Consider the following 115343-nt stretch of genomic DNA (forward strand, 5'->3'; position numbering starts at 1 on the left):
CTGTTTTTGGAGGGGTAGCGAAGTGGCTAAACGCGGCGGACTGTAAATCCGCTCCCTCAGGGTTCGGCGGTTCGAATCCGTCCCCCTCCACCATTTATATTAGGGGCATAGTTTAACGGTAGAACAGAGGTCTCCAAAACCTCCGGTGTGGGTTCGATTCCTACTGCCCCTGCCAATTAGTATATTAGAATGTATGGCGGTTGTGGCGAAGTGGTTAACGCACCAGATTGTGGCTCTGGCACTCGTGGGTTCGATTCCCATCAATCGCCCTTTTATGAGATTATATTGGGCTATAGCCAAGCGGTAAGGCAACGGACTTTGACTCCGTCATGCGTTGGTTCGAATCCAGCTAGCCCAGTTTTCAGTTGCGGAAGTAGTTCAGTGGTAGAACACCACCTTGCCAAGGTGGGGGTCGCGGGTTCGAATCCCGTCTTCCGCTCCAATTTCTTTAGAATGGCGGCATAGCCAAGTGGTAAGGCAGAGGTCTGCAAAACCTTTATCCCCGGTTCGAATCCGGGTGTCGCCTTTTAGCCCTTGCCGGGGTGGTGGAATTGGCAGACACACAGGACTTAAAATCCTGCGGTAGGTGACTACCGTGCCGGTTCAAGTCCGGCCCTCGGCACCATAGCTCACACTTGCCGGTGTGGCGGAATTGGCAGACGCGCACGACTCAAAATCGTGTTCCTTCTGGAGTGTCGGTTCGACCCCGACCACCGGTATCGATAAAAGCTTGAAAAAGTCTTTAAGATCAAGGGTTCTCACAGTTGTGAGGGCTTTTTTTATTGCCATTTCGCACGATTTAAGTAGAAAAAATCGTGTGCTATGAGGTGAAGTAAAATGACCAGAAGAAAAAATGAGAAAAGTGAGAGGGAAAGTGTGAGATGGGAAGTTGAGAGTAACAGGTTATTATTATCGCTGAACAGAATTGTCTAATTGAAAAATAAATCACCTAAACAAAATAAACCTTTCCGATTCTGGGACTTTTTCATGCTCATCCTTTGTCTTTACTCTGTTTTCTCGTGTTTCTATTACGCAACATTCTTCGAAATTTTTATTTTAACTCAAACGTTGGAATGAGGGGTGGGTGCTTTGGGGGATGTTTGTACATAGTAGATATGGATCTATGTCAAGATATTGGACACTTAAAATATTAAATTTTCAAGGCTACCGCGCTTCGCTTGCTGTCCTCTTAATAGAAGGAACGGCATTCTCCCATTCCTTCTATTAAGAGGTAACTAAACTTCTACTCTATCAGTTGCATTCACTTTTGCGCATACTTTTTCTCATAAGCTATCGGTGATAAATAACCAATAGATGAATGAATACGTTTGTAGTTGTAAAAAGTCATGATATAGGCAAATATGCTTCTTTTTGCTTCTGCTCGTGTTTGATACTTCTGATGGAATATGAGCTCCTTCTTGATCACACTGTGAAAAGATTCAATACATACATTATCGTAACCGTTACCTTTTCTGCTCATACTTGTCGTAATCTTATAGTCTCGTAGAACTGCTTGATAGTCATACGCTGCGTATTGACTACCTCGATCGGAATGGTGAATAAGCCCTTTCTGTGGTGGCTGCTGGTTTATCGCCCGTTTCAAAGCTGTAATGGTCAATTCCTTCGTCATACGTCTACTCATTTCCCAACCGATGATTCTCCTTGAAAATAAGTCTATGATCGTAGCTAAATACAACCAACCTTCTCTTGTCCATACATAGGTTATATCACCAACCCAAACAGCTCCAGGCTTGTCTACGTGGAAGTTTTGCTTCAATACATTCGGATAAATAGGATAAGAATGCTTAGAATTTGTCGTCGCCTTGTACTTTTTCACCGTTTTAGACCGCAAGTCATTCTCGCTCATGATACGAGTAACAGTCTTTTGAGATACATCCCAACCCTCTTGTTTTAATTGTTCAGTGATTTTAGGGCTACCATACCTTCTCTTAGACTCCATATAAACACGCTTCACTTCGGCTGTTAGCTTTTCTCTACGCTTTTTCTGCTCGCTCTTATCTCGATTCCTCCAGTCATAATAACCACTTTTCCAAACACCTAATACTTCGCACATCTTCGCTACACGGAACTCGTGTCGGTGTTTTTCGATGAAGTCATAAATTACTTCTGGTTTTTTGCGAAGATGCCCATAGCCTTTTTTAAAATGGAAACTTCCTCTTCCAAGTCACGAATACGTTTATCTTTTTCATAATTAGCTTGATCCTTGGGATTAAGATTCCCACTTCCTACAAAGGCATCCTCCTGCTCTTCCTTATACTTATCCGCCCACTTATGCAAAGTTTGATAAACTAAATCTAGCTCTCGTGCAACTTCAGCTACCTTTCTTCCATCTTCCACAACCATCTTAACAGCATAAATTTTAAAGTCTTTATCGTATCTTTTTCCGTTCATTTTGGACACTCCTAGAAATTATTAGTTTCAGTATAAAAATCTCTATTCTCTGTGTCCAATTATTAGACTAACATCAGATATAATAAGATTTTCTTGAGTTTGCAATATTTGTGCAAAGAAACAGAAAATAGAGAAAAGAGGTAATAATTCTACAAATGCAATAATGTTATACTGAAAGAAGTAGTTGGAATTCTTTATAAGCAATACCTGTTTTTTATTACCCTACTTCTGTCTTGTAATATGGGTTGAGCTGACAGGATAGATAAAATGAATAAAAAGTAGTCTAAAACAATATTGTGTATTCGCAATGTAAATCCGTATTCAAACAACGCATATAAAAAGGCAACACCTCCTAGTATGATAAACTTATCAATTTAAGGAGGTGCTTTCTATGCCCCAACAAAAATTAACGATCGTCCCCGTAACTTTACACACCGAAAAAGAAAATACTTCTGTTACAAAGGTAGCAATACCTTCCTTAAATCCAACTTGCACGATTAAAACGTCAAACGCTGAAATTTCCTTCTTCAACGGTATAGATGAGCACATTATCCAAACAGTTATGAAGGAGTTGAAAAATCAATGAAACACGATTATACAAGTGTGAAAAACATTTATATTATTTGTGGTAAGACAGATATGAGAAAAGGAATTGATGGGCTGGCAACTTTGATTCAAGATTCCTTCGAACTTGATCCATACGGAGATTCCATTTTCCTATTTTCAGGGTGGAGTAAAGATCGATATAAGTGTTTGTATTTCGATGGTGATAGCTTCGCCATGCTTTATAAACGTTTGGATAACGGTAAATTACAATGGCCTAAAGATGAAAATGAGGTACGAAATCTATCACAGCAGGAGCTTCGCTGGCTCCTAGAAGGCCTATCCATTCAGCAACCAAAGGCCATTCAACAATCACCAAAAGGTGTATTTTAAATTGAAATTATGATCTTCATTTTGTCGTTCAAATGGTATACTATGGTTAACTTATTTGGACGAATCGTGGTGAAAAATGTGGCGAAGATTTCCTCTACAAATGAAAATCATAACGAGAAATTAATACAACTTCTCGAAGCACAATTAGAACATTTGAAGCAGCAAAATAAAGAACTATCGAAGAAGTTAGATCAATCATTGAAGCAGAACCATGCTTTAAACGAACAACTTCGTCAATTAACCAAGCTTTTATATGGACATAAAACGGAAAATCGAAATATAATGTTCCCGATGGACAAGGATCATTATTTGAGGATGATCCGTCTTTTAGTTGAGCACACAGAAGAACAAAGCCAACAGAAGATTTCTTATACTGTTGTTCGAAAAGTTCGCAAAAAAAGAAATGATTCATTGCACGATGGTATTGAAGTAGAAGCTATTCACCACCTTCTTGAAAATACAATCTGTGACTGTTGCCAAGGGCAAATGATTGAAATTGGCAGTACAATCGTACGTGAAGAAGCGGAATTTATTCCTGCAAAAATGAAGAAAATTCAACACGTTGAACATGCTTATGAATGCAAAAATTGTAAAACTGAATCATTTCAAAAAACTCAGATTAAACGTGGGAAAGCACCACATCCTCCTATTCAACGTAGTATGGCAAGTCCTAGCGTACTTGCCAAAGTAATTTATGATAAATTTTCACAATACGTACCACTTTACCGTCAAGTAAAGGAATGGGATCGTTATGGCTTGAGTACGAATGATAAGAACTTATCGAATTGGGTCATTCGTGCGTCACTGGATTGGCTTTTACCGATTTACGAACGAATGAAGCAGTTCATGATGGATAAATCAATTTTACATGTCGATGAAACGTATGGACAAATAATTAACCGATCCGATGGGAAATCTGGTCAAGCCAATGCTTATAATTGGGTATATCGAAGCGTACCTAGCCAAGGTCCAATAATAACTCTCTTTCAAAGTGCCTTATCACGAGCTCGATCTGTTCTTCAAGGTTTTATAGAAGGCTTTTCTGGATGATCGCATGATACATCGTGCAGAAATTATTCACTTAACTGGTGACAGTTATCGTATGAAACATAGATCTTCTATTTTCAAGCAAGAAAGTGTTCCAAATTAATGATCAAAAACTGTACCTTTTTACTTGACGGTCACAGCGAGTTATTGTGATGATTTATATCGACTCGAAAGGGAATTTAAACATTTGTCTCCGAGTAGGCGCAGAAAAAAACGTCAAAAATACTCTAAGCCAATTGTAGATAAATTCCTTGATTGGGTTGAAACATCACCATTCTACGGAAAAAATGCCCTGGCGAAAGCAGCCGAATACACATTGAACAGGGCAAATGGACTTAAAGCTTTCTTGAATGATGGACGCATTGAAATTGATAATAATCCAGCCGAAAATGCCATCCGTCCCAACGTTTTGGGTGGAAAAAACTGGTTATTTTCAGTTAGTGAAGCTGGAGCAAAAGCGAACGCCATTTGTTTAAGTATCGCAGAAACAGCCAAAAGTAACGGCGTAGATTTCTATGAATATATAAAGATTCTTTTGACCGATCTACCAAATCTAAACATCTATCAAAATCCTGAAATCATAGATCAATACATGCCCTGGTCAAAAATGGTTCAGGCAAAGTGTAGTAAACAAATGAAATAAGCCGTATATTTGATTGAAAAAATCAGAATATACGGCTATTTGTGATGCGTACCGTAAAGTTGCGCTTATTTTTTATAATTCGGGCTTACTTCGCAATAAAGCATCTAACACTTTAACAGTATCACTACCAAATCTATTTATATTTTTAGGAGTTTTTGTTATCTTTGAACAAGAAGGAATACAAGAACAATAGATGCAATGTTGAGTAACAAAAAATACATAGGTATCGTTCGACTCTCCAGTTTGTGTGAAATGGCCAATACGTGTCTGAAATTAATCATCGAGCTATTGATGGAACATTTAAAGATACACAAATAGAAAAGTCCCATCGTAGTAATATTGTAAAGGATGAGAATGGTATTAGTAGAAAAAAAGAAATATACTTTTAAAAAATAGGTAGGTAGGAGGAAAGTATGAAAGAAACTAAAGAAAATAGAAATCAAAATAACTTTAATGGAACGACAAATTTTAATGGTCCAACACAAGTCGCCGCAGGAGATATAATTAACAATATCTCAGGTGATTCTCATCATGAAGCAAAATATACACCTGAACCATTATGGAGAAGTCCATTTACTTTGGCTGTTTTATCTTGGATTAGTGTGGCTATTGGGATACTTGGAATGTTTCCTATTAGCAAAATCGTAAAAAATGCATTAAGCCTCTTCAGTGGGTCTTTGCAGGTAAAATCAGCTTTTGAGATTCAAAACTATTTAATAATATTTGCGATATTAACTCTTTTATTTATTTTGTTGTTTAGCCTTAGGAGGATTACGAAGAATCAAACTAGACATCCCCTATTATTTAATTATGCAATAAGTGGGTATGGTGGAAGATTGATTTTAGAAAAGATACGTATTGGTAAATGCCCGTGGAGGAAGGATGAAATATTATAATAAACCTGTGAAATGGGTGGATAAATACTACAGTGATGGTAAAATTAAGCGTGAAGTTACAAGGAGAACTCCTGCATTAGAGTGCAAACGAAACGTGGAGCATTGGTATGAAATCGATCCTGCTGAAGATAAAATAAATTTTATTAATATCATTAAAATTCAGTATATTAGATTAATCATGCAAATAGCATAATCTTAATCAAATATTTCGACTTGGTAAGATTGTTATCAAATCTATACAATAGATACAGGAATTTTTATGTTTTTGTGTAAAATAGGGAGCGTAAACTAAACTGTGTAAGTAAGAATGCGTACGGTTCTTATTCACACAGTTTTTATTTTGATAGAATGATACATATAAAGCTAAAGGAGTGTTTTCAATGGGGAAATTGAAAAGAGATCCTAATTTTGAGAGCTTAGAAGAGTTACAGAGAGAATTTACAGACTACGTGCATTGGTTCAACCACCTACGCATTCATGGGACTTTAGATGATTTAAGTCCAGTGGAATACAAACTTATACACCTTAAGAAAACTGTCTAGTTTAGTGTTGACAATCCAAGGCTTAATAGGATCTAAAAAGAATACTTCGGAAGTCATTTTATTCTTTTTCCTTAATTTTTAAAAAATTAAATAAACAAAAATTATAACTAGTATTCCTCTTTTTAACTTAGTCATTATGATTGTATTAACCTATCTAGTTCCAAACTATAGAGTGTTCGGGAAAAAAGGATTTTGCTATGTAAAATTCAAGTATGAAGGTAATATGGTATAATAAAGTAAAACAACTCATGGAAAAGCTTATATTACCAGTGCTAGAGAAATTATTTTCTCGAAGAATGTACTCCTGTACTATTAATGCTGGATTTACGCTTCGAAGTATTTGGAAATATCGAATGAGAGACAAGTTTTATTCTTTTTTAAAAGCTAACACATGCTTCAGAATACAAAGATTACTTGTTAGGATTAATCTTTTATAAGTACTTATCTGATAATGTCTTAGTCAAAGTATTAGAAGAGGCAGATGAATCGGCTAGAGGAATACGACACACAAGAAAAACAAACTCAATTATATACGGAATTAATGACAAATGTAGATGTTAAGGATGACTTGATTGAAACATTAATTAATACATTAGGCTTATCATTTTGAACCAGATTAATTATTCAACGTATTAACTAAACAAGCAAAAAAAAACACGTTTCAGTTGAATGACTTGAATAAAGCATTTATCGACTTTTCTACGAAACATGATCAATTCAGAGGGGTGTTTAATGATGTAGATTTAAAATCAAACAAATTGGGTTCGGATGACCAAGAACGGAATATTACGATTACAGAAGTATTAAAGAAATTAAACGATGTTGATGTGATAGGTCACGATGGCGATGTAATTGGAAATGATTATGAGTTTCTAATTTGGTCAATTTGAGTCAGAAGCCGGTAAGAAAGCTGGTGAATTCTATACGCCTCATCAAGTATCAGTCATGATCCATGATCGCTCGTATTGCTGCAATGGGACAAGAGGACAAAAAATTGTTTAGTGTTTATGACCCTACAATGGGAACGTGTTCATAAATGTTGAATATTCAAAACTACATTAACCACCCAGAAAGTGTAAAATGTCATTATCTGGAATTAAACACAACCACTTATAACCTAGCGAAGATGAAGCAGTAAGACTTCTAGCGGAGGACTTTAATACTGCAAAGTGTAAGTGATTATGATCATATCGAAAGAGGATAGGGTGGTGCTAGGCAACTAGAATAGGAAAAGTAACAATCCTTATCTTACTCAAAAATATCAATACTTTAGTTCAACTAGGGAACTGGCAGAAACGATTTTTGGTAATAGAAAAATGCCTTAGCCTGAGTTTCTAGTCAAGATATCTGAGATAACTAAAGCAAGTGTTACTTTTTATCCGGTTAAATCTGAAATAGTATCGGTTATTCCCCGTTTTAAGTCTATTTCTTAATTTTTAAGGAATTTATATTTACCAAGTAGGGTGTAATTAGGAATAAATATAGATAAGGAAGAATTTATAATGCTTCTTCTTTTATTGATATGGTATTATTGAACTGCAATTGGACCGTAATATCTTCTCAGGAGAGTTTGGAATGTCAAAAGGAATTATAGGTAATAAACAAACGGGTTTAGTGGGTGATGTGTTAAAGAACAGCATTTCTAAAGGAAGTAAAAACAAAGAGATAGGGCAAAGGTGGATGGATACAAACTTAATTCTACAGGACATTGTTTGATGTATTAGAGAATTTATTCCTTTTTAGGAGACTTAGATAAAAAAATTAATATAACTGGAGAGGTTGTATGGTGGAGTTAACTAATAGGCGAAAAGCACTTATTGTTGCGTACTATTTATCTAAATATGATAAAAAAGCATTGCGATCTTTACAATATGAAACATTTCGTGCTGCGTTTCATGACATAGGGACTAAACTTGGGATAAAGCCTAATACTATTAAAAATAGAAGAGATGATTACGATTCAATTCATGATAATGGCAGGAATGGATGGTATCAAAAAGAACTGTCAAAACGTAGTTTAGAGATAGTTCAAACATTTGAAGGTGTTAGTGAAGATGCGTTAAAAGAAATAGTGGAGGATATATTAAATGGAAATGCTGAGAACGAAGATATACTAGATATTTTCAAGGAAGATAGTGAGGGAGATTTATCTGTAACATATAATCATAGAGGTGTAACAGGAAAAAAAGCAGAACAAATTTTTATGGATTATTTTAACGATGGATTTCTGAGTGACTTTAAGGGTGATTTAATTGACACAAGGGATGAAGGATGTGGATATGATTTTAAGCTTGCTCGAGATGCAAATATTGTATTTGAAGTTAAGGGATTGTCTGATGCAACAGGAGGAATCAGCTTCACAGATAAAGAATGGAAGGTTGCAAAACAATTAAGAAAAAATTATAACTTAATAATAGTTAGCGAAGTATTTGTAAGCCCAAAAGTTAGATTAGTAGTAGACCCATATGAAAAGATTAATCCTAGAAAAAACATAACTAAAGTTGTTTCTGTGAATTGGATCTTTCAAAGTAAAGATTTGGAGCAATGAATTCAAAAAAATCCCATCTTACATTTCGAGGATAGGACATTCCTGTTAGAAGGATTTTCGGGGACTTGAACAAAAAAGAGTCCTCTTGGTATGATACGGGGTGTCAAATCTCGAGAATTGAACCCTAATTTGTAACCAAGGAGGATTCCAAAATGGAAAACAGAAAATAAATCAAGTCACTGAAAAAACACTTGTAGTCGGAATCAATATTGCCAAACGGACACACTATGCTTGTTTTGTAGATGACCGTGGGAGTGTGCTCCAAAAATCATTCTCTGTTTCTCAAGTTGAAAACGGATTCGAACTTTTCTATTAACGTGTTCTGGCAGCCATGAAAGAAAATGAAAAAACAGAAATCATTGTCGGGATTGAACCTACGGGACATGACCGGCTCAATTTGGCCTACTTCCTTGAGGAACGGGCATCCCCTTTGTTATGGCTAATCCTATGCATGTTAATCGTTCAAAAGAGTTGGACGATAATCTGCCGACTAAACATGACCGTAAAGATGCATTAGTAAATGCTCGTCTCATAAAAGATGGCACGTATCTTGAAAGGTATGGAGGCTGAACTTCGAGTTGGATCATCGTTTAGAGGTAAGTTAGTGGAGGAATTAGGCACTGTCAAAAATATGATCATTCGCTGGTTAGATCGATATTTTCCTGAGTTTACTCAGGTGTTTCGGTCATTCGGAAAAATGGCTTTGACAGTACTTGAATGCACTCCCTTTCCGAACGATCTTCACCAGAAACAAACCGATGAAGTCTTATCCCTTTATCGTAAGGTTGAGGGGCTCAAATCCCCACAAAGGTCAAAAGCAGTACGCCTGATAGAAGTGCTGCAAACTCTATCGGAGTAACAGAAGGACATAAGATGGTCCGTATGGAAATTGCCACACTTGTCCGTCGTTACCATCAACTCGAACAAGATATCGAAAGCATAACTGGACACTTAGTTGAGCTTGTAAAAACATCTGTAGAATATGAGTGGTTATCAACGGTTCCAGGACTGGGAGATACAACGATTGTGGATTTATTAGCTGAAATCGGAAGCTTTTCACACTACGAAGTTCCACGCCAACTCATTAAACCAGCGGGATTCACGTTGTGAGAAAATTCTCCCGGCTTGCATAAATGGCAAAAACGCATCTCCAAACGAGGAAGAAGGAAACTGCGTACCCTTCTGTTCCGAGTGATGATGCCAATACGCAAGAAGCAATCCATCGTGATTCTATGCGTAAACTATTCGGAATTAGCACTAAGCACAGGGCGTTTGACGCACAGCGAATGATGAGGGATATTCTATTCTCGCAGATGTTGCATAAGATCTATACTCCCTTAAATAGACCTAGACAACAGGATGACACGGAGAAAGCTAGCATTATTTTTTCCATTCGACCTTGAGTCCCTATAGGAGCTTCGCGCTAGCCTCTGCCTTATGACTAGACCGAACGAAGGAATGTAGGCACTTAGATGCCCAGAGATATGGGAGGGTACGTCATCATAAGTTACGCAGAGATCCATTGTGCATCGCATAAATTCCTAACACTACTTTCCGTATTTATCCAGTAGTGACCACGCAGTGTACCGAAGTATTGGATTTGTCTAACATATTATAAAATTATTGTTATAAATTGTGCCAAAAAAATTTTTTGACACCCCAACAATGGCTCAAAACGTTGGTAAGCCAACATTTATAGAGGGAGGGATAAAACTTGCATACTTTTGATAGTGAGATTGTAGTACCCGATGCTACTCCTTTAATTAATTCGTTACGAGCAATAGGATATAGTTTTGAAGCAGCAATCGCAGACATAGTTGATAATAGTATTGATGCTAATGCTTCTGTAATAAAAATAGACATGGTTTGGGATAGTGATAAGAGTTATGTTCGAATAGAAGATAATGGATTTGGTATGAGTGAAGCTGAGCTGGTACTTGCTATGAAGATTGGGTCAGCAAACCCTAATAATGAAAGAAAGCAAGGGATATTAGGTCGATTTGGCATGGGATTAAAGACAGCTTCTTTTTCATTAGGGAAACGCCTAACAGTTCAAACAAAAAAGAGTGAACAGTCCTTTACTCGTTGTTGGGATTTGGATTATATTGAGGACACGAATAGGTGGAATCTACTAAAAAGTCCATTTAATTCACAGTCTAGTGGGATATTACATTCTGTAGAAAATACATCAGGTACGGTGGTATTAATTGAAAATCTTGATAGAGTTGTCGAGGAACCGTATACACCCAAAAAAGTTCAAAAGTTTTTTAATAAAATTGATATGGTGAAAGATCACTTAGCTATGGTTTTTCATAGATTCTTAGAGGGGCCAAATAAAATTCAAATATATTTGAATGGTAATAAAATAGTACCATGGGACCCTTTCTCAAGCAAAGAAATTGCCACTCAGGAATTACCTCCTGAATCTGTATTGATTAAAGACGATATAGTTATGATACAACCTTACATCCTTCCACACCATACAAAATTAACTCAAACAGAATATGAAAAATCAGCAGGCCCTAAAGGGTGGTTGGAACAACAAGGTTTTTATATCTATAGAAATAAGAGATTATTAGTAGCTGGAAGCTGGTTACATCTCTTTTGTCGTGAAGAATCATATAAGTTGGCACGAATTAAATTAGATATAACAAATATGTCGGATTTCACTTGGCAGATTGATATAAAAAAATCAAACGCCAAACCCCCACAAGAATTAATAGGTATACTTAGAAAAATCGGTGAAAAGACAAGGAAAAAATCGCATGAGGTTTTTTACCAAAGAAGTGTCAATAAATCTCCTGAAAATAACATGATGAATGATTATATATGGGAGCAAGTTTCAACAAAAACTAATTCCTATTTTCGTTTAAATAAAAATAACAGCTATTTAAAAGACCTTTTTGAGTCTAATGAAGATTTTGTAGCACAATTAAAATTTTATTTATTTCATGTTGAGGAATACTGTCCTGCGAATCTAGTTTCATTTAACATAAATCAACCAACAGTAACAAGAGTAGAGGAAATAACTACTGAACAGAAAAATAAAATAAAAATACTAATTGATATCTTTAGAGAGAATAACTATAGTTTGGATGAAATTATTGAACAATTGGCTAACTACAATAGTTTTAGTTTTCATTCAAAGGAAGAATTAAAAAGTATCGTTTATGAGATAGTAGGAGGCCATTATGTATAATGATGCTAGGGATACAGCACTTAGAATCCTTGAAAAACTTAATATGGATGACATAAACCTCATTGATGAAATTGTTAAAGCTATCGATAGGGCTAGTGTTGTGTTTGAGTTATCAGAAGATGAGAAGATTCAATTAAAAAAGGATCTAATAAAAAGCCTCAATATAACAATGACACATAAGAGTATATTGTTAAATCACGATGATAGCGAACATATACCATGGCTACCAGCAAAGAAGCATTCGTTAAAATTTAAATACTGGAATAGGTATAAAAAGTACCTTTTGTCGGAAAAAAAGTGGTCACCTAATGTCGTGAACTCACTTGACGATACTAGTGAATCTATCATTGAACTTTTGGAAGATCCATCAGTGGAAGGCAGAAAATACGATAGAAGAGGACTAGTTGTTGGTTATGTACAATCTGGTAAAACAGCAAACTATACAGCTGTAATAAATAAAGCGTTTGATACTGGATTTAAATTAATTATTGTTCTTGCTGGTATGCATAACGATTTAAGATCACAAACGCAAATGAGATTGGACGAGGAAGTGCTAGGCTATGAAACTAGTAAGGATAAGCTAAAGGATGCATTAGAAAGCCAAATGAACGCTATTGGTGTAGGTAAGCTTTTTGGAGAGAACTTCTTTGAAGTGTTCTCGTTAACTACAAGGGATCAAAAAGGAGATTTTACTGCAAGCAAAACAAAAGTGAATATACAACCAAAGGTTCAACCACTTTTATTGGTTGTTAAAAAAAATGTAAGTGTATTAAAAAGTATTTTAAAGTATTTTAGAACAACAAGTCCCTTAGCTAGACTTAGTGATCCTAATGCTCCGTTTAAGACAGTACCTAACATACCGTTTCTTATGATAGACGATGAAGCGGACCAAGCTTCCGTAAATACTGTGGATATCTATGATGAGAATGGGGATTTGATACCTGACTATGACCCATCTAAGATTAATATGTATATTAGAGATATATATAATACCTTCGAACAAAGAGCATACGTTGGTTATACTGCGACTCCCTTTGCTAATATCTTTATTAACCAATATGGTTCAACCAATCAACATGGTGAGGACTTATTTCCTAAAGATTTTATTATTAACCTTCCGAAACCTTCGAATTATGTTGGCCCATCGGAATTTTTCTTATTGGATTCGGAGGATGAGGTATATTCTAAACCACCATTAATAAAAGAGATAGAGTATCATGAAGAATTTCTACCGTTTAAACATAAAAAAGACCATGAACCTTGTACTCTACCATACTCTTTAGTAGAAAGTATATATGCCTTTATAATTGCAACTACTATTAGAAAATTAAGAGGACAAATAAATGTTCATAACTCAATGTTGATCCATACAACTAGGTTTAAAGATGTTCAAAAGAGAGTAAAAGACTTAGTTGTAGAAGAAATGAGAGAAATAAAAAATGATGTTAAACATAGCAACAAATTAGGCCCGCATTATTTGGGAATGAAATCATTTTTTGATTCTGAATATAATACTAGAAAGTTAGCTGAATTAAGAGGTGAATTTCCTAATCATTTCGACGATAATTTAGAGTATAACATTACTTGGGAAATGGCGGAACAAGAGTTGAATGCAACTATTAACTCTATTAAAATAAAAGTAATTAACGGTAATAGTAAAGATTCACTAGAATATAACGATTACAAAGAAACTGGTTTAAATGTTATTGCAATTGGTGGAGACAAGTTATCAAGAGGTTTAACTCTAGAAGGACTGACTGTCAGTTATTATTTACGAGCTAGCAAAATGTACGATACCCTTATGCAGATGGGAAGATGGTTTGGGTATCGACAGAATTATTTAGATGTTTGTAGAATTTATACAACCGGAGAGATTATTTCTTGGTTCCAGCACATCGCATCCGCAACAGAGGAACTAAGAGGTCAATTAGATTATATGGCAGAGATAAAAGCAACGCCAAGTGAATTCTTACTAAAAATACTATCTCATCCAGATATGTATATTACAAGTACCTTAAAAATGCGTTCAGCTAAACAAATAAAAGTCGACTATAGCAATGAATTGATCCAGACAACTGTGTTTCCTATAGACAGTAGTGACTTTCATAAGAAAAATTTCGATGCAGTATCTAGGCTTGTATCAATAATTCAAGATAAGTATACAAAGAGGTTTAGCCCAGATTTAAGGGTGAATTCTGGGAAAAATAATCACTATTACTGGGAACGTGTAGGACTTGAACACATAGTAAATTTTTTAGAGGAATATCAGACCGTGTCATCTGCTTCTAGAGCAAACAGTAAAAGCTTGTCAAAATATATAGAAAAAAGAGCAGAGGAACAAGAACTTTTAAATTGGACGGTTGTTCTAATTAATGTTGGCGAAAATAAAACTGAGTTTGCTCATTTAAAACTAGGAGAAGGTATTAGACGTACAGGGATAGAAACGAAGGGCAGAATAGACTTTACATCTATAAAGACATTAACTTCTGCGGGTCATGAATTTTATGACTATAATGATGAGCAATACAAGGCTGCTCAAGAGATTCTTGATCTAGAAAAAGGTAAGAGAAACAAAAAGGCTGCTTCCAAAAAAGCAAGATCCATACGTAATCCAAAAAATGGTTTACTGATCCTGTACCCTTTACGTCATGAACCACTTGACAAGTACAAATATACTCAAGGGAATAAACCATTTGGTTTTGCAATTTCCTTCCCTGAAAGTAATAGTGAAAATACTGAGGTTGACTATGTTGTTAATAGTTCACTTGCAGAGGATGAAGAATATTGGAACGAATTGGATTAACATATAAAGAGATAGATAATAGTGTTACTTTTGGTGTTTTGCTAGAATCGCAGTTAAAAGCAAGACTCATAAAAGATCTTAGCTTTACTTCTATTTTCCTTGCAATAAATGCGGAACACAAGAGACTTTTTCTCTTGGGATTAACTAGAATAATGGAAAAAGATACAGTTGATAAGTTTCCAACTTGGAAGGGCATCAATATATATCAAAAGAAGATGTTTAATCCACTTACAAACAAGGAAGGTTGGTTCTTAGTTTTTGAACAGCAGGACTTGATTGCTAATGAAATTTTTGAATACCTTGTTGGGGATATATTAGAATTCATTATTGATTCTACGACCTTAAACCAGCTACAATCTAGATTAAAAAAAGTTTTATTTAAGTGGCAGGCATTTTTTTCTAAGAATAGTACAACTGGAATGTCAGAACAGCAACAACAAGGGCTGTTAGGTGAACTTACATTCATCTACCAAGCGTTAAAATCCACTAGTAGCCCAAGAAAAATAATATCATCTTGGTATGGTGCAGATAAGGAAAAAATTGATTTTCAGATAGGTAATGTTGGGATTGAAATAAAAACATCAAGTGCCGGGAGACCATATAGAGTAACAATTAGTGCTGAGGATCAATTAGAAACCTCCCAAGAAATAGATCTATATCTTTATTGTATTATGCTTGAACGGTCTAAAAGGTTAGGTGTTACTATATTAGATATAATTAAAGACATTAGGCTATTACTCAATGAATATCCTGATGTATTACTTGAATTTAATAATAAGTTATTTATTTGTGGAATTATTGAACCGAACTTAAATGAGGGAAAGTTAATAAAATTTATCGTCAAAGATACCTTTTATTTTACAGTTGAAGCCGAGTTTCCTAGAATCACAAAAAGCATACTACCTTTAGGTATCTTAAATGTTAAATATCAGCTCTCATTAGATAGTTGCAATTCATTTCAAGTTCAGGAAGAACAAGTTCTTTATAAGGTAAAGGAAGTCATTCAATGAAACTAGAAGATTTTATTGCTACATTTACTGAAGAGATAGATAGTCAATATGATAATGCTTCAAATTCAGAGCAGTTTTTTGTAGAAAAGTTGGGAGAATATCTTTCGGAAAATGGAATTATCACAGATATAGAGCTGAGTTTTGGTCAAAAATCTGGTCAAGGGTTAAAAGTTAATGCTTATTCTTTTAATGAGGAACAAGAAACTTTAAGTATTTTTATAGCAGAATATGATAGGTACAAATTTGGTAAAACCATTAGTAAGTCTAATGTTGAAAAAACTCTGAGAAGAGTTGTTAAGTATTACTCTAAATCTATATCAGGTATGAAAAATGATATGGAAGAAACAGCAGAAGATTACCCACTAGCTCAGTTTATTTTTGAGCAACATGGTAAATCAATTAGATCTGTTGAGTTCTTCTTGCTTACAAACTATTTATATAAGGCGAATGAGAGAATTATACTCCCAGAAATAAAAGGATTGAATGTAAGATATCATATTTGGGATATTGAAAGACTCTACCAGTTGATTAATGAAACTCAAGGCTTAGATAATATTGAAGTTAATTTTGAAATACAATTTGGCAAAACTTTTGAGCTACTAAAAGTTCCAAATAATGAAAATGATTATTTCGACTGTTATATGGGTTTTATACCGGCTGACTTGTTAGCGATGTCTTATGAAGTGTGGGGACAACGCCTTATTGAAAGAAATGTGCGGTCTTTCTTACAAGCAAGGGGAAATGTTAATAGAGGAATAAGAGACACTCTCAGGAAAAACAAGGAAATGTTTGTGGCCTACAATAACGGTATTTCAACCGTTGCAGAAGGTGCGATATTAGAAGTAGTATCAGAAGATTCTAACCTTTTTAAAGTTAAAGAATTTAAAGGATGGCAAATTGTTAATGGTGGTCAAACAACTGCTTCAGTTTTTCATGCACTAAAAGAAGGGATAGATTTATCAGATGTTTTTGTTCAAATAAAGTTGACAGTAGTGCAATCGGATATTGGAATGAATAACATGACAGCAAAGATTTCTGAATATGCAAATACACAAAATAAAATATCAATGTCAGACCTAAAAGCAAATCATCCTAGTTTGATAAGTCTAGAAGCTATTTCGAGAACTACGTGGATTCCGTCAAGTGATGGTACAAAATCTAACACCAAATGGTTTTTTGAGAGGGCAAGGGGACAATATTTAGTAGAAGTTAATAGACAAACTACATCAGCCAAAAAGAAAGCTTTTCAAAAAGAAAATCCTAAAAATAAGGTACTCAGTAAAACAAATGTTGCTAAATATTATATGTCGTGGAACCAATGTCCTCACATTGTAAGTAAGGGTGGAGAGACAAACTTTGGAGCTTTTATCAGTCTCTTAGATGAAAAGGGTATTAATGTAGATTCAGCATTCTTTAAAGAAACTGTGGCGAAGGGGATTCTATTTAATAAATGTGATAAGATAATCAAAGAATTAGATTTTCCCGGTTACAAAGCAAATGTAATAACGTATACTATCTCAATGTTATCTTACATTTATAAAGAGAAGTTGGATTTTTTAAAAATATGGGAACAACAAAGTATTAGTTTTGAGCTTCAAAATAACTTGAGACTCATTGCTTCATATACTTGGAACCATATTACAAACCCGCCTATAGCCGGGACTAATGTAACTCAATGGTGTAAGAGAAAAGAATGTTGGGAAAGATTTGTTGATGAGCAATACTCTGACATAGAGATACAAATAAAAGAAGCAGTTCATTAATTTAGTGAACTGCTTCTTTTTCTTTACTAAATAGCTGTACTAAAGATTGTTGTGGCTTATCATTAAGACTAGACAGTAACTGCTCGGCTACTGCTCTACCCAGTAGTGGTGGAACAGCATTTCCTATCTGTTGATATTGAGAGTCTTTTGTCCCGGTAAAAATATAGTCATCAGGGAAGGATTGCAATCTAGCGGCCTCTCTGATGCTAATTGCTCTATTTTTAATAGGATGTATCCACATTGATTTGCGAACATTTACAACGGTATTACAAACATCGCTATAATCTAATCTTTTATAGATTGTATTTTGAGTTCTTTTAGTATCAGCATAGGTTGATTTTAATGAATCATCCAAATTATGAAAATTTTGACCAGGGGTAAGACTTTCGAACCTTTTGAGAGCAGTTTTTGTTGATTCTGTAACAACATGATTAGATAGAAACTCAACATCTGCGTTTAGATATTTACTTAATGGATGGTCTAACCTTTTGGTCTTTTTAATTTGTGTATCATCTGATGCATTAAAACTAGGCTTGAGTTCTTCAAGATCCTCGATAGCATGTCCAATATTAAAAAAGTCTTTCTTAGATAAAATTGATGCAGGAAGTGAGGGTTGCGATTTCTTATGTCCAATAATAAAGTATCGATTTCTTTCTTGTGGAACACCAAAGTGAGCAGAATTCAATACATCATAAGCTAATAGATAACCTAGTGACTCAAAGGTTTTTAATAAATAATCGATAACGGTGAAAGTAAAACCTTTAACAAAAATCCCCTTTCCCTTCTTGGTGAATGTCGTAGAATACTCTATTTTTTTCTCAATAATTTCTTTAAATATTAAGGTTATGTTGTGTATTTCTATAATTTGTTTTGCTTGAGCTAATAAGGTTGAAGAAAAGTCTTCATTTTTTGTATCAGATTCAAGAGCTAGTTTAAAATGACATATAAGATCTCTGAGTTCTGCGTATTCGTAAGTATTAAAATGTTGATTCCAGTTTGTAATATAGCGATTAAAGAAGCTGAAGTTTTTATCAATAAAGCCTTTAACACTCTTGTGTTTATTAGCATATCTAACAAGAGATTTAAGTTTAGTAATCAAGCTAGTATCTGCAAACGAACTTAATATTTTTCTTTCATTGAATAAGTTCATTAGCTGTTCATTAAAGAAATCTGAGTTGCCAATAAAGAGATCTTCTTCTTTAATTTGAACACCAATTGAAGTTATTTCTTCTAGTTCACCATTGGTTACGAAGAATTTGTGTTTATCTGAACTAATAGTTTTCACATTTTCCATTACAAATGCAACTGGCTGGACTTCTTTTATTGCTCTTACAAATTCTTTAACTAAAAGGTTATTGTTCGAAAACAATTCGCTCTTCTGACGGTTTGCGTTCGAAAAACCTTGACATGGGGGACCGCCAATTATTAAGGAAACGCCTTTAAGTTTAGGATATTTTTTGTAATCCTTAAAATTTATAGTTTTAATATCTTGGGTATTAACTTCTATTTTATGGTTTTGAGTATATGTTTTAGCTGCATTTTCATTGATTTCTACAGCCAATACAGTTTCAAACCTACCAGTTTGGCTAAATCCAAGACTTAATCCTCCAGCTCCGGCAAATAAGTCTAAAACTTTATGTTTTTCCATCTACTCCACCTTCAAATTTAATAAATAATATATTATATAATTATAAATCAAATTTGTCTATTTGTGCAGCCACAAAATCTGTACTCCTAAATATATTTTTTGCAATATGAAGATACAAATATAAAAACAGAAATGAATGCTAAGTATGTGTATCTATATTGAGCTTTTTTGTTAATAAGGTATTAACTTTCGGTAAAATGGGCATAAAGATGGATTGCCAACACTAAACTAGACAGTTTTCTTAAGGTGTATAAGTTTGTATTCCACTGGACTTAAATCATCTAAAGTCCCATGAATGCGTAGGTGGTTGAACCAATGCACGTAGTCTGTAAATTCTCTCTGTAACTCTTCCAAGCTCTCAAAATGACGCTTCTTTACGAGCTCGGTTTTAATCATCTTGTATGCGGCTTCTGCTACAGCGTTATCATACGGACAGCCTTTCATACTTAGTGATCTCTTGATGTTAAACGTTTTTAGCGCTTCATCAATGACATGGTTTTTAAACTCTTTTCCTCTGTCAGTATGGAATAGTTGAATATGATGCTAGTTCCCCTTTATGGACGATAGGGCCCGATAAACGAGTAACGCATCTTTATTCTACTAACGGGATGCTTTAGTTTATCAAGCACTTGGTTTATTAAATGGATCTTCTACTGATCTGTGACTTGACAGATCACACAATTAAACGCTATTATCTAACTATCGTTAGGTAGAAAAAGGTGAGGAAATGAGTAAAAGTGAAGAAACACGACAAAAAATTCTTGAAACGACCACCTGGTTAATTGGGCATTATGGGATTGAAAAATCTTCCCTCTCTATGATTGCTAAGGCTGTAGGTATACAAAAGCCATCCATCTATTATTACTATGCTTCGAAAGAAGAGCTCGTAGATGCTGTATTCGTTTGGATTTTAGAGGGGTATAGTTTCGAAAAATACTTTCATGTTCAAGAGTATACGAAAGCGAATTTTATGGAGAAGTTGATGGGTGATGGCTTGCAATTACTGCTTGAAGAACCCGCAGATACGCAAATACTCGTTGTTCAGGTATTAAATGAGTTTCTTTTATATGGAAATCGAGAATCGTCACATAATAAAGAGTACAAGCTGAAACTTAAAGCCGTGCAGGAAGGGTTTATTGACGGCTTTATCCGATTGCTACAAAAAAGTGTGGAATTTGGTCTGACGGATTCCAGAGGCCTACGTGAGAAAGCATGTGTGTTGGCATTAACACTTGATAATTTATCGAACTATCCGATGTTTGGAATTCAGTTAGATGTTGCGGCTGTATGGAAGCAAACCATTGCAAGTGTATTTTGTACTAGAGGAGACTTTACATGAGGGATCACCATACATTATTGAATTTCTCTAAAACGGATAAAGTGATCTTGTGGTTTGGTTTCCCTCTTATCGGTTTAGTGGTTGGCTGGTTTTTTCCAGAGATCGCGAAATGGGGTAGTTCTTTGCCGTGGTTCCCTTTTGAAGGACCCTTGAAACTCATTGCATCCTACAATGGAATATGGGTAGGGGTTGTGACCATGATTCTTGGCTTGATTGCAGGATTTTTCGTGACACTTTTCTCTTTTCATGAAAGCTTGGAAACAGCGGTGTACGATGATAAAGTGATTTTGAAACTTAGAGATGATGAAATAATCTTCAAAAAAGAAGATATCTCCCTTGTATTTATGGATAAAAAACAATTGGTGCTATTAGGTCATGATGAGAAGGAATTATTTCGTTGCAAGCAGGAGCTAAATAAAAGCAGAGTAGGTACTGCCTTTATAAAACACAATTATAATTGGAGCGATATGGATTTATTTAAACAGGCATTTAAACTATGGGTTGTGGATGCTCCTGTCCTGTCCCCAGCTGCAAATGCTTTATTAAAAGCACGGAAAATAGCCATTGAACAAGGAAATGATGAAGAAGCGTTTCAATTGGCTCAGGAACTTTGGAAACTAAGAGTATCAGTGAAAGAAAAGGACAAAAGACAATATTATCGATAATTCCACTGATCAGTGAGTGGATCGAGGTAACCAAAGATTGTTCGTCGCCCTTCAGCATTCGTGAAGATGCTGTGACTTACAGAGCTTCATCAAAAAAGTGTTGCACGAACAGCAAGCCTTTGGTTCACAGCTTGACCACTATCACATCAAATGAGGGAAAGCGACCTATTTAATCCGTTGGATAGACATGGATTAAAGCATGAAGCTCATCGCCATATTGGTGGCCGACCAGACCAAAAGCATTTCGAATTTGTTCGAGTCGGTCAATCCATCATCTTTTTGATGGATCGGTTATGATTGCTTTATGTACTGAAGCAAAGGCGCCTCGCGATTTTCTTTACCGGAGGGCGATTCCTTTCCTTCCAGGGACTGATTTCAGGAGAAGGATAAGCTAGACATGATGGAGGCATTCTGCACCTATGCGACAGCGCAATCTTATGTGATAACAGGGTCTCTAATCCTTGTTGGAAAATCTTACTTTTCTCTATTCATCGAACATAAACTGGATGACGAGCTGAGGGTTAACCGTTGCGAATAAACTTATGAAATCTCACTTTTGGAGGACAACATACCATGAAGAAAATCCTCATCCCGCTTTTGATCCTGGCACTATTGGTAGTCGGTGCAGGTATTTATATAATGATGCAACATAACTTCAATATGGTTGAACAAGATGTAGAAATTCAGACCCCGCAAGGCAAATTGACTGGCACTTTTGTATTACCTCAAAACTATACGGGAAAATTAGGCCTCGTGTTATTTGTTCACGGTGACGGACCTGTTGACTCCACGTATGGGGATGGCTACAAACCCCTCTGGGAGAAGCTGGCTTCCATGGGCTATGCCTCTTTGTCTTTAAATAAACGAGGCATTAACGGTTCGGAAGGCAACTGGGAGCATCAAACCATGGACGATCGGGTGGAAGAAGCGAGACAGGCGATCGCATGGGCAAGACAGCAGCCGATGATTGATCCGAATCGGATTGGGGCTTGGGGCGCAAGCCAAGGCGGATGGGTGCTTCCGAAACTCGCCAAAGAAGAGTCAATTGCATTTAGTATACTGCTGGCACCCGCGATCAATTGGATTGAGCAAGGATTATACAATTCACGTGCCGAGATGAAGATGAAAGGATATTCCGAAGCGGAAATTCAAGCGAAAACGGACTACGATCTTGAAGTGAATCAACTTTTAAAACAACATGCTTCATATGAGGAATATTTAAAAATAGCTCGTAAAGACCGAGTGATGACAAAAGATAGATGGATATTTGCAAGCAAGAACTTTTTGTCAGATTCGACCGATGATTTGCCTAATTTCAAGACACCAGTACTTTTGATGCTGGGCGCGCATGATATTAATGTGAACTACAAAAACACGAAAGAAGTGTATCAAAAAATGGTCAAGCCAGAGTTGTTAACGGTGAAAGTTTTTCCGGATGCCGACCATGGCGCTATTCCCGTCGACATCGCGACTTCGGACTTCAAGTCGACATTGACGTTCCTATTTGCGCCTAGAAAAATTACCGTTCCCGCTTATCATGAGTCTATTGAGCAGTTCCTTGAAAAACTTCCGCAACACCAAGCGTCAGAGGGAAGGTGAGCACCATCAAAATCAGATCGGTATTTGATACGTTGGGAATCGCTCGGGGCGTAAGGGCGATAATTTTTTAAAAACATTATTTTTTAATACTAAAAATATGCATTTTCTAGTTTAGACTGATTCTACGTATGAGTCGTCTAGGTTTTGTTAACATAAGAAATTCCTTTAAGATCGGTCAAGATTATTGAGTCATCTTTTTAAACAGTTATACACCATAAAAAGTAGCAATCAACTAAAAGTTGATCATGTAATGAAAAATGACTGAAGTTTAACAGTTTTGTATTTTAAAATACATTATTGAATTTAATTGGATGATATGATAATGTTTAGCTACCAAAAATAGGGGAGGAGAGTATCATAGAACTAATTTCAATTTTCAAAATCGTGATTGGGGTCATTGTAATAGCTTCTATCATTTTTATAATAAGACGCTATCAAACAACCGATTACGATAAACACGATGGTCTTTTAATAGGTCTAGTTTTGTTTGAAATGTTGATACTTCCGGTTTGGGGTTATTTATTATCTAAATAATGGAATGGGAAAATAAACTCTTTAAACTTTTTGTGAAAATTCAGGCTATATTCTAAGCAATTTATACACACTATAAACAATTGAATCACGTTACAAGAGCCACTGAATGTAAAACGAATATTGAAAAACTTGCGGCTAAGTTAGCATATAAGGATAATAGGAGAGATGCAGGCAATAAAGCCTGCATTTTGTCTGACAGGCGGTTGTACAAGTCATTGAGCATCAGTGCCTGCTTGTTTCTAATCAGGACAAAGATGGCCTGAGGTGCAATGACTGGAAGAAAGAAGCGGGGTTTCTAAATAACGAAAGTGCATATCTGAGGAGACTGTCCTAGCTTGGAAAATCTAATCTAGGTCAACATCATGGGGTGTTATCTAAAGAAGATGAAAATCGAGAGATCCGTAGGCAAACAGAGACAGTCAGATAAATTGGTCAACTCTTCTAAAAGTGATAAAACTTGTTAGAAGTCAGAGTGAGAGAATGAGCTTTAATAACCATTCGATAGAACAGGTGGTTCTTTCGGATAAGGATAATACAATGAATGGATGAATATAGGATGTAATAATATTGCAGAAAAACTATTTGAGTGCATATCATTAAAGGATAAAATGACTGGAGTCCATTGGTTAAGTCGTATGTTTTAATTTGAAAAGAAAGAAAGGTTCTCCTGCTTGATCAGCTAAGCTCGCAGAGATAAGCCAATTGCAAGTATAGGTAAAAATTTATTTTCAATTAATGATAGAAAGAGTGTAGGGTGAAATACTTCAGCAATTAAAATAATTTTTTAATAGCTCATAAAAAGTTGGCCAAGTTTCCTGCAGTTCTCCTTTTAAAAGTAGTTCATCTCCACCTTCAAAATCAACGGTGTAGACTTTATCTGTTTTGGTATCAAGCACTAGAATAGCATTTACTGACATTTCACTTAGAACCAAGAAGTTTTTGGGAAAGTGATGTTCCACACGAACAATCTCTGTGAATGACTCTATATTGTTCTTATCATTTATGATATCCAATAATTCAAATGGGACGTTTTCTTCCCAAAATGGGCCTGCGTACAGATTGTAAAATTCCAGGAACGCATCTGAGACATTCACGTCCAACCTTTTTAAAGCCTCTTTTACTACGTTTTGATCTTCTCGTTTATAAATTTCATCTTCAAGAACCGCGTTTAATTTTTCAGGCAATAGATTCATTTTTTTATTTACCTCCTAAAGTTTCATTTCCTTTTGTTATGAAAAAGATTCTATTTAAAATAAGTTTTTGCAAGTGAATGATAGAGGATGTTTTTCTATTCCTAGGCGTAAAGAAAACGGCCATATAATACGAGTCATGGTATTCCCACTGTGTACAAAACATGACTACAATCGTACTCTTAAGATATGAAATACTTCAGAAGCTATTCATTCTTTCCGCATATTAAATATAGCAGACGATAAAGTACAAGCAATGCAACATTATAAGATTTCTCTCTATGTGGTCGAATTACTATAGAAAAGAGGGAGATTCAAAAACCAAGCCGATTCACTAAGCAAATTTTTAATGCGGTTAAGATAAAAAAAGATCCAGAGCGAAGTTTACGTAAGGGGAAGAAGTCAGTTAAGACGTCGCCTGCGTTTTTTAACTTGAAGAATCGTGAATATAATGAAAAAAAATGCTGATTAATGCGCCTTTCATTCACTTGAAACTTTATCTATCTCTATAAGCTGTTGCTTCTTACGCTAATGTTCCTAATGCTCTGGACAAAACTTATATGCTAACTGTTTGATTTTTCAGTTTCAAAGCAGCTGGTCTTGTGTGAAGGAATGCTATTGTATTCAACGAGTGATTTCGAGAAACTTTAATATCTTTTTCGATTGATTTTTATAGGTATAAATTTGTGATTCGGATAGTATCAGCGAAAATGACGAGGTTTTCTAGTTAAGCTCAACATTAACTTATTTTGCTGGTCTGGAATTTTATTTTTCTCCATGGAAGGATCTTTCATTGATGAACCGAAGTGAAGAACCTTGAAGTAATTTAAAAAAACCTCTATGAAAGAGAGCTCATCTATATAATTTGGATAGTCATATCACATTTCTCTTCCTCTGAAGCTTCCATTGCTTTATATAACACTTCAAAAAAGGTTTTGCCATCGCTTGTTGCAAAATAATTAGATACATCTGTCACTTTAGTGTTTATATTGTTTTCCCAAGAAGGACTTTTTGATAAATCTTGAATATCCCATATAACCTTTTCGGGAGGGAGTTTAGAAAGCTCTTTTTCAATCTTTTTTAAATTCTCTCTTGCTACTGGGACATCGCTCCATCTTAACTGGTCATAGTATAAATCATTCATTAATAAAGGATATTTCGTTCCCCAACCATCTTTTTCTAAATAATACGAAATGGTCGAAAAAAACGAATGAACAAAGTCACCATGTCCAGCTTCATAAAAGAAACAGTCCACCCTAAAACCTACTGTCATAGCTGTCACCTTCTTTCTTATTAAATTGATTCGATATAACATCCAGTACTTCCGCAGTTTAGGTCAAAAAATTACTATTTTCCTGTGTTCATTTCTGACTAGTTTCAGGAAAGGTCTGGCGGATTTTTACCATTTAGCTGAGTGTTACTTCCACACAATCCAAATACTTGAAATGCCGATAATGTATGGTTATCACTTTGTTGTCGTTGTGCTGAAGCAAGTCCATATAGACCTTTTTAGCTGTTTGTGAGTTCTTGAATGTTGGCGGTTATTTGCTGTTGGTATAATGAAAAGGTCCAATAGGTCAAAAAAGAAAACTAGCAAGGGATTTTATAGGATATAAACAAATGAAGTGATAGATTCATGGTCGTACAATTGCTCATGTGTCAACCAATCATTCTTCTTTTTAGAAAACAAATCTATATCGTTAGCATTGTCGTGAAGCTTTTTGAATCTAAAAGCATTTTTTTATTTATTCTTGTTTACTTTATGCTGTGCCATTGAATAAATATAATGTAAAATTATCTAATAAAGGATGAATTCATGAAAAATATCCCTTTTAATTATAACATCTGAAGGGTTTTATATAACGTACGAGCATGATAAAAAAAGCTGAGGTAGCTTTTCAATTAAGCAAAACACAAGATAGAGCACTATTTATAAATATTCAAACATAAAAAAAAATTTCTCTGATACTTATTCAATGGGCGGAATTACTATAGAAGGGTATTTAAACGGAGATAAAAATAAAGAGTTTTGGAGAATATACGACAAAACAAATGATCAAATAATTACCTCCTCAATCAATGCGGAAAGAAAGTATGGATAACAACTTATCAAAGCAAAGCAAAATTTTCAGATTTTCTTCAAAGCATGCATCTGAGTATACCAGATCAATTGATAAACGAATTATTCTAATTGATGGTCAGCAATTACCCGATTTGATGTTCCAGAAAAATGTCGGTGTCACAGTGGTTCCACTTTGGTGATAGGGGAAAATAGATGATGTACCCATTTGCATGCAAGTAAACACTAAAAAGAATATTTAAAAGGGTGTGAAAGTTTTGGCTGAACCAAGCTTTAAGATGAAAAAAGTATCGACTGATGTTGACTTCTTTGAAGTAAATATTTCTGTATACGGAATAGATTGCCAAGTTAATATGGATATTTATTTGGATAACGAACATTTAGAAGAACTACGAAATGGAATTGAAAATTTTACAGATCAACTTGGAAAAAATGAATTTAATGTGTAACAGGACATGAAACCGAAAATACAACACATTTCTTATCTATGAGTTTTTTTCTTGCTGATACAAGGGGTGTAGTCGGAATTGAGTTTAAGACAGATAACAAGGCAAAACCCCCATATACAATGCGTGCTCACTTATATATAAAAACAGAAATAAATCAGTTGGATGATATGATTAGAAAACTGAATAAGTTAATTGAAGGTGAAATATTAGAATTAGCAAGTTTGATCACAACATTTTAAGTAATAAATACGTCCAGTCAAGAGGAGTCGATCAACTCCATTCAATTGTTAGTGAACTTGCTCCGTTTGCAAGCAGATGTTTATGTCGCGGACTAACATTTGATGTAGTACTAATCTAGTGCCAGTTAAATTTATGAATCCTGTTAAAACAGTCGGAATGACTTAGGGACAACCTAAAAAATGAAGAAACTACAGAAGGTTTTTATAAGCTTTCTTAAAATACCAAGGCAATGATTAATGTTTTTTAATTTAATGTGTATTTCTCGGTCTTGCATGGTTGTAAGAGGGCGTCGATTAAGACGCCTTTAATTCGGTTTGAAACTCCCTACAAAACTTTCTCCGGTTTTCTCCATTTCTACAAGCTGTTGTGCGCTTGCACTAATGCGCTGGGCAAGTACCTCCTGTGCTTTTCCGGTGAAACTGCAAAGGAGGGTTGAGTAAACTGTGATCATTTCTTTATGCATGTTATCTGTCTTAAACTTGGGTTTGAGTTTCGTTTGAACATCTGTCAATTTTGTTGTAGCTGTTGTTCGCATAGCTATTCTCAACATATTCCGCTGATTGTGACGGAGCAAAAGCGGATCGTCTTTTAAATCTAGCTGATTCGCACGTCCTAGTAAATCGAGAGAGTTCGTTTTTTTAAAAGAATCCATGGTTCCCAACTCCTATAATTTCAGCCATTTGGCAAGTATTTTATCTTTCGCTTTAAAATCCTTTCCAATCTGCGATAAATAGCCGCTAATATCCTCTAAATCTGAAATCGTGTTTTTTAGGGAATTTATGAATGTTTCTTCAGCTACTGGGTCATAAAAAAGCGGATTTTTTTTGTCATCAAACGATTGAGCGATGTCTTTCAGTGTAGTGTTTACATCTTCGGAGGTCAGTTGATCGAATAAAGTGTGGCCGACTTGGCGATAAGTTTCAGCTTTTACTTCTTGTATCGCAACGTCATGTTCTTGGTAGGCATTCTCAGCTTCTTTTTTCATTGTGTGCAAGTGATCGATGATTGTGTTTACTTTTTCCGCGAGTTGTTTCGCAATTTCTGGTGTAATCTTAATCGTTTCATTTCCGTTAGCAATTTCCGCAGGCAGCATGGCATCAAATGTTGTATCATAAGCGAGTTTACTTCCGTTTATATTTTGAATGTTGCCATCCTTATCAAACGTAAAATGATTGTCTTCATCCAATGAGTATCAGGATTATGAAAGACAAAAGTATCAAAAAGTATTTGGTGTTTTTTCCAACTTGATCGATTATTAGATATATCTAAATAAAAAACTCCCAAAAAATAAATATCTATTGGTGAATTTAGGGTAATTTATTTAAGGGTTTTATCTTACATCTATCAACCAGCTTGTTTTACGGTAGTAAGTTGTTTTTGAAGCAGTCGTTTACTTGCTAATTTTATACCGTTGTAAACCACGGTAATTAGGTTAAAATAGACTTTTGTCCGTTCCACCGTTCGGTATCTATTGTTATTGAGTTGGGAGAAATCCTTTAAATAACCAATGACACGTTCCACGTAGAGGTTTGTCCAGGCTTTTGATCCCCGTGCAGGAGGGCTATATCGTTGGAAATATGGTCTATCTTTACTTTGCAAACTTTTTGACAAAGGCAATCATCTGCAAAAGGACATTCAACATATTTTTCGCTCGTGAATGTTTCAGAATTCTATAATTTTAATTCTTGGTATTAAAAAAGGCTGGTTAATTATCCTACTGAGTTTTCGTTATAAATTATTTTGATATCATCTGTTGCGTATACAGTAGCTGTTACTCCGTTAGGTAGAGTTAACATAGGGTCCGTATGACCAAAATCTACATCGATAACAATTGGGAAATCATAGCCTTCGGTCGCTTGATTAATAATTGAGAATAAAGTTTTTGGTGTAGAGAGATTAACCTTCAGATGAAATCGTCCCAATACAAGGCCCGAGATTTTCTCAAATACACCTAGATGTCTCATATGAGTGAGGTATCTATCGATGGTGGCTGGTGATTCATTTTCATCATCTTCAATGAATAAAATTTTATTATCAAATGCAGGAATAAAGTCAGTTCCAGCTAAAGACAACAATGTTCCCATGTTTCCAGCTATTATTTCACCATGCATTACTCCTTTTTTAAGGATTTTCGGTCCTTGATTTAAAACAAGTTTTCTTTTTCTATTATCATCTTTATCCCATGCTAAAAGTTCACTTGTCCAATGACTACTAGGCAATATCTCTTGTTTGGGACTAGAACTCATTAAAGTATTTTTAAAAGATTGTAAGGTATAATCGAAAATTCCACCGTATTCCCCGAATTGAGGAAGAATAGAGGGACCTAAGTAAGTGATCATATTGGTTTTTTTATGAATAGCTAATAATACAGCTGTAAAATCGCTATAACCCATGATGATTTTTGGATTTTCCCTTATTAGATCATAATCAATTTTATCAATTAACTGGTTGGAATTGTAGCCTCCAATTGTATTAATGATGGCTTTAACTTCTTTATCATCGATTAGTTCATGAAAATCTTTTAATCGTTCTGTCACTGTCCCAGCCAAATGCCCGTTTTTTTTAAGCGCATTTCGTCCAACTTTTACTTTAAAGCCTAATCGTTTGAGTTCCTCAATTCCTCGATCAAACCTTCTTGGACATAAAGCTGCAACTGGAGACGAAGTTGAGATTACGCCTATTGTATCTTCGAAGTGTAATTTAGTTGGTTTTATCATTTAAATAACCTCCGTATCAGATTTTTATCCATCGGCTCTTATAGCTTGGATTTCATCAAGTACAATTTCAGCTAAAAAATAAAGACCGTATGGGATTGCTCTAATAGTTTAGTTTTCTAGGAGTAATATGGAGATATATTTAGTTGAAATCACCAATTTAGCTGATTGGGAACTTTCAATAAAAGAGTTCAAAGGTTTAATAAACAGGATAAAACCCAATCAATAGTTGGGGAAGTTTTAATCAGGTATCTTATCATTGAAAAAATGATTCTTTCCATCTTTTGAGTGATATCTTTCAGTGTAGTGTTTACATCTTCGGAGGTCAAGCTACGCATAACCCGAGAAAGGACAGATTTCTTGACGGATTTTTTTCCATTATGGTTCATGCTTATTCCACCAACCGGCACCGACTATATCTTCTGGGTTTACGATCGACTTACGTATCGTTCATATTCACCGTTATTAATTTCCTTTGTTTTTCTTCTGAATGCAACTTAACAATGCATGGGACAGGTTTATAGCGTTTTCTCTTACATTTGATATACTTCGTTATGTCTACAAACTTTATGATCAAATAGAAATACAATTGTATAGGGGGCTACATCATGGATGATAAAGAAAGAGAGGAGCTTGCAGCAAGCTTGATGCATATGAAACATGCAATTGTTTCATTATATGAACATCTTGCGCCAGAATTCACGACAAGAGATTTTGTTATCTTGAAGTATGGACTGTCTGCAGAAGAAACAGGCAAACTGGAAAAGTACCTTGTTGATCAGTATATGAATAACGAAGTTCCTACAAAAAGAGACGTGAAAGCAAAGTTGGCAGAAATTCAAGGTCTTCCAAAGGATAGCATTCCAATGAAAAAAGTGATCGATATCCTTAAGGGTTATCAAGCAGATGGCATCATGAACAAGATGATTAAAAAAATCTTAAAGTAGCAGGTCAAATGTAGAGGCGGCCCATTTCCTTGTTTTATTTCTAGCGATTGGAGTCTTCTATCGTTAGGTGTCTATGGATTTAACTTCCGATTCGTTGTTTTTTAATGAACCTCTTCATAAAAAGTTCACAAAATTGTCACTTACATGAAAGATTTTCCCCTTGCTATACTTACAAAATATATGAAAGGAGAATTATTGAATGCCAACAACTAAGAAAGAAAGTGTAATATTTGGATTCATTATGTGTTTCGGAATGGTTGTCGTGATGTCGGCCTATAACCTCATGATCAATGGGCAAATTGGTCATATGTCAGTGGGGCATATCATCTTGGAAGTGTTTATTGGTTTTTGTACCGCACTTATTCTCGACTTATGTCTCGTAGGTCCTGTTGCAAAAGCGATCACCTTTAAATTACCTTTTGATAAATCCAAAAAGATATTGGTCGTGTTATCTATGTCTCTTTTGATGATACTAGGAATGGTCTTTTTTATGTCCATTTTTGGCCTTGTCACGCTTATGATGTCTAAAGGATTAGATGGTCAAGGAATGATTGAAACGTACTTGATGATTTATTTTAAAAACTTTATTGTAGCATTTCCACTACAATTAATTGTGATGGGACCATTCGTAAGATTTATTTTTATTAAATTTATTAAACGAGAAAACGAAAACTTACCATTAGTTACAGATTAAGTAAATCTTTTAAATGAGCAACGAACTTCTTTGTTTTGATTATTACAATTAATATTAAACCTTCTTAAGATGAAGTAAAGTCTCATTAGAAAGAAGGGTCTTCATGAAAGCTGTTATCTTTGATTTAGACGGTGTCATCGTCTCAACTGATCTGTATCACTTTGAAGCATGGAAGGAAATTTGTGACCAAGAAGAAATTCCTTTTAACAAAGAAATAAATAAAAGACTACGAGGTGTAAGCAGACTAGCATGCGTAGATATTTTACTTGAAAATGCTAGTCGCAATTACACACAGGGTGAAAAAGAACAGTTAGCTGCAAGAAAAAACAAACGATATGTCTCTAACATTGAGAAGTTAACTGCTCTTGACATACTTCCTGGGGTAAATGATTTATTAAAAGACTTCAAAAATTCAGGGATGAAACTTGCAATTGGTTCTTCCAGCAAAAATACAGCTTTAATCTTGGAGAAGCTAGGCCTCACATCTCATTTTGATGCTGTTGTTTCAGGTCATGATATTAAGAAAAGCAAGCCTGATCCAGAAGTATTTTTACTGGCTGCAGAACGTTTAAAGGAAGAACCACAGCAATGCATCGTCATTGAAGATGCAAGTGCTGGTGTAGAAGCTGCCGTTACAGCCGGTATGAAGGTTGTAGGAGTGGGAGATAACATTGGGAACACACTCGCTACACTCAAAGTTGCATCATTAACAGACATGACGGCAGAGAAAATAAAAAAATTATAGTTCAAGCAAGATCTGCATGGACCCGTACGACGGTAGTCCAGTGCAGATTTTTGTTTTTGTAAAACCCCCTGAAAGGCTATTTTATAGATATTTTTTTGTTCTCTTTGCGATAATCGCTTGGTGTTATGTTAAAGATTTCTTTAAATTTTTTATAGAAAAAAGTAACACTAGAATAGCCGACTTCCTCAACTATATCTGGAATAGGTAAATCTGAGTTTACAAGAATCATGGCTGCTTTACTCATCTTTTGAAGCTGTAACAAATCTTTAAATGACTTTCCAGTTCCCTTTTTTAATAAATTAGATAAATAATTTGGATGAAAATTAAAATGGTTAGCCATTTGCGTAAGTGTGCAGTTTCGATAATGATTTTCAATGTATTGTAAAAAGTCAATCAATGTATAATTTTTAGTGTCGTTGTTCGTAATATATTTTTGTTTGATCTCATCTTCTCTAATTAATTCGGAAAACAAAATAATCAAATAAGAGTTTATGATTTCATCAAAATAAATGCGTTTATCGAAGTATTCACAAACAATGTTATTAATAACCTCAACAATTTTTCGATTCTTTCCTGAATTAAAAACTAAAAATCGATTGTTTTGGCGATTTTCCATTAATGAATTCACTAAAAAACTAGAAATAATGCTTTGTGAAGAAAGTCTGCTTAAAAATCCTGGAGATAGATAATCTTTTTTAAGTGTAATATTTAAAACAATATCTTCTTGAGTTGTTTTTTCAACGGCATGTGGTGTTTCCTTATCAATAAGAACTAACTCTCCTTCAGTTAATGCTACAAAATGATCATGAAGCATCACTTTACATTTTCCTTGAAAAACATAAATAATTTCTATAAATTCGTGCATATGAAACGGAATAGGTGAGTCAAAAGGCTGTTGGGTTATGACAATACTATCTTCAATAAAAGTATGGTTACATGTATCAATGGTATGGTTAAATAAATAGACTTCTTTACTATGAATCATGATCTTTTCGTGAGGAATGATTTTATCAAAGTCCTCTATCTTATGTGTTGTTTGTTGGGAGAGTAAATATGGTCTAAGTTGATGAGAATTCATGAAAGCTCCTCCTTTTGAGCCATTATACCAGCGTAACAGATGGAAGCGTTTGCTATTGTATGATTATAACATGATATTTATAAATTAATATTTCTAAAAAGAGTGGTGAGAGTGGGGGGAACTAGGAAATATCAGGTGTATGATAAAAAACTCACAGTTAAAAAATCTACTTATGTTACTCCACAATCTAGCCCGCTTTTTGAAGACCAAAACAAGTTCCTATCAATCTCTCATCTATTGTCAATCGGGAAATGCATGAGTTGAAATCCACGACATGTACCGTGAGATTTCAACTCACCATGAGGCATTCATTCTAGCAAAACCGCATTAAGGTAGACTACCTCCTCCTTTGTCGTTGTATCCTAGTACCACTAAGGAGTTCATAATAAAATATTCTTTTCCGCTGGATCACTCTCCAAATAAAATGGGAGTAGAATAGAATTTGAATCATGAAGATAAACACAACTCCTAAAAATTGAGTCATAGGGTCCATCCCGACTCCTGTAACCGTATAAAGCGGAAAATAAGTTAAGAGTCCATAGCCAAAATAAAGAGACCCATTTCTAATGACTATCTCTTTAAAACGAAGCCTTTCAGATTGTCCATAAACCTTTAATTTAACAATATACATTCCAATGGTTTTGCCGTTTGTTAGGAAAACAAAGACAATGAAATAAACAAAATAAACACCGGAAAATGCAACTAGGAAATAGGTGAATCCGAATGTCTCAAGACCGAACACAAGATGAATCCATAAGATCACCGCATTTACTATGATCATGTCAAAGAAAAAAGCTAAGAATCGATGTATGAGTGAAACTGGTTTTTCTTCTAAATCTACTCCGTCATCCAGTGTATCTTTACTTGGGAAAAGATAAAGAAAAATCGGAGCAATCAAAAAGCCTGCTATTGTACCACTCGTGTTGAGGATAAGATCGTCCACATCAAATAGTCGATAAGGACAATTATAATAGCCATATATGCCTGTTACTTGGGTAAGTTCAAAAAATAAAGAGACAAAAAAGCCAGCGATTGCAGCTGCCCAAACTTTTTTACGATTGAAATAATATCTTACATAAATACCTAAGGGCAACAACAGGAGAAAGTTAAATACCGTTTGAAGAAAAGCTCTCTCAGTCAACATATGGAGGTATGTTGATGGAACGTTCCATTGTACATTCGTTTCTTTTAAAAAATCATAGATGAAAATAAAAGGTACAAAATTATAATGTCCTGTATATGGTAATTGTAATGAACACGTATCCCTTGTTGAGGGAAAAGGTAAAATGACGAGATATAAGGCAATCATACAATATAATACGAAGGAATAGGTTATAAATACACGGAATTTATTAATATATCCATATCTTCGATAGTTAAATATTAAAAATGGAATGGTGAGAATGGCAGCCACAAATGGAAAGGATAAAAAAGCTTTTTCAATTGATAAAATATACGTCCCCATTATTAAGTCCTCCCTTCTATCCTAGTCGCTTTAGATATGAATCTTCTGATCTTAAAAGAGAATACATTTTTCTCATCCGATTTACTTGTGATGAAGGGGCTGTCTGAAACGCTTTCCGCGGGCGATCCCCGAGCCTCCTCAGAGCTAGTTCCTAGTTCCTGCGAGGTCTCGCCATGCCCCCTGATTCATGTTGATAAAGGACTGTTTAGACAATTCGTCATTTCGAGAGGTATCTCCTGTAAAAATTCATTCAAATGCAGCAATATTTTCCCGCTCCCCAAAATCCTCCATACCTTATCGGACTCTTCAAGTATTGTAATACCCAAGACCCCGCCGTATCTAACATAGCGTAGTGAATGGGCTTATTGGTGTGCTATTGCTTGTGGCTAGCAGAAGTGAACGATTTCTGTTGGTTTGGGTTTGGTTGGAGGGGATAACGGTTGACATTGGAATTTGGGAGTTCATTTCTTGGTAAGGGCTAGTCATAAATTGATCTTTCCTGTTAATTGAAGCATAAGCCACTTTCAATGACTCTGCTTCGTAAGCTGATGAAAACCTATAAAAAATCCTCCTTTTGACCTTGATGATACATCTTTGATTTGAGCAATACATCCCTTTGTTTTTACTATCGCACCATATGAAAGCGCTTGCTATCATAGTATTGTAACATATATGTATAAGTTAATATTCCTAAAAAGGAGTGCTAAAAATGGGGGAAACGGCTAGAAAGTATGATATGTATTATGAAAAAACTCAGAAAACGACTCTGAGAAAACGAGAAACAGCTTCATACATTGGTGGAGGTTTTGCAGATTCACTTTTATCCGGACTCGTAAATGTTTATTTAATGATTTATGCTACAGACGTGTTTGGTATTTCAGCTCTAGCAGTGGGTACTATCTTTTTTGTAGCAAAGATTGTGGATGCAATTTTTGATCCAATTGCTGGTATTATTGTTGATAAAACGAGAACAGCATATGGCAAGTTTCGACCTTATTTACTAGTAAGCAGTATCGTTTGGGTCATTCTAACTGTCCTGTTATTCAATGGACCTGATTTATCAGATGTAGGTAAAATAACCTATATGTCAGTCATTTATCTTTTATGGGGATTTGCGTTTACTTTCTTTGATGTACCATATTGGAGCTTTTCTACAGTCATGACACAAGATGAAACAAAGCGTACAAGACTTGTCTCAATTGCAAGGGTTTCGACTTTGATAGGTATGATTATATTAATGTTAGCTGGTGGTCCGATTGTTGCAAAAATAGATAGTATCAGTCCAGGGAGAGGTTATTCTAATTTAGCTATTATGGCTTCTGTTTTAGCTTTAGTGTTCATGCTGGTGATGACGTTTGTTTGTAAGGAAAGGATCAAATCTAAAGGAGAGAGTATCAGTTTAAAACAAACACTATCATATTTAAAGATGAATCGCCCATTACAATTAGCCTTATTGACAGCATTACTCTTTTTAGGAATGCCAATATCCCAAGGATTATCAATTTATTTTGCGGTTAACAATTTAGGCAATGTCGGGTACATGGCTATGTTAAACATTCCTCCATTACTTATTATTCCGTTTATTCCTGTCATTGTGCCATTTTTAACGAATCGATTTGAAAAGAAGTATGTATTCTTTGTTAGTTCTTTGGCAAGTGCAGTGGCATTAATCATATTATTGTTAGTTGGTTACGAGAATCTAACCGTTGTTTTTATTTTAAATGGCTTAGTATTATTTTTTAATCTAATTAATACAACAGTGATTTCGTTACTTATTGCAGATGCAATTGACTATGGTGAATGGAAAACAGGTAATCGGTTTGAAGCGATTTCTTTTGCTGTACAAGCATTTATTAGTAAATTTCAAGGAGCAATTGCTGGTTTTCTAACTGGTTTAATATTAACAGCTATCGGTTATAAGGCAGGATCTACTACTCAATCAGCTACAACACTTGATGGTATTTATTTAGGATTTACGCTTGTTCCAGCTGTAATTGCTGTCATTGGTGCTATTCCAATTTTATTTAATAAATTTTCAGGGAGAATACGTCAAGAAGCACTAGAAGAAATTAAGCAAAGAAGGGTTAACGAGGAAATGTAAGTATTTAACTCAATTATCTTTGATTCGAGTAAACCATTTCTTTCATTTCATGATTATTAGTAAAAAATTATTTTGCTAAAATATTAGTAAGCCAGAGACGGAAGGGAAGTCATTTAGAATGTTAAAGGTTAGTCATCTGACTTGTGAATATCAACAATTCCTTTTAGGTACAGATCAAACTAGACCAAGGTTTAGTTGGACAAGTACATCTGATAAAAGAAATACAAAGCAATGTTCGTATCATATAAAAGTAGCTACTGATCCTCAATTTATCAACTTAGTTTGGGATTCTGAAGAAATAGAAAATGATCAAAGTGTTCAAATCCAATATGATGGTGAGCCTTTACAATCTTTTACTCGGTATTATTATAAAGTGAGAATCTCAGATAACTACAATAGGTATTCTGATTGGAGTACGAGTGACTGGTTTGAAATTGCATTTTTAAAAGAAACAGAATGGACAGCAAAGTGGGTTACACCGAAATATCAACAAGCTCCAGAAGAAGTTTTTGCTTTGCGAAATACTATTTCATTGAACAAAAAGATAAAATCTGCCCGTGTTTATGCGACTGCCTTAGGAATTTATCAACTTCATATTAATGGAAGTAAGCTTGATGATGCATTATTAACACCGGGCTGGACGAGTTATCATCATCGATTACAATATCAGACTTATGATGTAACAGATAAGTTAGTTATAGGTAAAAATGCGCTTGGCATCATTTTAGCTGAAGGCTGGTACAAAGGAATGGGCTTTGATCAACCATATGAGTATGGTAAAAAATTGTCTGCTCTTCTTGAGTTGCATGTTGTTTATGAAGATGGAATGAAAGAAATTTTTACGACTAATGAAAGTTGGAAGTCAGGGAAAAGTGCTTTTGTTTCAGCGAGTATATATAACGGTGAAACCTATGATGCCAGGCTTGCAACAAACTGGAGTGAAGCTAATTTCAATGATGAACAGTGGATTCCAGTAGATTGTGCTAAAGAACCAAGTACAAAGCTAGTCGCACAAGAAAACGAACCTGTCAAAGTAACTGGGAAAATCAAACCAATATCATATATTTTAACACCAAAAGGTGAAAAGGTATTAGATATGGGGCAAAACATGGTTGGACGAATAAGAATGAGTGTTACCGCACCTGAAGGAACAAAAATCACATTAAAACATGCGGAAGTTTTAGATCAGGATGGTAATTTTTATACAGAAAATCTTCGTGAAGCGAAACAACAGGTAATTTATATTGCGAAAGGTGATGGGGAAGAAACATATGCACCGTCTTTTACATTCCAAGGTTTTCGCTATCTGAAAGTAGAAGGGTACCCGGCAAAAGATTTACCTTTAGATCAATTTGTGGGTGAAGTGATTCATTCAGATATGAAACAAACTGGTGAATTTACAACAGATAACCCTATGGTCAATCAATTACAACATAATATCGTTTGGGGACAAAAAGGTAATTTTGTAGATGTTCCGACAGACTGTCCACAACGAAATGAGCGACTTGGCTGGACTGGGGATGCCCAAGTTTTTATCGGAACAGCCTTATATAATTATCAAGGGTTATTATTTTTTAAAAAATGGTTGTCTGATTTAAAGGTCGATCAAAAACCTGATGGGCAAGTCCCATTTGTGATTCCGAACGTTTTATCCGGGGATACGGTATCCTCAGGTTGGAATGATGCGGCTACCATTATTCCGTGGACTCTATATCAAGTTTATGGAGATAAATCGATACTTGCTGAGCAATATGAAAGCATGAAAGCTTGGGTTGAAAAAGTGAGAAGTTTAGCAACAAACGAAACAGTATGGGAAGCGAAGATTCAGTTCGGTGATTGGTTAGCACTTGATGGAGATCCAGATTCTCCGATTGGAGCAACACCTATCCCTTTGATTGCAACTGCATTCCATGCATACTCAACCGAAATATTAGCAAAAACAGCAGATGTTTTAGGATTTGAAAATGACGCAGAAGAATATGAATTACTCTATGAAAGAATAGTTTCCGATTTTCAAGCAGAGTTTACAACACCGAATGGAAAAATAATTGGAGGAACACAAACGAGTTATATTATTCCTCTGGCATTTAAACTGCTGCAGGGGGATGCAGCACAAAAGGCAGCACACGAACTTCATCGAATGATTGTTGCTAATGACTATCACCTTACGACTGGGTTTTTGGGTACACCGTTTTTGTGTTCTGTATTGTCACAATACGGTTATCATGAAACAGCGTTGCGATTACTGCTTCAGGAGGAATATCCTTCTTGGATGTTTGAAGTCAAAAGTGGGGCAACCACAATTTGGGAACGTTGGAACAGCATGAATCCAGATGGATCATTTAATGATGCAGGGATGACATCGTTTAATCATTATGCTTATGGTGCAGTAGCGGAATGGATGTACCGTTCGATTGCCGGCATAACATTCGATGAGGCAGTGCCAGGTTATAAAAAAATAAACATTGCTCCCAATATCTCTCCTTTAGGAATGAAGCATGTAAAGGCGAGTTATGAAACGTTATATGGACCGGTTTCTAGTGAGTGGAAGATTGAAGACCGCTTTGTGACATTAAAGGTTTTAATCCCAGTTAATACTGAAGCGGAAATTAAGCTGCCACCTCACTCTGCTAACATCACTTTGGATGGTGATGCCATAAGCGATACAAAGATCACTTTAGGATCAGGTAGTTATCAGTTTGAATTTTACATTCATCAGCTTAAACAAAAATTAATGACAGAAGAGAGTGTAATCGGTGAGTTGATTTATTATCCGAAAGCAAAAGCTTTATTGGAGAAAAACTTAACGAATTTTATGCATGGAGAAATGCCTCCTCAAGCAGCATTCCAAATGATAAAAGGGTTAACGTTTAGAGAATGTAAAGTGACGCCGGAAACAGGCTTAAGTGTTCATCAGATTGACAAAATACTTCTCGAAATCAATGAAGTCATCAATAGCCTGGGGGAAGAAAAATGATGTTAAAAACAAAACAATTAGTTGATTTAAGAAGTAAACCTTATCATTTACAAGAACAAGATATGCAATGGGTGGAAGACACGCTCGAAAAGATGAGTACAGAAGAGAAAATCTGCCACTTATTTGCACCCCTTGGATCTAATCCAGACCCGGATTTTTTAAAAAACTGGGTTGACAAATATAAACCGGGAGCTGTCATGTTCCGTCCATTGCCAGGGAAAATCATTCAGTCTGCACATAGAGTTTTACAAGATGCCAGTCATATTCCTTTACTGTTAGCTGCTAACTTAGAAGACGGAGGAAATGGATTAGTTGAAGAGGGGACTTATTACGGTAAACCGTTACAAGTTGCCGCAACAGATGATGAGCAATCAGCCTATACATTAGGAGCCATCGCTGGAAAAGAAGCTGCCGCAGTAGGCGGAAACTGGGCTTTTGCTCCAATCGTAGATATCGATCATAACTGGCGTAATCCCATTACAAACGTGAGAACATTTGGATCTGATTACGAGCGAGTCTTGCGCATGGGCAAAGCTTATAAAAAAGGGTTTGATCTATCAGGTGGAGCGGTGTCGATCAAGCACTTCCCCGGAGATGGAATGGATGAACGTGATCAACACTTGCATGTGACCTATAATACCTTGTCAGTCGATGAGTGGATGGATTCCTACGGTAAGATCTATCGTGAACTGATCGAAGAAGGTGTACATTCTGTTATGGTTGGACATATTGCTTTCCCAGCATATTCTCGAAAGAAAGGCGTACCAGATAAGCAGTTGAAATCAGCTACTCTATCTCCTGAATTACTTCAAGATTTATTAAGAGAAGAACTAGGTTTTAACGGATTAATTATAACTGATGCTACACCAATGGTGGCGTTTGCTACTGATGAAAAACGCCAGCATGCCATTCCACTTGCAGTTGCAGCAGGCTGTGATATGATTCTTTTTACCCGTCATTATGATGAAGATATAGAGTCAATGCGTCAAGGGCTGCAATCTGGTCTAGTGACAGAAGAAAGACTAGATGATGCAGTTAGAAGAATACTTGGTGTTAAAGCTTCACTTGGATTGCATAAGAAAGAAGTACTTGTTCCAGATGTGACAGCTTTAAACAATATTCACTGTCATGAACATGTGCAAGCAGCGAAAGATCTTGCAGACAACAGTATTACACTTGTTCGTGATCGGGAAAATTTGCTACCAGTGACATCACAAAAATATAAGAGCATTTACTTAATGCCACTTGGAGTAACAAGTGATGAGTCAGTGATCAAGCAATTGGCACGGACTCTTGAACAATCTGGTTTCACTGTCAGCGTTCAAGACACAAGAAGATTTAGTGGAGAAAAAGCTGGTCAATCGCTTCAAGGCTTAAAGAAAGAGTTTGATCTGGCATTGTTCGTGGCACTTGAAAGAACAAAGAGCAACAGGACGCATGTTCGTTTAAATTGGAACCCATTTATCGCACTTGATTCACCGTGGTTCTCGACAGATATTCCTACGGTCTTTATTTCCTTAGCAAATCCATATCATTTAATTGATGTTCCATTTGTGTCGACCTTTATTAATGCTTATTCAGATAATGAAGCCACCATAAATGTGTTAGTCGATAAATTAACAGGCAAAAGTGACTTCAAAGGGATTTCACCAAGTGATCCATATTGCGGGGATCGCTGGGATCTCCATTTATATGATTAATACGTGTGAAAGACAATTCATTTATTAGATGGATTGTCTTTTATCATAAGAGCAACTTGAGATGATCATAGCCAATTTTGGAAAGGGGATATCTTATGGCTTCCTCAGATCTTTTTCAACAGCTATTCATAGAAACAGAAGAAGAAAAAGCTGTTTTAAAACAAAAGAATCAAGTGAAAAAGGATTTATATACCGATCAAGTTGATTTTATTATTGAAAGTGAAAAGTTTTTAGGAAAAGAAAACATGATTATGGTTAGAAAGCATACACGATTTGTAAATTTTCCGAAGCATAAGCATGATTATATTGAAATCAATTATGTCTATCATGGCGTATTGGAACAAAAGGTAGGAAATCAAAAAATCATCCTGAAAAAAGGAGAATTGTTACTGCTCAATCAATATATTGAACATGAAATAAAAGCCTGTAATAGGGAAGATATTGTCATCAATTTTATTATCAATCCACGTTTTTTTGAGTATATCTTTACATATCTTTCAGCTGACCGTATGGAGACAAATATTAGTGATTTCTTAATTAGCAGCATATTTAACTATACAAACAATGGTCAATTTCTTTATTTTGCCGTAGCAGAAATTGAATCTATCCAGGAATTAGTAAGAAAAATGATCGTGGAGATTATGGAGCCATCATTGCTATCTGACTCAATGGTCAAGCTGTACATGGGTTTATTATTCATTGAACTGATCAAAAATTCAGATCGGTTGATGAAACAAAATGAAAGCGGTCAACAACAGGATGTCATAATGGAATCCTTAAAATATATTGATCAAAACTATAAAAATGCGTCTTTGTATGAACTAGCCGATCAGTTAAAACAATCACACTATGGATTGAGTAAAAACATAAAAAAAATAACTAAACAAACATTTAAAGAATTGTTGCAGGAAAAGCGTCTCAGTGTCGCCAAAAAATTAATTGAAAACATGGATCTCCCTATTTCTGCTGTAATAGAAGAAGTAGGTTATGACAATATGAGCTATTTTTATCGTATTTTTAAGAAGAAGTTCGGTTTTACACCGAAAGAGTATAGAAAGCATATCAATAAGGTTTGATCAGGGGAGGATTGTGAGACCTCACAGGAGCAAGGAACGAGCTCTGAGGAGGCTCGCGGAACATGCATACTACGTTCAGGACACCCTCTATTTTTTTGCAAATAAGGACATAAAAAAGGTAAATCAAGATATTATGAATCCGTGTTGTTTCCCTTATTATAAAGGTATAGTTAAGCGTTTACAAAGGAGTTGATAACCGAATGAATTGTAGCCTAGCCGTTGATATTGGTGCATCTAGCGGTCGACTGATGAGCGGCTTTATTTTAGACAATAAATTAGAGCTTGTTGAAGTCCATCGTTTTACAAATGACGTCATGAAAAAGAATGGACACTTCTGTTGGGATATTGATCGATTGTTTGCAGAAATCAAACAAGGAATCCATTTAAGTAAGAAAAAAGGATTCAATCCTACAAGTATTGGAATTGATACGTGGGCAGTGGACTTTGTTTTATTAGATGAAAATGATCAGTTATTAACCGATGCTGTATCATATCGTGATTCTAGAACAGATGGAATGATGGAAGAGGTCTTCAACATCATCAGCAAAGAACGGCTTTATTTGGAGACAGGGATTCAATTTCAGAAGTTTAATACGATTTATCAGTTGTATTCTTTAAAAAAGAATCATCCAGAATTACTTGAGAAAGCTAAGTCATTTTTAATGATTCCAGATTATTTAAATTTCTTACTCACAGGTCGTAAGGTAAATGAATATACAAATGCTACTTCTACACAGCTTGTTCATGCCTTTTCTAAAAAATGGGATGATCAGTTGTTAGAACAACTTGGAATCAATCAAAATATATTTCATGCAATGAAAATGCCAACATCAGAAGTTGGCCATTTACGGAAAGAATTAGTTGAAGAATTTGGTTTCGATATGAAAGTGCTGCTGCCTGCAACTCATGATACTGGTGCTGCTGTCGTGGCTGTCCCAGAAGTAAACGATACAATTTATCTTAGTTCAGGAACCTGGTCATTAATTGGGGTTGAAAATAAGTTTCCCATCTGTGTAACAAAAGCATTTGATTATAATTTTACGAATGAAGGCGGACTGGATTATCGTTACCGTTTTTTGAAAAACATAATGGGATTATGGATGATTCAAGAGGTTAAACGAAATTATGATGACCAATATCATTTTCATGATCTAGTGAACTTAGCGAAGCAAGTAAAGGATTTTCATTCAAAAGTAAATGTGGATGATGATCGTTTTCTTAAACCGGAAAATATGATTTTAGAAATCCAACGGTATTGTCACGAAACGAATCAGTGTGTTCCAACTACACCTGGAGAAATTGCTAAATGTGTGTTTGATAGTTTAGCAGACAGCTATAAAAGAGCAATTGCTGAAATTGAAGAGATTTATGAAAAACAGTTCCCAACCATCAATGTCATTGGCGGCGGCTGTCAAAATGAAATGCTGAATCAGCTGATTGCTGATGTAACGAAAAAAGAAGTACTTGCTGGACCAGTTGAGGCAACAGCTATTGGAAATATTCTTTGCCAACTCATATCACTTGGTCGATTAACAGGAATTGAACAAGCTAGAACTTTAGTTAAGCAATCGTTTGAGATCAAAAAATATCAGGCTGTGACAGCACCATAAGTGAAGTCAAAGGAGGATGTCAATATGGATATAAAAGAGAATTATGAAGCGGCTAAAAAACAGTATGAAAATTGGGGGGGTCATGTTGAAGAAGCTCTTGCCAAACTAAAAGATGTATCTATCTCCATTCATTGTTGGCAAGGTGACGATGTAGGAGGATTTGAAACAAATCAACAGAAGTTATCCGGCGGGATTGATGTCACAGGGAATTATCCAGGCAAAGCAACTACACCAGAGGAGCTAAGAGCTGATTTAGAAAAAGCACTTTCCTTTATTCCAGGACAACATCGAATTAACTTACATGCTATTTATGGTGAAACTGCTGGAGAAGGAGTTGACCGTGATCAGTTAAAACCTAAGCACTTTGAAAAATGGGTGAAGTGGGCGAAAGAACACGGTTTAGGACTTGATTTTAATCCAACATTATTTTCACATCCTAAGGCAGCTGATGGACTAACATTAGCACATCCTAACAAGGAAATACGGGATTTTTGGATTAGACATTGTATAGCTAGTCGTGAAATTGCAGCTTATTTTGGTAAAGAGCTTGGTACACCAGCATTAACAAATATTTGGATACCAGACGGCTATAAAGATATTCCAAGCGACCGTTTAACACCAAGGCAGAGGTTAAAAGATTCCTTGGATGAAATCTTTCGAGTGAAAATTGATGAAAAATACAACATAGATGCAGTAGAAAGTAAGTTATTTGGAATTGGTTCTGAGGCATATGTGGTCGGTTCACATGAATTTTATATGGGATATGCTTTAAAAAATAACAAACGATGTTTACTAGATACAGGTCATTTTCATCCAACAGAAGCTGTGTCAAATAAGATTTCGGCGATGTTGCTTTATCAGGATCAGTTAGCCTTGCATGTGTCAAGACCTGTCAGATGGGACAGTGATCATGTGGTGATTTTAGATGATGAATTGAAAGAAATTGCTTTAGAAATTGTACGAAATGATGCACTAGACAAAGTGATGATTGGATTAGATTTCTTTGATGCGAGTATTAATCGAATTGCTGCTTGGACAATTGGTACACGTAATATGATTAAAGCTTTGCTGTATGCTCTGCTCTTGCCCCATGACCACCTTAAGTGCCTTCAAGAAGAAGGCAACTTCACAGACCGTCTGGCATTGATGGAAGAGTTTAAAACATATCCATTTGGTGCGATTTGGGACTATTACTGTGAACAAATGGGTGTTCCAGTAAAGGAATCTTGGTTACATGAAGTGAAGCGCTATGAGACAGATGTGTTAGCAAAAAGGAATTAGTCAATGTCAAGGAGGAGAAGCAAATGGGAAAGGTTTTGTACGTACCAAGCACGAACTTGATGGGAAGAGGTTGTTTAGGGGAAGTTACACCATTTATTGAGGAGTTGGGTTTTAAAAAAGCTTTAGTTGTAACAGATCAATTTTTAAATAAAAATGGGATTGTTCAAAAAGTAATAGAACAACTAGAAAAAGCAAATGTAGAATGTATTGTTTATGATGATGTAAAACCGAATCCAACCATTCACAATGTCGAGGTTGGGGTCTCAGTTTTTCGAGAAAATGGTTGTGAATTTATCGTTTCAGTAGGTGGAGGTTCTCCCCAGGACGCTGCAAAAGGGATTGGATTAATGGTAACTAATGGCGGAAATATTAGAGATTACGAAGGTGTAGGCAAGACAAAATATAAATCTGTACCTATTGTTGCCGTTAATACGACAGCTGGTACATCTGCAGAATATACAATTAACTATGTTATCACAGATGAAGAAAGACAAGTAAAAATGGTTATGGTAGACAAAAATAGTTTAGTTGCGATTTCTGTTAATGATCCCGAATTAATGATGAATAAACCAGCAGATTTGACTGCAGCAACTGGAATGGATGCTTTGACACATGCGATTGAAGCTATTGTCACTCCTGGTGCATATCCAGTCACAGATGCTACAGCACTGGCGGCTGTGGAAATCATCTTTAATTATCTGCCGCGTGCTGTTAAAGACGGAAGTGACTTGGAAGCAAGAGAACAAATGGTTTATGTCATGTTCTTAGGTGGTGTTGCTTTTAATAATGCTGGACTTGGCTATGTTCATGCGATGGCACACCAATTAGGTGGTGTTTATGATTTACCACATGGTGTGTGTAATGCGATGCTTCTACCGATAGTTGAACGAGAAAATGCAAAACGCGATCCATCCAAATTTCGTACCATTGCAAGGGCTGCAGGGATTGACCCAACAAATAAAACTGATGAACAATGCGCTAATGAAGTTATTGAAGCGATTAAAAATCTCGCAAAAGAAGTCGGCATTCCTAGCAAGTTGTCTGAATTAGGAGTGGAACATGTAGATGTTGAAAAGCTTGCTGATTTTGCAATGAAGGATGCATGTGCACCAGGTAATCCATTTCAGCCAACAAAAGAAGAAGTCATCACAATGTTCCAAGAGATTTTATAGACATTTGACATTCACTAAAAGGAGTTTATCTAAATGAATCAACACGTAGAACAGGACCAACTAGTAATCAATGCGCCATTTGTTCAAGAAATGATGGAAACCACATATAACATGTGGCGATTAGGATGGGATGAGCGAAATGGGGGGAATATTAGTTATATTCTTTCCGAGGAGGAAGTGTCTGCATATTTAGATCCAAAACGTGTTTTAAAAACGATAGATCTAGATTTTCCTGTCATAGAACTAGCCAATCAGTACTTTATTGTAACAGGATCGGGGAAATATTTTAAAAATGTTAAGAAAAATCCCGCAGAATGTCTAGGAATTATTCATGTTAATGAAAATGGAAAATCCATTCATTTATTATGGGGGCTAATAGGAGATGGAAAACCGACAAGCGAGCTTCCTTCACATTTTAGAAGCCATATTTCAAGGCTGCATCAGGACAAAAACCATCGTGTGATTATGCATACACATGCAACTAACATCATTGCGATGACATTTACACATGAATTAGATGAGAAAAACTTTAGCAAAACATTATGGAAAATGTGTACGGAATGTATTGTTGTGTTTCCTGAAGGGGTAAGATTATTACCTTGGATGGTTCCTGGTACAGATGAAATTGGCCAAGCGACAGCCAAAAAAATGAATGAAGCTCGATTGGTGATTTGGCCATTCCACGGTATTTTTGGAGCTGGAGAATCTATTGATGATGCTTTTGGCTTAATCGAGACAGCTGAAAAAGCAGCCCAAGTCTATATGTTAGCAAGTGCACATCAGGGTGGAATCATTCAAGATATAACGGATCAAGATTTAAACGAACTCGCAAAGGCTTTTCATATAGAACCTAATCAAAACTATTTGTAAGTTACAAAAAAGAGGCTGTCCAGTAAGTTGATTTTTGACTACTGGACGCCCTTTTCAACGTTTAACAAACGGAGCTGTCTAAAAAGTCTTTTTTCAACATAAATCAGGGGGAATTGCGAGACTCCTGCGGAAACAGCGAGCCAGGCGAGACCCAAGAGGAGCAAGGAAACAGCTCCGAGGCGGCTCGCGGATCGCCCGCGGAAAGCGAGCAAATTCCCCAATCCACACGACTTTCAGGACAGCCTCAATCTTGAATTATAAGTTTTAACAATTTTACGGTTTTCAGACAACCTCTTTTTATACGGCTTCAACTCATTTTTTGCTTGCACCTACACCCAATCTTCGATACCGTTAAGTCAAAAAGATCAGCAAATCAGGAGTGACTACATGTGAAAAAAACGGTCAAAATCAGAAATGTCATCATTGGAGAAAGTGTACCGAAAATTTGTGTTCCACTTGTTGAGGGGACACTACCGCAATTGAAAGAAGAAGCTGAATTTATCAAGACACTTGATCCAGATCTTGTTGAATGGCGTGCCGATTTTTTTGAAGGTGTTGAAGACATTGAACAAATCATCGCTACCTTAAAGGAACTCAACATAATATTGAAAGAAATTCCGCTCATTTTTACTTTTCGAAGCTTGAAAGAAGGCGGTGAAAAAGAGATCAGTGCCGATTTCTACTTTTCTTTAAATGAAGCGGTTGTTCAAACAGGTTATGCTGATGTGATTGATATTGAATTGTTTCATGATGAGCGGAATATTAAAACTTTGGTGAAAAGCGCACATGACAATGATGTATTGGTGATTATCTCAAACCATGATTTTGATCGGACACCAGTCAAAGAAGAGATCATGTCTCGTTTGCAAAAAGCGCAGGAATTAGGGGCTGACTTACCTAAAATTGCAGTGATGCCTGAAACACCAGCTGATGTATTAACATTGCTTGAAGCGACACATCTAATGAATGAGCAATTTGCAGAGCGGCCGATTATCACGATGTCGATGGCTGGAAAGGGTTTGATCAGCCGCCTTGCAGGAGAAGTATTTGGATCAGCATTGACATTTGCTGCTGCGAAAAAAGGATCTGCACCAGGACAGATCGCAGTGACAGAGCTACGACGATTCCTTGCTATTTTGCATGACAATTTATAAAGATAGGAGCCGCTGTTCGGCTCCCTAGTGTGAGCTTACTTTGCACAATGATCGATGATTTCTTTCAGTACTTCTGTAAGTTCTTCTTGATCTGTGAGTTCTGATTCATCAAAGTGCACACGAAGAACATCGTCATAGATCTCAGGCATCCAGCCTCTTAGTCCCCTTGCCCGCCGGTTAGTTTCGAATACAATTTCAAAGCCGTCTTCTTCTAACAGGAAAATAAGCTCCAGTTCGCTAAGAAGCTGACGATAGTATGGTGACACTGGGACAAATTCAAATTCCTGAACGAAAGGCAGCCGGCGCTTGAAGTAAGGAGCTTGTTCACAGTCTGCGTCATGGAGCCGGAAGCCTAGGCTTTCGATTGTTTGCAAAATACAATTGATCCATGGGTGTGGCTGAACGACGATTTGATCTTGATCAAACTTGTCAGTCCCGACGTCAGTTAACAAATGAACTTCAGCTTTTCCAACAGTAACCGGTGTATCAAACGGCAGGGTAAAAGAAAAAGAAAAACGGTAGTCTTCACCAGGATTGATTGTGAGCGCTTCAGTTATCCGATGAGAGTCAATCGTGATCGACTTACAGTTATTTTGAGTTTCTTTTACAATGTTGTAATGAGTGTCAATTAGTAAATCAATGTATTGAATATTTTTTTTGAATTTATCCCCCTCGACATAAATGGTTCCATTTACCTCTTCACCTGGATAATATGTTTTTTTCTCTAAAAATCTGGTGATCTTCAAGCTAGAACTTGTTGTAACGATTGACATTTTTATATTTCCTCCTTTTAGACTGAGTTTAATTATACGATAAAACAGTAAAAAAGTTTCATTATTTTATAGATCTTTTTACCTATTGTTTTTTCCTTTTCAATAATGGTTAGTTGTGTTACGATAATGACGAACTTCATAGCTTTACTAGGGGTGCCCATATTAGGCTGAGAGAGTAACAAATGTGTTGCTTAACCCTTTGGACCTGATCTGGTTCGTACCAGCGTGGGGAAGTAAAAAAAGATGCAGATGGAATATCTGCTGAAATTTACTGACGATTAACCAGGTTCATGAAAATGTGCCTGGTTTTTTTGTGCTGGTGCTGTTCTGTGGTTTCGTCCTGATCATTTAAAAGAGGGGAAGGAATTTAGTATGAAACATAAGTCAGTTCAGCAAAAAAACATATCGATTATGTCAAGTTTTTCCGGAAGTCGTAAAGTGTATGTCGAAGGATCAAGGCCCGATATTCAAGTGCCAATGAGAGAAATTTCTTTAAGTGACGAAAATTCGCCTGTTCGTGTGTATGATACGAGTGGTCCATACACAGATGAGACGGCGGAGGTCAATATTTTAAATGGTCTAACAGCTTTGCGCACCAATTGGATTAAAGAACGCGGTGATACTAAGGAATATGGAGGCAGGAAAGTGAAGCCTGAGGATAATGGCTATAAAAACGAGAAGCAGGCGAATACCAGCTATTCGGGGTTAAAAAGAAAGCCGCTTCGTGCCAAAAATGGTCACAACGTCACTCAGCTTCATTATGCAAGAAAGGGGATCATTACTCCTGAAATGGAGTTTATCGCGATTCGTGAGCATGTTTCACCTGAATTTGTTCGTGATGAAGTGGCAAGCGGGAGAGCCATTATTCCGGCAAATATTAACCATCCAGAAAGCGAACCAATGATCATCGGCAGACATTTCCATGTGAAAATAAATGCGAATATTGGGAATTCAGCGGTCACTTCGTCCATTGAAGAAGAGGTCGAAAAAATGACATGGGCAATCCGCTGGGGTGCCGATACGATGATGGATTTATCGACAGGAAAGGATATTCATACAACAAGAGAATGGATCATCCGCAACTGTCCTGTTCCTGTTGGAACTGTCCCGATTTATCAAGCACTTGAAAAAGTAAACGGTGTTGCTGAAGATTTGACTTGGGAAATCTATCGTGACACACTGATCGAACAGGCTGAACAAGGGGTTGATTATTTTACGATCCATGCCGGTGTGCTTCTCCGCTATGTCCCTTTAACAGCGAAACGTGTAACGGGAATTGTTTCACGGGGTGGAGCGATTATGGCACAATGGTGCTTAGCACATCACAAAGAGAGTTTTCTTTACACTCATTTTGAAGAAATTTGTGAGATTATGAGGGCATATGATATCGCATTTTCATTGGGGGATGGACTTCGTCCAGGTTCGATTGCAGATGCGAATGATGAAGCACAGTTTGCTGAATTAGAGACGCTTGGCGAGTTGACAGAAATCGCTTGGAAACATGATGTTCAAGTGATGATTGAAGGGCCTGGGCATGTGCCGATGCATAAAATTAAAGAAAACGTTGATAAACAGATGGACATTTGTAAGGAAGCTCCATTTTATACGCTTGGACCGCTGACAACGGACATTGCTCCAGGTTATGATCATATTACTTCAGCGATCGGAGCAGCGATGATCGGTTGGTATGGAACGGCAATGCTTTGTTATGTGACGCCAAAAGAACATCTAGGACTGCCAAATAAGGATGATGTTCGTGAAGGGGTGATTACATATAAAATAGCCGCTCATGCGGCAGATCTTGCCAAAGGACACCCAGGCGCACAAATCCGTGATGATGCTCTTTCAAAAGCTCGCTTTGAGTTCAGGTGGCGCGATCAGTTTAACCTTTCACTTGATCCGGAAAGAGCGCTTGAGTATCATGATGAAACCCTCCCAGCTGAAGGGGCAAAAACGGCTCATTTTTGTTCCATGTGTGGTCCGAAATTTTGCAGTATGAGAATTTCCCAAGATATTCGTGATTATGCAAAAGCAAATGATCTCGATGAAAAAACAGCCATTCAAAAAGGCATGGCGGAGAAGGCGAATGAGTTTAAAAAAAAGGGCAGTCAAATTTATAATTAAAAAAAGCAGATGAATCTTTTGATATAGTTGGAGATTTAAGAACTTCCCTGCGGAAATCGTCAAGCCGGAAGGAGCTGTCCAGTAAGTCAATTTTTGACTATTGGACGCTCTTTTCATATTTGACAAACGCTGATATATCAGCATATGTTTTAACAATTTCACTCTTTTTGGAAATCCCGTTAGTGTTGAAAAACAGCTTGTAAAAGTATTGAAGGTGTAAATGAAATGATTGATATTCAAAGTTAGAAAATCTTTTTTCAAGTTCAACAAAACTAGCTGCAGAATTGCATACGATTAAAGAGATGAAGAAGTTCTGTATCTAGTTCATCATAGTAACGGGTGAGTGCACGCATTTAACTATAATACTCACCTGGTTGATATGTTTGGTGACGTACCATTTGATAATGTGATCTAGCTAATTGATGTGCAGTGCTGATATCCATTTCTAATGGATTGATTTTATAATACACATACCCTTCGATTTGAAAGAATCGTTCTAACGGTGCACAATAAACACCAGTAGCTAATTTCAGGTGAACTGATAATTGATCTAATCGTTCTTTTAAGAACTCAAAAGCAGGGCGTGTATGGTGAAGTTCACCCTCATTCTCACATTGCTGACTTGAATGATAAATAACGACTGTACTTTTGCCTATACTGACATCAAGGATGACTCTACATGTTTCATTTGTCTTTTAGCCAACAATAGAAATCTTTACAGCGCCTGATCGATTCTATTTTCTTATACATGATCTCATGGATTCAACATACTAAACTACTGATTCAAATAATGGTGTGAAGTTGGGCGGTTTTTAATTCTACTATAAAAAATAGTAGTACAAACCAAGGACCTTGGTCTGTGCTACTAATGTTAGTATGTTTTCATTCTTAAAATGAATATACTTCTCCGTCAGCCGGAACTAATACATTAGTGGAGATTCCTTTTTTATTAATAAAGCTTTTTAATTCGTCTCTGGATAATGTCCAATGATTGACAGCTTCCATATGAATTGCAATAATTTTTGCGTTAGGGGCAGCCTTATACACTTCATAAACATCATCTTTCCCCATTACGAGAGAACCGCCTTCAAGAAATTGATTATCCCCAGCATTTACGACAATGATTTCTGGTTTATGTGTTTCGATTACCTCTTGAACAGCTTCATACCAAACCGTGTCTCCAGCTATATATAAAGTTTTTTCACTTTGGTGCTTGAAGACAATGCCGCATACGTTACCAGCAAGTTTTAAGATTTCTCCTCTTCCATGCTCGCCTTTTGTTTTGGTTAACTGGATACCTTCAAAAACTGTATCCTCTTGTAAAACCTCTACATTTTTGAAACCAGCGTTTCGAATTTCTGACGCATCCTCATCATTTTGGGAAAATAGTTTAATTTCTTTTGGTAATGCTTCTTTAGCAGCATTATCCCAATGGTCTAGATGTAAGTGAGTAACAATCACTGCATCAATATTTTTAATAATAGCTTTAATGGATATAGGTAAGTTAACTAATGGATTCTTTTGATCTTGTCTTGGCGAATTGCGAAATGGTGGGTAAGTCCCTTTTTCTGCCAACATTGGATCGATTAAAAACTTTTTTCCTGCGTATTCAACAACCATTGTTGCATTACGAATTTGCTGGATATTCAAATCAATCAGCTCCTTTATTTTGAAATGTCGTTTGTACAATGTATATTCTATATTATGATTCATTGGCGGATACACAGATTAAATAAAGTCTTTTGCACGTTTTACTTTATTTATGAAAAGGATTGCAAAGTATTAGATAACAAGATAATCAAATGTTATGAACTAAGAATAGTCGGTTTCGATGAAAGAATTAGGCGTGAGCTGGCTCGGCTACTACGACTACGGCTAGAGTGGCTAAGTTAGAGGATAATGGAGTTATTGAAGGTTATACCATTAAAGTTAGTAAAAATGGGGCATTCTGTTCACATATTTATACATATTTATACGAAAAACACGAACCATCAATCGTATCTTTCATTCATAAAAAAACAGGGTCAATACGTTATTAAAAGCTACAAAATTAGTGGGTAAAGTTGTTATCTTCTCGATTGCAACTTTCCATCCAATGAAATAGCAGGTGAATTTTTGACGGTTCTCCGAAAGATTTTCTTCTGATTTTTCTTTTGACTTCATAGAGGACGAGCCGGGTAGAATTTTAATGGAGGTTCAAAATTCTGAGGATGTAAAAAAATTCTTGTTAGCAATGATCTACGAAGTGATTTTGTCGTAGTTGCCGACAAACATCTAACATATCTGTCGAAAGCAACGCGTAACAAATAACTACGAAGTCAGTGGAGAAGGCTGTTTCTAGTATCTATGTTTACAATAATTTTATATGGATTCTATTTAGGGTTTACGACGAAAAATACAAATAAAAAACAGACAGAAAGCTTTCTGTCCGGGTTAGCCATTATAGTGTATACCCTTCGTGATCATCAGGAAATATATCATTTTACTCCTGATGATTTTCTTGCATCACTTTGTTGGAACTCTTTCTTGGATCAAATGATTTGGAAACGTCAATCGTATATTTAAGATTTTTTTGATAATCCTTGGAGAATATACTTGCATAGAGAACGTCTAATAAGAAACAGATGGAATCATTCAAGCTAAAGCTTCCTATTTTTGAATACAAGCGCTCACGGGTAGTAAGCCTAAAAACATAGTCGGAAGATTTTGTTAAAGTATTATCACCAATACTTGTTAAAGCAATAATAGGTATTTTCCTATTTTTTAACATGGGTAAAAGTTTAGTAATACTCTCAGTCTCCCCAGTGTAAGAAATAACAATGGCACATGTTTCAGAATCACAACTTGCCACTTCATACTCAGGATCAACCATAGCAAGGTCTACTTTTCTACCAATTCGATTCATTTTTGCTTTGAAGTCATGACAGAGGATTAGATTATTATTCATCGCGAATATTTTTATACTTGTTGCTTTTTTTATTAGGTCTGTAGCCTTTTGTAGTTCATCATGATTAATGAGCGATAATGTATCGGAGATTGTCATTTGGTTTAATTTGGCTAATTTATTTGCAATCGTCATAACATTGTCATACTCGGTAAATGGTAAATTTGCATCAATATTATTAAAATGACTATTGAGATAGTCAATTTCTTCAAGAAAAGTATCTCTTAAATCAATCCACCCGTTAAATCCAAGCTTTTTTCCTACCCGAACTAATGTAGAGGGATGGGTGTATGTTTCATTAGATATTTGTTTCACGGTTTTATTTTTAATATTTTCTCTTTGTTCAAACATATATTCAATGATTGATTTTTCTGATGGGGAGAAAATTTCAATTTCCTCTTTCATTTTTTCAGTTAATAACATATAGATCACCACCTAAACTATAGAGCATATAAATCAAGCCTCTTATATAACAATATCCCTTGTAAATTTCATTTACAAAAAAATTGCTTTCTGTCATTTAATTTGAGAACGTCAAATGATAATCATGATAACATATTGAAGCGATTTCTTCTTTTTTTATAATTGAATTATAAAGGAGGAGAATCAAATGACACAAGGTGTAAAAATAGTAACCATTGGTGGAGGCAGCAGCTATACTCCTGAATTAATGGAAGGGTTTATTAAAAGGTATGAAGAACTTCCGATAAGTGAAATTTGGCTCGTTGATATAGAAGATGGTGAGGAAAAACTTAAGATTGTTGGAGAGATGGCACAAAGAATGTGGAACGCATCTCCTTATGATGTTAAAGTTCATTTAACATTAGACCGACGCGAAGCATTAAAAGATGCTGATTTTGTTACAACTCAATTTAGAGTAGGTATGCTAAACGCTCGTGTAAAAGATGAGAGAATTCCTTTATCATATGGGATGGTAGGTCAAGAGACGAATGGTGCAGGTGGGATTTTTAAAGCCTTAAGAACAATTCCTGTCATTTTAAGTATTGTTGAAGATATGAAAGAATTATGCCCAAATGCTTGGTTAGTGAACTTTACAAATCCAAGTGGTATGGTGACGGACTCAATCGTTCGTTATGGTAAATGGGAAAAGGTAATTGGTTTGTGCAACGTTCCTGTCATGGCTATGATGCAAGAACCGAAATTAATTGGAAAAACCAAGGATGAATTGATATATTCATTTGCTGGAATAAATCATTTCCACTGGCATAGAGTCACAGATTTAGAAGGCAATGACGTTACTTCTCAAATTATAGATAAGTTGTATGAGGATGATAACGGAACCCCGAAAAATATCCATGATATACCGTATTTTAAAGAGCAATTGAAGCAGATGAACTTAATTCCGTGCGGCTATCATCGTTATTATTACCGTCATGACGAGATGTTAAGTCATATGCTTGAAGAATACAATGACCCTAACGTAGGAACAAGGGCTCAACAAGTTAAACAGACAGAAGCAGAACTATTCGAATTGTATAAAGACCCTAACTTAAGTGAAAAACCTGAGCATTTGGAAAAACGTGGTGGTGCTTATTATTCAGATGCAGCATGTGAAACCATTGCATCTATCTATGCAAACAAAAATACAGAGATTGTTGTTTCAACGAAAAATAATGGTGCTGTTCTTGACCTTGCGCCAGATGATGTCGTAGAAGTGTCTGCTTACATTGGTTCTGCAGGTGCAAGACCAATTGCATTTGGTTCTTTTGAACCAGCAGAAAGAGGTTGGTTACAAGTCATGAAAAACATGGAATTATGTGCGGAAAAGGCTGCAGTAACGGGGGATTATGGAACATTATTGCAAGCATTTATTATGAATCCTCTAGTCCCAAGCGGGGAAACAGCAAAGCGTGTACTAGATGAATTACTGATCGCGCATAAGAAGTATTTACCACAATTTGCTGAAAAAATCGCAGAATTAGAAGCTACAGGAGTTACAGTAAAAGATGAATTAGCTAGAAATTTGAAATAATAAATAGCGAGTGTCCACAGTAGGGGCTGTCCAGAAAGTCAGCTTTCGCTGACTTTCTGGACAGCCCCATCCTTGGACGGGGAATTGGGCTTTATTTCTGACTAGTTCTTTCTCTTCACTACTCTTTCAGCTACCTCAATGGATAGGTGATGATAGAGAAATTTTCATCCGTAATTTGTTGTTCATGTGTGCCCATACTATAGGAAAGTAACCGTTTAAGAAACTCATCCATTTGATAACGGTGCGTGTTCAAAGTACATATCTCCCTTTCTGTAAAAGTTAAAAAAGAAAACCAAAAGCAATATTTCTTTATTGATGTGCAATCTCGAGGAGCTTATCCACCTCATACACTAAACGGATGTTTCGTGTATGAGGTGTGGAACTGGGGATGAATCAGCTTTTAATTTATGAACACATAAAGCAACGTGTGTTGAAGGATTTAGAATAAAATACACACTTTTCTTGACAAACCCCTTGAAAGACTTTATGAATTTTGTATCTCTTATTATTCCTTCAAATTTAACCATTTTAATTGTAAATTTTTTCTTTGATTTAGTGCCTTTAAAAAAATACAGGGGCTACCATTGGTACTTCCGGTTTTGTGTCTTATAAATTGAAGAAAGCTAAACTTTCTCAATTCGTCATCATTTTAAACTCATTCTTTTTATACTCCCAATTGCATATCACATTTTTTCGGTGTTTAAAGAGGGAAGGCATACTCATGAGAATGGAGCCTTCTTGGCTTTCAATAAATTGAGCTGTTCTTGAGATTCTTCCCGTTTATTCTCTCACCTTATCATCCAATGATTTGCTTGATTGATTAAAATGTGATATCTTTTAAATCGTAACTGTTACGTTTTACTTAAAGGAGGGCTTGAAAATGGCGAAAAAATCCAAAATCACAAAAGAATTAAAAAAGCAAAAGCTTGTTCAACAATATGCAGCGATCAGAAAAGAATTAAAAGAAAAAGGTGATGCTAAAGCATTAAGCAAACTTCCTCGTGATTCAGCTCCATCTAGACTGAAAAACCGCTGTTTAGTGACTGGTAGACCGAGAGGGTACATGGGAAAGTTTAAAATGTCACGAATTGCATTTCGAGAACTGGCGTATAAAGGACAGATTCCTGGTGTGAAAAAATCAAGCTGGTAGAGTGAAATAATACTACCCGAAAAAAAGCTGCCGAAGATGACGATCGACAGCTTTTTCGACATTTTTTTAAAATTCTCTTGACGAAATTTTAATAAGCGTGTAACATAATAAAAGTCAAAACGGTGATTTGTTTTTGATGCGGGTGTAGTTTAGTGGTAAAACCTCAGCCTTCCAAGCTGATGTCGTGGGTTCGATTCCCATCACCCGCTCCATACATACTGTTTATAACGCAGTGTTTCGTTTCTCAGATTAAACGAAGCATTGCGTTTTTTCATGTATGGCTTGAATGTTGTCAATACTTTAGTACTAAGAATAATAACAAATACCAAACTGTTACACTATACTGTAGCCATATGAAATGAAGGGAGGTTCTGCGCTATGAATGTAAAAAAACTAAAACAAGATGTCATTGAATTCGCTCAGCAAATTGGAATTGACAAGATCCGTTTTGCCAGCGCTGATACGTTTGCCACATTAAAAGAACGCTTAATTGAAAATCGAGCGTTAGGTTATGAGTCTGGTTTTGAAGAACCAGATCTTGACAAACGGACAAATCCAGAGCTTCTTTTACCTAAAGCGAAATCGATCATTGCGATTGCCCTTGCATACCCGTCCAAAATGAAAGATGCACCAAAAAGTAAAAAAGGTGAACGGAGAGGTATCTTTTGCAGAGCTTCCTGGGGGAAAGATTATCATCATGTTTTACGAGAAAAGCTCGATCAACTTGAAGAGTTTTTAAAAAATCAGCGAGAAGATGTCAGAACAAAATCAATGGTTGATACCGGTGAATTGTCAGATCGGGCTGTTGCTGAACGAGCTGGTATTGGTTGGAGTGGAAAAAACTGCATGATTATTACACCTGAATTCGGCTCTTATGTCTATTTGGCAGAAATGATTACGAATATCCCGTTTGAGCCTGATGAGAAGATAGAAGATCAGTGCGGGACATGCAATAAATGCATTGAATCTTGTCCAACAGGCGCTCTTGTCAGCCCTGGACAGCTAAATTCTCAGCGTTGTATCGCCTTTCAGACACAGACAAAAGGTTTTCTGCCTGATGAATTCCGTACAAAAATCGGAAACAGACTGTATGGTTGTGATACGTGTCAGATGGTGTGTCCAATCAATAAAGGCAAAGATTTTCATGTGCATTCAGAAATGGAACCTGATCCTGAGACCGCTAAGCCGTTATTAAAGCCGCTGTTGACGATATCAAATCGTGAATTTAAAGAGAAATTTGGTCATGTGGCTGGTTCCTGGCGTGGAAAAAAGCCAATTCAGAGAAATGCCATCATTGCACTAGCTCATTTTAAAGATACAAGTGCACTTCCTGAATTAATCTCACTGATGCACCACGATCCCCGTCCTGTGATTAGAGGTACCGCTGCATGGGCCATTGGGAAAATTGCAGATACAAATACGTTGGAAGAACTGGAAAAAGCGCTTTTACATGAACAAGATGAGGAAGCAAAATATGAAATTGAAAAAGGGATCGAACTTTTAAAGGAAACAAGTACGACTAAATAAACACTGTTCCATCATATGTTTAGTGGTAAGGAAATCTAAAAGATATATGGTGGTGTAACCTTTGAAACAGATTATCAAACATTTGCTAAAGGGCAAGTTGGACTATTTAATTAATGGTGTTGAGACGGAAAATTGGCGTGAAACTGGCGGTTTTGAAGTAATTGAACGTAAACGAAAGCTGTTTGATAAACGTGGTGTTCAAATTGTGAAAGCCGACATGAGGACAATATTAAAAGAACATTGGCTAGAAGAAGACGGTACTCTTCATGTAAACTATCAAACCCATACCGCATACTTGTGCAAAGATGGGGATGATATGTATATGGAAGAACAAATTGAAAAGCGGACTGCTCTTGTATATGAGCAAATGATCGTCAAAGATTTTGAAATTCAGCGACCAAAGGTTGAGCTAGTTTCAGATCATAAGGAAGAGCCCAGTGCTGAGTCTCGCGAAGAATTAGGCAGGAAATTCCGCTATGACCGGCTGGCGGTTGTTCGCTATGCTGAAACGTTTTGGAATAAACGGAATTCAACTTATAAAAATTTTCAAGACAATTGTACAAATTTTGTTTCTCAATGCCTTCGCGCTGGGAAAGCACCAATGCGTGGTTATCCGAATAGAGGCAAAGGCTGGTGGATGCAAAACCATTCTTGGAGTTACAGCTGGGCTGTCGCTCATTCACTGCGAACCTTTCTAAAACAGTCAAAAGCTGGTCTTCGCTCAGTTCAAGTAGGGAGTGCTGATCAGCTGATGGAAGGTGATGTGATCTGTTATGATTTTCGAGGGGATGGAAGGTTTGATCATACCGCAATTGTGACAGCAAAGGATAAGAGTAATATGCCGCTTGTGAATGCCCAAACGCATGATTGTCGGATGAGGTATTGGTCATATGAGGACTCACCCGCTTATACCCCATCGATTCGCTATGCATTTTTGCATATTGAAGATGATACGATAAAATCGTAAACAGTGGTATAATGAACAGCGGATTAGAAAAATAGAGGTGAACATTTTGGCAATACATGTTGTTTTATATCAACCGGAAATTCCTGCGAATACAGGAAATATTGCACGAACTTGCGCAGCAACAGATACAACACTTCACTTGATTAGACCGCTTGGGTTTTCAACTGATGATAAAATGCTAAAGCGTGCAGGTCTTGACTACTGGGAGTTCGTCAATATTGTGTACCATGATTCATTAGAAGAGTTATTTGAGGCTCATCCAAACGGGCATTTTTTCTTTATTACAAAATTTGGCCAAAAGCCGCATACATCTTTTGACTACACAGACAAGAATGAAGATTATTTTTTCGTGTTCGGCAGAGAAACAACCGGACTGCCTAAAGAATTGATTAAACAAAACATGGATCGTTGTTTGCGTTTGCCGATGACAACGCATGTGAGATCACTCAATTTGTCAAATACAGCGGCAATCCTCGTGTATGAGGCGCTTCGTCAGCAGGATTATCGGGATTTAACTTAATCATTTACAGGGGGCTGTCTAGTAAGTCGATTTTAGACTATTGGACGCCTTTTTTACGTTTAACAAACATTACGGGGCTGTCCTGAAAGTCGTGTGGATTGGGGATTTTGCTCGCTTTCCGCGGGCGATCCGCGAGCCTTCTCAAAGCTCGTTCCTTGCTCCTCTTGGGTCTCGCCTGGCTCGCTGTTTCCGTTTTCAGCGTCTAATTCCTTATTGACACATAACAAATTTAGGCTGTGCTATGAAGGTTGCCATAATGTTAACGACATCAACTGGGCAAAAATCCTTCTAGTTTGCAAACGTAACAGTGTTATGTTACAATGCGTGTAAAGGAGTGAAAGTAGATGGCTCGTGACGATTTAATTTCAAAAAAAGAGCTGCTTGAACTAACTTCGATTTCTTATGGGCAGTTGTATAGATGGAAACGGAAAGATTTAATACCAGAAGATTGGTTTATTCGCAAATCAACATTTACTGGACAAGAAACATTTTTTCCGAAAGAAGACATCCTAAACAGGATTAAAAAAATTCAAAATATGAAAGAAAATCTTTCTCTTGATGAAATGGCGGATATGTTTTCACCAAAACTTGATAAACTTGTGCAAAGCCGTGAAGAACTGCTTGGGAAAGAGCTGATTTCTGAGGCAGTCATGTCATTTTTTATTAAGAATACGAAGAAATATGATGATTCATTTTCTCTAAAGGAAATCTTTGCACTTTATATCATAGAAAGTTTGCTTCAATCAGGAGATATCAGTCTTGAAGAAGGGAAAATAGTGCTTGAAGTGGCACTTTTGGCAGACATCCAACACCATGGCCGACTAATTGTTCTAAGGAAACTTGGTATCACAACGTGTTTGCTAGCAGAAGGTGATACGATATTTGAAAAGATGGTAAAAGTTGTTGCCGATGTCAATTTACCGTCTGTTTATGAAGAATTGAAAACAAAATTATGATGGAGGAAATATGATGAAAACAATGGATAATTTATCAATTAATGGATTTGGAAGTTCGAACGGCGGAACCTTTCATTCCGTTGAACTAAACGGGAAAGGAACAATTAATGGTGATGTTGATTGTGAACAGTTTTTTTGCAATGGTTCAGGAACTGTAAATGGTCGAATTAAAACAGAAGCGGCAAAAATTAGCGGTCATGCAAAGATGAATGGCAACATTGATGCTGCTTCATTGCGAATTGATGGCTCGGCAAAAATCGAAGGTGATATCAGTGCGACAAAATTAAAGATCGCTGGATATGCTGGAATAGATGGACATGTAAAAGGAGACGAACTGATTATTCGCGGAAAAGCTTCAATCAGCAAAGACTGTGAGGTTGAACATTTCTCAGCAGAAGGCCTTTTTACAATCGATGGTCTTTTAAATGCTGAAAAAATTGATATTAAACTACATGGAGGAGAAAGCAAAGTGAAAGAAATCGGTGGTCGACAAATCAGCTGCACACCGCACCAATCAAAAATTCTCTCATTTTTAGCACCGCTTTTTTCTTCACCGAAACTGACTGCTGATTTAATTGAAGGTGATCAAATTGAACTGACTAATACAACAGCAAAGATTGTACGCGGTAATTCGGTCGTCATCGGCGAAAACTGTGATATCGAGATAATTGAATATAAAGAAGAGTTTCAGCAGGCGAAAACGGCAAAAGTGGGAGACAGTAGGAAAATCTAACGGGAAAGGGGGCTCTAAGGTGAAGAGAAATCATTTGAAAATGAACGGATCGGGAAGTGCGGCTGGGGGTGTTTATGAAAATGTCGTGATTAGTGGTGAGGGAACCATTGGTGCTGGACTTGATTGTCTTAAGTTTCGTACTTACGGCACAAGTTCTCTTAAAGGAGATGCCGTTGTCCAAGCGTTCAACATCCATGGCGAAACAAACGTGGGCGGAAGTCTAAAAGCAGACAAAATAAAAATTTATGGAAAGACAGACATTGTTGGTGATGTTCATACAGGTGAAGCGGTTGTGAGAGGAGCCATCAATGTCGGTGGAGATTTAAGTGCTGATCGATGTGATATTAAAGGTGCGCTGACTGGTAAAGGTAATTGTGAAGCGGAATCCTTTGAATTAACAGGGAGTGTTGAACTGGATGGTCTGCTTAATGCCGGTATCATTGAAATTGGTTTAAGATTTGATAAAAGTTCTGTCAGAGAAATGGGTGGAACAGTTATTAATGTGAAAAATAAGCGGGGTCTTTTTAAACCAAATGGCGGATTTCTTTCTGCTCAAATCATTGAAGGGGACGACATTTATTTGGAAAACACATCAGCACAGATCGTCAGAGGCAATCGCATTCATATCGGTCCAAGCTGCCAGATTGAAACAGTTGAATACAAAACAGAACTGACCGTTTCTGAACGAGCAAATGTCAGCGAGAAAAACCAAATTTAAATGAAACAGTGTTATGTTCTAAAAAAAGGATGGCGCCATCTCGCCATCCTTTTTCCTGTTAATTTTGCTTTCCGGATTTGCTTTCATACCCGGCAGTGAATATTGCTACGAGAAATGCAAGGATGACCCCCATCATGATCAGTGTATTCATCTAATCCTCCTCTCCATCCTAACTCCCTGCTGTCTCTATCAATTGTGCTGCTTTTATTATGAATGGTTGATTCCATCTTTGTCAATTTCGGGGAGGAGAGTCTTATTCAATAGGAAAAGCATGTAAAAGGACATCTTCGCATAGATTGGATGTAACAGTTGTTCATTTGCATTATACATCATATGGGAGGTTCTTATGGATATCTTAAAAAAGCTTGAACAGTATAGAGAGGAAGAGCAGCGTTTGCAGTGGGAAGGAACCTTCGCTGATTATTTGGAAATTTTGAAAGAAAAACCGGCGGTTGCACAATCTGCTCATTCTCGTGTTTATCATATGCTTAAAGCAAGCGGCATTGAAGAGAAAGATGGGAAAAAAATATACAGGTTTTTTGACAAAGAGCTATTTGGACTTGAGGAACCTTTGGAACGGCTTGTTGAAGAGTATTTTCATCCCGCGGCAAAACGACTTGATGTTAGAAAAAGAATTTTGCTGTTGATGGGACCTGTTAGCGGGGGGAAATCAACGCTTGTTACAATGCTGAAAAAAGGGCTTGAAGCCTATTCATTGACAGATGAAGGTGCTGTATATGCGATTAAAGGATGTCCGATGCATGAAGATCCACTTCATTTAATCCCACAGCATTTGCGTGACGATTTTTATCAGGAATATGGAATTCGTATTGAAGGAAACCTTTCACCTTTGAACATGATGCGGCTTGAACAAGAGTATGGCGGCAGGATTGAAGATGTCATGGTGGAAAGAATCTTTTTTTCAGAAGATAAGCGAACAGGGATTGGTACATTTAGTCCATCAGATCCTAAATCACAGGATATTGCCGATCTAACAGGGAGTATTGATTTTTCAACCATTGCTGAATACGGATCAGAATCTGACCCCCGTGCATACCGCTTTGACGGCGAATTAAACAAGGCGAACAGGGGAATGATGGAGTTTCAAGAAATGTTGAAATGTGATGAGAAATTCCTCTGGCATCTTCTCTCTTTGACACAGGAAGGTAATTTTAAGGCAGGCCGATTTGCATTGATTTCCGCTGATGAGTTGATTGTCGCTCATACAAATGAGACGGAGTACCGTTCTTTTATTTCTAATAAAAAAAATGAAGCGCTCCATTCGCGAATTATTGTAATGCCGATTCCTTATAATTTAAAAGTTTCTGAAGAAGAACGTATTTATAAAAAAATGATTGCCGAAAGTGATGTCTCAGAGGTGCACATTGCACCACACACCTTAAAGGTGGCAGCGATGTTTTCCATTTTAACGCGATTAAAAGAACCGAAGCGTTCTGATATTGATCTTGTCAAAAAAATGAAGCTTTATGATGGAGAAAGTGTTGAGGGATATAATTCAGTTGATGTCGAGGATATGAAAAAAGAATACAATGATGAAGGGATGAGCGGGATTGATCCAAGGTATGTCATTAATCGCATATCTTCAACGATTATTCGGAAAAATATGGAGTCCATCAATGCGCTCGATGTTCTGCGTTCTTTGAAAGAAGGGCTTGATCAGCATCCATCGATCTCAACTGAAGAACGTGAGCGCCACTTGAACTTCATTTCTGTGGCCAGAAAAGAGTATGACGAAATGGCGAAAAAAGAAGTGCAAAAAGCGTTTGTCTATTCATATGAAGAGTCAGCTAAAACCCTTATGGATAATTATCTAGATAATGTTGAGGCATACTGCAACAAAAACAAGTTGCGTGATCCGTTGACAGGTGAGGAAATGAATCCTGATGAAAAATTGATGAGATCGATAGAAGAGCAAATTGGCATTTCTGAAAATGCGAAAAAGGCTTTTCGTGAAGAGATTTTAATTCGGATTTCCGCCTATGCGAGAAAAGGGAAGCGTTTTGATTATAATTCACATGAACGTTTGCGCGAAGCCATTCAAAAGAAACTGTTCGCAGATTTAAAAGATGTCGTAAAAATAACAACTTCCACAAAAACACCTGATGAACAGCAATTGAAAAAAATTAATGATGTTGTCGCCCGTCTGATTGATGAACATGGCTATAACTCAACGAGTGCCAATGAACTTTTAAAATATGTCGGAAGTTTGTTAAACCGGTAAATGAAGACCCGTCCAACAAAAGGGCGGGTCAATTTGTAAAGAAGAGCCATGCTAACGATTTGAATGGTTTTCAATCATTTGCTCAGCTAAACGTGTATGTGCTGTTTTAAGTAGATCTAAGGCAAGGGGAGCACAAAGACCTTGTTTATATAGGCTATAAAGAAGCTCTTCAATAGAAAAATCTTTTTTTACGCCGCTTTTTATGATGGATTTGTACGTTGAAAAAGTAATTTCAGTGATGTCCGCATAATCAGGCAAACGGGCATCTGTCCAATCATTTTGACACCGCTCCCACATTTTTGGGACATTATTTCTCATTCTTTCTTCTGGTAGGTTATCTTTATATTTTACCGTTGAAAGAGTCATGGTCACATCTGTAATAAAGTGCTCATCTGTATCACTTAACCCATTTTCTTTATACCACTCATAAAATTCTTTTATATCTTTATTCATATTTTGTCTACACTCCACTTCGACAAGAGATTGAGAGGATATCCTTATCGTACTAAGAAAGCAAATGATTAGCAATGAAACGGCGACTTGTACAAGCTGCTTTGAACTTTCGTTACATTTTCAAAATTGTTTATCAAATGTCTCCTGTTACTTGCATAAGATAAAAGTAAACATTTTTTAGACTTGTTTCATTTCTTTTAACAGCTATCATGAAGGAGGGGAATGCATGTCCCATAAAAACAATGGCCATTTTATGATTTCTCAGGAAGACTGGTCCCTCCACCGTAAAGGGTATGATGATCAACAGCGTCATCAAAAAAAGGTGCAGGATGCGATCAAACATAATTTGTCTGATTTGATCACAGAAGAGAGTATCATCATGTCTAATGGGAAAGATGTCGTTAAAATTCCGATTCGCTCATTGGATGAATATAAAATCCGTTATAACTATGATAAAAATAAACATATTGGACAGGGAGATGGCGAAAGCAAGATTGGGGATGTTGTGGCAAGAGACAGCTCTGATAGGAGAAATGATGCTGGAAAAGGCTTTGGAGCTGGTAAAAAGGCTGGAGAAGATTATTATGAAGCAGACGTTTCCTTAATGGACTTGGAAGAGGCACTTTTTAGCGAAATGGAGCTGCCGAATCTCGAGCAGAAAGAGCGGGACGATATTGTCACAGAAGATATTGAGTTTAATGACATTCGCAAAACAGGTTTAACCGGTAATATTGATAAAAAAAGAACGATGCTGAGCGCTTTTAAGCGAAATGCGATGATAGGAAAACCAGCGTTTTATCCGATATTTCCTGAAGATTTAAAATTTAAAACATGGAATGACACTAAAAAGCCGGAATCGAGGGCTGTTGTTTTGGCGATGATGGATACAAGTGGAAGTATGGGAATCTTCGAAAAATACATGGCACGCAGTTTTTTCTTTTGGATGACACGTTTTTTACGGACAAAGTATGAAACGGTCGATGTTAAGTTTATCGCCCATCATACAGAAGCCAAAATCGTTTCCGAAGAAGATTTTTTTTCAAAAGGGGAAAGCGGGGGAACCATATGTTCATCTGTTTATCGAAAAGCGCTTGAATTGATTGAGCAAAAATACTCTCCGACAGCTTACAATATTTATCCTTTTCATTTTTCAGATGGAGATAATTTAACCTCTGATAATCCTCGTTGTGTCAGACTTGTCAACGAACTGATGGAGAAAGCCAATCTTTTCTGTTATGGTGAAGTCAATCAATATAATAGGCATTCGACATTAATGTCAGCCTATAAAAATATTAAAAATGAAAAATTTAAGTACTATGTTTTAAAACAAAAAACAGATGTGTTCAGAGCACTAAAAAGTTTTTTTAGCAAGGAAAAGCAACATCAACTAACATAAAAAATCTATGTTGTTGATAAGGCATGTATCCCAAGTTGTATTGGGATCATGCCTTTTATTTTGTCTTTTTTAGATCGGTGTGGTTGATATTGGAATGTGACACTTTGTACAAAACTATTGACACTTTTAGTTACTTAGAATAATATTTAATCTTGTTAAATATTAATTTTGCATAAAGTCAAAAGGAATCTGAAAGGAGAAATCAAGATGAGCAAAAAACGCTTGATTATTGTTAATATAGTCGGAATCGTAATTGGACTTGCTATTTTAGCAGGAGGTGCGTATTTCTACTATGACAGTATCAGTTATGTCAAAACAGATGAAGCGCATGTTACAGGTGAAATGGCAAACATTACAGCTCCTGTCTCAGGAAAGCTAACAAACTGGACGATGAAAGAAGGAACAAAAATTTCTAAGGATGAGAAGACAGGTGTGATTAAAGGTGAAGACTCGCTTGATGTGAAATCGATAATGGCTGGAACCATTGTTAAAAATGAAGCGAGGGAAGGTCAGACTGTACAAGCAGGGCAAACATTAGCCCAAACAATTGATATGGATCACCTTTACATTACTGCAAACATTCAAGAGACCGACCTTAAAAGTATTGAGAGAGGGGATAAGGTCGAAATTGTGATCGATGGTGATCAAGGTACGACATTTGAAGGCAATGTTGAAGAAATCGGATATGCAACAAATTCTACGTTTAATCTGTTTTCTCAGCAAAATTCAAGTGGAAACTATACAAAAGTAACACAAAAAGTACCTGTGAAAATTTCAATCAAAAACCCGTCTAGCCAGGTACTTCCAGGAATGAACGCATCAGTTAAAATTTCAAAATAGGAGGATGAACTGAACGAAAGGAGGTTATCGCAAGTGGCATCTCAACAAAAACAAGGAAAGATGACATTGCTTTTTATCTTAATGGCCGGTTTATTTGTGGCGATATTAAACCAGACGTTACTTAATGTGGCTATGCCTCATTTAATGACTGAATTTAATGTGAGCGCCACAACGATTCAATGGCTGACAACAGGATATATGCTTGTCAATGGTGTTTTAATCCCATTATCCGCTTTTTTAATTGTCCGCTTTGGAGGTCGCAATTTATTTCTTACTGCTATGCTGTTGTTTACGATTGGGACGCTGATTTGTGGTATAGCGCCAAATTTCTCAACAATGTTAATCGGCCGTCTCATTCAGGCAACAGGCGGAGGTGTTCTTCAGCCATTGGTGATGACCACGATCCTGTTGATATTCCCTCCTGAAAGCCGGGGAAAAGGAATGGGTATCTTTGGGCTTGCCATGATGTTTGCTCCGGCGGTCGGACCGACACTATCAGGGTGGGTCATTGAACATTACAGCTGGCGGATTATGTTTTACGGACTTGTGCCAATTGGAGTTATCGTCATCATTTGCGGGCTGGTTTTATTTAAAAATATAACAGCTCCTCAAAAAATAAAACTTGACCAGACTGGTGCATTGCTTTCAATCATCGGTTTTGCTTCATTATTGTATGGAGTAAGTGAAGCGGGAACTGATGGTTGGAATGATCCAATTGTACTCGCAACTATGATCATTGGTGTCATTGGGATCACAGCTTTTGTAATCCAGCAATTGAAATCAAAAGAACCGATGCTTGATTTCAGGGTTTTCAAATATGATATGTTTTCTTTATCTAGTGTGATTAATGCTATTATTACAGTAGCCCTTTACACAGGGATGTTTTTACTGCCTATTTATTTGCAAAGTTTAGCTGGTTTTACAGCACTGCAATCAGGTCTTTTAATGCTGCCGGGTGCCATTGTAACCCTCTTGATGTCACCTATAGCAGGGGCATTGTTTGATAAAGTCGGTGCAAGACCATTGGCAATTGTCGGTTTAATCATAACCGCTGTGACGACCTATCAATTTACACAGCTTACACTTGATACACCTTACCTTACCATTATGGTGATATATGCAATTCGGGCATTTGGTATGTCAATGTTGATGATGCCAATTATGACTGCTGGAATGAACCAGCTGCCACAACATTTGAACAGCCATGGAACAGCCATGTCAAATACACTTCGTCAAATCAGCGGTTCAATTGGAACGAGTTTGATGACAACAATTTATACAAAACGTACAGCATTTCACTATGCAACAATGGCTGACCAAGCGAATACGGCTGATCCGTCATTCATGCATCTATTACAAGCAAAAATTCAATCAGCTGCCCAATCCATGCATCTTTCACTTGCAGAAGCAAAACAATATGTTGTTCAATACATGGTAGGACAGTCACAGCTTAAATCTAATGTGCTGGGGATAAATGATGCGTTTATTTGGGCGGTTGGATTCTGTATAGCAGGCATTGTATTAAGTCTGTTTTTAAAAGATGTCAGAAAAGACCGTCATAAAAAAAATAAGCCGGCATTTCCAAAAATAGATGATTCAGTTAAGAATACAAACGAATCACCATCAACAATCTAATATTTACTAACTTCAAAAGGCAAATTTGCTGAATACGATCAGCCGATTTGTCTTTTTTTCTTGTATTATCATGTGTATTAGTGTACTATCTATGTAGTACATTGTAATCTGGGAGGAAATTCTTTTGAAGGTTTTCAGCGGACTATTAAAAAAGGACATAGTGATCTCAAGGTTCTGGTCTATTATATGGTTGATATTAACCATCTTGATCATGATCGGAAGTTCTTTAATTGCTTATTATGAACACGAACCGTTGTTCATGTTTGGATTATTAGTATTCCTTTTACTATGTCAAAGCTTTTACAGTCCGAGTATTATGCTCAGTCAGCTTCGACTTGAAGGGAAAACACAAATCTGGCTTTATAATCCAAACAACAGTTTTGTCTTACTTCTCTCCAAACTGGCAGCAGCTGCTGTTTATCAATTGATAGCACAACTGATCATCTTAATTTTTGGAATCATTGTCAGAAACCAGCTTGTGACGATTTCTATAGGTTTATATTCTATGTGGGATCTATTGCTGATGAATGGTCTTGTCTTTTTTTGGGGAATGTTACTTTCAATGTGGGTCATGCTGATGTGGACTGTATATCAAGTGCTCGGGAAATATTCCGTATTGAAAAAAGTTCGTTGGTTGATTGTGTGCGTGCTTTTCTATAGTTACAGCCTGATTGAATATTATGCTTTAGGAAACCGTTTCATAAAACAGGTCTGGGATTTATGGAATATACCCGTAAAAGCCGACTTCGATTTTGAATATCATGAAGCGTCAGGATGGTCTGTCACATTTTCTCAAGTAAATCTTCCAGGAAATATGCTGATATATTATGCCGTTTTAGCCGTCTGTCTTTTCTATTTCTCTGGCAAGTTACTTGCGAAAAAAGTTGAGGTGTAATGTGATGGCGAGTGACTTTTCCTCATCAAAGCCGATATACCGTCAAATTGCTGAACAACTTTTCAAAAAAATCGTTCGGCTAGAAATGAAACCGGGCGAAAAACTGCCTTCTGTACGCGATTTGGCTGTCGAGACAAAGGTCAATCCGAATACGATTCAGAGAACGTATGCTGAAATGGAAAGGATGGGAATCGTTGAGATGAGACGAGGGCAAGGAACTTTTGTTGTCGAAAAAACAGACATGATCGACGAATTGAAACAGAAAATGCGTACAGACGTGATTGGACAATTTGTAAGAAACATGGAAGAACTTGGTCTCTCAAAACAGGAAATGTTGTTTGAACTTGACCGCTATTTGCAGGAAGGAGAGCCAAATGAATATTGAACTGAAAAATGTGATGAAAAAATACGGGAACCAATTTGCTTTAAAAGATGTTTCTTTATCATTGTCATCAGGAAAAATCTACGGATTGATCGGTCCAAATGGAAGTGGCAAATCAACACTTTTAAAGATTATCGGCGGGCTCTGTTTTCCTGATTCAGGAACGGTGTTAGTTGGAGATCAACGAGCTGAGCGGACAATGCTTAAAAATATCGCTTATTTAACCGAGCTTGATATGTTTTATGAGCATTTTCAAGTGAAGGATGTGATTCGTTTTTATGATAGCCAATTTGCAGATTTTCAGCTTGAAAAAGCATTTACTATTTTAAAAGAAATGAAGATTGATTATAAGAAAAAGTTAAAACATCTATCTAAAGGAAACAGGGGCAAGGTGAAACTTGTGCTGGCTCTCGCGCGAGATGCTCCAGTTGTTCTCTTAGATGAACCATTGTCAGGTCTAGATCCGGTAGTTAGAGAGTCGATTGTGAGAAGTCTTCTTTCATGGCTTCATTTTGAAGAACAGACAGTGGTTATCGCTACACATGAGATCAGTGAGATCGAACAAATTCTTGATGAGGTAATAGTCGTCTCATCTGGTCTGGTGATGGAGAAAAAGAATGTTGAGGAGTTGCGCGAGGAATCAAAAATGTCACTGCTCAACTGGTATAAGGATGTTAATCAAAAACAATGAAAGGCGGTAGAAAATACGAATGGGAACGCTTCTGCAATTACAAAATGTTTCAAAGGTGATCAAAGGAAAGAAAATTATTGATGGACTAAGTTTTGATGTGAAATCTGGGGAGATCTTCGGATTTTTAGGACCGAATGGAGCAGGAAAGACAACGACGATCAGAATGATTGTCGGTCATATGAACATCTCGGATGGAGACATTTTGATCAACGGGGTAAATGTCAAAGACAATTTTGCCAAAGCTGCACAATATATTGGGGCGATCATTGAAAACCCTGAAATGTATAAATTTATGACAGGTTATCAAAACCTTATGCAATACGCACGAATGACAAAAGGGGTAACGAAAAGCAAAATCGATGAGATTATTGAGCTTGTCGGATTAAAGAACCGTATTCATGACAAAGTGAAAACATATTCATTGGGAATGAGACAAAGGCTAGGACTTGCACAAGCCCTTTTGCACGATCCAAAGCTGTTGATTCTTGATGAACCTACAAATGGACTTGATCCAGCAGGGATTCGTGAGATTCGCCATTATTTAAGAAAACTGACAACAGAAAAAGACATGGCTGTGATTGTTTCAAGTCATTTGCTTGCAGAGATGGAGCTCATGTGCGACAGGTTTGCGATTATTCAAAATGGCAAACTACGCGACATTCAAAATGTTCATGAGTCTGTTGATAATAAAGAGTACAAGGATCGCTATTTCTTCCATGCCAATGATGTGGATGCTCTTTTCCGCCATACATCTGATTTTGGAGACTGGCAAATTGAAAAAGTGGAAAACGGGATTGAAATCAATCTTAAAAAAGATGAAGTTCCAGACTTAATCAAACATTTAACAGATAATGGGATTCGTTTGTTTGAAGTGAAAATAATAACTAAATCATTGGAAGACCGTTTCTTGGAAATTACTGGGAATAAGGAGGAAACTCAACTTGCTTAAACTCATCTATAATGAATGGATCAAAATATTTAGTCGAAAAGGTACATATGTCATGATCGGATTTTTGGTGGTTGCGGTCATCGGATTCGGTACCATATTAAAAACTCATGGAGTCGGTGAAGCGGATCCTAATTGGCAAAAGGGATTAATTGGGCAAAATGAAGAGATGAAAAAAGAACTTAAAGATCCTGATATGTCTGATTTAAAAGAAAGCCTTGAGGAATCAATTGCCATCAATGAATATCGACTCGAACATGATATATCAGACCAATATTCAATGTGGAAGTTTGTCGAAAAGAATACTTTAATGATATCATTTGTCGGTTTGTTTGTGATTACAATTGCAGCTGGAATTGTCGCTAGTGAGTTTAACTGGGGTACCATTAAGCTTCTAGTAATTCGCCCGGTCAGCCGTTTTAAAATTTTATTATCAAAATATTTGACGGTGCTATTGTTTGCTCTAAGCTTACTTTTGATTTTATTTATCACATCAGGAGTTTCAGGTCTAGTGTTGTTCGGACCTGGTGATGGATCTGAGACTTATCTTACCTATGTCAATGGAAGTGTTCAAGAACACAATTTGTTGCTTTATCTCATCCAATACTACCTCCTAGATTCGATTTCGATTATGATGTTGGCGACAATGGCATTTATGATTTCAGCGGTATTTAGAAACAGTTTAATTGCTGTTGGGATTTCGATGTTTCTCTTATTCTCGGGCCCTATGATGACAAAATTGTTATCAATCTTTGACTGGGGAAAATATTTTTTGTTTGCCAATACAGATCTGACAGTGTACTTTTACGGAAATCCGCCTGAAGGAATGACACTCGGCTTTTCCGTGGCCATCTTGGCGATCTATTTTGTTATCTTTCATCTGTTGGCATTCTCAGTATTTAGCAAAAGAGATATTGCTTCATAGGAGTTGTTTTGAAGGGGCTATCCAAAAAGTTAGTATGTTTGACTTTTTGGAGGCTCTTTTTTATGCCCATTTCGCATGTGTCTATGGAAGAACCCAAAGATTAATGTACGAAACCTATCGAAGGACCAAAAACGAATAGGGTAAATCTGGAAAGGATATGCCTATTTTGGAAAGTCTAATTTAAGACCCTTGGAAACTCCTATTTTTATGTAAGTTGTGGTATTCCTTGCCGTTTCGGGAGCTCATCATGTTTTGGACATAACAAAAAGACTGCTGATTGGAAATCAGCAGTCTTTGTATAAAGAGCACAGCTCTTTAATTATGCTTTTGTAACGTTAGCAGCTTGCGGTCCGCGGTTTCCTTCAACGATTTCGAAAGATACAGACTGGCCTTCTTCTAAAGTTTTGAAGCCTTCGCCTTGAATAGCAGAGAAATGAACGAATACATCGTCTTGTCCTTCAACTTCGATGAATCCGAAACCTTTTTCAGAGTTAAACCATTTTACTTTACCTTCTAGCATGAAATTTCCTCCTAAAGCGATAACGCTTAAATTCATCATTCTTGCTCTAAAACAAACTTCCAAGACGAAAACTCTTACAAAACTTTCTTCTTAAAGATAGTTCGAACAAAAATAATTACCTTTACTTTACCAGTGTTTAAGCAAAATTACAACCTTTAATCAAAATTTTTTTAAAAAAAATTAGCGCTAATTCCTACTTGACCGATTGGTTTTATTGTATTATATTTTCTAATGTATCTAAATGAAGGGGGCTTTTATGTGATGGACTTTTTTACGATCATTAATATTTTTATCATGCTCTTTCTGATGGTGCTCCTTTATTTCATGCAAAAGAAGTATGTTTCGTTTTCGAAAAGAGTATTTACTGCTCTTGGACTCGGAATTGTATTTGGTTTTGCTGTACATTTTATATATGGTGCTTCTTCAGAAACAACCATCCAAACGACAGATTGGTTTCGAATAATTGGAAACGGCTATGTGAAGTTTTTGCAGATGGTTGTGATTCCACTTGTCTTTATCTCAATTTTGGGTGCTTTTACAAAGCTTAGTCTGAAACATAGCATTGGAAAAATTAGCGGTCTTATCATTGGTTTGCTTATTGCTACAACTGCTGTAGCTGCTGCTGTGGGAATCGCCTCCACTCTTAGCTTTGATCTTCAAGCGATTCATATTGAAAAGGGAGACGCAGAACTGTCAAGGGGTGCAGAATTAAAACAGAAATCAGCAGATATGGAAGCCAAAACACTTCCACAACAAGTAGTTGAACTCCTGCCGGGAAACCCGTTTTTGGATTTTACAGGGGCAAGACCGACATCTACAATCGGAGTTGTTATTTTTGCGGCCTTTCTTGGGATAGCTTATCTTGGTGTGAAAAAAAAGCAGCCTGAACAAGCCGAACTTTTCAAAAAAATAGTTGATGCTGTATACGCGATCATTATGCGTGTTGTGACATTGATTTTAAGACTGACACCATATGGGGTGTTAGCAATTATGACAAATACGATTGCAACAAGTGATCTTGATAGTATTTTGAAACTTGGAAAGTTCGTTCTCGCCTCTTATGTGGCATTGATCGTCATGTTCGGTGTCCACCTATTGCTGATTACGGTCAGCGGGTTAAGTCCAATTACTTACTTGAAAAAGGCCGTTCCAGTGCTTATTTTCGCTTTTACTTCAAGATCAAGTGCTGGTGCCTTACCATTAAATATTAAAACACAAAGAAGTTTGGGTGTTCCTGAAGGGATTGCCAACTTTGCCGGCTCATTTGGTTTATCAATTGGTCAAAACGGCTGTGCCGGTATTTATCCTGCGATGCTGGCGATTATGATCGCACCGACTGTCGGACAAAATCCTCTGGAACCTTCATTTCTCTTGACAGTCATCGGGATTGTCGCAATTAGCTCTTTTGGTGTAGCAGGTGTCGGCGGTGGTGCAACATTTGCGGCACTTTTAGTACTGTCAGCTTTGAATATGCCAGTTGCCTTAGCGGGATTATTAATTTCGGTCGAACCGCTTATCGATATGGGACGGACAGCTCTTAATGTTAGTGGTAGTATGACTTCAGGACTTGTGACAAGTAAATTGACAAAAGAACTTGAAACAGATGTATATGATGATCATACAAATATTATTGAAGCTGAAATGTAAAAGGTTGGTCACCCTTGGTGGTAATCGACCGTCATAGACACAAAAATCTGGTGAACCGCTCGAAGCAGTCACCAGATTTTATGTTTTAAGGGGTGTTTGGACAGCTCCCGCTAATACGTGTTTCGGTCAATATTGTCCAGCAGCTCTTCAGCTTCATTGTAATTTGTTGTCGTATGTGTATGCTGTTGGTTCTTATCATTTGAATGTGTTTGATTTTGCTCAGTCTGTCTTTTTTCTCTTGTCGAAAATGCTTGTTTAAACAGTTCTGCTGGATTTAACATTCCATCCTGTGTTTTCATTGTAAACATCTTCATCACACGTTTGCGAATTTCTGGTGAAAAGGCCGCAGATATAGCTGCAGAACCAACGATTAATACAGCTGGGTGAATACCAGTTCTTCTTCTAAACAAAGGATCAACCTCCTTTTTACTAATACTTTGCCCTGGGCAAGTTTGTTTTATTCTTCACTTCTAACAGGGGATTTTAAGCGATGTTTTTCAAAAAAGCTGAAAATGGCCGTGTAAACACTGACTTTACTTTCCCTTTTTGAAAAACCATGCCCTTCATCTTCCATGATGAGATATTCGATCTCTCTTCCCCATTTTTTCAACTGATCAACGACTTGATCCGATTCCTCTTTGACAACACGGGGATCATTTTTACCTTGAACAACTAGCATTGGTCGTATCATCTTTTTTAAATAGGTAATTGGTGAATCGGCTGTCATTTTTATTCGATCCCTGTCTGGATGACCGACCCACTTTTCTGTGTGCGGTCGCCAAAATTCAGGAACTGATTTAACAAATGTAAACAAGTTGCTAACACCGCAAATATCAACGACAGCTTGAAAATACTCAGGATGCCTACCATGTAATAAAAGAGCCATGTATCCACCATAACTGCCGCCTAATAGAAACAGTTTTTCACGATCAACGACTTTTTGATCAATGAGCCAATCGATTCCAGCAATCATATCAAGACGTGGTCCATCCCCCCAATCTTGTTCAACCATTTTGTAAAATGTGTAGCCATAGTTTTCTGAACCTCGAAAATTTGGTGCAAATACTTGGTAGCCCATTTTAGTTGCGATTTGAAAGATGTCATAAAACTTTAATTGTTCGGCATACTGAGGTCCACCATGCGGCCAAATGATTGTCCAACCATTTGCATCTTTGTAATTAGGTTTATACAACAAACCCTCGATTGTCCGTCCATCAAAAGATCGATAATTGATTACCTCTGGATCAGCAAGTTCCTCTTTAGAAAAACCGGGAACATTATGTTTTGTTAATTGGCACCATTCAGTTTGGCTCTCCTTTTTTACATAAATATTATCTGGTTTACTAGGTGTTGAACCAAGCAAATAAAGGGCACCAGACTTTGTGCAACACACTTTTTTAACAGATGAACATGGGCAACATATCGTGCTGGTCTCTCCTGTTTGAATCTCATATTGATAAATGATATCTTTAACGCCTTTTTTTCCAATTAAGTATAAGTACTTTCCATTTGGATCAGCATGTATGGAAGTCAAGTCTGTTTTGTCTATCAAGAGAAGTGGAGTAAAGGTGTTGGAAGAAATTGTGTATGATGCCAGATATGAAAACTCTGAATCATAATTTGTGGTGACATATAAGATATCATTTGTTGAGAAATATGATGCATAGAACTTATGCGCTTTTTTATCATCAGGCACAATTGGTGTTATATGTCCGTCTGCTGTTTGAACCACACAAACAGAGTGGCTATTGACAAACGAAACATGAAAACTAAATGCTTTTTCATTCGGACTTACATCACTGAGTTGTGATACCCCATCAGTTCCCGTAAAAATAAGCTTTTCGTTCCTTGTCAGAAGATCAAATTGATATGTATTTAAAAAAACTGGATTATTTTTGGAAGATGTGTAGTAAACAGAATGATTGACGATGTTAGGTTCGAAGTGGCGATCTTGTTGATTTCCGTTTAATAATTGAGATTCTCCTTCTGAGGAGGAAAATTGATATAAACTGTGTTGTTCGTTTCCGTCTTGATCAAAACCGGCAATTATAAAGGAACCGTCTTTACTGTAGGTCATTCCATTGCAATTTTGATTGAAAAAAGTGAGTTGATAAGGATATGGATGTGAAAGATCCATTGCCCATATGTTTGGTTTACCATTTAGATTGGTGTTAAAGACAAGTTGTGTTTCATTAGGATGGATACAAAAATCTGTTATTTGTAAAACGTAAAACATTTTTTTTGCTCTCGAAAAAGTGTTTGTTAATGTCATTTTCTACCCCCTGATTATATTATTCCATTTTTATCATAACAGAAACTGGATTTTCCTTGGGTGAATAAATCAAATTTAAAAGAAAAACCTATAAGTAAATGATTAAAGGAGGAAATATGAAATGTTCAATAAGAAAAAAGGTGCAATAACTGCTTTTCTTTTCCCTTTATTGTTCACCGCAGGTTGTGGAATGGCCAATCAAGGAGAAAATGAGCGCCGTGATCAAAATGACGTGCTACAAAATGTGACGGACAGAAATGATAGAAACAACATAAATGATGGAACAAATGTAAGCGAACGGATCAATAGAGATGACAGAATGGATGTCACATACAGAAATCCTGATCGAAATGTAAACGAGAATAACAATAATAACAATATGGATGTTGCAGATAAAGTTGCTGATAAGGTCACAGACTTAAAAGAAGTCAGACATGCCAATGTGATTGTTACCAATCGAAATGCTTATGTAGCCGTTGTTTTAAAAGGGAATCCGAAAGGCGATATAACTGGAGATCTAAAGAAGAAAATCTCCAATAAAGTAAAAAGAACTGACAAAGACATAAACAATGTATTTGTTTCGGCAAACCCGGATTTTGTTGACCGGATGAGGAATTATGGAGATAGGATTCAAAATGGCGAACCAATTGAAGGTATTTTTGACGAATTTGGTGAAACAATCAACAGAATATTTCCCCAACAAAGATAAGGAAAAACATACTAACATTAGTAGCGCAGACCAAGACCGCGGTTTGTGCTGCTATTTTTTTAGTGGACTATAAACAGACCAACTTCACACCGTTATATAGGATGCCGGGTCCTCCGAGATCGTGTATAAGAAAATGGAATCGATCTACAATTGGTTAAAAAGGAGGGAGACAAATGAAACATGAAGTGCAATGGTTATTTATAATCAGCATCGCCAATGTAAAGAGATTGACCATAATTGCCCCTCTTATGAACAACTTCATAAAAAATTAACTCATCAAGTTTGAAACAATCAGAAGACAAAGGAATCGCCCTCCTTGAAGCTGCAAAAACCTCTTGGCCAAGACGTACGAACAGGTCAAAGATGACGCAAGGCACATCAAAAAAAGAAACAGCTTGAAACAATATGGTTGAACTTTCAAATGAACATAAAGAGTATCAAGTACTTCGATCATTTCCAGTGATAGGGGAAACATCAGCTGTTTGAATCATTGGCGATATAAGACATTAAGAATTATTAACTTTTAAATGCCTATTATGCGTGATCAGTCGGGTAATACTGACAGGACAACGTTTTATGATTAAAACGATAACAAACAAATGAAAACCGCAACCTCTGAGAAAATCTCATAAAGCTGTGTCAATTGCGTGATAAATAAGTTTTTGAATGTGGTTTTTCACCTTTTTACACATGAAACAGCATTGCCCAGAATAAAGATGGGAAATTTGCTCGCTATCCGCGAGCCATCTCGGAGCTTGTCCCTTGCCCCTGCGGGGTTTCGCCTGATCATGGTGATAAAACTTCATCCACACTACTTTCAGAACACCCTTTTTCATTTTGGTTAAAATAATAAAAACGGCATTGGAGGATTTATTCCTTTCAATGCCGTTTAGCTAGTTAATGAATTGGTCCTTGACCCATTCCTTTGTTTAACGGGATTTGTGTTTGCGATTGCCCAACTGCCGGTGCAAAAGTGGAAAGCATGATTTCCATGTCCCGTGAAGAAAGCTGTGGAACTTGGTAATAGCCACGTTTGTTTTGGTAAAGAAAAATTTCGTAGGCCATTTCGATATAATTTGGAATTTGATCGGCCAACACTCTTCGGCAGACAGGATTTGTTACCTCAGGAGCTGCCATAGCAAGGGAAGAAGCTCCGGTTTTAATTAATGAAAGCATATAGCTGCTAATACATGCATCATCAATACCTGTCACTGCTTGATTTGGTTTCTTAGGTTGGGATTGTTTTAAGCCGTATACAAATTCCCTGTCTTCTTTCATCATATAAGTTGCCGTTTCCTGGCTAGGCTTTCGCCCAGTACGGAAACTCTCTGTCGTAATATTATACTGTGACATAATAAATTGACGCTGTCTTTCCAATATACCGATTAGCTCAGGATCTTGGATTTGCTGTCTAAACATCAAATATTGATCAAGAATACCAATCATTCCTGACAATACTTCATGCATGTCAAAAACTTCATGACCGCCATGATTCAAATGTTGTAATGCTTCATTCCCTTGATTTATTTGCATTTTTTGTTGATTTTGTTGATCCATTCACATCTCCTCCTTCAATTTGGTTCAATCTTTATAGTTTGTTTATCTTTATGTTTTTATTCAAAAAAAGAACGGATCCAATAAATTGTATTTAAAGGGTTTTTATATCATCCGTCGAATACTTGGTTAGATGTCCTTCATATTTTTGACCTTGTTTTTTCTATTATACATATCTGTCGGATGCCGAATTCTTGGAAGACTGAAAAGAAAAAATGGTAAGCAGGTCGGTGGAAGGATGTTGAAGGGTAGGTATACTTTGTTAGCATATTTTGTTGCCTCTGCGTGACATGTGAAAGACTCTTCCTCCAGAATATATTAGCCGTCGATCCCATCTATATTTCGTGAATAGTAGTAGGTGTTTCCACTTTTGCATTTTGAACTTGGAAAAAGGAGGACTTTTATGCTAGTCTCAAGTGAAATGATTGAAAAAATGTCAGAATTGTTTACCCAAAACGTAAAATCGGATGTGTCCAAAAAAATCCAGCAACTAAGTGAATTTTATAAAATGGATGACATCTATCTTTCGTTAGTTGATCAATATTTATTTCCGTGTCTGATCTTGAATGATAAGGGGGAAATTGTAGCTTCTTCAAAAAATGCGGGTCAATATGTAAAGAACGAAAAAGGAAACATAGATCATATTCTCCCTTCTGGATTGTCTTTTCCTATCAACACAGCTATACAGCGGTTACGAAATGGAAAAAGAGAAGTTGTATTTAAAAATCTACCCGTTTATTTAGGTGGAAGGCTTTTTCTAATTAATTTAAAATTAATCCGTTTTTTTCGTCAATATCAAAAACTTTATGTGCTTTTTATTGAAAATAAACAAAAAGCTGAAGAAAAAAGGTTGATCCTATCAGAAAATAGCGTTAATCAAACGAATGATGCGATTCAAACCCTTTGCCGGAAGATAAAGGAACTTGAAGTATCTAATCAAAAACTCACCCGTAAAAATCAGCAACTCCTTCGGTCAAACAGAGAATTAAGGACAATCAATGAGAAATTTGAAAAAAAAATAGGCGAGTTAACGGAAATTAAAAGTGATATGTACAGCCTTTTGGATCAGACAAATGTTGCAGCCTTATTTTTGGATCAACATTTGAATGTGAAATATTTAACACCAGAGGCAACAAAGCTTTTTAGACTAAAGAAATCAGAAATTGCTGGATCAATTCATGTATTAACAAGCCATCTCAAGTATGACGAATTTGTTCAAGATTTGAAAAGGGTACTTTGTGAAAGAGAAACCGTACATAAGGAACTTGAGTCATTAAACGGTGATTGGTATGCTGTCGAAATGACACCGTATTATACTAACGAGGTTATAAAAGGAATTATTGTCACGTTTTTTAATATGACTGAGTTAAAATTGACAAATGAAGCGTTACATATTAGCTCACAAGTGGTGGATCAAAGTCCAACAAATATTTTAATTGCTTCCACCAGCGGGAATGTGCAATATGTAAATAAACGTTTTTGTGAGATGATTGGTAAAGAAGAGTTTGAAATTATTGGTGAAAACGTATTTACATTCAATGAAAAACATCGTGTTTGCAGTGAATTATCTGTTCATTGGCAAGATGTTGTAAAGAATAAAGCGTGGTCAGGAGAGCTCCATTATCAGGATGATGAAGGAGTTGACATGTGGGAACAAGTTTCACTGATTCCTGTGGAAGATCACACGGGGACCGTTCAACAGGTGATGAGAATTTCAGAAGACATTACAAATCAGAAACGTTCTGAAAAAATGTTAATGAAATCGGAGATGTTATCAGCTATTGGGCAACTTGCTGCAGGCATTGCCCATGAAATTCGCAATCCGCTTACATCTTTAAAAGGGTTTTTACAGCTCATGATACAAACTAAAAAATACCAGAAAGATTACGCGGAAGTGATGATGTCTGAATTTATAAGACTTGAATCGATTATCAATGAATTTCTTGTTTTAGCAAAAACGAAATCAGCTACTTTTGATTTGGTGCAAGTGAATACAATTATTGAAGATGTTTGTATGATTCTGGAATCCCAGGCATCTCTTAAAAATGTGCAAATTAAGAAAACGTTATGTGAGAAACTTCCCGAAATTCATGCTGTTTCAAATGAATTAAAGCAGGTGTTTCTTAACATTTTAAAAAATGCGTTTGAGGCGATGGAACATACTGAAGGTGTCATCTCAATCGAATCGTATCAGGAAAATGGCAAAGTTGTCATTATTTTTGAGGATCAAGGAAAAGGAATTCCGAAAGAAGTGCTTAAAAAACTGGGAGAACCATTTTACACAACGAAGGACAAAGGAACAGGTCTTGGTTTAATGGTTACTTTTAAAATTATTGAGAACCATGGAGGACATATTCATTTTCAAAGTGAAGAAGGAAAAGGTACACAAGTTAAGTTAGAACTTCCGATTAAAGAATGAGAATGGCAATTTTTATGCCATTCTTTTTGTTTTTCTAATATATGAATATATGCACATTGTTTGTTTTTGGTGGATTAATAGTATAAAATTTACATATCAATATTTATCTGAGGAGGGGTATTGTGATGTTAAAAAACAAAATTTAGGGTGTGCCAAACAACCATAGACTTATTCTCATACCAGACAACTTTTAGCATAAAGCGAACTTATCAATTTTTAAGTACGGAGGGTGTCATGCAAAAAGTACTTCTTCTCACTATAGGAATGTTTACACTAGGTTTTGATGCCTATGTCGTAGCAGGTCTACTACCAGATATCAGTACAACTTTTCATATCAATGACTCACAAGCGGGACAAGCTGTAAGTGTTTTTACGCTCTTTTATGCCTTAGCAGCTCCTATTTTTGCAACAATATTGGCTGGAAAACCTGTACGTAAAGTGTTGTTGTTTGCGCTTGGTTTATTCACCATTGCCAATGGGCTAAGTGCTTTATCACCGAATTTTACTATTCTTCTTGTATCTCGAGCAGTAGCAGGTATTGGAGCAGGACTTTATTCACCTTTAGCAGCCGCAGCCGCTGCCGCCCTTGTATCTCAAGAAAAAAGAGGCCGGGCGCTGGGAATGATCCTTGGCGGTATGAGCATGGGAACAGTCATAGGAGTTCCTGTGGGATTGATGATTGCAAAACATTTAAGTTGGCAAGGAACATTAGGTTTAATTAGTGTGATTGGTTTTGTTGCTATGCTTGGAATCGTCATCTGGTTCCCTCATCTTGCAGCTTCTGCTCCACCTTCATTACGAGAAAGACTTAAAATGATGACCAATAAACGGGTGTCAATTATTGTAGGTATTACGTTTATGACGAGTGTTGCCAGCCTCGGTTTATATACTTATGTAGCATCTATCTTACAAAACTTGGCATCAATCAATGAAATAACACCTTATTTATGGGTGTGGGGAGTCGGTGGAATTATTGGAAGCTTTTCAATTGGCACTTTAATTGACCGTACTGGACGGCCAGCTTTGCTAATGGCATCAATTCTAGCTATTTTAGCAATCGCTTTATTTAGTTTGCCATTTACAATTCATATTTCTATATTAGGCTTTTTACCTTTTCTATTATGGGGTGCAACGGGATGGGCTTCACAAGCTCCTCAACAGCACTTATTATTAGAAGCACAGCCTCAACACGGTGCTGCTGCTGTCGCTTTAAATAGTTCGGCTAACTATCTAGGGAGTGCAGTCGGTTCATCACTGGGAGGTCTTGCTATGCTAACAGGACTAGCACCTTCTGAATTGCCTTTTGCTGGTGCAGTTTTAGTTGTACTGGCATTTGCAGCACAATTACTAGGCTTAGTTAAAAACAGAGAGAAATGCAATAGGAAAGAGTTTAAAATATAATAAAAAATCAGTAACAGGTTTTTCTTTTTTAAGACCTCGACAAAGTACATGTCGAGCCGCCAACTCCTTTTATAGATAAAATCAGCAAGTGGAGAAACACAATACATATTTCTTCACTTGCTTTATTTTTCGGACTAGATTTTTACGTTTCTAAACAATGTCTCGGTCGCCGCTTTTAAATCGTCTGGCATAGGTGCTTTGACGACCAGTTTTTCTCCTGTGATCGGATGAGTGACTCTAATTTTTGCAGCATGCAATGCTTGTCTTTGAAAAAGTTTTGTTGAACCTCCGTATAGTGTATCTCCTAATAAAGGATGACCAAGGTTTGCAAGATGAACACGGATTTGATGGGTTCTTCCTGTTTCAAGCTGAAGTTCACATAAAGAAATGTTATTTTTCTGTTGGTAGCTTTTTATAACATAATGGGTAATGGCTGACTTACCGGTTGGAGAAACCCTTCTTCTGACAGGGTGGTGCCTGTCCCTACCGATGGCATGATTGATTGTCCCTGTTTGTTTTTTAAATTTACCTTTGGCGATGGCAATATATGTTCTCGATAACTCTTTTCTTTCAAGCTGCTCATCTAAAATGATCTGGGCAAGGCGATGTTTTGCAAATACGACTGCACCACTTGTGTCTTTATCAAGGCGATGAATATGCCGGACTTTTCGTTTTTCCCCATTTGCTTGATAATAAAATGCAATGATGTTGCTTAATGTTCCTGTCTGTCCTTTGTCATTTGGGTGTGTTGCGATACCAGGCGGTTTATTGACAATAAGTATATGTTCGTCCTCAAACAACACGGAACATTCGCCATATTCAGGAATAATGTCGCTTTCTTCATTTTCCCTAAGGTCGATTTCAATTGTATCCCCACTTTTTAATAGTAAGTTTTGGGTTTCCGTTTTTTGGTTTATTGTTATTTTTTGATGTTGGGTCCAGTATTGAATGACTGGCTTTGAAGCTTTCGTTGCTTTTTTTAAAAATGAAAACAAATGTTCACGATTATTTTCGTTCTGAAAACGGAATATTAATTTATTATTTTGTTGGTGCATTTTAACTACTCCTTTCTGTAAAAAGCGATTCAGCCATAAGGAAACACTTACCTTTACTGCCCTGTATTTTTGTATGATATTCTGTTTGAAGAGATTACAGTAAAGGGTGATATGTGTGCGTATTGTTAAAGCAGCAACAGAAGAACAGGAAATTTATATTGAGGAACTTGCTTCTGATCTTTACCAAGTGTTTTCAACTTATTTTAATGACCAAAAAATTGCTGAGTTGAAACAGATAGGCACTCTTGATTTTAAAGAATTGGATTACAATGGAACGTTGGATGAAGCATTTCAGATTATAACTAGCCTTCAAATTATACACACATTATTAACACAGTCAACTCGTCAATGGGGATTAAAAGATCGCCATCTTTTCGATAAAAATTGTCATAAGTTAAATGAATGTGGCCTGAACTTTCCTTTAAGATCTGCTGATTTCTACATGGACAGTCAAGTCATGTAAGATTGTCCGTCTCCTTCGTTAGTATCTTCATTATTGTACATACTAACAGGGAGTGCGTCTATTGTTGTCTTGTTGCCCTACCTTAGTTCATCAGTTGAGTTGATACTGATGAACTTGCTTGGGGGTGCTAGGAAGGATACGATAAATGTGCAAAAAGGCAAAAGGAGTTGGACATAGCGGAATGATAAAAGCGATAATCTTTGATTTTGATGGTCTGATTTTAGATACAGAAACCCATGATTATGAAGTGCTTCAAGAGATCTTTCAAGAGCATGGCTCAGATCTGCCAATGTCTGTTTGGGGGAAAGTGATTGGGACGGCTGCCGGATTTGAGCCATTTTCTTATTTAGAAGAACAATTACAAACCAAGTTGGATCATGATGTACTAACAAATACTCGAAAAGAACGTTTTTTGAAAAGAATGGAAAATGAAAACCCGCGAGCCGGGGTTGAAGCTTACATAACAGCGGCAAAAGAGCTTGACTTAAAAATCGGTCTGGCCTCAAGTTCAGATTATAAGTGGGTCACACAACATTTAAAGCAAATTGGGCTTTATGATGATTTTGAGTGTATTAAAACAGCTGATGATGTAAAAGAAGTCAAACCTAATCCAGAGCTTTATTTGCAGGCTGCTGCTTGTTTAGCCGTAAAACCTGAGGAATGTCTTGCATTTGAAGACTCTGTTAATGGTTCAATAGCGGCGAAACGTGCAGGAATGAAATGTGTCATTGTTCCGAATAAGGTCACAAAAAGCCTGTTATTTGAACAATATGACCATCGCTTAGAATCCATGGCAGAAATGGAATTTGAACAACTGATTCAGAAAGTCTCTCAGTAAAGAGAGAAAGGGCTGTCCTGAAAGTCGTGTGGCTGAATAAAAATTGGGGAATTTGCTCGCTTTCCGCGGGCGATCCGCGAGCCTCCTCGGAGCTCGTTCCTTGCTCCTCTTGGGTCTCGCCTGGCTCGCTGTTTCCGCAGGAGTCTCGCAATTCCCCCTGATTTATGTTGAAAAAGGACTTTTTAGACAGCTATTTTTCGTACTTATTTTTGGGGCAATAATTCAAAACGAGCACAATCCCAATCCTGACTTGCTTTTAAAGGTGTCGTTTTCTCTTTTTTCCCTGATTTTAAATTGTAAGAAATGATGTTTCCAATCAGTTGGTGTTTGTCTCTTTTAAACCTTTTAGTTAACGCATAAATGCTGTGATCGTTTATTTTTACATCTTCTAGTGAAAAGTCATCATTGCCTGAGAAAACTTTGAATGATCTTTTTTTATGAAATAAATGATCAAAAACGGTTACTTTTCCATTGCTTGAAACAGCAACAACCTCATCTTTCATTCGTTTTAATTTTGTTGGGAAAAATCCTTTCTCCATTTTGATTTCTCTTTTTGTTTTTAAAGTCTCTTGATCTATCAGTAATATTTTCGATTCTTGGTTTTGTTCTGCTTGGTCATTTACTGCTAGCATAAAGGTTTGTTCATCAAGTACTTGGAACCCGTCTTTTTTATTCAGAAAATAAATTTTTTCATTAGGAATCCGTTTTTTTATTTCAGGTTTGTTTGTTTTTGAATTGATGCGTACGATTGACATATGATCATCTTTATTGGTAATGGCATAAATCTTTTGACCAACTATTTGTGCGGAAACAATTTCACCACTGATGATTACATGTTTTTTCTTTTTCACCTTGTTGTTCCAATAAACAAGTTCACCATGTAAACCTTCACTTGTATTACCAATGTTTATATCATGTAAAACATAATCTCCAGAAGTATTAATAAAAGTTGCGCCTTCATCTTCAGTTGTTTTAGACAAGCTTTTCTCATTAATCTTGTCAAGTTTTCCAGTTTTATTGTTTATCTTAATATGGTCGTTACTTCTATTTGACGCAAAAAAGGTATAGTCTTGATTAGAGGCAGATGAATTCAAATCAGTGTGATCTTTTAATGTGATCTGGTCCTGTATTGCCCCATCTTCCTGATATACTGCAAATTCACTACCGCTGTTTAACATATTAGAAAAACTAACGATAAAAGTGCCTTTTTTAATGTCTCTTAAAATCATATCCTGATGAGTGCTGATCTTTTCCTTTTGATGTTCGACTGGTTGCTGCTGACAAGAACATGTGAAAATTAGGATGCTTGATAAAACAAAAAGGGTCTTAAGTCTGTTCATTTTTCCTCCTTATGATGCAAAACAACCGGTTAGACCGGTTGTTGATTTTAAAATGAATGTCCCTAATTTTCGGGAATGAGTTATAAAACTTGCTTGATAACGTTGTTGTAAGACCCATGGTGATAAGTAAGTTTTTTTACTATAAAATTTTACTATGTTTCTAATATATAGGACAGAAAGCTGTTTGTAAATGACTTATTAGTAATTTTTATTCAGGCATATTGTTATGTAAATTCTTGTTTGTGTGGACGCAGATTCAAAACGTCAGACGGGCTATCTTGCTTGTCTATGATCGTTAAGTGATTTGATGGGAAATATTGATAATCCTTAGTTTACCACAGGCTGTCTAAATTTAGAAGAAGCCAGCAATCTTTGTCAATGATGTGACGAAATTTGATTGAAAACGAGAAGAAGGTTCTTTATGATTAAAATGTTATAATTCGTTTGTGGTAAAACTCTTCTTTATTAGAGATATAAATGATAGGAAGTGAGGGGGATGAAACATGGGTTTTCACGATCAAAATATTTTACCAGCTGTGCGCAATATGAAGCAGTTTGATATCTTTCTGGATAGCCCGTATACATATGGTGTTCTTCTTGATATTCACCTAGGACATCTAGGAGGGGTGATTAGTGCTGCAAAACGTCGGGGAAAAAAAATGCTTGTTCATGTTGATCTTATTCAAGGAATCAAGCATGATGAATACGGAGCGGAGTTTATTTGTCAAGAAATGAAGCCAGCTGGTATTCTGTCAACCAGATCAAGTGTGATTGCCAAAGCAAAACAAAAGAAAGTCTATGCGATTCAGCGCATGTTTTTAATTGACACAAGTGCAATGATGAAAAGTATTGAATTGGTACAAAAACACAGACCTGATTTTATCGAGGTTCTGCCCGGGGTAGTGCCTGAATTGATTAAGGAAGTGCATGAAAGGACGGGTATTCCGATTTTTGCTGGTGGTTTTATTCGCTCTGAAAAAGACGTTAAAAGAGCTTTAGATGCTGGGGCTGTTGCTGTGACAACCTCTGAAACTCAATTGTGGAAAACATATGACAGAGAAAATAAAATTGTGAAAAAATATTGACAACGCTTTCAAAATACGTTACGATCTTACCAAGTTAATACATTGTGATGGAGACTTGGAGATCACAGCAGTTCTTTACAATTTTTATGTAAAGAAGGTTTGCTGTGTTTTTTTTGTGGTCTTTTATGCAGTGTAAACGGTGAACAATTCATGTTCATCATTTGAAGCACATATCAATAGATTTTAGGAGGGATGGTCTTGACAGCATTTTGGGGGGAAGTTGTTGGAACAATGTTGCTCATCGTATTTGGCGCTGGGGTTTGTGCAGGTGTGAATCTGAAGAAGTCACTTTCACATCAATCAGGATGGATTGTGATCGTATTTGGTTGGGGTCTTGGTGTTGCAATGGCGGCATATGCCGTCGGAGGTATTAGTGGAGCGCACTTGAATCCTGCAGTCACAGTTGGCTTAGCTTTTGTGGGAGATTTTCCTTGGGAACAAGTGCCTTCTTATATTTTAGCACAAATGTTAGGCGCATTTTTAGGTGCTGTACTTATTTTTCTTCATTACTTACCACATTGGAAAGAAACAGATGATGAAGGGGCGAAGCTTGGCGTATTTTCAACAGGACCAGCGATTCAAAACACCTTTGCAAATTTGTTTAGCGAAATACTAGGAACATTTATTCTTGTCCTTGGCATTTTGGCGATTGGTGCTAACAAATTTACAGAAGGGCTCAACCCGTTGATCGTTGGGTTTCTAATTGTGGCAATCGGTCTTTCATTAGGGGGAACAACTGGATATGCGATTAATCCAGCACGGGACTTAGGTCCAAGAATTGCCCATTTTGTTTTACCTATTCCAGGAAAAGGGGGATCTAATTGGGGATATTCATGGATTCCGGTTTTAGGACCTGTTCTTGGGGGAGCGTTCGGAGGCGTTTTCTACAATGCTGTCTTTAAAGGGCATATGACAAGCAGCTTTTGGTTTGTTAGTGTAGTATTATTAGTTGTACTGTTAGGATTTTATATTCAAACGAAAAAACAATCGATGGGAAATTCGGTTAATCTTTAAAGCTTAATAGACACATAGGGGGACATATAAATGGAACAATATATTTTATCTCTTGATCAGGGAACAACGAGTACAAGAGCGATTCTTTTTAATAAAGAAGGTCAAATCGTCTATACTTCACAAAAAGAATTTACTCAGCATTTCCCTAAGCCGGGTTGGGTTGAGCACAACGCCAATGAAATCTGGGGTACGGTTCTGTCTGTTATTGCGACAGTTCTTTCTGAATCAGGCATTGAAGCTGGACAGATAGCTGGAATCGGGATTACAAACCAAAGGGAGACAACCGTTGTTTGGGATAAACATACAGGTAAACCAGTTTATAATGCCATTGTCTGGCAGTCGCGTCAATCGGCTGAAATATGTGAGGAATTAAAAAATAAAGGTTATGAGAATACATTTAGGGAAAAAACCGGTCTATTAATTGATTCATATTTTTCTGGCACAAAGGTGAAATGGATTTTGGATCATGTAGAAGGAGCAAGAGAAAAAGCGGAAAATGGCGACTTGCTCTTTGGAACGATCGATTCTTGGCTCATCTGGAAGATGTCAGGTGGCAAAGCTCATGTAACGGATTACTCAAATGCTTCAAGAACATTGATGTTTAACATATACGACTTGAAATGGGATGTTGAGCTGCTGGATATTCTCGGTATTCCACAATCAATGTTGCCTGAGGTTAAACCTTCCTCTCATGTTTATGCTGAAACGGTTGATTATCATTTCTTCGGGAAAAACATTCCGATTGGTGGAGCGGCAGGTGACCAACAGTCAGCATTATTCGGTCAAGCCTGTTTTGATGAAGGTATGGTAAAAAACACCTATGGGACAGGATGCTTTATGCTGATGAACACTGGTGAAAAAGCTATTAAGTCAGAACATGGGCTGCTGACGACAATCGCTTGGGGAATTGATGGGAAGGTTGAATATGCACTTGAAGGAAGTGTGTTTGTTGCTGGCTCTGCTGTTCAATGGTTGCGTGATGGCTTGAGAATGTTTAAAGAAGCAAAAGATAGTGAAAATTATGCAGTAAGGGTGGAATCCGCTGATGGTGTATATGTGGTTCCGGCATTTGTTGGTTTAGGCACACCGTATTGGGATAGCGATGTGCGCGGTGCGGTATTTGGTTTGACCCGGGGTACGACAAAAGAACACTTTGTCAGGGCAACACTGGAGTCGCTTGCATATCAAACGAAAGATGTCCTTAACGCAATGGAGGAAGACTCAGGTATATCCCTCAAAACATTACGTGTTGACGGTGGTGCTGTGAAAAATAACTTCTTAATGGAATTTCAAGGAGATATTCTTGATGTTCCAGTTGAACGTCCGGAAATTAATGAGACGACTGCTCTTGGTGCAGCTTATTTGGCAGGACTCGCGGTTGGTTTCTGGAGTGATCGTTCAGAGATTAAAGATCAATGGAAGTTGGAACATCGCTTCGAACCTAAAATGGAAAAAGAAGAGCGCGACAACCTGTATAACGGATGGCAGAAGGCCATTCAAGCAACAATGGCTTTCAAATAAAATATAGCCATGTTACAATATTGATAAGTTAATAGAAACGGTTGGAGAAGAGGAGAGACCACAACACCAAAGTAGCGGGATTACTTTGGTTGTTTGTGGTCTTTTTTTCTATTTCTTACCGTGGACAACAAGGGAGGACTTTGAAATGGAATCATTATTCTCAAGTCGTAAACGGGAGAATATCCTTACAGATATGACAAAACAGAAATATGATGTGCTGATCATCGGTGGGGGGATTACAGGAGCTGGAACAGCCTTGGACGCTGCTTCAAGAGGAATGAAAACCGCTCTTTTTGAAATGCAGGATTTTGCCGCAGGCACATCAAGCCGCTCGACAAAGCTTGTTCATGGAGGACTTCGCTATTTAAAGCAGTTTGAAGTGAAAATGGTTGCAGAAGTTGGGAAAGAACGGGCGATTGTTTACGAAAATGGTCCACATGTGACAACACCTGAATGGATGCTTCTACCTATGCATAAAGGTGGAACCTTTGGCAAATTCTCGACATCGATCGGACTCAGAGTTTATGACTTTTTAGCAGGTGTCAAAGCATCAGAACGTAGAAGTATGTTGAACGTTGAAGAGACACTAAAAAAAGAACCGCTTGTCAAAAAGGCAGGTTTAAAAGGCGGGGGTTATTATGTCGAATATCGGACAGATGACGCAAGATTAACGATTGAAGTCTTAAAAGAAGCAGTTAAATTTGGAGCTGAAGCTGTCAACTATGCCAAAGTAAGTGAGTTCCTTTACGAAAATGGAGAAGTCGTCGGTGTCATCATTAAAGATGTCTTCACAAACAAAACATACAAAGTGTATGCGAAAAAAATTGTCAATGCCACAGGACCATGGGTAGACCGCCTGCGGGAAAAAGATCAGTCAAAAGAAGGTAAACATCTTCAACATACAAAAGGGGTCCACCTTGTGTTTGACCAGTCAGTCTTTCCGTTAAAACAAGCGGTATATTTTGATACACCTGATGGTCGTATGGTGTTTGCTATCCCAAGGGATGGTAAAGCATATGTTGGAACAACAGATACCGTTTATAACGAAGATCTCGAACATCCGCGAATGACGACTAGTGACAGAGATTATCTGATTGAGGCGATCCGTTATATGTTCCCTGAGTTAAATATTACTGCTGATGATGTAGAATCGAGTTGGGCAGGGCTTAGACCATTGATACACGAAGAAGGAAAAGATCCGTCAGAGATTTCTCGTAAGGATGAAATTTGGACTTCTGCCTCTGGTTTAATCACAATTGCTGGAGGTAAATTAACAGGTTATCGAAAAATGGCTGAACAAATCGTTGATCTGATCAGAACTAGTTTGAAGGAAGAGGGATATGGAGATTTCGGACCATGCAAAACGAAAACAATGCCGATTTCTGGAGGACATATCGGCGGTTCTCAGCATCTTGAAGTCTTTATCGAGGAGAAGGCAGCCGAAGGGATTGCAGCCGGATTATCAAAACAAGCGGCTAAGCAGATAGCTTCTAGATACGGTTCTAATACAGATCGTCTATTTGAGCGAATGACCCTACTGAAAGAAGAAGCTGCAAAGCGCCGTATTCCTGTTCATATTTTGGCGGAAATGGATTATGGAATTGAAGAAGAGATGACCGTTGTTCCAGCAGACTTTTTCGTACGGAGGACTGGTGCATTATTCTTTGATATTCAATGGGTTCGGACTTATAAAGATGAACTTACAGAATATATGGCAGATAAACTGAACTGGGGCGATGACACAAAGGTCAAGCATTTAAAAGCCTTGAATCAGCTGCTTCATGATGCAGTTGTTCCGCTTGAAAAGTGATATTCTTAAGAATGGGGCTGCCTTTTAAAAGGCGGCCTCATTTTGATGAGGGGGGGATGATGCTGAGGATGATGCTGATTATAAAAAGAACCGATCCTCATGATTTCTTGAAGAATAGGGCTTTCAACGATGGTATGGGAATGAACATAGAGCGTTAAAATAAATCTCGCAATTGATGAAAGATGTATGTATTTTATTTTATTCTAGAAAAGAAATAGAAGAGTAGACTAGGGTTTCAAGACGATTTCATCGAATTCTCCAGGAGGAGTTTTGGTGTCAAAAGAAAGCCCACACAACTTAGAATTGTAAGTACTTAAAGGGGAGTCAAAGTTGAAGGTGATTATTGGATCATATATAATAGAAAATGAGAAATTCGGTATTTTTACTGAATTAGTAGAGTGATGTGAAAAGTTTTAAGGAGATAAGAAAATGAGTATAAAAGTAAAAAGAAAAACAGGTATGATAGGCAGAATAGCAGGTGTCGTATTACTAGTGAATAGTAAAGAGGTTGCCAAATTGAGAGAGAACGAAGAATATATTATTGATTCGACTAATATACCTATCAAGATTAAAGCGAAACAACAAGGTTTAAAAAGTCCGGAAATAGAAGTGGAAAATTATTCCGATGTGGAAATTAAAATAAATCCTAATGCATTGTGGTTATACATCATGTCAATAGGTTTAGTGGTTATGGGGAGTCTGTTAACACCTATTATGAGCGTATTAGGACTCATTAGTATAATTGGTACCTTCAGTTATTCTAGAAAAAAATGGTTTGAGATAAAAGTGACCAAAGCTTAAATAATGGTTTCGTATTTTTACTAAAGATGGTTGTATAATACTCTATTCGTTTTTAATGTAACGGAGGGTTTATATGAGTTTCAACACTAAGGTAAGGCTAAAGATGAATAAAGTTTAAAGCATATTATGAAGATTGATACATATTTGTAGAGATGAAGAAATCAGTATTGCAAAACTAAACATTGGAATTGACAGGGTGGGCTTACGAAAGATGTTGGCCCACCTTTCGTTTGTCCAAATAAATGATGTGATCATGCTGAATACAAGTCTTTTATCGTTAAACTAGATATTGTAAAGGTTCTAGCTCAAATGAGAACTAAAGAAATATTGCTGTAATTGGAAAGCATTTCACAATATCTAAAAGACCAAAACAACTTTTTTGAAAAAACACCTATTATTACAAAGGGATTTTCATCCAAATATGCATAGCTTATGGAATGAGAAAAAGCATGGTTTTAGAAGACTAGCAGACCCGAATCGGCAGAAAGCGAGTATTGAAAAATTGAATCATTGTTACCAGTAGTTTGGGTTTGAATGGAAGATCACCATATGAGGATGCACATGATTTGACTTATCATTCACCCAAAGTTATATCATCGCTAGGGTTTGCAAGTCCAAGATAGAAACCCGGTGTGACAGCATATGCTGTAGATGATGGAATAGAGACGGCATTTGGAATTAAGAAAGCAATCCTGTAGTTTTTTGGTTATTTATTACAATTTTGATACAGATGTTCGAATTGAACAGGAGATTCTTAAACCAATCCACACTAATACGTCTTACAAATTTTAAGTAATAAGCAGGAGATAAGAATGATTGATAAAATAACCGGTTCAGTAATATTAGAAAATGGGAGTATAGTTTTAAATTCAAAAATGTCCCTTGAAATTTTTATGACTACTTCTTTATACAAGGGAGGAACTATTGATAATAATTATTTACTAAAAGATACACAAGAAATAAATGGAAAGTCATTCTCGCTAACAGTATTTTTTAATAATGGAAAACTTAAAGAGGTACATTTATCAGAAATTATGAATGGACTATCTTGGGATAATTGGACAGAAAATATTGAGATGGAAAAGAAAAAAAGTCATGACCAGTGGTTGTTATCTGTTTTAGGAAAAGAACCTTATCATTATTCTTGGGGACATGTAGCATCTATTTTTGACAAGAAAGGTTGTATTAGCTTGATTATTTTAAGGTATTATTAATATTATTATCTCTATAAGCCTTGAAAGATATAAAATAAACTGCCTCTTGTCAAGTAGACAGTGAAAAAAATTATGGACAGGGTTGTACTGAAAGTAGTATGGATGAATAAACATTGGGGAATTTGTTCGCTTTCCGCAGGTGATCGATGAGCCTCCTCTGAGCTCGTTCCTTGCTCTTGTGGGGTCTTGCAAGGAAAAGTATACAAATACAAATCACAAAGAATACTTGAAGTTGAATTCCAATTAATACTATTGGTTGGAAGGATATGCAAAAATAATATAGTTAACGTATGATCCGGATTTTTAAAGCCTCAACAGCAAGATCGTACAATAAAACCAACAAACCAAACATTAAATAATTTAAACGAAAAGCAGAACCAGCTCCTATGAGGATGAACTTTGCTTAAACTAAATTGCCGTACGATGGAACTGGTGGTGTAACAGGTCTGAAGCTAAACTCGCTCCTGCTCGGTTTGATGAGAATTTGGACAAACCAAACGTTTATAGATAAAATAAATAGTAAAGCTGTGATACATAAGTCAAGAACATTTGGAGGTCTGACATGAGCTGGAAAACAAGCTATGAACGATGGAAGAATACGGAGAACTTAGACCCTGAAATAAGATCTCTTCTTCTTAAAGTGGCAGAAAATGAAAAAGAATTAGAGGATTGTTTTTATAAAAAACTCGAGTTTGGAACAGCTGGTATGCGTGGTGAAATTGGCCCTGGACCAAACCGAATGAACGTTTATACAGTACGTAAAGCATCGGCTGGTCTTGCGGCATATATTGCTGAAAATGGTGCTGAAGCAAAAAAAAGAGGGGTTGTCATTGCTTACGATTCGCGCCACAAGTCACCTGAATTTTCAATGGAAGCAGCTAAGACTCTTGCCCAAAATGGCGTTCAAACTTATCTGTTCGACGAGCTGCGCCCGACACCTGAGCTTTCTTTTGCAGTAAGACAATTGAATGCTTATGCCGGTATTGTCGTTACAGCAAGTCACAATCCACCTGAATACAACGGGTATAAAGTATATGGTGAAGATGGAGCACAGCTGCCTCCTGAAGATGCTGACAGGCTGATTAACCATGTGAATATGATTGAAAATGAATTGGCGATCTCAGCTGGTGATGAAGATGTGCTGGGTGAACAAGGTTTGATCAAAATCATCGGTGATGAGATTGATCAAGCATATTTAGACAAACTAACATCTATTTCTGTCCATCCTGAACTTAGCAAGGAAACAGAAGTGAAGGTGATTTTTACTCCGCTTCATGGTACAGCCAACAAATTGGTTAGACGCGGACTTCAAGCGCTCGGTTATGACCATGTAACTGTAGTTCCTGAGCAGGAGCTTCCAGACCCGGACTTTTCAACGGTGACTTCACCAAATCCGGAAGAACATGCTGCATTTGAATATGCTATTAAATTGGGTGAAAAAGAAGGAGCAGACATTCTGATTGGTACAGACCCAGATGCGGATCGTCTTGGGGTTGCTGTTAAAGATCACCAAGGGCGCTATACTGTCCTGACAGGGAATCAAACGGGAGCACTGCTACTTCATTATTTGCTCTCGCAAAAGCAGGAAAAAGGTGTCCTTCCTAAAAACGGAGTCGTGTTAAAATCGATTGTGACAAGCGAAATGGGGCGTGATATTGCGGCATCATTCGGTCTTGATACAATTGATACATTGACAGGTTTTAAATTTATCGGCCAAAAAATCAAGCAATTCAAAACATCTGGTGAATATCGCTTCCAATTTGGTTATGAAGAGAGTTATGGTTATTTAATCGGTGACTTTGCCAGAGATAAGGATGCCGTTCAAGCCGCACTTTTGGCTGTCGAAGTATGTGCCTTTTATCAAAAACAGGGTAAATCTCTTTATGAGGGACTACTGGAATTGTATAAAACGTATGGCTATTACCGTGAAGGTTTAAAATCGCTCACTTTGAAAGGTAAGGAAGGGGCTGAGCAAATAGCAGCAATTCTTAAATCTTTCAGAGAACAGCCACCTCATTCAATTGCTGGTATAGACGTTGTTTCAGCCGAGGATTATTTGACTAGTAAACGGATGTTGTTAAAGGAAAACAAGGAAGAAATGATTGATCTGCCTCAATCAAACGTATTGAAGTATTTTCTTGAAGATGGATCATGGTTCTGTCTTCGACCATCTGGTACAGAGCCTAAAGTGAAATTTTATTTTGCAGTTAAAGGACAAACAGAAGAAGAGAGCGATGAATGTCTCAAACGTCTAACAGATGAAGTGATGAAGAACATTGATGAGATTGTAAAAGGAACAGCGAGGTCATGATTGTTGAAAACCCGCCATCAACAAGGAATGGTGGGTTTTTTTCGTTTAATAATGCAATATATTTTTGACTATAAGTAATATATATGTTACATTGAATCCGAATGATAGAGGGGGGAATGGCTCTATGAAGTATTTGAAAACTGGGGATGAATATATCGAAAAGAAAATGGATCAATTTTTTGGTGAAGCAGGTATGATCGTTGCTGCTATATTATTCATTGATGTGATCATTAGAGGCTTGATTTTGAACAGAGAACCATCTGAATTCATCATCAGCGGGATCGGTTTTGCAGTTTATATTGGTTGGATTGTCCTTCGCTATCTGTTATCAGGGTTAGAGTACCCAGAGGTTGACAATCAATTGGTATACCGAAGAAAAAGAAAAGAAATCCTCGTCACTAGCATCTCTTCCGGCCCCATCTTCGCGATTCTATCTATTATTTTTCTTGGTATTCCAGACCATCTGGATAAATGGATTGATCTAATCGGAATGTTGTTTATTTTTGTATTATTTCATTTTTTAAGCCAATTTATCTCTTTACATAAATCGTTCAAAAAAAATAAAGATCTTTTCGATGAGTGAAGGATCTGAGGTGAGAAATTATGGTGAACCGAGTTAAATTGGCCCGAGTTGAAAAATCATTAACACAAGCCCAGTTAGCCGACAAGGTCAATGTAACACGGCAAACGATCGGGCTGATTGAAAAAGGAAAGTATAATCCGACTCTGCAACTTTGTGTTGCCATTGCAAAAGCGTTAGATAAAACCTTGGATGACTTATTTTGGGACAAATAAATTGACAAGCTGAGAATATTATGTTTTAAATGAGAACAATAGAACAACTTTTTTAATATAAAGGAGATGGGGAAATGAAGGTCACAGTTATAAGTGGAACTGCAAGAAAACAAGGGAGAACAAGGATTGTTGCCTCATATATCGCTGATACATATCAGGCTGATTTAGTTGATTTAAGCGAATATATTCTGCCGATCTTTAATGGAGAAGAAGAACAGTTATTAGATGATAATATAAAAAAAATAAGAACAACTATTAAAGATTCCGATGCAGTCGTCTTAGTGTCCCCGGAATATCACAGTGGTATGAGCGGTGCTTTAAAAAATGCGATTGATTTTTTGAGTAATGAACAATTTTCTAATAAACCTGTGGCTATTTTAGCTTGTGCAGGAGGTGGTAAAGGTGGGATAAATGCTTTAGTCAATATGAGAACAGTTGCCCGTGGAGTGTATGCAAACGTGATTCCCAACCAACTTGTTCTTGATCCAATTGATATTGATACTGAAAATCGAACAGTTACTCAAGCGACTGAAGCGAAAATTAAAGATATAATGGAAGAACTTTTCTTGTATGCAAAATTTAAAAGAGCCTAACACTGGAAAGATGATTCCTGTATTGTACGAGGGGTCATTTTTTTTAGATTCCATTGATATCTGTAATCGGAATAATAAGTCATATCAGCTAGTGTTTCATTTGAAATGCTTAAAAAATGATTCTTGCGGGTCGTTGACATTGGATTGATCTGAACGATATGTCCTTACCATATGTTTGAAATAAATCCTTGATCTGAATGAATGAAAGCTCCCCTCTGCCCATTTTATACTTCCGTTATTTAACAATTTTAAAAGCGTGTCTGTTGCGATTATTTAAAGTGATACGATCAGAAACGTGATAAGCTAATTTTCATTTGTTGATCCGATAATAAGCGTGATGTATGTTTTCCAATCATACAGTAAATTCTTTCGTTGATTTAGCCGTTCGATGATAAGGATAGCTTTTCTGATAGGACATAATGCCATACTTTTTCATTATTCTGCAAATCCGTTTTAGCATTTTACGCTTTTTTCCGATCATATCTTCTTGGAAATTTACTTTTTCCTTTTCATTGATAAATTTTCAGCTGTATTTACAATTTTTTCTTCATGATAAACAAAAGCACCCTATAGGTAGACTTTTTTTAGTGTCTACTCGATAGGGTACATTTTTTATGTGAGAATTGGAACACTAGAGTCATTTTCATGACCTGAAAAAGAAGCATGATCAATATATTGAAGCAGGTCGTAAAGTCGTTTTTCAACAATGGAGTCATCTCTTTCGAAATTGTAAGCGTGTAAAAAATGTTCAATCCGCTTAGATAATAAATCATCCTCAGTTCTCACCATTAGGATTAGTAAATTATCCCACTGAGACCTATGTGTGTAATACAACGCTTTATCATAATCGGCATAATTCATTCATCACTTCTCCCTTCTTTCTTTAGGAGTCATGGTTATTGTATGTGGCCGGTCTGTTTTTGTCTCTGGACAAAACTTGGTCTCCTTGAGATCACAGCCTAGAAATATGAGGATTGTATATGTATGATTTACACGTTTTCTGCTCATGTTAATCAATAAATACAAATCGGAGAGAATCAAAATGAAAAAACGATTATATACAGTGGTATTTAGCTTCATGTTAGTCATGTCCATGACGCAAAAAAGCTACTCATTACAAGAAAATCATCTAGAGAGATGGGAAAGAATTGCATTCAGTGCGCTTGAAGAGAAATTTAAAGGTGCTTTATTAGAGGATTATCAATATATAGGGCGTACAGAAGTCAATGGTGAACAGACTAAAGATGTTTTTAGAGTGACCGTTAACCAAAAAGGAAAAGCATTTTCTGCGCATGCAGAGGTCTATTTTCACCCTATAACAAACACGATTATTAGTGTTAATGTATTTATTTTATAAGAAAAGGGCTGTCCTGAAAGTAGTGTGCATGAATGAATATCGGGGAATTTGCTCAATTTTTGCGAACTTCCTCAGAACTCGTTCTTGCTTCTGCGTGGTCTCGCAAGTCTCGCAATTCCCCATGATCCATATTGATAAAGGACTTTTTAAACAGCCCCTAACTAAAACAGATCCCGTATTTTGTCTTGATTGATGATTACATCCTGAAGTGTGTATTGATCTAAGACAGCTAAATATGCGGTAAGGGCTTTGTTTAACACGTGTTTTAAGCCGCAGTTTGGAGAAAGAATGCACGTGTTTTTTTCTCTGTCAAAGCATTCCACAAGATGAAAATCATCTTCAGTATGTCTAATCACTTCACCAATATTAATTAATTCAGGTGCTTTTCCAAGGCGAATTCCGCCGTTTCGACCACGAATCGTCTCAACATAGCCAAGCTTACCGAGCTTGTAAATCACCTTCATAAGGTGGTTTTTTGAAATGGCATAAGCATCAGCGACATCTTTAATATTGACGAGCTCGTTTGAGTTTTTAGTTGCTAAAAAAATGAGGACCCTTAATGAGTAATCCGTATAATTAGTTAGTTTCATCGCTCTACCTCGATCAAACATGTTTTCATTATCTTATCACACTTTGATCTTAGGCATAATACCATTTGTTACAAAAGTATAAAATATGACTAGTTAATATTGCTTAAATTTCAAATTATGTCTAACATAAAGATGTATCTAAAATACATCTTTATCTCGATTTAAAAGATGTATTTGAAATACATTTTTTGTGGGAGAGGAGAAATGAACGATGTTATCTGAAAAAACGAAACAAATTGTCAAAGCGACCGCACCTGTCTTAAAGGAACGAGGAACAGAGATTACATCATGTTTTTACAAAAGGATGTTCAGTGCACACCCAGAATTGAAGAACATTTTTAATATGTCTCGTCAACAAACAGGCGGGCAACCTAAAGCATTAGCTTATACGGTTTTACAGGCAGCGGAGAATATCGACCACCTCGAAGCGCTCCTGCCGGTTGTCAAACAAATTGGCCACAAGCATAAAAGCTTACATGTAAAACCAGAGCAATATCCGATTGTCGGTCATCATCTTTTAGAAGCGATTGAAATCGTTTTAGGTGATGCTGCATCTGAGGACATTCTTCAAGCATGGCGAGAGGCATATGAAGAGATTGCTCGCGTGTTTATTGACGTTGAACAACAAATGTATGATGAAGACAAAAAGCAAGCTGAGAGTTGGGAAGGATTTAAACCGTTTGTTGTTGTAGAAAAGCGTGTCGAATCTGAAACGATAACCTCTTTTTATTTGAAACCTGCCGATGGAACAGACTTGCCTGTTTTTAGTCCTGGTCAATATGTATCTGTTCGAATTAAAATTCCAGGAGACTCACACCTTTCAGCAAGACAATACAGTTTGTCAGATGCATGGAATCGAGATTATTATCGGATATCCGTCAAATTGGAAAGGGAAGAAGATAAACCGAACGGAAGAGTATCGAATTATCTTCATGAAAAAATGGAAGTTGGCAGCAGCTTGGAAGTAAGTGTTCCAGCGGGAGACTTCATCCTTACCGAACAAACAAATAAGCCCGTTTACTTTATTAGTGCTGGATCTGGAATTACCCCGGTCATGAGTATGGCGAAAACACTGGTCGCTCGGGAAAGTAATCAGAAGTTTACATTCATTCATGCCGCAAAATCTGCCAAACATCATGCGTTTCGTGAAGAGGCAGAACAACTGATCAGCCAAAATCCAGCAGCTAGACTACTGTTTCTCTATAGCCAAGATTCAGAAAATCAAGGAGAACACATCATAAATGGCCGTTTGAATGAAGACATTCTTAAAAAGGTAGTGCAAGACCAAGATGGTGACTTTTATGTCTGTGGACCATTATCTTTCATGAAATGTGTCATTGAAGACTTGCAAAACATCGGGGTACCGCTTGAGAACATTCACTACGAAAGTTTTGCTTCTGCACTTGAAATGCAAATTGCCAACTAATTGAAAGGCAGCTGTCAAATGACAGCTGCCTTTCTCGTTTCATCTTTTATCACCCTGGTTCATACAATAGAAATAAGCTTAACCAGGAGGGATTGGAGTATTGAGCGTACGGGAGGAGAAAGAACTTTATCAAGCAATTGCAGAAATTACAGAAATCGCCAAAGGGTTTGGTCTTGATTTTTATCCAATGAGATATGAAATATGCCCGGCTGAAATTATCTATACATTCGGAGCGTATGGGATGCCGACCAGATACAGTCATTGGAGCTTTGGCAAACAATTTCATAAAATGAAACTCCATTATGATTTTGGTTTAAGTAAAATATACGAACTCGTCATTAATTCTAATCCATGTTATGCATTTTTACTTGATACCAATTCATTGGTTCAAAACAAATTAATTGTCGCCCATGTCCTTGCCCACTGTGATTTCTTTAAGAATAATTGCCGATTTCAAAATACAAAACGGGATATGGTTGAAAGTATGGCAGCAACAGCAGAACGGATTAAGGATTATGAAATGGTTCATGGAGCACAGGAAGTTGAGGATTTTCTTGACGCAGTGCTGGCTATTCAAGAGCATATTGACCCATCATTGGTAAGACCAAAGCTATCTTGGAGTATAGATGATGAAGAAGATACAGAGACCGATCCTGTTAAGACACCATATGATGATCTATGGCGCTTAGATCAGAAAGAACAAATCAAGAAAAAGAAGAAACCGAAAAAAAAATTTCCGCCTAAACCGGAAAAAGACCTTTTGTTGTTTATTGAGGAGCATTCCCGAGAGCTTGAACCTTGGCAACGTGACATTTTGACAATGATGAGGGAGGAAATGCTTTATTTCTGGCCGCAACTTGAAACAAAAATTATGAATGAAGGATGGGCATCCTACTGGCATCAGCGGATTATTCGTGAACTTCATCTCACTTCAAGCGAAGCGATCGAGTTCGCTAAATTGAACGCAGGTGTTGTTCAGCCTTCAAAAACAGGGATCAATCCTTATTATCTCGGATTGAAAATATTTGAGGACATTGAAGAAAGATACAATCAACCAACTGCCGATATGAAAAAAATGGGTGTGAAACCAAACTCAGGGAAAGAAAAATTGTTTGAAGTAAGAGAAATTGAGTCAGATATCTCGTTTATCCGCAATTATTTAACGAAAGATCTTGTCATGCAAGAAGATCTCTATTTGTTTCAAAAACAGGGAAGGGATTATAAAATCGTTGATAAAGACTGGGAAGCTGTCCGTGACCAGCTTGTGAGTATGAGAGTGAATGGCGGTTTTCCATACTTGACAGTTGAAGATGGGGATTATTTAAAAAATAATGAGCTGTATATGAAACACTGGTACGAAGACATCGAACTTGATTTAAAATACCTTGAAAAAGTGCTTCCCTATCTTCATCAGCTTTGGGGAAGAAGTGTCCACGTTGAAACGGTTTTAGAGGATAAGCCGGTTTTGTTTTCATATGATGGAAAAGCGGTTCATCGCAGATATTTATAAAAAAGAGGGGAAACACCCTCTTTTTGAGAGAGCTTATAGCGTGGTCATAAAAAAACCTCACTTCTAGGATAAAGTTGGTTTCCCGACCACTTCATCTCACCATAGAAGGAGGTATGCCCTCGTGAAGGAGATGAACAGTTTATCACACACCACATGGAATTGTAAGTATCACGTAGTATTTGCCCCAAAGTACAGAAGACAGATGATTTATGGAAAATATAAAAAGAGCATTGGGCAAATCATAAGAGATTTATGTGAACGGAAAGGTGTAATCATCCATGAAGCAAATGCTTGCCCAGATCATATCCATATGTTAGTAAGTATCCCGTCAAAATGAAGTGTATCTCAATTCATGGGTTACTTAAAAGGAAAAAGTAGTCTTATGATATTTGATCGGCATGCCAACTTGAAATATCGATATGGGAATCGAAAATGTAGGTGTCGGGTTTTCTATGTAGATACAGTGGATAGAAATAAGAATACAAGAATATAATAGAAATCAGCTAAAAGATGACTATATAGCAGATCAGTTAACATTGTTTGAAGAATATGACCCATTTACGGGAGAGAAAAATCGTAAGAAATAAAGAAATTCTTTAGAATGAGTGAGTGAATGTGGTGCAGAAGGGAAACTCTTTCAGCGGGCCTTTTAGGCCGAGGTCGGTAACAGAGGCTTTCAGCCGCAGAGCAAGGGGCTGTCCAGTAAGTTGATTTTTGACTATTGGACGTCCTTTTCACGTTTAACAAGTCCTTTTTCAACATCAATCAGGGGGAATTGCGAGACTCCTGCGGAAACAGCGAGCCAGGCGAGACCCAAGAGGAGCAAGGAACGAGCTCCGAGGAGGCTCGCGGATCGCCCGCGGAAAGCGAGCAAATTCCCCAATTTTTATTCAGCCACACGACTTTCAGGACAGCCTCGATCTTAAATCATAAGTTTTAACAATTTTACTCTTTTCAGACAACCCCTTTGATTTCGTAATCTTTTTGTAATTGAACAAGATCAACTATTGTATCCTTTCGGTTGTAGAGCGAAAACGTGTAGATGTTATAAAACTGTAATCTAGTAAATAGTGGATGAAATAATAACAATTCTATAGAAAAGAAATCGTGAGATGCATTGGTTTTAAAGTACTTGTAAAAAATATCCACAAAGAAATAAATCATAACGTTACTATTGAAATAGAAATGAAAAATTTTATACCCTTAAAAACTTTTTTTTATAACGAATAAGTAAAAAAATTACTTCGTTAAGTCAAGACTATTTATATTATAATGTTGTCCTTATAATAGATTTATAGGAAGGTTGAAAAACTACCTTTCTACAGTAGAATTCGAGATTAATTATCGTAAAAATCAAAAATCTACTTAGGAGGACAACATGAAAAAGCAAATTTTTACAGCTGCATCAGCTGTTGTTTTAGGATCAACATTGTTTGCAGGAGCAGCTTCAGCAGCAAATGTTCAAGTACAAAGTGGTGATACTCTATGGGGACTTTCTCAAAAATATGGAACAACAGTTACTCAAATTAAACAGGAAAACCAACTGACTTCTGATATGATTTATGTTGGACAAACACTATCTATTAATGGTAGCAGCTCAACAACACAGTCTACGACTTCTACAACTTATAAAGTTGTGAGTGGTGACAGTCTTTGGAAAATAGCAAATACTCACAATATGACAGTTAATGAATTAAAATCATTAAATAGTTTAACATCTGATATCATTTATGTTGGTCAAGTCTTAAAAGTAAAAGGTACAACATCAACATCTCCAAATACGACAAGCCCAACTGGAAGTAGTAGTAGTGATTCAACAACTTATAAGGTTATCAGTGGTGACAGTCTCTCAAAAATTGCAAAATCATACAATATGACTGTTGAGGAGTTAAAATCATTGAATGGTTTAACATCTGATATCATTTATGTTGGTCAAGTTTTAAAAGTAAAAGGTACAACATCAACATCTCCAAATACGACAAGCCCAACTGGAGGACAAACTTCTTCAAAGCTTGATACAACAAAGTTAGTTTCAGATGCAAAAGCTTTGATTGGAACGCCATATGTATGGGGCGGTACAACAACTGCTGGTTTTGATTGCAGTGGTTTCATCTGGTATATTTTGAATAAACAAACAGATGTGGCCAGAACAAACACAGCTGGTTACTGGAGTTCGATGACTAGTGTGTCAAGCCCGGCGGTCGGTGATTTTGTTTTCTTTACAACTTATCAGCCAGGCCCATCACATATGGGGGTTTATATTGGAAATAACAAATTTATTCATGCTGGTTCAAAAGGTGTAACAACAAGTGATTTAACAACAAGCTATTGGAAAGAGCGCTACCTTGGTGCAAAACGATTCTAATAGCCCTTAATAGGCCCGTTCATCTATAAGGTGAGCGGGCTTTTGCTTTGACATAGATTAAGGATAGTGTGAATGAAAGAGTTTTACCCTTCTGGTTCGTACAAACCCTTCTAACTGGTATAACCGTTTATTGTGAAGCGAAATGATAGACAAGCTGACTTTATTCGTTCTCAAATTGTTTACTTCATAAGAAGTGATCATACCTTTGACAAAAATCTAATTTCAAAGTCATTCTTTTCCACACTGTTTCATTAGGAATCAGGACTTAGGACAATGTTTGAGGTATGTGTGATCATGCTGAAAAAGTCAAATAGCTATGATTATGACGTAAACATGATAAATAATAGAAAGATTTAGGAGGGAACATTTAAAAAAACCCCATGTACGTAATAGTGTCTGTCACTAGGTATTTGACAAATAAGAACAAATGTTCTATTATTAAAATGAAGAATAGATGAGTAGTGACAAGGAGTGAATGGCGGATTGAATAAGTTAAGAGAACTAAAGCAGTTGTGCGGTACGATTGAGTATGGATACTACCCCAATATACATCATACATCTGAACCAGAGTGTTACATTGAGTCATTTCATTCCCTTGACCAATTACAGCACCTACTTGATAAAACAAAAATCAATGAGATCAAGAAAAGACTTGATGCGGTTCAAATTCAAATAGAGGCAGTATGCTTTAATAGTCAAACGTGTGATTCTAATACAAACGTAGAATTATTACTTATGAAGGACGAGTTTTACGGAGAAATCCTTGAAAGAACATAAAAATTGACCAGATGAGGAATATCGTGAAATACGTATGCCCAATTAAATAAGTCCATCTAATTTTTAATTTAGGAAGAGTAAGATCGATTTAATGATTTTAGTTGGTGCAAGAACGATTGGGTAATTTGAATATTTCCAGTTGATTGAAAGAGACAGTGGGTTTTTGGTCAGATGAGAAAACGGTTCATCATCCGTCTTGAAAATGGCTAGTTGTCAGCTTGCTCCATGTCCTAGTCGTTTTTCAATATGGTAAACTCGCTTTTCTAGTTGAACTTGCTTATCTTCATAATAATCATAATCCTTTTTTAGTTCTTGGACGTAATCTCGGTGACTGTCTAACTTTTCGTTTGTTTGGATGGCGTATTTTGTTAAGACTTCTAGATTTTTTTCTAGTCCTTCAATTTTGCAATTGACTTTTTCAAACTGTTGATCCACGTTTTCGAATCGCTTATCGACTTTTTCAAACTGTTGATCCACGTTTTCGAATCGCTTATCGACTTTTTCAAACTGTTGATCCACGTTTTCGAATCGCTTATCGACTTTTTCAAACTGTTGATCCACGTTTTCGAATCGCTTATCGATTTTTTCAAACTGTTGATCCATGTTTTCGAATCGCTTATCGATTTTTTCAAACTGTTGATCCATGTTTTCGAATCGTTGATCAATTTTTTCATTTAGTTCTTGTAACATTTTTAAGACTTTTTCTTCCATGCTCAACACCTCTCTTGATTCATGAATCTAACATATAACGCTAGCTTTTATTTTAACATAACAAAGAGCTAGTGACTTTGAACTCGGTCAATAATAAAACAGTTTTCCATTTCTAAAGTGTTTTTTTTGTTTTAGAATCTATTGATTTTGTTTAGTGAATAAAACTTGTTTTAAGATTAAATATTTCTATTTTTATATTTAGGAAAAGGTGAAAAAGTGTAATAGTTCTTGCACTAATTTACCTCATAAAGGGTTATATCATTACACGCTGCTGGTTCATGGCTTGGGAAAAATAAGGATGTAATGAATGATCAAAATCACTTTTAAACTCGCAAAAAAACAATTCAAAATTCTGATTTGGTATGCTCAATAATGAAGGTAAGCGAAACAAGCTGACTTAGCTTAGTGAACTTGGGTGTGCGCTAGGCTGCCCAGTTTTCTTTGGGAAACTGTAGCTTGTCACCGAAGACTAAGTCAGATAGTTTACTTTACCCTAGAGTATTGTTGAGCTCTTTTAAAGCTACATGTTGAAATTGTGATAAAAACGATAAAAAGTCTTGGACTTTCTCATTTTCTTTTAAGCTGATAACGTATCCTCCTGCCATGGGAAGCTGCATAAACTTGCAGGGAACTTCTATTAGGCTTCCTTCTTTTAGTTCGCGGCGGACAGTGGATATTGGTAAAAATGAAATTCCCATTCCTTCTGAAATAAATCGTTTCGTAATGTGTGTCTGGGAAACGAGCATTGTTCTAACAAATGGAAATTTGATTCTTAGCTGATGTACTAAATCATCCCAATACTCAGGATGGTTATGTGTTAACAATAAAAAATCTTCAAGTAGTTCTTTCACGTTTCGCTCCGGTGCTCCACTGTCATGGGGTGCAACTAAAATGACAGGATCGCTGTACATGGAATAACATGTTAAAGTTGCTGATTGAACGTTTAAACAGCTTAAGCCAACATCTGCAGTGCCATTCGATATGTGGGGAGCGATTTGAGATGATTCGGCAATTTTCACTTTAATCTCTGAATCGGGGTGTAGAGATGTATATTTTTTGAGTACGAAAGGTAATATGGTGTCGGCGATAAGCGGTGAAACAGCAAGATTTAATGTTTGGGCATAGCCCTGCCTAATTCTATGCAGTTCTGCCATACTAGACTCGTAATCATCTAAAAGGCGCAAGGCAAAAGGAAGATATGCTCTTCCTTCTTTAGTCAAATGAATACTTCTCCCTTTTCGAGTGAATAATTGGCACCCGATCTCTTCTTCCAGCTGTTTGATCTGAACAGTTACAGTTGGTTGTGAAATAAATAAGGTTTCAGCTGTTTTTCTGAAATTTTCATATTTGGCAGCGGTAACAAAGGTATGAAGCCATTTAAAGTCCATTATATGATCCTCCTGATTTATTTTTTTAATTAAAAGCATCAATATAATTCAATATTTTTTAAATATTATATCAATTATAATGAATGATAACAAAGCATCAAGGAGGAATGGTTATGGTATATCATGGGTTGAAAGGGGTTACTTGTGTAGAAACTGTGATTAGTCATATCGATGGTGAGCAGGGAAAACTTATTTATAGAGGCTATGATGCAGAACAACTTGCGCTCACATCGACATTTGAAGAAACTGCATTTTTAATACTTAATGGAACTTTTCCAAAGAAAGAAGAGCTCAAAACATTTCAAACTATGATAGCTCCGTGTGAATTACCCGAAACAGCAGAGCTTTTGCTTCGGAACTTGCCAGATCGGTTAGACGATATGGCTGTTCTTCGCACGGTGATCTCTTCTTTCGGTGAAAAAACGTACACTTCTCGTCCAACATTAGAAGAAGCGGTTCGGCTGATCGCTGCAGCTCCTACGATTATTGCCTTCAGAAAACGATTATTAGATGGATTAGAACCTGTTCAACCGCTTGCTGAACTTGGTTTTGTGGAAAACTATTTTTATATGCTGAAAAATAAGCGTCCAACACTTGCTCAGAAGAAAGCACTTGAAACTTATATGATATTAGCGATGGAACATGGTATGAATGCTTCAACCTTTTCAGCACGCGTGACAGCCTCAACGGAATCTGACCTTGTTTCAGCATTAACGTCAGCACTCGGTACGATGAAAGGACCATTGCATGGAGGGGCGCCGTCAGCTGTTACCAAAATGTTAGAAGACATTCAAGAAAAACAACACGCTGAAAATTATTTGCGAAATAAATTGGAAAAGGGCGAGAGGCTGATGGGGTTTGGGCATCGTGTTTACCAAACACATGATCCAAGGGCAAAAGCTCTGAGAATGAAAGCTCAAGAAATTGCTGGTGGTGACAGAGAAATCGATTTGGCACTTTATGTTGAAGACACGGCAATTCGTCTTTTACAGGAATATAAGCCAGAACGAAAACTTTACACAAATGTTGAGTTTTATGCCGCAGCAGTCATGAAAGCCCTCAACTTTGACGCTTCACTATTTACACCTACTTTTTCAGCGAGCCGGATGGTCGGCTGGTGTGCACATGTTTTAGAGCAAGCCAATAATAATATGATCTTTAGACCTTCAGCTAAATACATCGGAGATTTCGCTTCCCTTTCTTAAAAAACCCTTTCTTGATCTTGAAGGGTTTTCTTTTTATTCAGAAAAATAAGAATTCGTTTAATCTCTTAAAAAAAATGATTGAGTGAGAGATAATAGAAAATAACATTGAAAGGAAGTGAAGGAATGAACGATCGCAGGATTTCGGTAAAATGGGCATCGAAATTAGGTTTTGTGCTTGCTGCGGCGGGGACTGCCATTGGTCTAGGGGCGATTTGGAAATTTCCTTATGTGGCAGGAACAAACGGAGGTGGAGCATTTTTTCTTGTATTTGCTCTTTTTACTGTATTGTTAGGGTATCCCTTATTGCTTGGGGAATTTATTTTAGGTCGGAAAAGTCAATCTGATGCGATCGGTACTTATCGAAAACTAGCACCTGGAACACCTTGGGTAATGACTGGCTGGATCGGAATTGTCGCTTGTTTTCTTGTTTTATCTTTTTACAGTGTGATCGGCGGCTGGATTTTGCTGTATATGATCAAGGCTGTTACTGGTGCATTATCTGGTCTTTCTCAGTCTGAGTATGGGGCACTTTTTGGATCGGTTATTCAAGATCCGGTACAAACGTTAGTAGCACAGCTCGTGTTTATTGTGATGACGATCCTTGTTGTAGCAAGGGGTGTGCAAAAGGGAATTGAACGTGTCAGTTCGATTATGATGCCGCTTTTATTTATTTTATTCATTGCTCTTGTTGGAAGAGCACTGACACTTGACCACGCGATCGATGGTGTGCGTTTTTTACTTGTTCCCGATTTTAGCAGTTTGACCCCTCGTGCCATTCTTTTTGCTCTTGGACAAGCCTTTTTCACTTTGACACTTGGTGTATCTGTTATGGTGACATACAGCTCTTATTTATCAAAAACACAAAACTTGCCAAAATCGGCACTCTCAATTGTGATTATGAACTTGGCGGTTACACTGTTAGCCGGATTGGCGATTTTTCCAGCTGTCTTTTCATTCGGTCTTAAACCTAATGAAGGACCGGTATTATTATTTGCAGTGCTGCCAGCTGTTTTTGATCAACTTCCATTCGGAATGTTGTTTTTCATCGGATTTTTGCTTGCTTTTTTATTTGCAGCATTGACATCCGCCTTTTCAATGATAGAAATTATTGTGGCGTCAATCACAAAAGGCGACCAAAAGAAGAGGGGGAAATGGGCATGGACGATCGGACTTCTTATTTTTGCTGTTGGGGTTCCTTCCTGTTTATCCTATGGGGTGCTCAATTTTCCACTGATATTTCAAAAAACATTTTTTGATCTTGCAGACTACATCGTCAGTAACATTCTTTTACCTTTGGGGGCGTTGCTCATTTCAATCTTTGTTCCTTTGAAATTATCTAAAGAGGATTTGTATGATGAAATGAAAAGTGGATCAAAAGTTGGGAGAGGTTTTTTTCTCGTGTGGTTTTACCTGCTCCGTTTTCTTGTTCCAATTGCGATTGTCCTTGTCTTTTTGAATTTATTAGGTGTATTTTCATTTTAATTGATCAGGAGATGGGAGAACAATGATGAGACATATTCAAAGTATGTATCCTAGTGAAGATGGTAATAGAGAAGCACGTTATGAATTATTGGGACTGTTTGAAACGGTTCTGACCGAGCTAGATCAATTGAAAGACCCCAATAAAATGACGCTCGGTCTTGAACCAGATCTTTCGTCAAATTATTATCAAACAATAATAAATGAGGCCGTTATACCTGAGAAAGGGTTTGGAACGAGAAAAACTGTTGAAGAGCTAGTCAAACTGGCAGAAGGTCACCGTTTTTTAAATCGTCATTATGTTGCCAATGCAACACCTCTACCGAACAATGCCAGTATTGTTGGCAATCTTTTAATGGTGCTTTTAAACGGAAATAATTTGTGGGATGTTGATGGAACAGCGGCTGCTAAAACAGAAGTTCAAATTACGAGTATGATGAGCGATATCGTTGGTTATGACAAGCAAAAAAGCGGTGGGTTTACAACTTGGGGAGGTCAAGGAGCTGTTTTTCAATCGCTTAGATTAGCGATAGCCACTGCCTGCCCTGAAGCAAATCAAAAAGGAATACCGCAGCATTTGTATGCGTTTTGTTCTGAACTATCACATTTCAGTCTTTATAAATCAATGGAAGCTACAGGGATTGGAACTGATCATTTAGTTCGGGTGAAAACGAAGCATGACCATTCTATGGATCTAACTGATTTACGAGAAAAAATGAAGATAGTCATCGAAAGTGGAGGTCTGCCGGTTTACATTTTGGCGACACTTGGAACAACAGACACTTTTGGAATTGATGATCTCTCAGGTATTAAGCAAATCACCGATGAAATAAAAACTACATACGACTTACCACATATATATATTCATGCCGATTCAGCGATGGGTGGAATGTATAGTTTTTTTAACAACTATCATTTCGAAGAAAACCCGCTTTACTTTGAGAATGAAGTTCTTGAAGTTCTGTCTCATTACAAAAGTCGTTTTCAGGAGCTCAGGCATGCGGATAGTCTTGTTTTTGATTTTCATAAACTTGGACAGACTCCGTATACAACAAGTCTTTTTTTAATCAAAGATAGAACTGCTTTACAAGCGGTTGACTTAGATCCTCAAGAGACGCCATATGTCGGAAACAGAGGATTTGGCAGCTATCATACAAGTTATACACTCGAATGCTCACGAATGGGCAGTAGCATCCCTATCTATGCTTCATTAATTGCTCTCGGTGTTGAAGGGTATCAAGAGATTTTAGCCAATTACATTAGAGTCAGCTTAGCATTTCGTCAGAAGCTGACTGAAGCTTTTCCTAATGTAGCTGTTACGAATGAGGTAGCACCTGTAACAACTTTTCGCTTTTATCCTAGAGATATTCGTTATGGTGATGAAATAAGCGGAAACATAACAGAGAAAGAGGTTCGAGAGATTAATAGCTACAATGAAAAAATTGCAGAAACATTAGGGAAATACCGCGATCAGACATATTTTGGAAGTACGAAAAAACAGAGATATGTTTATCCTGCGGACAGTCCATCACCTGTACCGTTGTATGTTGAGAAATTTTACAGTGTGTCCCCATACACGACACTTGATGTACTGGATGACTATATTGATTTTTTAAAAACACATATTCACTCATCAGATTTGATCATGCGGGAAACGAAATAGCTTTATTGTCATCAGAAAGTGAGTTTGCCTGTCAGCTCCTTTCAGAGAAAAAAATTAGCAAGTGGAGAAACACAGCTTATGTTTCTTCACTTGCTTTATTTTTTGGACTTACTGGACAGTCTTAAAATCCAAGCTGCAAATTCGTATCAATTGAAACAATGGTCCAGACACAGATGAGAATGAACACGTTGAGTACGACACCGAGGAATCCTAAACCTGTTCTTCCTTTTTTAATAAAGAGCTCGATAATAGCGAGTGGTATGGCAGCCATCGAAAATGGCAACATCTGATAAGAATAAATAATCGTATCGCTTAAAATTGATAAGTTTAAAATGAAAAGGGAAAGAATCGCTGTTCCAACTGAGACCCATCCAAACACATTATGTTCTTTAAAGATCCTTACCAATTCCATAATTCCACCTCACCTAGTTTTACTGCTTTTACAGGTCCTTTTTTAATCAGCTGCTCAATTTCTTTTGAGGGTCCTGTCACAACGGATCCATATACATTCACACCATTTTTTTCTACAAATTTTATTCTTTTTTGAATGTTTAAGTCTTTTCTTCCTGAAATGGTATCAACCCATTGAGGGTGTCTCGCCATATATGACAGTGCTTTCTTAAATTGCTCATCATTATTTTGACCGAGATCTTTCACTTCAAATAGTTTGTTTGAGTCTTTTCCAGGAAATCCAATTGGTTCAGCATAGGGGTGGTTTTTTAGATCGTCTTCTGTTTCAATAGCATTCCAAAGGATGCGGATGTCGTATCGTTTTAATTTCTCATAAAGCTCACCGGTCGGATACGGTCTATCAAATGAAAGAAAAGCTTCTGTAACAGTCCCGTTTGGCAATTTTTTTAATATAGTCTCAGCTTTTGCTACCGATTTTTCTTTTATGCCTGTCGGATAAGAAAAGTAGCGGTTTTCTTTCGGGAGTTTCTGATAATACTGGTTGATTTCTGGTGATTTTAATTGATCAAAAAACATCTCGATTCTTTCATTTCCAACCACTTTTGTCACATTGCCGATTTGTTTCTTTAAAGGAAATTCTGTTTTAATCCCAAAAAGCTGAACTCTGTTAACAAGTGCATCAGTATCGACCTGAATATTCGGTTTTGTGACAGCAACTGTTATGGAAGCGGTTTTGACAAGTTCATTTCCTCTGCTGTCATGTCCGCCTAGTCCGTAATACAAATAACTTCCAAGTGTACAAAGCGGAAGAATCATGAGGGTTGATAAAACAGCTAAAGCTGAGATTCTCATATATGATTTGTTTTTTCCGTATCTTAAAATTGCTTTTTGTTTTTCTGGGCTAATTGTCAGATCCCAATTTTCATCTTGCATTTCGTGATCAAGTATTTCTTGATATTCATCAAGTTTTTCGAGTTCTTTTTCAACCTCAAGCATTTCTGAGTCCGATAATTCGCCGTTTTGATATTTTTCCCAACGTTTTTTGAAATCTTCACTCATCGTTAACACCTCTGTTGTAAAGTGCTTTTAGCCGTTGTCTGGCACGAAATAAAACACTTTTAAAATTTGCCTCTGTGATATTCATCAAGCTTGACGCTTCTTT

The 115343-nt window shown here is 36.7% G+C and carries 93 protein-coding genes, 9 tRNA genes, 11 pseudogenes and 1 riboswitch (1 of these 114 cut by a window edge); of the genes and pseudogenes, 85 read left to right on the plus strand and 28 right to left on the minus strand.

Annotation, left to right across the window (positions count from 1 at the left end; translation table 11 throughout):
- The first annotated feature begins 8 nt into the window (after nt 1-8).
- The 8 genes from HOO54_RS06715 to HOO54_RS06750 all read left to right on the plus strand — a co-directional run bounded on the left by HOO54_RS06715 (nt 9) and on the right by HOO54_RS06750 (nt 719).
- Nucleotides 9-93 (plus strand) — tRNA-Tyr (locus HOO54_RS06715).
- A gap of 8 nt (nt 94-101) precedes the next feature.
- Nucleotides 102-175: transfer RNA gene (locus HOO54_RS06720), tRNA-Trp, on the plus strand.
- A gap of 21 nt (nt 176-196) precedes the next feature.
- A tRNA-His gene (locus HOO54_RS06725) sits at nt 197-269 on the plus strand.
- A 17-nt stretch (nt 270-286) separates the two neighbouring features.
- Nucleotides 287-358: transfer RNA gene (locus HOO54_RS06730), tRNA-Gln, on the plus strand.
- Between the two features lie 9 nt (nt 359-367).
- Nucleotides 368-442 (plus strand) — tRNA-Gly (locus tag HOO54_RS06735).
- A 13-nt stretch (nt 443-455) separates the two neighbouring features.
- Nucleotides 456-526, plus strand: a tRNA-Cys gene (locus HOO54_RS06740).
- A 10-nt stretch (nt 527-536) separates the two neighbouring features.
- Nucleotides 537-625 (plus strand) — tRNA-Leu (locus HOO54_RS06745).
- Nucleotides 626-637: 12 nt separating this feature from the next.
- Nucleotides 638-719: transfer RNA gene (locus HOO54_RS06750), tRNA-Leu, on the plus strand.
- A 542-nt stretch (nt 720-1261) separates the two neighbouring features.
- On the opposite strand, the gene HOO54_RS06755 is transcribed toward HOO54_RS06750, so the two are convergent.
- Nucleotides 1262-2412 (minus strand): IS3 family transposase gene (locus tag HOO54_RS06755; RefSeq protein WP_172293613.1). Its coding sequence is split into 2 segments (ribosomal slippage): nt 1262-2151 and nt 2151-2412, totalling 1152 coding nucleotides; the frame shifts between segments, so codons are not numbered across the junction.
- 391 nt (nt 2413-2803) lie between these two features.
- On the opposite strand from HOO54_RS06755, the gene HOO54_RS06760 reads away from it, so the two are divergent.
- From HOO54_RS06760 to HOO54_RS06825, 16 genes and pseudogenes are all read left to right on the plus strand, one after another.
- Nucleotides 2804-2998 carry a hypothetical protein gene (locus HOO54_RS06760; RefSeq protein WP_172293615.1) on the plus strand — a complete coding sequence of 65 codons (195 nt, stop codon included), beginning with the start codon at nt 2804-2806 and terminating at the stop codon, nt 2996-2998.
- A complete protein-coding gene (gene tnpB / locus HOO54_RS06765; RefSeq protein ID WP_172293617.1) occupies nt 2995-3348 on the plus strand; it encodes an IS66 family insertion sequence element accessory protein TnpB in 354 nt (117 codons plus the stop codon). The genes HOO54_RS06760 and tnpB overlap by 4 nt, the downstream gene beginning before the upstream one ends.
- Before the next feature lie 42 nt (nt 3349-3390).
- Nucleotides 3391-4395 (plus strand): annotated as a pseudogene (locus HOO54_RS24170) (IS66 family transposase); the annotation flags it as partial.
- A 1-nt stretch (nt 4396) separates the two neighbouring features.
- A pseudogene (locus HOO54_RS25345) lies at nt 4397-4498 on the plus strand (ATP-binding protein); the annotation flags it as partial.
- 39 nt (nt 4499-4537) lie between these two features.
- Nucleotides 4538-5038: pseudogene (locus HOO54_RS06775) on the plus strand (IS66 family transposase); the annotation flags it as partial.
- A gap of 413 nt (nt 5039-5451) precedes the next feature.
- A complete protein-coding gene (locus HOO54_RS06780) occupies nt 5452-5934 on the plus strand; it encodes a hypothetical protein (protein WP_216664727.1) in 483 nt (160 codons plus the stop codon).
- A complete protein-coding gene (locus HOO54_RS23840; RefSeq protein WP_216664728.1) occupies nt 5921-6127 on the plus strand; it encodes a hypothetical protein in 207 nt (68 codons plus the stop codon). The genes HOO54_RS06780 and HOO54_RS23840 overlap by 14 nt, the downstream gene beginning before the upstream one ends.
- A 214-nt stretch (nt 6128-6341) precedes the next feature.
- A pseudogene (locus HOO54_RS06785) lies at nt 6342-6476 on the plus strand (IS3 family transposase); the annotation flags it as partial.
- Between the two features lie 393 nt (nt 6477-6869).
- Nucleotides 6870-7605, plus strand: a pseudogene (locus HOO54_RS06790) (N-6 DNA methylase); the annotation flags it as partial.
- A 446-nt stretch (nt 7606-8051) separates the two neighbouring features.
- A complete protein-coding gene (locus tag HOO54_RS06795; protein WP_172293621.1) occupies nt 8052-8192 on the plus strand; it encodes a hypothetical protein in 141 nt (46 codons plus the stop codon).
- Between the two features lie 67 nt (nt 8193-8259).
- Nucleotides 8260-9024, plus strand: coding sequence for a protein NO VEIN domain-containing protein (locus HOO54_RS06800; protein ID WP_172293623.1), 765 nt, complete (start codon nt 8260-8262; stop codon nt 9022-9024).
- Between the two features lie 127 nt (nt 9025-9151).
- A pseudogene (locus tag HOO54_RS06805) lies at nt 9152-10325 on the plus strand (IS110 family RNA-guided transposase); the annotation flags it as partial.
- Between the two features lie 413 nt (nt 10326-10738).
- A complete protein-coding gene (locus HOO54_RS06810) occupies nt 10739-12223 on the plus strand; it encodes an ATP-binding protein (RefSeq protein WP_172293625.1) in 1485 nt (494 codons plus the stop codon).
- Nucleotides 12216-15026, plus strand: a complete 2811-nt coding sequence (locus HOO54_RS06815; protein ID WP_172293627.1) for a Z1 domain-containing protein — start codon at nt 12216-12218, stop codon at nt 15024-15026. The genes HOO54_RS06810 and HOO54_RS06815 overlap by 8 nt, the downstream gene beginning before the upstream one ends.
- A complete protein-coding gene (locus tag HOO54_RS06820) occupies nt 15008-16036 on the plus strand; it encodes a PD-(D/E)XK motif protein (protein ID WP_172293629.1) in 1029 nt (342 codons plus the stop codon). Before HOO54_RS06815 ends, HOO54_RS06820 begins: the two co-directional genes overlap by 19 nt.
- The gene (locus HOO54_RS06825) at nt 16033-17799 is read left to right on the plus strand and encodes an AIPR family protein (protein ID WP_172293631.1); all 1767 of its coding nucleotides are present in this window, start codon (nt 16033-16035) and stop codon (nt 17797-17799) included. Before HOO54_RS06820 ends, HOO54_RS06825 begins: the two co-directional genes overlap by 4 nt.
- A 1-nt stretch (nt 17800) precedes the next feature.
- Here the strand turns inward: HOO54_RS06825 and HOO54_RS06830 are convergent, their stop codons facing one another.
- Nucleotides 17801-19447 carry a DNA cytosine methyltransferase gene (locus tag HOO54_RS06830; protein ID WP_172293633.1) on the minus strand — a complete coding sequence of 549 codons (1647 nt, stop codon included), beginning with the start codon at nt 19445-19447 and terminating at the stop codon, nt 17801-17803.
- A 228-nt stretch (nt 19448-19675) separates the two neighbouring features.
- A pseudogene (locus tag HOO54_RS06835) lies at nt 19676-20044 on the minus strand (transposase); the annotation flags it as partial.
- 130 nt (nt 20045-20174) lie between these two features.
- Between HOO54_RS06835 and HOO54_RS06840 the strand changes: the two are divergent.
- From HOO54_RS06840 to HOO54_RS06850, 3 genes are all read left to right on the plus strand, one after another.
- On the plus strand, nt 20175-20786 hold the full coding sequence (locus HOO54_RS06840; protein WP_172293637.1) for a TetR/AcrR family transcriptional regulator: 612 nt from the start codon (nt 20175-20177) through the stop codon (nt 20784-20786).
- A complete protein-coding gene (locus HOO54_RS06845; protein WP_172293639.1) occupies nt 20783-21451 on the plus strand; it encodes a YqeB family protein in 669 nt (222 codons plus the stop codon). Before HOO54_RS06840 ends, HOO54_RS06845 begins: the two co-directional genes overlap by 4 nt.
- A gap of 573 nt (nt 21452-22024) precedes the next feature.
- Complete coding sequence (locus HOO54_RS06850) at nt 22025-23050, plus strand: alpha/beta hydrolase family protein (protein WP_172293641.1); 1026 nt, start codon at nt 22025-22027, stop codon at nt 23048-23050.
- A gap of 1298 nt (nt 23051-24348) precedes the next feature.
- On the opposite strand, the gene HOO54_RS06855 is transcribed toward HOO54_RS06850, so the two are convergent.
- Together HOO54_RS06855 and HOO54_RS06860 are read right to left on the minus strand one after the other, a co-directional pair.
- Entirely contained in the window at nt 24349-24777 is a 429-nt protein-coding gene (locus HOO54_RS06855; RefSeq protein WP_172293643.1) for an SMI1/KNR4 family protein, read from the minus strand.
- Between the two features lie 853 nt (nt 24778-25630).
- Complete coding sequence (locus HOO54_RS06860; protein WP_172293645.1) at nt 25631-26047, minus strand: immunity 70 family protein; 417 nt, start codon at nt 26045-26047, stop codon at nt 25631-25633.
- Nucleotides 26048-27111: 1064 nt separating this feature from the next.
- Between HOO54_RS06860 and HOO54_RS06865 the strand changes: the two genes are divergently transcribed.
- Nucleotides 27112-27303, plus strand: coding sequence for a hypothetical protein (locus tag HOO54_RS06865; protein ID WP_172293647.1), 192 nt, complete (start codon nt 27112-27114; stop codon nt 27301-27303).
- 544 nt (nt 27304-27847) lie between these two features.
- Here HOO54_RS06865 and HOO54_RS06870 read toward each other — a convergent pair.
- The 4 genes and pseudogenes from HOO54_RS06870 to HOO54_RS06880 form a co-directional block, all read right to left on the minus strand.
- Nucleotides 27848-28195 (minus strand): hypothetical protein, encoded by a 348-nt coding sequence (locus tag HOO54_RS06870; protein ID WP_172293649.1) that lies wholly within the window; start codon nt 28193-28195, stop codon nt 27848-27850.
- Between the two features lie 12 nt (nt 28196-28207).
- A pseudogene (locus tag HOO54_RS06875) lies at nt 28208-28740 on the minus strand (lipase); the annotation flags it as partial.
- 147 nt (nt 28741-28887) lie between these two features.
- Nucleotides 28888-29218, minus strand: a pseudogene (locus HOO54_RS24175) (IS5/IS1182 family transposase); the annotation flags it as partial.
- Between the two features lie 34 nt (nt 29219-29252).
- Nucleotides 29253-30260 carry a S66 family peptidase gene (locus HOO54_RS06880; RefSeq protein ID WP_172293653.1) on the minus strand — a complete coding sequence of 336 codons (1008 nt, stop codon included), beginning with the start codon at nt 30258-30260 and terminating at the stop codon, nt 29253-29255.
- 605 nt (nt 30261-30865) lie between these two features.
- Between HOO54_RS06880 and HOO54_RS06885 the strand changes: the two genes are divergently transcribed.
- From HOO54_RS06885 to pgmB, 3 genes are all read left to right on the plus strand, one after another.
- Nucleotides 30866-31204 (plus strand): hypothetical protein, encoded by a 339-nt coding sequence (locus tag HOO54_RS06885; protein WP_172293655.1) that lies wholly within the window; start codon nt 30866-30868, stop codon nt 31202-31204.
- Nucleotides 31205-31403: 199 nt separating this feature from the next.
- Complete coding sequence (locus tag HOO54_RS06890) at nt 31404-31898, plus strand: DUF2798 domain-containing protein (protein WP_172293657.1); 495 nt, start codon at nt 31404-31406, stop codon at nt 31896-31898.
- Between the two features lie 103 nt (nt 31899-32001).
- The gene (gene pgmB / locus HOO54_RS06895) at nt 32002-32643 is read left to right on the plus strand and encodes a beta-phosphoglucomutase (RefSeq protein WP_172293659.1); all 642 of its coding nucleotides are present in this window, start codon (nt 32002-32004) and stop codon (nt 32641-32643) included.
- A gap of 76 nt (nt 32644-32719) precedes the next feature.
- On the opposite strand, the gene HOO54_RS06900 is transcribed toward pgmB, so the two are convergent.
- Both HOO54_RS06900 and HOO54_RS06905 read right to left on the minus strand, forming a co-directional pair.
- Nucleotides 32720-33721: an AraC family transcriptional regulator gene (locus tag HOO54_RS06900; RefSeq protein WP_172293661.1), complete on the minus strand. Its 1002-nt coding sequence runs from the start codon at nt 33719-33721 to the stop codon at nt 32720-32722.
- 337 nt (nt 33722-34058) lie between these two features.
- On the minus strand, nt 34059-35186 hold the full coding sequence (locus HOO54_RS06905) for a VanZ family protein (protein WP_172293663.1): 1128 nt from the start codon (nt 35184-35186) through the stop codon (nt 34059-34061).
- Nucleotides 35187-35895: 709 nt separating this feature from the next.
- Between HOO54_RS06905 and HOO54_RS06910 the strand changes: the two genes are divergently transcribed.
- The 9 genes from HOO54_RS06910 (at nt 35896) to aroD (ending at nt 49127) form a co-directional block, all read left to right on the plus strand.
- Nucleotides 35896-37287: an MFS transporter gene (locus HOO54_RS06910; protein WP_172293665.1), complete on the plus strand. Its 1392-nt coding sequence runs from the start codon at nt 35896-35898 to the stop codon at nt 37285-37287.
- Nucleotides 37288-37405: 118 nt separating this feature from the next.
- Nucleotides 37406-40264, plus strand: coding sequence for an alpha-L-rhamnosidase (locus HOO54_RS06915; RefSeq protein ID WP_172293667.1), 2859 nt, complete (start codon nt 37406-37408; stop codon nt 40262-40264).
- Nucleotides 40261-41964, plus strand: a complete 1704-nt coding sequence (locus tag HOO54_RS06920) for a glycoside hydrolase family 3 protein (protein ID WP_253907634.1) — start codon at nt 40261-40263, stop codon at nt 41962-41964. Before HOO54_RS06915 ends, HOO54_RS06920 begins: the two co-directional genes overlap by 4 nt.
- Before the next feature lie 95 nt (nt 41965-42059).
- Entirely contained in the window at nt 42060-43040 is a 981-nt protein-coding gene (locus HOO54_RS06925) for an AraC family transcriptional regulator (RefSeq protein WP_172293669.1), read from the plus strand.
- Nucleotides 43041-43240: 200 nt separating this feature from the next.
- The gene (rhaB, locus tag HOO54_RS06930) at nt 43241-44650 is read left to right on the plus strand and encodes a rhamnulokinase (RefSeq protein ID WP_172293671.1); all 1410 of its coding nucleotides are present in this window, start codon (nt 43241-43243) and stop codon (nt 44648-44650) included.
- Between the two features lie 24 nt (nt 44651-44674).
- Nucleotides 44675-45931 carry an L-rhamnose isomerase gene (gene rhaA, locus HOO54_RS06935; RefSeq protein WP_172293673.1) on the plus strand — a complete coding sequence of 419 codons (1257 nt, stop codon included), beginning with the start codon at nt 44675-44677 and terminating at the stop codon, nt 45929-45931.
- Nucleotides 45932-45954: 23 nt separating this feature from the next.
- On the plus strand, nt 45955-47103 hold the full coding sequence (locus HOO54_RS06940) for an iron-containing alcohol dehydrogenase (protein WP_172293675.1): 1149 nt from the start codon (nt 45955-45957) through the stop codon (nt 47101-47103).
- Between the two features lie 33 nt (nt 47104-47136).
- A complete protein-coding gene (rhaD, locus tag HOO54_RS06945; RefSeq protein ID WP_172293677.1) occupies nt 47137-47973 on the plus strand; it encodes a rhamnulose-1-phosphate aldolase in 837 nt (278 codons plus the stop codon).
- 389 nt (nt 47974-48362) lie between these two features.
- Nucleotides 48363-49127, plus strand: coding sequence for a type I 3-dehydroquinate dehydratase (gene aroD / locus HOO54_RS06950; RefSeq protein ID WP_172293679.1), 765 nt, complete (start codon nt 48363-48365; stop codon nt 49125-49127).
- A gap of 35 nt (nt 49128-49162) precedes the next feature.
- Here aroD and HOO54_RS06955 read toward each other — a convergent pair whose 3' ends face one another.
- Nucleotides 49163-49900, minus strand: a complete 738-nt coding sequence (locus HOO54_RS06955) for a sporulation protein (RefSeq protein ID WP_172293681.1) — start codon at nt 49898-49900, stop codon at nt 49163-49165.
- Between the two features lie 139 nt (nt 49901-50039).
- A riboswitch (TPP riboswitch) is annotated at nt 50040-50149 on the plus strand.
- Nucleotides 50150-50272: 123 nt separating this feature from the next.
- Here HOO54_RS06955 and thiC point away from each other — a divergent pair.
- Entirely contained in the window at nt 50273-52024 is a 1752-nt protein-coding gene (gene thiC, locus HOO54_RS06960) for a phosphomethylpyrimidine synthase ThiC (RefSeq protein WP_172293683.1), read from the plus strand.
- Nucleotides 52025-52912: 888 nt separating this feature from the next.
- Here the strand turns inward: thiC and HOO54_RS06965 are convergent.
- A complete protein-coding gene (locus tag HOO54_RS06965) occupies nt 52913-53674 on the minus strand; it encodes an MBL fold metallo-hydrolase (RefSeq protein WP_172293685.1) in 762 nt (253 codons plus the stop codon).
- Between the two features lie 227 nt (nt 53675-53901).
- Between HOO54_RS06965 and HOO54_RS24180 the strand changes: the two are divergent.
- Nucleotides 53902-54169 (plus strand): annotated as a pseudogene (locus HOO54_RS24180) (Lrp/AsnC family transcriptional regulator); the annotation flags it as partial.
- A gap of 337 nt (nt 54170-54506) precedes the next feature.
- Here HOO54_RS24180 and HOO54_RS06970 read toward each other — a convergent pair.
- A complete protein-coding gene (locus HOO54_RS06970; RefSeq protein WP_172293687.1) occupies nt 54507-55391 on the minus strand; it encodes a MurR/RpiR family transcriptional regulator in 885 nt (294 codons plus the stop codon).
- A gap of 187 nt (nt 55392-55578) precedes the next feature.
- Here HOO54_RS06970 and HOO54_RS06975 point away from each other — a divergent pair, with 187 nt between their 5' ends.
- The 10 genes from HOO54_RS06975 to HOO54_RS07020 all read left to right on the plus strand — a co-directional run bounded on the left by HOO54_RS06975 (nt 55579) and on the right by HOO54_RS07020 (nt 65774).
- On the plus strand, nt 55579-56961 hold the full coding sequence (locus HOO54_RS06975; RefSeq protein ID WP_172293689.1) for a 6-phospho-beta-glucosidase: 1383 nt from the start codon (nt 55579-55581) through the stop codon (nt 56959-56961).
- An 880-nt stretch (nt 56962-57841) separates the two neighbouring features.
- A complete protein-coding gene (gene rpsN / locus HOO54_RS06980; RefSeq protein ID WP_172293692.1) occupies nt 57842-58111 on the plus strand; it encodes a 30S ribosomal protein S14 in 270 nt (89 codons plus the stop codon).
- A gap of 138 nt (nt 58112-58249) precedes the next feature.
- Nucleotides 58250-58323: transfer RNA gene (locus HOO54_RS06985), tRNA-Gly, on the plus strand.
- Nucleotides 58324-58489: 166 nt separating this feature from the next.
- A complete protein-coding gene (gene queG, locus HOO54_RS06990; protein ID WP_172293695.1) occupies nt 58490-59638 on the plus strand; it encodes a tRNA epoxyqueuosine(34) reductase QueG in 1149 nt (382 codons plus the stop codon).
- Between the two features lie 61 nt (nt 59639-59699).
- Complete coding sequence (locus HOO54_RS06995) at nt 59700-60605, plus strand: amidase domain-containing protein (protein WP_172293697.1); 906 nt, start codon at nt 59700-59702, stop codon at nt 60603-60605.
- Between the two features lie 37 nt (nt 60606-60642).
- A complete protein-coding gene (gene trmL / locus HOO54_RS07000; protein ID WP_172293700.1) occupies nt 60643-61125 on the plus strand; it encodes a tRNA (uridine(34)/cytosine(34)/5-carboxymethylaminomethyluridine(34)-2'-O)-methyltransferase TrmL in 483 nt (160 codons plus the stop codon).
- A gap of 344 nt (nt 61126-61469) precedes the next feature.
- Complete coding sequence (locus HOO54_RS07005) at nt 61470-62081, plus strand: YhbD family protein (RefSeq protein ID WP_172293702.1); 612 nt, start codon at nt 61470-61472, stop codon at nt 62079-62081.
- Between the two features lie 13 nt (nt 62082-62094).
- Nucleotides 62095-62814 (plus strand): polymer-forming cytoskeletal protein, encoded by a 720-nt coding sequence (locus HOO54_RS07010; RefSeq protein WP_375335798.1) that lies wholly within the window; start codon nt 62095-62097, stop codon nt 62812-62814.
- Nucleotides 62815-62833: 19 nt separating this feature from the next.
- The gene (locus HOO54_RS07015) at nt 62834-63532 is read left to right on the plus strand and encodes a hypothetical protein (protein ID WP_172293705.1); all 699 of its coding nucleotides are present in this window, start codon (nt 62834-62836) and stop codon (nt 63530-63532) included.
- Between the two features lie 346 nt (nt 63533-63878).
- Nucleotides 63879-65774 (plus strand): PrkA family serine protein kinase, encoded by a 1896-nt coding sequence (locus HOO54_RS07020; protein ID WP_172293707.1) that lies wholly within the window; start codon nt 63879-63881, stop codon nt 65772-65774.
- A gap of 51 nt (nt 65775-65825) precedes the next feature.
- Here the strand turns inward: HOO54_RS07020 and HOO54_RS07025 are convergent, their stop codons facing one another.
- Nucleotides 65826-66227, minus strand: coding sequence for a hypothetical protein (locus HOO54_RS07025; RefSeq protein WP_172293709.1), 402 nt, complete (start codon nt 66225-66227; stop codon nt 65826-65828).
- 226 nt (nt 66228-66453) lie between these two features.
- On the opposite strand from HOO54_RS07025, the gene yhbH reads away from it, so the two are divergent.
- The 8 genes from yhbH to HOO54_RS07065 all read left to right on the plus strand — a co-directional run bounded on the left by yhbH (nt 66454) and on the right by HOO54_RS07065 (nt 73937).
- On the plus strand, nt 66454-67623 hold the full coding sequence (gene yhbH / locus HOO54_RS07030; RefSeq protein ID WP_172293712.1) for a sporulation protein YhbH: 1170 nt from the start codon (nt 66454-66456) through the stop codon (nt 67621-67623).
- Nucleotides 67624-67830: 207 nt separating this feature from the next.
- Nucleotides 67831-68463 (plus strand): HlyD family efflux transporter periplasmic adaptor subunit, encoded by a 633-nt coding sequence (locus tag HOO54_RS07035; RefSeq protein ID WP_172293714.1) that lies wholly within the window; start codon nt 67831-67833, stop codon nt 68461-68463.
- A 60-nt stretch (nt 68464-68523) separates the two neighbouring features.
- Nucleotides 68524-70098, plus strand: coding sequence for a DHA2 family efflux MFS transporter permease subunit (locus HOO54_RS07040; RefSeq protein ID WP_172299411.1), 1575 nt, complete (start codon nt 68524-68526; stop codon nt 70096-70098).
- 124 nt (nt 70099-70222) lie between these two features.
- Entirely contained in the window at nt 70223-70993 is a 771-nt protein-coding gene (locus HOO54_RS07045; protein ID WP_172293717.1) for a hypothetical protein, read from the plus strand.
- Nucleotides 70994-70997: 4 nt separating this feature from the next.
- The gene (locus HOO54_RS07050) at nt 70998-71378 is read left to right on the plus strand and encodes a GntR family transcriptional regulator (protein WP_172293719.1); all 381 of its coding nucleotides are present in this window, start codon (nt 70998-71000) and stop codon (nt 71376-71378) included.
- Nucleotides 71368-72066, plus strand: a complete 699-nt coding sequence (locus HOO54_RS07055; RefSeq protein ID WP_172293722.1) for an ABC transporter ATP-binding protein — start codon at nt 71368-71370, stop codon at nt 72064-72066. The genes HOO54_RS07050 and HOO54_RS07055 overlap by 11 nt, the downstream gene beginning before the upstream one ends.
- Nucleotides 72067-72085: 19 nt before the next feature.
- Nucleotides 72086-73015 (plus strand): ABC transporter ATP-binding protein, encoded by a 930-nt coding sequence (locus tag HOO54_RS07060; protein WP_172293724.1) that lies wholly within the window; start codon nt 72086-72088, stop codon nt 73013-73015.
- The gene (locus HOO54_RS07065) at nt 73008-73937 is read left to right on the plus strand and encodes an ABC transporter permease (RefSeq protein WP_172293726.1); all 930 of its coding nucleotides are present in this window, start codon (nt 73008-73010) and stop codon (nt 73935-73937) included. Before HOO54_RS07060 ends, HOO54_RS07065 begins: the two co-directional genes overlap by 8 nt.
- 319 nt (nt 73938-74256) lie before the next feature.
- Here the strand turns inward: HOO54_RS07065 and cspB are convergent, their stop codons facing one another.
- Entirely contained in the window at nt 74257-74457 is a 201-nt protein-coding gene (cspB, locus tag HOO54_RS07070) for a cold shock-like protein CspB (RefSeq protein WP_003155376.1), read from the minus strand.
- A 258-nt stretch (nt 74458-74715) separates the two neighbouring features.
- Between cspB and HOO54_RS07075 the strand changes: the two genes are divergently transcribed.
- The gene (locus HOO54_RS07075; protein ID WP_375335799.1) at nt 74716-76104 is read left to right on the plus strand and encodes an L-cystine transporter; all 1389 of its coding nucleotides are present in this window, start codon (nt 74716-74718) and stop codon (nt 76102-76104) included.
- Between the two features lie 110 nt (nt 76105-76214).
- On the opposite strand, the gene HOO54_RS07080 is transcribed toward HOO54_RS07075, so the two are convergent.
- Both HOO54_RS07080 and HOO54_RS07085 read right to left on the minus strand, forming a co-directional pair.
- A complete protein-coding gene (locus tag HOO54_RS07080) occupies nt 76215-76514 on the minus strand; it encodes a hypothetical protein (RefSeq protein WP_172292293.1) in 300 nt (99 codons plus the stop codon).
- Nucleotides 76515-76561: 47 nt separating this feature from the next.
- Nucleotides 76562-78376 (minus strand): S9 family peptidase, encoded by a 1815-nt coding sequence (locus HOO54_RS07085; RefSeq protein ID WP_172293728.1) that lies wholly within the window; start codon nt 78374-78376, stop codon nt 76562-76564.
- Between the two features lie 121 nt (nt 78377-78497).
- On the opposite strand from HOO54_RS07085, the gene HOO54_RS07090 reads away from it, so the two are divergent.
- A complete protein-coding gene (locus tag HOO54_RS07090; RefSeq protein WP_172293730.1) occupies nt 78498-79085 on the plus strand; it encodes a YhcN/YlaJ family sporulation lipoprotein in 588 nt (195 codons plus the stop codon).
- Nucleotides 79086-79982: 897 nt separating this feature from the next.
- On the opposite strand, the gene HOO54_RS07095 is transcribed toward HOO54_RS07090, so the two are convergent.
- On the minus strand, nt 79983-80642 hold the full coding sequence (locus tag HOO54_RS07095; protein ID WP_172293732.1) for a spore coat protein: 660 nt from the start codon (nt 80640-80642) through the stop codon (nt 79983-79985).
- A 400-nt stretch (nt 80643-81042) separates the two neighbouring features.
- Between HOO54_RS07095 and HOO54_RS07100 the strand changes: the two genes are divergently transcribed.
- Nucleotides 81043-83058 carry an ATP-binding protein gene (locus HOO54_RS07100; protein WP_172293734.1) on the plus strand — a complete coding sequence of 672 codons (2016 nt, stop codon included), beginning with the start codon at nt 81043-81045 and terminating at the stop codon, nt 83056-83058.
- A 234-nt stretch (nt 83059-83292) separates the two neighbouring features.
- Nucleotides 83293-84459 (plus strand): MFS transporter, encoded by a 1167-nt coding sequence (locus tag HOO54_RS07105; protein ID WP_172293736.1) that lies wholly within the window; start codon nt 83293-83295, stop codon nt 84457-84459.
- Nucleotides 84460-84593: 134 nt separating this feature from the next.
- Here the strand turns inward: HOO54_RS07105 and HOO54_RS07110 are convergent, their stop codons facing one another.
- A complete protein-coding gene (locus tag HOO54_RS07110) occupies nt 84594-85514 on the minus strand; it encodes an RluA family pseudouridine synthase (protein WP_172293738.1) in 921 nt (306 codons plus the stop codon).
- Nucleotides 85515-85629: 115 nt separating this feature from the next.
- On the opposite strand from HOO54_RS07110, the gene HOO54_RS07115 reads away from it, so the two are divergent.
- Complete coding sequence (locus HOO54_RS07115) at nt 85630-85977, plus strand: DUF5365 family protein (RefSeq protein ID WP_309244865.1); 348 nt, start codon at nt 85630-85632, stop codon at nt 85975-85977.
- Nucleotides 85978-86158: 181 nt separating this feature from the next.
- Nucleotides 86159-86815: an HAD family hydrolase gene (locus tag HOO54_RS07120; protein WP_172299415.1), complete on the plus strand. Its 657-nt coding sequence runs from the start codon at nt 86159-86161 to the stop codon at nt 86813-86815.
- Nucleotides 86816-87018: 203 nt separating this feature from the next.
- On the opposite strand, the gene HOO54_RS07125 is transcribed toward HOO54_RS07120, so the two are convergent.
- On the minus strand, nt 87019-88155 hold the full coding sequence (locus tag HOO54_RS07125) for a hypothetical protein (protein WP_172293742.1): 1137 nt from the start codon (nt 88153-88155) through the stop codon (nt 87019-87021).
- Nucleotides 88156-88658: 503 nt separating this feature from the next.
- Between HOO54_RS07125 and HOO54_RS07130 the strand changes: the two genes are divergently transcribed.
- From HOO54_RS07130 to HOO54_RS07175, 10 genes are all read left to right on the plus strand, one after another.
- A complete protein-coding gene (locus tag HOO54_RS07130; RefSeq protein WP_172293744.1) occupies nt 88659-89240 on the plus strand; it encodes a glycerol-3-phosphate responsive antiterminator in 582 nt (193 codons plus the stop codon).
- A gap of 198 nt (nt 89241-89438) precedes the next feature.
- Nucleotides 89439-90254, plus strand: coding sequence for an MIP/aquaporin family protein (locus HOO54_RS07135; protein WP_172293746.1), 816 nt, complete (start codon nt 89439-89441; stop codon nt 90252-90254).
- Nucleotides 90255-90284: 30 nt separating this feature from the next.
- Nucleotides 90285-91775, plus strand: a complete 1491-nt coding sequence (gene glpK / locus HOO54_RS07140; RefSeq protein ID WP_172293748.1) for a glycerol kinase GlpK — start codon at nt 90285-90287, stop codon at nt 91773-91775.
- A 145-nt stretch (nt 91776-91920) separates the two neighbouring features.
- Nucleotides 91921-93585, plus strand: a complete 1665-nt coding sequence (gene glpD, locus HOO54_RS07145) for a glycerol-3-phosphate dehydrogenase (protein WP_172293750.1) — start codon at nt 91921-91923, stop codon at nt 93583-93585.
- 429 nt (nt 93586-94014) lie between these two features.
- Entirely contained in the window at nt 94015-94386 is a 372-nt protein-coding gene (locus HOO54_RS07150; RefSeq protein WP_172293752.1) for a hypothetical protein, read from the plus strand.
- Between the two features lie 812 nt (nt 94387-95198).
- Nucleotides 95199-95600: a hypothetical protein gene (locus HOO54_RS07155; protein WP_172293754.1), complete on the plus strand. Its 402-nt coding sequence runs from the start codon at nt 95199-95201 to the stop codon at nt 95598-95600.
- 562 nt (nt 95601-96162) lie between these two features.
- Nucleotides 96163-97911, plus strand: a complete 1749-nt coding sequence (locus HOO54_RS07160; protein WP_172293756.1) for a phospho-sugar mutase — start codon at nt 96163-96165, stop codon at nt 97909-97911.
- Between the two features lie 124 nt (nt 97912-98035).
- On the plus strand, nt 98036-98494 hold the full coding sequence (locus HOO54_RS07165; RefSeq protein WP_172293758.1) for a hypothetical protein: 459 nt from the start codon (nt 98036-98038) through the stop codon (nt 98492-98494).
- A gap of 20 nt (nt 98495-98514) precedes the next feature.
- Nucleotides 98515-98706 carry a helix-turn-helix transcriptional regulator gene (locus HOO54_RS07170; RefSeq protein ID WP_172293760.1) on the plus strand — a complete coding sequence of 64 codons (192 nt, stop codon included), beginning with the start codon at nt 98515-98517 and terminating at the stop codon, nt 98704-98706.
- 74 nt (nt 98707-98780) lie between these two features.
- Entirely contained in the window at nt 98781-99299 is a 519-nt protein-coding gene (locus HOO54_RS07175) for an NADPH-dependent FMN reductase (RefSeq protein WP_172293762.1), read from the plus strand.
- Nucleotides 99300-99911: 612 nt separating this feature from the next.
- Here the strand turns inward: HOO54_RS07175 and HOO54_RS07180 are convergent.
- Nucleotides 99912-100160 (minus strand): YhdB family protein, encoded by a 249-nt coding sequence (locus tag HOO54_RS07180; protein WP_172293764.1) that lies wholly within the window; start codon nt 100158-100160, stop codon nt 99912-99914.
- 181 nt (nt 100161-100341) lie between these two features.
- Here HOO54_RS07180 and HOO54_RS07185 point away from each other — a divergent pair, with 181 nt between their 5' ends.
- On the plus strand, nt 100342-100656 hold the full coding sequence (locus tag HOO54_RS07185) for a DUF3889 domain-containing protein (protein ID WP_172293766.1): 315 nt from the start codon (nt 100342-100344) through the stop codon (nt 100654-100656).
- A gap of 161 nt (nt 100657-100817) precedes the next feature.
- Here HOO54_RS07185 and nsrR read toward each other — a convergent pair whose 3' ends face one another.
- Entirely contained in the window at nt 100818-101246 is a 429-nt protein-coding gene (gene nsrR / locus HOO54_RS07190) for a nitric oxide-sensing transcriptional repressor NsrR (protein ID WP_172293768.1), read from the minus strand.
- Nucleotides 101247-101457: 211 nt separating this feature from the next.
- On the opposite strand from nsrR, the gene hmpA reads away from it, so the two are divergent.
- The 5 genes and pseudogenes from hmpA (at nt 101458) to HOO54_RS07215 (ending at nt 107324) form a co-directional block, all read left to right on the plus strand.
- Nucleotides 101458-102672 carry an NO-inducible flavohemoprotein gene (gene hmpA / locus HOO54_RS07195; RefSeq protein WP_172293770.1) on the plus strand — a complete coding sequence of 405 codons (1215 nt, stop codon included), beginning with the start codon at nt 101458-101460 and terminating at the stop codon, nt 102670-102672.
- Between the two features lie 100 nt (nt 102673-102772).
- Nucleotides 102773-104182, plus strand: coding sequence for a SpoVR family protein (locus HOO54_RS07200; RefSeq protein WP_172293772.1), 1410 nt, complete (start codon nt 102773-102775; stop codon nt 104180-104182).
- A gap of 130 nt (nt 104183-104312) precedes the next feature.
- Nucleotides 104313-104769, plus strand: a pseudogene (gene tnpA, locus HOO54_RS07205) (IS200/IS605 family transposase).
- A 791-nt stretch (nt 104770-105560) separates the two neighbouring features.
- Nucleotides 105561-106547 carry a C40 family peptidase gene (locus tag HOO54_RS07210; RefSeq protein ID WP_172293774.1) on the plus strand — a complete coding sequence of 329 codons (987 nt, stop codon included), beginning with the start codon at nt 105561-105563 and terminating at the stop codon, nt 106545-106547.
- 483 nt (nt 106548-107030) lie between these two features.
- Entirely contained in the window at nt 107031-107324 is a 294-nt protein-coding gene (locus HOO54_RS07215; protein ID WP_172293776.1) for a hypothetical protein, read from the plus strand.
- 213 nt (nt 107325-107537) lie between these two features.
- Here the strand turns inward: HOO54_RS07215 and HOO54_RS07220 are convergent, their stop codons facing one another.
- Both HOO54_RS07220 and HOO54_RS07225 read right to left on the minus strand, forming a co-directional pair.
- Complete coding sequence (locus HOO54_RS07220) at nt 107538-108035, minus strand: hypothetical protein (protein WP_172293778.1); 498 nt, start codon at nt 108033-108035, stop codon at nt 107538-107540.
- A gap of 488 nt (nt 108036-108523) precedes the next feature.
- The gene (locus HOO54_RS07225) at nt 108524-109423 is read right to left on the minus strand and encodes a LysR family transcriptional regulator (protein WP_172293780.1); all 900 of its coding nucleotides are present in this window, start codon (nt 109421-109423) and stop codon (nt 108524-108526) included.
- 113 nt (nt 109424-109536) lie between these two features.
- Between HOO54_RS07225 and HOO54_RS07230 the strand changes: the two genes are divergently transcribed.
- The 3 genes from HOO54_RS07230 to HOO54_RS07240 all read left to right on the plus strand — a co-directional run bounded on the left by HOO54_RS07230 (nt 109537) and on the right by HOO54_RS07240 (nt 113770).
- Entirely contained in the window at nt 109537-110628 is a 1092-nt protein-coding gene (locus tag HOO54_RS07230) for a citrate synthase/methylcitrate synthase (RefSeq protein ID WP_172293782.1), read from the plus strand.
- Nucleotides 110629-110751: 123 nt separating this feature from the next.
- On the plus strand, nt 110752-112110 hold the full coding sequence (locus tag HOO54_RS07235) for a sodium-dependent transporter (RefSeq protein ID WP_172293784.1): 1359 nt from the start codon (nt 110752-110754) through the stop codon (nt 112108-112110).
- Between the two features lie 25 nt (nt 112111-112135).
- Nucleotides 112136-113770 carry a pyridoxal phosphate-dependent decarboxylase family protein gene (locus HOO54_RS07240; protein ID WP_375335826.1) on the plus strand — a complete coding sequence of 545 codons (1635 nt, stop codon included), beginning with the start codon at nt 112136-112138 and terminating at the stop codon, nt 113768-113770.
- Nucleotides 113771-113891: 121 nt separating this feature from the next.
- On the opposite strand, the gene HOO54_RS07245 is transcribed toward HOO54_RS07240, so the two are convergent.
- The 3 genes in view from HOO54_RS07245 to sigM are tightly spaced (each overlapping or abutting the next) and all read right to left on the minus strand, a layout consistent with a single transcriptional unit that may run on beyond the window.
- Nucleotides 113892-114182 (minus strand): anti-sigma factor, encoded by a 291-nt coding sequence (locus HOO54_RS07245; protein WP_172293788.1) that lies wholly within the window; start codon nt 114180-114182, stop codon nt 113892-113894.
- A complete protein-coding gene (locus tag HOO54_RS07250; protein WP_172293793.1) occupies nt 114170-115240 on the minus strand; it encodes an anti-sigma factor in 1071 nt (356 codons plus the stop codon). Before HOO54_RS07250 ends, HOO54_RS07245 begins: the two co-directional genes overlap by 13 nt.
- Nucleotides 115233-115343, minus strand: partial view of an RNA polymerase sigma factor SigM gene (gene sigM / locus HOO54_RS07255; RefSeq protein ID WP_172293796.1) — the 3' portion only. The gene runs 381 nt beyond the window's last position; the window shows 111 of its 492 coding nt (coding positions 382-492); its start codon lies off the right edge, out of view; its stop codon occupies nt 115233-115235. The genes HOO54_RS07250 and sigM overlap by 8 nt, the downstream gene beginning before the upstream one ends.

Origin of the sequence: Bacillus sp. WMMC1349, assembly GCF_013155385.1 — a bacterium.
Taxonomy (GTDB): Bacteria; Bacillota; Bacilli; order Bacillales; family Bacillaceae; genus Bacillus.

Bases quoted from the DNA above. Each gene is read 5' to 3' on its own strand.
- HOO54_RS06900 (WP_172293661.1), bottom strand. From the start codon at position 33,721: ATGAATTCTCATCAACTTAGACCATATTTACTCTCCCAACAAACAACA.
- HOO54_RS07170 (WP_172293760.1), top strand. From the start codon at position 98,515: ATGGTGAACCGAGTTAAATTGGCCCGAGTTGAAAAATCATTAACACAA.
- HOO54_RS06850 (WP_172293641.1), top strand. From the start codon at position 22,025: ATGAAGAAAATCCTCATCCCGCTTTTGATCCTGGCACTATTGGTAGTC.
- HOO54_RS06845 (WP_172293639.1), top strand. From the start codon at position 20,783: ATGAGGGATCACCATACATTATTGAATTTCTCTAAAACGGATAAAGTG.
- HOO54_RS07210 (WP_172293774.1), top strand. From the start codon at position 105,561: ATGAAAAAGCAAATTTTTACAGCTGCATCAGCTGTTGTTTTAGGATCA.
- HOO54_RS07235 (WP_172293784.1), top strand. From the start codon at position 110,752: ATGAACGATCGCAGGATTTCGGTAAAATGGGCATCGAAATTAGGTTTT.
- cspB (WP_003155376.1), bottom strand. From the start codon at position 74,457: ATGCTAGAAGGTAAAGTAAAATGGTTTAACTCTGAAAAAGGTTTCGGA.
- HOO54_RS07005 (WP_172293702.1), top strand. From the start codon at position 61,470: ATGGCTCGTGACGATTTAATTTCAAAAAAAGAGCTGCTTGAACTAACT.
- HOO54_RS06855 (WP_172293643.1), bottom strand. From the start codon at position 24,777: ATGAATCTATTGCCTGAAAAATTAAACGCGGTTCTTGAAGATGAAATT.
- HOO54_RS06970 (WP_172293687.1), bottom strand. From the start codon at position 55,391: ATGTTATTAACTGAAAAAATGAAAGAGGAAATTGAAATTTTCTCCCCA.
- rhaA (WP_172293673.1), top strand. From the start codon at position 44,675: ATGGATATAAAAGAGAATTATGAAGCGGCTAAAAAACAGTATGAAAAT.
- HOO54_RS23840 (WP_216664728.1), top strand. From the start codon at position 5,921: ATGAAATATTATAATAAACCTGTGAAATGGGTGGATAAATACTACAGT.
- yhbH (WP_172293712.1), top strand. From the start codon at position 66,454: ATGTCCCATAAAAACAATGGCCATTTTATGATTTCTCAGGAAGACTGG.
- rhaD (WP_172293677.1), top strand. From the start codon at position 47,137: ATGAATCAACACGTAGAACAGGACCAACTAGTAATCAATGCGCCATTT.
- HOO54_RS07105 (WP_172293736.1), top strand. From the start codon at position 83,293: ATGCAAAAAGTACTTCTTCTCACTATAGGAATGTTTACACTAGGTTTT.
- nsrR (WP_172293768.1), bottom strand. From the start codon at position 101,246: ATGAAACTAACTAATTATACGGATTACTCATTAAGGGTCCTCATTTTT.
- HOO54_RS06840 (WP_172293637.1), top strand. From the start codon at position 20,175: ATGAGTAAAAGTGAAGAAACACGACAAAAAATTCTTGAAACGACCACC.
- HOO54_RS07225 (WP_172293780.1), bottom strand. From the start codon at position 109,423: ATGGACTTTAAATGGCTTCATACCTTTGTTACCGCTGCCAAATATGAA.
- HOO54_RS06925 (WP_172293669.1), top strand. From the start codon at position 42,060: ATGGCTTCCTCAGATCTTTTTCAACAGCTATTCATAGAAACAGAAGAA.
- HOO54_RS06905 (WP_172293663.1), bottom strand. From the start codon at position 35,186: ATGGGGACGTATATTTTATCAATTGAAAAAGCTTTTTTATCCTTTCCA.
- HOO54_RS06800 (WP_172293623.1), top strand. From the start codon at position 8,260: ATGGTGGAGTTAACTAATAGGCGAAAAGCACTTATTGTTGCGTACTAT.
- HOO54_RS07245 (WP_172293788.1), bottom strand. From the start codon at position 114,182: ATGGAATTGGTAAGGATCTTTAAAGAACATAATGTGTTTGGATGGGTC.
- HOO54_RS06910 (WP_172293665.1), top strand. From the start codon at position 35,896: ATGGGGGAAACGGCTAGAAAGTATGATATGTATTATGAAAAAACTCAG.
- HOO54_RS07165 (WP_172293758.1), top strand. From the start codon at position 98,036: ATGAAGTATTTGAAAACTGGGGATGAATATATCGAAAAGAAAATGGAT.
- HOO54_RS07180 (WP_172293764.1), bottom strand. From the start codon at position 100,160: ATGAATTATGCCGATTATGATAAAGCGTTGTATTACACACATAGGTCT.
- HOO54_RS07155 (WP_172293754.1), top strand. From the start codon at position 95,199: ATGATTGATAAAATAACCGGTTCAGTAATATTAGAAAATGGGAGTATA.
- HOO54_RS06920 (WP_253907634.1), top strand. From the start codon at position 40,261: ATGATGTTAAAAACAAAACAATTAGTTGATTTAAGAAGTAAACCTTAT.
- HOO54_RS07020 (WP_172293707.1), top strand. From the start codon at position 63,879: ATGGATATCTTAAAAAAGCTTGAACAGTATAGAGAGGAAGAGCAGCGT.
- queG (WP_172293695.1), top strand. From the start codon at position 58,490: ATGAATGTAAAAAAACTAAAACAAGATGTCATTGAATTCGCTCAGCAA.
- HOO54_RS07175 (WP_172293762.1), top strand. From the start codon at position 98,781: ATGAAGGTCACAGTTATAAGTGGAACTGCAAGAAAACAAGGGAGAACA.
- HOO54_RS07025 (WP_172293709.1), bottom strand. From the start codon at position 66,227: ATGAATAAAGATATAAAAGAATTTTATGAGTGGTATAAAGAAAATGGG.
- HOO54_RS07160 (WP_172293756.1), top strand. From the start codon at position 96,163: ATGAGCTGGAAAACAAGCTATGAACGATGGAAGAATACGGAGAACTTA.
- HOO54_RS07250 (WP_172293793.1), bottom strand. From the start codon at position 115,240: ATGAGTGAAGATTTCAAAAAACGTTGGGAAAAATATCAAAACGGCGAA.
- HOO54_RS06825 (WP_172293631.1), top strand. From the start codon at position 16,033: ATGAAACTAGAAGATTTTATTGCTACATTTACTGAAGAGATAGATAGT.
- HOO54_RS06815 (WP_172293627.1), top strand. From the start codon at position 12,216: ATGTATAATGATGCTAGGGATACAGCACTTAGAATCCTTGAAAAACTT.
- HOO54_RS07010 (WP_375335798.1), top strand. From the start codon at position 62,095: ATGAAAACAATGGATAATTTATCAATTAATGGATTTGGAAGTTCGAAC.
- HOO54_RS07120 (WP_172299415.1), top strand. From the start codon at position 86,159: ATGATAAAAGCGATAATCTTTGATTTTGATGGTCTGATTTTAGATACA.
- HOO54_RS07055 (WP_172293722.1), top strand. From the start codon at position 71,368: ATGAATATTGAACTGAAAAATGTGATGAAAAAATACGGGAACCAATTT.
- HOO54_RS07220 (WP_172293778.1), bottom strand. From the start codon at position 108,035: ATGGAAGAAAAAGTCTTAAAAATGTTACAAGAACTAAATGAAAAAATT.
- glpD (WP_172293750.1), top strand. From the start codon at position 91,921: ATGGAATCATTATTCTCAAGTCGTAAACGGGAGAATATCCTTACAGAT.
- HOO54_RS06880 (WP_172293653.1), bottom strand. From the start codon at position 30,260: ATGATAAAACCAACTAAATTACACTTCGAAGATACAATAGGCGTAATC.
- HOO54_RS06940 (WP_172293675.1), top strand. From the start codon at position 45,955: ATGGGAAAGGTTTTGTACGTACCAAGCACGAACTTGATGGGAAGAGGT.
- HOO54_RS06870 (WP_172293649.1), bottom strand. From the start codon at position 28,195: ATGGATTCTTTTAAAAAAACGAACTCTCTCGATTTACTAGGACGTGCG.
- HOO54_RS06890 (WP_172293657.1), top strand. From the start codon at position 31,404: ATGCCAACAACTAAGAAAGAAAGTGTAATATTTGGATTCATTATGTGT.
- HOO54_RS06975 (WP_172293689.1), top strand. From the start codon at position 55,579: ATGACACAAGGTGTAAAAATAGTAACCATTGGTGGAGGCAGCAGCTAT.
- HOO54_RS07240 (WP_375335826.1), top strand. From the start codon at position 112,136: ATGAGACATATTCAAAGTATGTATCCTAGTGAAGATGGTAATAGAGAA.
- HOO54_RS07125 (WP_172293742.1), bottom strand. From the start codon at position 88,155: ATGAACAGACTTAAGACCCTTTTTGTTTTATCAAGCATCCTAATTTTC.
- hmpA (WP_172293770.1), top strand. From the start codon at position 101,458: ATGTTATCTGAAAAAACGAAACAAATTGTCAAAGCGACCGCACCTGTC.
- HOO54_RS06860 (WP_172293645.1), bottom strand. From the start codon at position 26,047: ATGACAGTAGGTTTTAGGGTGGACTGTTTCTTTTATGAAGCTGGACAT.
- HOO54_RS07050 (WP_172293719.1), top strand. From the start codon at position 70,998: ATGGCGAGTGACTTTTCCTCATCAAAGCCGATATACCGTCAAATTGCT.
- HOO54_RS07150 (WP_172293752.1), top strand. From the start codon at position 94,015: ATGAGTATAAAAGTAAAAAGAAAAACAGGTATGATAGGCAGAATAGCA.
- HOO54_RS06795 (WP_172293621.1), top strand. From the start codon at position 8,052: ATGTCAAAAGGAATTATAGGTAATAAACAAACGGGTTTAGTGGGTGAT.
- HOO54_RS06955 (WP_172293681.1), bottom strand. From the start codon at position 49,900: ATGTCAATCGTTACAACAAGTTCTAGCTTGAAGATCACCAGATTTTTA.
- HOO54_RS07130 (WP_172293744.1), top strand. From the start codon at position 88,659: ATGGGTTTTCACGATCAAAATATTTTACCAGCTGTGCGCAATATGAAG.
- HOO54_RS07100 (WP_172293734.1), top strand. From the start codon at position 81,043: ATGCTAGTCTCAAGTGAAATGATTGAAAAAATGTCAGAATTGTTTACC.
- HOO54_RS07185 (WP_172293766.1), top strand. From the start codon at position 100,342: ATGAAAAAACGATTATATACAGTGGTATTTAGCTTCATGTTAGTCATG.
- HOO54_RS07035 (WP_172293714.1), top strand. From the start codon at position 67,831: ATGAGCAAAAAACGCTTGATTATTGTTAATATAGTCGGAATCGTAATT.
- HOO54_RS07040 (WP_172299411.1), top strand. From the start codon at position 68,524: ATGACATTGCTTTTTATCTTAATGGCCGGTTTATTTGTGGCGATATTA.
- HOO54_RS07095 (WP_172293732.1), bottom strand. From the start codon at position 80,642: ATGGATCAACAAAATCAACAAAAAATGCAAATAAATCAAGGGAATGAA.
- HOO54_RS06915 (WP_172293667.1), top strand. From the start codon at position 37,406: ATGTTAAAGGTTAGTCATCTGACTTGTGAATATCAACAATTCCTTTTA.
- thiC (WP_172293683.1), top strand. From the start codon at position 50,273: ATGAAACATAAGTCAGTTCAGCAAAAAAACATATCGATTATGTCAAGT.
- HOO54_RS06885 (WP_172293655.1), top strand. From the start codon at position 30,866: ATGGATGATAAAGAAAGAGAGGAGCTTGCAGCAAGCTTGATGCATATG.
- rpsN (WP_172293692.1), top strand. From the start codon at position 57,842: ATGGCGAAAAAATCCAAAATCACAAAAGAATTAAAAAAGCAAAAGCTT.
- HOO54_RS07230 (WP_172293782.1), top strand. From the start codon at position 109,537: ATGGTATATCATGGGTTGAAAGGGGTTACTTGTGTAGAAACTGTGATT.
- HOO54_RS06780 (WP_216664727.1), top strand. From the start codon at position 5,452: ATGAAAGAAACTAAAGAAAATAGAAATCAAAATAACTTTAATGGAACG.
- rhaB (WP_172293671.1), top strand. From the start codon at position 43,241: ATGAATTGTAGCCTAGCCGTTGATATTGGTGCATCTAGCGGTCGACTG.
- HOO54_RS07085 (WP_172293728.1), bottom strand. From the start codon at position 78,376: ATGACATTAACAAACACTTTTTCGAGAGCAAAAAAAATGTTTTACGTT.
- HOO54_RS07060 (WP_172293724.1), top strand. From the start codon at position 72,086: ATGGGAACGCTTCTGCAATTACAAAATGTTTCAAAGGTGATCAAAGGA.
- glpK (WP_172293748.1), top strand. From the start codon at position 90,285: ATGGAACAATATATTTTATCTCTTGATCAGGGAACAACGAGTACAAGA.
- HOO54_RS07110 (WP_172293738.1), bottom strand. From the start codon at position 85,514: ATGCACCAACAAAATAATAAATTAATATTCCGTTTTCAGAACGAAAAT.
- HOO54_RS06830 (WP_172293633.1), bottom strand. From the start codon at position 19,447: ATGGAAAAACATAAAGTTTTAGACTTATTTGCCGGAGCTGGAGGATTA.
- HOO54_RS07090 (WP_172293730.1), top strand. From the start codon at position 78,498: ATGTTCAATAAGAAAAAAGGTGCAATAACTGCTTTTCTTTTCCCTTTA.
- tnpB (WP_172293617.1), top strand. From the start codon at position 2,995: ATGAAACACGATTATACAAGTGTGAAAAACATTTATATTATTTGTGGT.
- HOO54_RS06760 (WP_172293615.1), top strand. From the start codon at position 2,804: ATGCCCCAACAAAAATTAACGATCGTCCCCGTAACTTTACACACCGAA.
- pgmB (WP_172293659.1), top strand. From the start codon at position 32,002: ATGAAAGCTGTTATCTTTGATTTAGACGGTGTCATCGTCTCAACTGAT.